This window comes from Streptomyces sp. NPDC001410, assembly GCF_042895235.1.
GTDB lineage: Bacteria > Actinomycetota > Actinomycetes > Streptomycetales > Streptomycetaceae > Streptomyces.
Genome location: NZ_JBIAWE010000008.1, coordinates 1 through 115343, shown reverse-complemented (window position 1 = coordinate 115343; position 115343 = coordinate 1). Strand labels below are relative to the sequence as shown.

The following is a 115343-nucleotide window of genomic DNA, read 5'->3' as shown; positions in this document are numbered from 1 at the left end:
ATGGGCCATCGCCTTCCAGGAGGCCAACAGCGGCGCCGCCCGCTTCTGGCGTGGGATCGCCACGGCTGCCGTGGGCTCCGCCTGGAACGAGGAAACCCGCCCGGTCCCTCCTCCGGCGCCCGCCGGCCTCCCGGACGACCATTGGATCTTCCTGGACACGGCGGCCTAGGCTGGGTCGGGTCTCTTCGATCAGGCCTGCTCAGTCCTTGGACTTGAGCTCCTCCAGGCCGGCTGCCACCAGCAGCGGCGTGAACTCCACCACGTGATGCTCCGCAACGCCGTTGACCAGATACGGGTCGGTGGCCAGTAGCCGATCGATCTCCTCGGCCCGCATCCCAGGGGCGACATAGACACCGCCGACCCACTGCGGCCGGCGGCCGGCCATGAGGAGCAACCGCCGCGCGATGAGGTCATTCAGCCACTCACCGTGGGCCGGTCTCCACCGATCCACCTCGTTGAGCGGTGCTGTGTAGGTCACGGTGACAACGAACATCCTCGGACCATAGTGGAGCTTCGTGCCGCACGACGACCGGATTCCGCGGTCGGGGAGACAAACCGCGCGATCCGAACTCGTGCATGACCAGGCGATGAGGACACGGCCTAGGCGTCCGCCGGTTGCGCGACTCCGGGAGTCGGCGTGCACCGGCGTGCCTCCACCGCCAGCATCCCCGTCAACACCGCTACCAGGAGCAGCAGTCCGGCATAGGCCGGGAGGCGGGTGGCCGGTAGGGAGGTCAGTAGGGCGAGGGGGGACGCGGTGGCGCGGTAGCGGATCGGGTGGAGGTTCAGGGCGGCGCGGAAGGCCGCGTCGCCGGCCAGGAACAGGGCCACACCGCCCGCCAGGGCCAGTGCCGGGCCCCAGTGCGGGTGTTCGGTGAGGTGGCCGAGGGTCTTCTTGACGCCGGCCGCGAGGAAGGCGATGCCCAGCAGCATGGGCAGGAAGGCGTAGTAGTACGCGTTCATCGCCAGCCGCCACCGCTGCGGTGCCGGTGTCGCGCGGAACGCCGCCTCCGCGCCCTCCTCGTCGCGTACGAAGTACGTCCACCACAGCGCGACGGCGAGCGCCAGCGCCAGGAACGCGCCGCCGAACAGGCCCGGCGTGAGCGGCAGATCGCCGATGCCGACGCCGATGGAGATCACGGACTCGCCGAAGGCGATGATCAGCAGCAGCCCGTGCCGCTCCACGAAGTGTGCCGGGTCCAGGGTGCCCAGTTGCACCCGGAGCGTCGCAGCGCTGCGTCCGTCCCTGCGGCCCGGCCCGTGCTCGGCGACGAACGGGGTCACGAACTGCAGGGCGATCGCCAGCAGCCAGAGACCGTCCGCCGCGAGGCCGTCGGTGCCGCCCGCAGCCGTCACGGAGAGGGCGGCCAACGCGTTCGGGACGCCGTACCAGATGGAGTCCCAGCCGTGGCTGCGTGTGTACAGCGCCGTGTGCACGATCACCACCAGCAGGAACCCCAGTCCGAAGACCACGCCGGTGTCGTCGAAGACCCGGGGTATCGCCAGCGCGCAGATCAGGAACGCGCCCATGCCCAGCATCAGCAGCAGGCGCCGCGACGGGCGGTCGGGCGGCACCTGGTTGGTGAGGTAGGCGTAGGCGCCGTACATCCAGAACAGCACGACCAGGATCAGCGCCACGCGGGCGGCCGTGGCGAACGACAGGTCGTGTGCCAGCAGCACGGTGAGCTGGGTCAGTGTGAAGACGAAGACCAGGTCGAAGAAGAGTTCCAGGCTGGTGACCCGGCGTCCTGGTTCCTCGGTGCCTCCGGGCGCGGGCGTGGTGTCCGTGCCTGTGTCTGTGTCTGTGTCCGTGTTCATGGTGCGGTGTTCCCCCTCCGGCGATCGGTGAGCAGATCGTAGAGGGGGAACACCGGGTGAGCGGGGAGGAGTTGGCCGTCAGGAGGCTGCTGCCGGGACTGTCGTACCGCCGGTCCGGCCCGGCTGCCGGAGCAGCAGCGCGATGGCCGCCGCCACCATCGACACACAACCGGCCAGCGCGTACGCCCCGTTGTAGCCCCACGCGCCGACCACCATCGAGCCGAGGCCGCCGCCGAACAGACCGCTGATCAGCTTGCCGCTGTACACCAGGCCGTAGTTGGTGGCGTTGTAGTTCTCGCCGAAGTAGTCCGGGGTGAGCGCGGCGAAGAGCGGGTAGAAGGCGCCGCCGCCGAAGCCGGAGAGGAAGGCGAAGAACAGGAACAGCCACTCGCTCTTGATGTCACCGGCCCAGATCACGCCGAACTGGGCGAGGCCCAGGATCACGACCACGAAGACCAGGGTGGACTTGCGGCCGTAGCGGTCGGAGAGCCAGCCCACGGTGGGACGGCCGAAGCCGTTGATGACGGCCATGACACCCATCGAGGAGGCCGCCACCAGTGGCCCGAAGCCCAGGTCCTTGGCGTAGTCGACCTGGAAGGAGATCCCGAAGATCGACACGCCCGCGGTCATCACGATGGCCACCCACATCAGGGGCAGCATGCCGGTCCTGACGGCCTCCTTCGGCGTGTACTGCTTCACCGCCGGAGGGTTCTTGACGAGCGATGTGGCGGTGTTCTGGCTGCCGGACCAGCTCAGCGGGTCGATGTCCGCCGGCCACCAGTTCTTCGGCGGATCCTTGAAGAAGAACGCGCACCCGAAGACCACGATCATGATGTAGCCGCCGATGAGGTCCAGGACGCGGTGGTAATTCCCGGTGTCGAAGGCGTAGTTGAAGATGAAGATGAAGGGGAGTGAGCCGTACGCGAAGCCGCCGTTCACAAAACCCGTGCGCGCGCCGCGCCGTTCGGGGAACCACTTGCCCACCATGTTGATGCAGGTCGCGTAGACCAGCCCGGCACCGAGCCCGCCGACGACCCCGAAGCCGAGGATCGCGAGCCACACGTTGCACGGGGCCGGCCGCGGAGCGCGTCCACGGCCGGCCCACATCGGCTTCTCCACCTGCGTCGGCATCGGCGGCGACCCCGTCGTCGGCACCAGCCACATCGACTGCCTCGCCGCCTTCCAGGACGACCCCGACACCGAACTCGTCGTCCTCATCGGGGAGATCGGCGGCGACGCGGAGGAACGCGCGGCCGCCCACATCCGCGACCACGTCACCAAGCCGGTCGTCGGCTACATCGCCGGGTTCACCGCACCCGAGGGCCGCACCATGGGCCACGCGGGCGCCATCGTCTCCGGCTCGGCGGGCACGGCCAAGGCGAAGCAGGAGGCACTGGAGGCGGCCGGCGTCCAGGTGGGCAGGACCCCGACCGAGACGGCGGCACTCGTCCTCGCGCGGCTGACCGGAGCGCAGTGACTTCACTCATAGTTCGCGCGCGGTGACTGTCGGCTTCCCCGGCCCGTCGATACCGTCTTCACCTTCTTCGGTCACACCCGCGGCTCCCGCGCAAGACGTCCGGCGCACGACGGTGCGAGCCGTGCGCCGGACGGCCCCGCACCTCCTGCACCACGCCACCCCCTTCCACTTCCACCAAGGAAGGCCCACGGGCCCAAGGAAGGTCCCGCGGCCATTTCCTCTCGACCGTGCACCGAGAGCGGAGTATCCGAATGGCACCCACCCTCACCCTCAAAGCCGGAACGTCCTGGGCCGAGGCCTGGCAGCGCTGCCTCGCCGCCGCGCCCGAGGCGTTCCGGGACGACCGCGTCCTCAACCTCTGGAACGCCGCCTGGCACGCGGACGGCCGGGCGCTGCCCGCCATCAGCCCGGTCGACGGCACCCCCATCGCGGGCCCGCCCCGGCTGGACCGGGCCACCGCCCGGCAGGCCGTGCGAGCCTCGCTCGACCAGCACCGCGCCTGGCGGCACATCCCGTCGGCCGAACGCCGGGCCCGGGTCGCCGCCACCCTCGACGCGCTCACACAACACCGCGAACTCCTCGCCCTGCTGCTCGTCTGGGAGATCGGCAAGCCGTGGCGGCTCGCCCAGGCGGACGTCGACCGGGCCATCGACGGGGTGCGCTGGTACGTGGACGGCATCGAGCCGATGATCGCCGGCCGGGCACCGCTGGACGGCCCGGTGTCCAACATTGCGAGCTGGAACTACCCGATGAGCGTCCTCGCCCACACCCTGCTGGTCCAGGCGCTCGCGGGCAACGCGGTCATCGCCAAGACCCCGACCGACGGCGGGGTCGCCTGCCTGACCCTCGCCTGCGCGCTCGCCGCCCGCGAGGGGATCCCCGTCACCCTGCTCAGCGGTAGCGGGGGCGAGCTGTCCCAGGCACTGGTGCGCGCGCCCGAGATCGGCTGCGTCTCCTTCGTCGGCGGCCGCGACACCGGCGCCGCCGTCGCCACGGCCGTCGCCGACCTCGGCAAACGGCACGTACTGGAGCAGGAGGGCCTGAACACCTGGGGCATCTGGAACTACTCGGACTGGGACGCGTTCACCGCCGTCGTCCCGAAACTCTTCGACTACGGCAAACAGCGCTGCACGGCCTACCCGCGCTTCGTGATCCAGCGCGACCTCTTCGACCAGTTCCTCTCCGCGTACCTGCCGGCGGTCCGCAGGGTCAGGGTCGGCCACCCCCTGGCCGTGGAACGAAGCGGCGACCCGTGCCCGGAGCTGGACTTCGGCCCGGTGATCAACGCGGCCAAGGCCAAGGAACTGCGTGACCAGGTCGCGGAGGCCATCGACCGCGGCGCCGTCCCTCTCCACCGCGGCAAGGAGGCCGACGCCCGCTTCCTGCCCGGCCAGGACACCTCGGCCTACGTCCACCCGGTCACCCTGCTCAACCCGCCCCGCTCCTCCCCGCTCCACCACGCGGAACCCTTCGGCCCGGTCGACACCATCGTCCTCGTCGACACGGAGGCGGAGCTGCTGGCCGCGATGAACGCCTCCAACGGCGCCCTGGTCGCGACGCTCTCCACGGACGACAGGGCCACGTACGAGAGGCTGGCGCCGCAGATCCGCGCCTTCAAGGTCGGCCACGGCACGCCCCGCTCCCGCGGGGACCGCGACGAACTGTTCGGCGGGTTCGGCGCCTCCTGGCGCGGCGCCTTCGTCGGCGGCGAACTGCTGGTGTACGCCGTCACCCGCGGCCCGGCGGGCGAGCGGCTGCCCGGGAACTTCCCCGACTATCAGCTCATGCCCTGACCACCGCGTTCATCCGCTCCGTGTGCGCTCACTCACTGCGCGTACATCCCGTCGGCCGGGGCGCACACTCGCGCCCCGGCCACCGCTCACCGCACGGATACGCAGGTGAAACGCGCTCCGAAACCTTGGTATTGTTGTCCATGTCGCCGCGGGGAACAGCCCCCGCAAGGCGGCAGACACCTAGTCCGGGTGGCGGAATGGCAGACGCGCTAGCTTGAGGTGCTAGTGCCCTTTATCGGGCGTGGGGGTTCAAGTCCCCCCTCGGACACCAGCTGAGACCCCTGTTGATCAGGGGTTTTCTGCTTTTCAGGACTGTGGCGAGACCAACCACGTGACCAACGGCCCAGCGAATCCCCAGGTCAGACCAGGGATGTCAGCCGGATCGCCCTCCAGGAAGACCAGGGGACGGCACGCTCAGCGAGGGTCTTCAGCCCGTGTCGGACCAGGGCCGAGCCGATACCGCGCTTGCGATGCTCGGGCATGACGGCCAACGGGCTGAGCACGTGCACCTCAACCAGTCGCCGAGGGGCATCGAGCAGACTGTGGGTGAACATGACGTGCCCGACGATCTGCCCGTCGAGTTCAGCGACCAGCGAGAGACCCTCCGCGGGCGTGATCGTGCAGGTTCTGCATGTTCGTGGTTGGTCAGCTCTGGCAGCCGCAGTCGCCGCTGTGGAACGTCACGTAATTCCCCACCAGCGGCGTCGGCTTCCCCGCTCGAAAGCGGTAGCCGTCTCACCCCCGACCGGCGACCGAGCCCGAGTTCCCTGAAGAGATGAAGAATGCGGTTGTTCCGCGGCTGGGCCATGCGATGTCGTCAACGGCGAGAAACGGCTCGCCGGCCACGGTCGCGGGGGTTGCCCCGGTGAACGCCATGACGTCCCGATGCAGGTGGGACTGGTCGGCGTAGCCAGTGTCGGCTGCGACTTCGGCCGCGCCTTCACCCGCGACCAGGCGGTGGGCGGCATGGTCGAAGCGGACCAGCTTCACGGCACGTTTGGGCGGCAGGCCGAGCTGCGACCGGAACCGGGACCACAGCCGCTTACGGCTCCACCCGACCTCAGCCGCGAGTCCGTCGACCCGGGTCAGGCCACGGCTGACGACGATCCGGTGCCAGGCCCAGGCCACCTCCGGGTCCACCGGCGGCCCCGCCTCATGCCGGCGGGCGAGCAGTGCGTCTGTCAACGCGAAGCGATCCTGCCAGGACAGGACATCGCCGAGTTGCTCGCGGATCCGGGACGCCTCCCGGCCCCACAGGTCGCCCAGCGGCACGACGGCGCCGTCGAGGTCTGCGGGGGCGACACCCAGAATCGCACGTGCGATCACCGGGGACAGGCGCACCTGCACGCACTCGACGTTCTCTCCCCGCGCCCGGACCGCGCCTCCGGATCCGAGCCCGAGACCGGCGACGATGCTTCCCCGCTGCTGCTGTCCTGGGGCACAGTCAAGGACGGGCGAGCCGGCGCCGAACTCCAGGACCAGCGTCACGGCAGGGTGCGGGACCATCCGAAGCGCGTCCAGTTCACGGATGCGGAACCCGGCCATGGTGAGTCCGGCCACCCGGCTGGGCCGCTGCGGGCATGCGACGTCCCAAACAGCCGCACCGTGCATGAACGTTGGCACCATCCCATGCTACGTGAGCCGACTGAGGGGAACATTCGTCCAATCCGCCGACGGGGACCAGCGGCGACAGTGGGCCCATGACTGTTTCTGACGGCAGCCCGCACGTGAACGGCGGCGCCACCACCGAGAGTTCAACCCTGTCGCTGGACGACGGCGACATCTACGTGTGCCAGGACGGCCCCCGCGACGCCCCCGCACTCCTGCTCATCCACGGGTCCGCATCCTCGACCCGCTCGTGGGACCCGCTGGTTCCGCTGCTGACGGGATCTCACCGCGTCATCCGGATCGATCTGCTCGGGCACGGTCGGTCGGCCAAACCGGCCGACCGCAGCTACGCGATCCCGGACCAGGCACGTCGGGCCGGAGCGGTACTGGACCGGCTCGGCGTCGAGCACGCCGTGGTCGTCGGTCACTCCAGCGGCGGCTTCGTCGCCACCGCCCTCGCCGAACAGCGACCCGACCTGGTGACCGCGCTCGCGCTCATCAACACCGGACCCAGCCTGGACGCCTTCATCGCAACGGAGTCCGCCGCAATCGGCCTCTCGCAGTGGCCGCCGACCGACGAGCAGCTCCGGCGGTTCGCGAGCACGGGTTTCAGCCGCGCGGGCTACAAGATCCCCGAAGAACTCCTGGACGACGTGCGCGGTATGACCCACCACTCGCTCACCACGTCGATGCGGGCCACCCGCTCCTACCTGGAGCAGCGGGCGCTGCCGGATCGGCTGACGGTCCTGGGCAAGCCCCTACTGGTGATCTTCGGCGAGGACGACCGCAGATGGCGATCCTCATCCGCCTCCGATTACCGCGCCGTTCCGGGCGCAAGGGTCGAGCTGCTGCCCGGTCTCGGGCACTCGCCCCTGCTCGAGGATCCGCCGCGGACCGCCACCTCCCTGCTGGCCTTCACCGCGATCCACGCCGTACGGGTGGACTGAATGACAAGGAGGGGTGCCATGCGGATTCTCGTCTCCGGCGCCAGCGTCGCCGGTCCGGTGCTGGCCTACTGGCTCACCAGACACGGCTTCTCCGTCACCGTCGTCGAGCGCGCGCCGGCGCTGCGCAAGACCGGCGGCCACGCGGTCGACCTGTTCCGGCCCGCGATGATCGTCTCGGAGAAGATGGGCGTGCTCCCACGTGTCGAGGAGCGGGCCACCGGCACGAACCGGATGACCGTCTACCGGGAGGGCTCACGGCGTCCCGTCCGGGCGGACCTCTCCAAGATCTTCGGTGCCAACTCCGACCGGCACGTCGAGATCATGCGCGACGACCTGAGCGAGATCTACTACGACGCCGCACGCGACGACGTCGAGTACGTCTTCGGCGACTCGATCACCGCGATCTCGCCCGATGGCGAGGTGCGGTTCGAGAACGCCGCGCCGCGCCGCTTCGACCTCGTCGTCGGTGCGGACGGGCTGCACTCCAACGTGCGCCGCCTCGTCTTCGACGAGGAGTCCCGTTTCAACGCCTTCATCGGGGCCTACCTCGGGGTACTGACCCTGCCGAACGTCTCCGACCTCGACGGCGAGCTCCTCATCCACGTCGGCGTCGGCCGCACCGCCGGCATGTACGGCGCGCGGCACCTCGGCGACGCGCGGGCGTTGTTCCTGTTCCGGAGCGAGCGCGAACTCGACTACCACCACCGCGACGTGCCCCGGCAGAAGGAACTGCTGCGCGGTGCGTTCGCCGGCATGCACCCTGACGTGGACCGCTGGCTGGACGAACTCGACCGCACCCCGGCGTTCTACTTCGACTCGATCACCCAGCTCCACATGGACACCTGGTCGCAGGGAAACGTGACGCTCGTCGGCGACGCGGGCTACTGCCCCGGTCCGGCCGTCGGCGGCAGCACCACCCTGGCCGTCGTCGGTGCGTACGTCCTCGCCGGAGAACTGGCACGGGCGGGCGGCGACCACGAGCGTGCCTTCCCCGCCTACGAGCGCGTGATGGCGGCGCACGTGCACGGCAGCCGCGCGGTCGCGCTGAGTGCAGCGAAGACCCTGATCCCCACGTCCCGCCTCGGCGTGTGGGGACTGGCCCAGGGCGCCCGCCTCATCTCCGCCCTGCCCACGGGCCCCAGTCGCGCCCTCGTTCGCCTCACCACCAAGAGCGCACGCCTCTACAACTCCGTGACCGTCGACGACTACCCGCCGTCGCCCGCCGCATGAGGAGGCCGGGGCGGTCCCGGAGACGACCTCGGGGCGGAGTGAGGAGTGCTCGCCGCCCTCGGGGTTGGTGGCTTTTTTGCAGCGTCGAGACGATGGCAGCGCAGCTTGGCCATCTGCTCGGGGTTATGGATCTCCAGAACGTTGCTGTGGAGATCGTTCCGTTCTCGGCGCAACGGACCATGTGGCCCATGCCCACCTTCACCATCTTCGATGACACCAGGGTGCACGCGGACACCCTGGACGCTGCCGCCACCCGCGCCCAGCCCAGCCCAGCCAGGTCGAGCTGTACGAGTGAGAGCTGTTGCTGATCCAGAGCCTGGCAGAGCACGTCTTCGCGCAGGTCTGACGCCGCAGGCGGCGGCCTACGTGGTGTCGGCCGCCGCCTGGCGGAAGGGATTCAGGATCAGCTGCGTGGAGGGGTGTGACGTCAGCCGGTCGCGCTGCCCGAGACCCACTCGGTCCACGGCATGTTCCAGTCGCTGAGGCCGTTGCCCGGGGCCAGTGCGGTCTTGTCGTCGGAGTTCTTGACGATCACGACGTCACCGATCATCGAGTTGTCGAAGAACCACGCGGCGGGCAGCTTGTCGTTGCCGCCGCCCCTGACGTCCTTCAGGCCCACGCAGCCGTGGCTGGTGTTGACCTTGCCGAAGACCGAGTCGGCACCCCAGTAGTTGCCGTGGATGAACGTGCCCGAGTCGGTCAGGCGCATGGCGTGCGGCACGGCCTTGATGTCGTACGAGGGCTTGCCGTCCTTCTCCGTGAGGCCGACGGTCGCACCGTTCATGTGGATGTGCCGGAACTTCTCGGAGATGACCATCTGACCGTTGTACGTCGGGTGCTCCGGGCTGCCGGACGAGATCGGGATGGTCTTGATCGTCTTGCCGTCCCGTACGACGGTCATCTTCTTCGTCTTGGCGTCGACGGTGCTGATCTGGCTCCGGCCGATCTTGAACGTGACCGTCTTCTGGATGCCCTGACGGGTGAGCTTGACGGTGACGGTGGAGCCGGGCTTCCAGTAGTTCTCGGGGCGGAAGTCCAGGCGGTTGTCGTTGAACCAGTGACCGACGACCCGCTGCCCGCTGCTGGAGCTGACCTGGATCTCCGACTCCACAGCGGCCTTGTCGCTGATCGCCTTGTCGAAGCGGACCGTCACCGGCATGCCCACGCCGACGGTCGAGCCGTCCGCGGGGGAGAGATGCCCGATGAAGTCGTTGGCCGCGGAGGCCGTGGAGATCGCGGCGTACCCGGTGACGGAGCGGCCCTTGGCGTCCACGGCCTCTGCGGCGACCTGATAGCGGGTGGCCCGCTCCAGTTGGCCGTTCGGCTTCCAGGACGTGCCGTCCGCGGACACGGTGCCCGGAATCTCGGCACCGGTCGCGACGGCGGTCATGGTCACCTTGGTGAGCTTGCCGTCGCTGACGGTGACCTTGACGGGGCCGTTGATCCCGACGTTGTAGGCACCTGCCCCGGACGTGATCTTTATTCGGGCGTCGGAAGCGTCCTGGGCGACCTTCTGATCTGCCTGCGTCTGCGGTTTCGGGAGGTTCCCGGGGTCGTTGTTGCTGGTGGCAGCGTTGCTGGTACCGCCCAGCGCCGTGAGTGCGAGTACGCCGCCGAATACGCCGGCCGTAGCCATCAGCCCGATGCGTCGCTTACGTACCGTGATCAAACGCTTCTCCCATGCCACTGATCGTTGAATCCCTGGAGCTGGTTACCGGAGGAGTGCAACCAGCATCAAAGAACTACTTTTACGCATTCATCCCTCCTTAAGGGAGGGAATTGTGGCGAATTCCACGCGTCGTGGGTGCTCTCCTTACCCCCGTTGTCAGTGGCGGACGCTACGGTCTGCCCCGTGAACGGGGAGCGAGACGAAGAGTCGGTGAGCCGGCGTGCGGCTCTGGATCATGTGCTGGGTCTGATCGCGGACGCTCCCTGGAGCGGAAGCCTGGTCCTGCGCGGAAGCATGGTCATGCCGGCCTGGGTGGGAGCCGCGGCGCGCGAGCCCGCCGATCTCGACTGGGTGGTCCTGGAGCACGCCGCCGGGGTCGATGTGCTGGACCCGTATCCGTACGTCGACGCGCTCGACACGGTGCAGCAGTGGCCGGAGGCCGCCGACGGCGCGGCTCGGTACGAGATGTGGACGTACGAGGAGTTCGACACCGCCGGACAGCGGCCCGTCCTCCCACCCGAGGGCCTGCGCTGGCTGTCCGACGAGGACGTGGTGGAATCCGGCCCCCCGTACCTGGACCTGCTCGAACGCGTGGCGCAGCGGCCGTGGGCGGCCCCGGGTGTGTTCCTCGACGCGGGGAAGGCGCGCGTGGACGGGACGTGGACGTACACGGAGTACGACACACCAGGGGTACGGCTGCTCATTCCCTGGCAGAGAGAAGGGGCGCCCGCCGGCGAGGTACGGCTGGACTTCGCCCGCGACGAACTGCTTCCCGAGCCCCCGGTGTGGACCCTGATACCGCGCGGCGACGGGGGAGCGCCCACCGCGGTGCGGACCGCCGGCCGGGAGCTGTCCCTGGCCTGGAAGTTGCTGTGGTTGCACACCGACAGCCGGGACGACGGCCGCGCGCAGGGCAAGGATCTGTACGACGCGGTGCTCCTCGCCGAGGGGGAGGGGGCGTCCCTTGCACCGCGCCTGCTGAGGTCGGTCTTCCGCCGTGCGGCGTGCCGGGAGGCGGACGCTCTCCGCCCGGCCGCGGTGGTGCGGTGGGATGTGGACTGGGCTGGGTTCCAGGAGAAGCACCCGGGGGTGCGGGGCACCGCGCAGGAGTGGCTGCGGCGGCTCGCCCGGGCCCTGGGATCGATCGGCGCGTGAAAAATCGGTACGCGGTCCCTGATCGGTTTCCCTAGACTCACCCTGCATCGCGCGGCGTTGACACATCTCGGCCGCGTGTTTCGTGACCACTGACACCGAGGGGAGCCGGGCCGTGCGTGACCGTACCGCCGTCGTCGTCCCCCCGTCGCGGTCCGAGGTGATCCTGGTGTCCTCGTCCGTCCGGTGCCCGCTGCGCGGCCGGCACCGGATGCCCGTGACGACGCTCTGACCCGGTTCACCACCAGCTCACACGGCACAGCCCAGGCACGCCCGGTGGCGGGCGACCGGGCCGGGTCCGTCTGCTCCTGAGCACGGGAGATCGAGCACGGAAATCGAGCACGGGAAATCGCGCTGCCCCTTTTTCCTGATCCTCAGAAAGGCCATGGGCCGTGCGTACCGACCTCAACACCCTCGCCACCGTCCGCAACCTCGGCATCCTCGCCCACGTCGACGCCGGCAAGACCACCGTCACCGAGCGCTTCCTGTACGCGACGGGGACCACCCACAAGCGCGGCGAGGTCCACGACGGCACCACCGTCACCGACTTCGACCCCCAGGAACGCGACCGTGGCATCACCATCTTCGCCGCCGCCGTCAGCTGCGGCTGGGACGGCCACCGCATCAACCTCATCGACACCCCGGGCCACGTCGACTTCGCCGACGAGGTCGAACGTTCGCTGCGCGTCCTTGACGGGGCGATCGCCGTCTTCGACGCGGTCGCCGGCGTCGAGCCGCAGAGCGAGTCGGTGTGGCGGCAGGCCGACCGGCACGGTGTGCCGAGAATCGCCTTCGTCAACAAGCTGGACCGCGCGGGCGCCGACCTCGACCGGGCCGTCGACTCGATCCGGGAGCGGCTGCATCCTGCCCCGCTCGTCGTCCAGTTGCCGATCGGCGCCGAGGACGGCTTCACCGGCGTGGTCGACCTGGTGCGCATGCGCTCCCTGGTCTGGGACGGCGGTGGCGGTACGGCGGTGGAGGGGCCGGTTCCCGAAACACTGACGGAGGAGGCCCTGCGGCGGCGTCGGGTGCTGGAGGAGGCGGTGGCCGAGCTGCATCCGGCCGCGCTGGAGGAGTTCTGCGCAGAGTCTGCTCTGTCCGAGCCGACCCTGGTCGCCGCCCTCCGGGACCTCACCCGCACCGGCGACGGTGTCGTCGTGCTGTGCGGGTCCGCCTACCGCAACCGCGGCATCGAACCGCTGCTGGACGCGGTGGTGGCCTACCTGCCGTCGCCGCTGGACGTGCCCGCCGTACGCGGTGTCCACGGCGAAACCGAAGAGTGGCGGCCCGCCGACCCCGAAGCACCGTTCGCTGCCCTCGCGTTCAAGGTGAACGCGGCCGGCATCGGGCGCCTGACCTGCGTGCGCGTCTACTCGGGCACGATCGGGAAGGGAGACACCGTGTGGGACCCCGGCACCGGGCGCACCGAGCGGGTGGCGCGGATCCTGCGGGTCATGGCGGACCGGCACGTCCAGCTGGACCGGGCGGTCGCCGGTGACATCGTCGCGCTCGCGGGCCTGAAGTCGGCGCGGGCCGGTTCGACCCTCTGCGATCCCGGCGCCCCGCTGCTCCTGGAGGCCCCCGTGGTCGCCGAGCCCGTGGTGTCCGTCGCCGTCGAGGCACGCCGCAGCACCGACACCGGACGGCTGGCGACCGCGCTGGCACGGCTGGCGGAGGAGGACCCCTCGCTGGTGGTGCGCACCGACGACGAGACCGGACAGACCGTGCTGTCCGGGATGGGCGAGCTGCATCTGGAGGTCGCGGTGGAGAAGATCCGCCGTTCCGATGGACCGGAGGTCGTCGTGGGGCGTCCGCGGGTCGCGCATCGGGAGACTGTCGTGCGCGGGGTGAGCGGGCTGGTCTTCCGGCATGTCAAACAGGACGGCGGTGCCGGGCAGTTCGCGCATGTCGTCCTGGACGTCGAGCCGCTCGGGGCCGAAGTCGGGGCCACCGGCTTCGAGTTCCGGTCCGTCGTGGTCGGCGGGCGGGTGCCGCAGGAGTATGTGCGGGCCGTGGAGGCCGGCTGCCGGGACGCCCTGGCCGAGGGACCGCTCGGTGGGCATCCGGTGACCGGGCTGCGGGTCACGCTGACCGACGGCTCCACCCATGTGAAGGACTCCTCCGAGATGGCCTTCCGGACCGCCGGCCGGCTGGGACTGCGCGAGGCGCTGCGTGCCTGCGCGGTGGCCCTGCTGGAACCGGTGGCCGAGGTCACGGTCACCGTGCCGGAGGACGCGGTCGGCGGGGTGCTCGGTGACCTGGCCGCTCGGCGCGGGCGGGTCAACGGGTCCGAGAGCCGGGGTGGCTCGGCGGTGCTGACCGCCACCGTGCCGCTGGCCGAACTGTTCGGCTATGCGACTCGGTTGCGCAGCCGGACCCAGGGGCGGGGCACGTTCACCACCCGGCCGGCGGGTTACGCGCCGGCGCAGCGGCCGGTTCCGGCTCGGTAGTCGGCAGGCTCGCTGCGGATCGACAGGTCGCCCGGGGACCGAGGCCGCCAGTGCGGGGTCCTCGGTCCCCGGGCCGCCCTCGGCCGGCCGGGAAATCACCCGCGCCGGGCGATGCGCTCACCCCGGGAGCCGGATGAGGTGGAAAACGGACAGGAAACCGCTGGTCCGTGGCCCGGAAGGCGTGAGGCGACATGACCGAGGACAGCATGACCGAGGACAGAGGGGGCGCGATTGGCGTGGCCGCTCGGGACCCCGTACGGGGGGCGTGAGCCATGTGCCGTTGGCTTGCCTACTCGGGTACGCCCCTCGTACTCGACGAGGTCCTGTACCGCCCGCAACACTCGCTGATCGACCAGAGCCTGCACGCACGCATGGGCGTCGAGACGACCAACGGCGACGGCTTCGGCATCGGCTGGTACGAGGATCACACCCGCACCCCGGCCGTGATCCACGACATCGGACCGGCCTGGAACAACCGCAACCTCCGGGAGATCGCGGAGCATGTCCGCTCGCCCCTGTTCTTCGCCCACATCCGAGCCTCCACCGGTACCGCGGTACAGCAGACCAACTGCCATCCTTTCCGCCACGGTCGCTGGATGTGGATGCACAACGGCTCGATCGCCGGATTCCATGAACTCCGCCGGGAGCTCGTACTCGCCGTCGACCCGGAGCTCTTCCCTTCGATCGAGGGCACCACGGACTCCGAGGTGATGTTCTATCTGGCGCTGACGTTCGGGCTGGACGAAGATCCGGTGGGTGGCGTCGCCCGTATGACCGGCTTCGTCGAGCGAGTCGGACGGGAGCACGGGGTGCCGTCCCCCGTGCAGATGACGGTCGCGGTGGCCGACGGGGAGCGGGTCCTGGCCTTCCGGTACGCCAGCGAGGGCACGCCGAGGTCGCTGTACTACAGCAGCAGGGTGGACGACCTTCGGGCGCTGCACCCCGACGCCACTTTCCTGCAGGACGTCTCGGACGAGACCCGCCTGGTGGTGTCGGAGCCGTTGGGTGATCTGCCCGGCGCCTGGAACGAGGTACCGGCCGACACCTATGGAGTCGTCCAGCCGGGCGAGGATGTGCTGCAGGACTTCCGGCCCGAGGTCCCCTGACGGACGGACGCCCCCGGTGTGCACACCGAGCCGGCATACGAGCCCGGACCAGCGGCTACCCGGGCAGGTGCCGACTCGGACATGCGCCGACGGACCCCTCACGCCAACCGTCCATCCACCGCCGCCCGCCAAGCCGGTGCCTTCACCGGCCGCGCCGCGCGCCGCGGCCGTTGCCCGCCCCGGGCGAAGAACGCCGCCAGCGGAAGCACCGCCGCCCCCACGGTGACCGCGTCCGGTCCGAGCCGGCCCAGTTCGATGCCGACCCGGCCCGCAGGGAAGCGGAGTGCCTGTGTGAGGGCGTGGGCGCGGACCTCGTCCAGGAAGGTGCCGCCGAGTTGGAGGCCCGCCCAGCCGCCGATCAGGACGCGTTCGGGCTGGAAGAGGTTGATCAGGTCGGACAGACCGGCGCCCAGGTACTCGGCCGTCTCGGCCAGGACGGCCGCCGCCACCGGGTCGGGCGTGCTGTCGTTCGAGGGGCGGGCGGCGGCGAGCAGTTCGGTCAGGGCCCTCTCCTCGCCTGCCCCGGGCGACGGTTGCCCGCCTGCCTCCTGCCAGCGTGCGACCAGCGCCTCCGCGCCCGCGTACGCCTCCAGGCAGCCCCGGGCACCGCACCGGCACCGGCGCCCGCCGACCCGTACCGTCAGATGTCCCCACTCCACCGCCCGTCCCTGGGCTGCCTCCTCGGTGACCACGCAGGCGCCGACTCCGGAGCCGAAAAGGACGACCACGGCGTTGCGGGCGCCGCGGCCCGCGCCGAACCACATCTCGGCCTGGCCCAGGGTCTTGGCGCCGTTGTCGATGAAGTAGGGAATGTGGGAGGGGAGTTGGCCGGTCAGGCGGAGCCGTCGCTCCAGTGGGACCGCGTCCCAGCCGATCGTCTGGCCGTGGACGACGGCGCCCTGCTCGCCCGCGTCCTCGATGATGCCGGGCACGCCGATGCCCACGCCGAGGAGGTCGTCGGGGGCGAGCGCGGCCGTACGGAACACCTCGGCCATGCCCTCGTGCACATGGCCGACGACGGCGTCGACGTCGTAGCCGCGTGGGCCCAACGGACGTTCCGTGCAGGCGAGTTCGCGTAGTCCGAGGTCGAACAGCTCCACACGTACCCGGGTCTCGCCGACGTCGACCCCGATGAGCCGGCCGCTGTCCGGTCGTATGCGCAGCAGTCGGCGCGGGCGGCCGGCGTCGGAGTCGACGATGCCCGCCTCCTCCACCAGGCCGTCGGCGAGGAGTTCGGCCACGACGTTGCTGACGGAGCCCGAACTCAGCCCGGCCGCCGGGCCGAGCGCGTGCCGGCTCATCGGGCCGTCGAAATACAACCGTTGCAGAACGGCGCTCCGGCTCTCCCGCCGCAGGTCACGCACCGTACGGCCGCCCAGCCCTGCCACCCGACCTCCCTGGTTCACGCACATTTGTGGCCCGCCGGAGCGGATGCCGTTGCCGGATCCCTTGACGAGCGATTCTCTTGAGGTTTAACTCACATCCTAAATTAAGCCATGAGGGGCTTCGAGGGTCGCACGGGTGTCGGCCTCCGCGAGCGGCCCCTCGGGGTTCTCCTCCCGGAAAGGGACACCTGGAGCCATGCGCAGCATCCGAGCCGCGGCCGTAGGCGCCGTCACCATGTCTCTCGCTCTCGCGGCCACGGCCTGCGGAGGCGGTTCGTCCAGCGGCAGCGGGTCCGACGACTCGCCGAAGACGCTGACCTACTGGGCCTCCAACCAGGGCGCCAGTATCGCCGTCGACAAGAAGGTCCTCCAGCCCGAACTCGACAAGTTCGAGAAGCAGACCGGGATCAAGGTGAAGCTGGAGGTCGTGCCCTGGTCCGATCTGCTCAACCGGATTCTGACGGCGACCACGTCCGGTCAGGGCCCGGACGTGCTGAACATCGGCAACACCTGGAGCGCCTCCTTGCAGGCGACCGGCGCGCTGCTGCCCTGGGACGCCAAGAACTTCGACAAGATCGGCGGCAAGGACCGGTTCGTCGAGTCCGCGCTCGGATCCACGGGCGCCCAGGGCAAGGACCCGGCCGCCGTACCGCTGTACTCGATGGCGTACGCGCTCTACTACAACAAGCAGATCTTCGCCGACGCCGGCATCTCCAAGCCACCGGCCACCTGGGACGAGCTGATCGCCGACGGCAAGAAGATCAAGGCGAAGGGCAAGTCGGTCCTCGGCGCCGAGGGCTCGAACGTGTCGGAGAACATCCACCACACCTTCGTCTTCGCCAAGCAGCACGGCGCCGACTTCTTCACCGCCGACGGCAAGCCGGACTTCACCAACCCCAAGGTGGTCGACGCGGTCAAGCAGTACGTCGACCTGATGGCCAAGGACAAGGTCATCCCGACCGGCGACGCCGAGTACGCGCAGAACCAGTCCGTCAGCGACTTCGCCAAGGGCAAGCAGGCCATCCTGCTGTGGCAGTCCGCCTCCGCCAACCTCAAGTCCCAGGGCATGAGCGAGGACGCCTACGGCATCGCCCCCGTGCCCGTGCAGTCCGGCACCCCCGGCGCCGACGCCCAGACCAACTCGATGGTCGCCGGCATCAACATCGCGGTCTTCAAGAACAGCCACAACCTCGACGGCGCCACGAAGTTCGTGAAGTTCATGACCAGCGACGACGAGCAGAAGACCCTCAACACGGCCTACAGCTCGATCCCGCCGGTGAAGGCCGCCCAGGAAAACGCCGCCTTCAACTCCCCGTCCAACGCCGTGCTGAAGAACACCCTCGCCACCAGCGCGGCCGCGCTGCCGCAGGTCCCCGCCGAGTCTCAGTTCGAGACGACGGTCGGCACGGCCGTCAAGGAGCTGTTCGCCGACGCCGCCGCCGGACGCGCGGTGACCACCGACTCCGTCAAGGCCAAGCTGGAGAAGGCCCAGCAGCAGATGCCGGCGGCCTGAGCACGATGACCACCACCGCTCTGAAAGAGCCGGTGCACGAGACCTCCCCCGGCGCGGCGCGCGAACACCGTCGCCGCGCCGGGCGGATCCGCCGCATCGGACTGCCCTACCTGCTGCTCCTGCCCGCCCTGCTCCTCGAACTCCTCGTCCACCTGGTGCCGATGGTCATCGGCATCGTGATGAGCTTCAAGGAACTCACCCAGTTCTACATCCGCGACTGGGGGACCGCCCCCTGGTCCGGCCTCGGCAACTACAAGCTGTCGGTGGACTTCGACGCACCCGTGGGCGAGGCGCTGCTGCACTCGTTCCTCGTCACCGTCGGGTTCACCCTGCTGTCGGTCGGCCTGTGCTGGCTGATCGGAACCGCCGCCGCGATCTTCATGCAGGACACCTTCCGCGGCCGCGGTCTGCTGCGCGCCCTGTTCCTGGTGCCGTACGCGCTGCCCGTCTACGCGGCCGTCATCACCTGGGTGTTCATGTTCCAGCACGACAACGGCCTGGTGAACCACGTCCTGCACGACCAGCTGCACCTCACCGACAAGCCCTCCTTCTGGCTGATCGGCGACAACAGCTTCTACGCCCTGCTGACCGTGTCCGTGTGGAAGGGCTGGCCGTTCGCCTTCCTCATCGTGATGGCCGGACTGCAGAACATCCCGCGCGAGCTGTACGAGGCGGCCGCACTGGACGGCGCCGGGATGTGGCAGCAGATCCGCCGCATCACCCTGCCGTCCCTGCGCCCGGTCAACCAGGTGCTGATCCTGGTCCTGTTCCTGTGGACGTTCAACGACTTCAACACGCCGTACGTGATGTTCGGCAAGGCCGCCCCAGAGGCCGCCGACCTCATCTCGGTGCACATCTACCAGGCGTCCTTCGTCACCTGGAACTTCGGCACCGGCTCCGCCATGTCCGTTCTGCTCCTGCTGTTCCTGCTGGTCGTGACGGGCCTGTACCTCCTGTTCACCTCGCGCGGACGGAGGGCCGCCGATGTCTGAGTCCCCGATGTCCGACTCCCCGATGGCGCCGCCCCGTTCGTTCCTGTGGTCGCGGCGGATCTTCCTCACCCTGCTCACCGGCTTCGTGCTGCTGCCGGTGTACGTGATGGTCTCCAGCTCGCTGAAGCCGCTCGCAGACGTCACGGGCAAGTTCCGCTGGCTGCCCAGCGGGCTGACCATCCGGCCGTACATCGACATCTGGTCGACGATCCCGCTCGCCAAGTACTTCGTGAACTCGCTGATCGTGGCGGGCGCGGCGACCATCTGCTCGGTGGTCATCGCCGTGTTCGCCGCCTACGCCGTCAGCCGCTACGAATTCCGCGGCAAGCGGGTCTTCACGGTGACCGTGCTGTCGACACAGATGTTCCCCGGCATCCTCTTCCTCCTCCCGCTGTTCCTCATCTACGTCAACATCGGCAACGCCACCGGCATCGCCCTGTTCGGCTCCCGCGGCGGCTTGATCCTGACGTACCTCACCTTCTCGCTCCCGTTCTCGATCTGGATGCTGATCGGCTACTTCGACTCGGTGCCGCGCGACCTGGACGAGGCGGCGCTGGTGGACGGCTGCGGCCCGCTCGGCGCGCTGCTCAGGATCGTCGTGCCGGCCGCGATTCCCGGCATCGTCGCGGTTGCGGTGTACGCCTTCATGACCGCGTGGGGAGAGGTGCTCTTCGCGTCCGTCATGACCAACGACACCACCCGCACCCTCGCCGTCGGCCTCCAGGGCTACTCGACCCTCAACAACGTGTACTGGAACCAGATCATGGCCGCCTCGCTGGTCGTCAGCGTGCCCGTGGTGGCCGGCTTCCTGCTCCTCCAGCGCTATCTCGTCGCCGGTCTGACGGCGGGCGCCGTCAAGTGACCGACACCTTGCACTCCGAAGGGACTTCCGTGTCCGAACGCATCGACCTCGCCGCACTCCCGCACGACTTCCTGTGGGGCACGGCCACAGCGGCGTACCAGATCGAGGGGGCCGTCGCCGAGGACGGCCGTACACCGTCGATCTGGGACACCTTCTCGCACACCCCGGGGAAGATCGCGAACGACGACAACGGCGACGTCGCGTGCGACCACTACCACCGCTGGCGCGAGGACCTCGGCCTGATGCGGCAACTCGGCACCAACGCCTACCGGTTGTCCGTCGCCTGGCCACGGGTGATCCCCGGCGGCGACGGCCCCGTCAACCCCAAGGGCCTGGCCTTCTACGACGAGTTGGTGGACGCCCTGCTGGAGGCGGGCATCACCCCCTCCGTCACCCTCTACCACTGGGACCTGCCGCAGGTGCTCCAGGACCGTGGCGGCTGGCCGGAGCGGGCGACCGCCTTCGCGTTCGCCGAGTACGCCTCGACCGTCGCCGAACGCCTCGGTGACCGCGTGAAGTCGTGGGCGACCCTCAACGAGCCCTCCTGCTCGGCCTGGATCGGCCACCTGGAGGGCAAGATGGCCCCCGGCTGGACCGAACTCACCGCGGCCGTACGCGCCTCCTACCACCTGCTCCTCGGCCACGGCCTCGCCGCGCAGGCGATCCGCGCCGCCGCCCCCGACGCGCAGGTCGGCATCGTCAACAACCTCTCCACCGTGCACGCGGCCACCGACCGCCCCGAGGACCTGGCGGCCGCCCGCCGCCACGACGGCCATGTGAACCGCTGGTGGCTCGACCCGGTGCACGGCCGCGGCTTCCCGGCCGACATGGTCGAGACGTACGGCGTCGAACTCCCCGAGCAGCCGGGCGATCTGGAGACCATCGCGGCGCCGCTGGACTGGCTCGGCCTGAACTACTACTTCCCGGCGTACGTCGCCGACGACCCCACCGGCCCGGCCCCCCGTGTCCGCGCCGTACGCCGCCCGGACGTCCCGCGCACCGGCATGGACTGGGAGATCGACGCTAGCGGCATCGAGACCCTGCTGCTGCGCCTCACCGACGAGTACGGCGCAGGGAAGATCTACGTCACCGAGAACGGCTCGGCCTTCCCGGACGTGGTCCGCCCCGACGGCACCGTCGACGACCCGGAGCGCCAGGACTACCTGGAGCGGCACCTCGCCGCCTGCGCCTCGGCGGCCCGCAAGGGCGCCCCGCTCGCCGGCTACTTCGCCTGGTCACTGCTGGACAACTTCGAGTGGGCGTACGGCTACGCCAAGCGTTTCGGCCTCGTCCACGTCGACTACCGCACCCAGGTGCGCACGATCAAGGGCAGCGGACACCGGTACGCGGACATCGTCCGCGCCCACCGCGGCCAGGCACGCCGGGCCGCCTAGGTGGGGCTCAGGCGACCGATGGGCGGGGCGAGGAAGCCCGCCTCACGTGGTGGCACGCGGTGCACGGCTGTCATGGCCGGGCCCAGTGCGGCGGATCGGCGCGGGCTGCTCGCACCGCCTTGGCAGTCGGTCTGCCACAGTTCGCTGGTACCTGTTCCAGAGGCACGCCCAGTTGTTCGGCCCAGGTTCGCCGCCATGCGGCGCGCCGGTTCGCGCGCGCCTGCCGGGCACGAGCCGCACGTGCCTCGCGCCGCGCGATCTCGGCCCGGGCGGCTTCCTCGGTGCGCAACCACGGCGGGGGTGCGGCGAGGAGGCCGGCGACATGCTGGGGGTGCCACCACCCCGCGCGACGACGTGGCCGCAGCGCGGCGACGACCTCGACGGGGAGGCCGAACAACTCGGCCACCGTCTCGTCGGTGAGACGTGCCGCTTCCTGGGCTGCCGCCAGTACGGCGTTCTCCTCTGCGGCGCGGGACCGGTGCGCGGCTGCCGCCGCCTCCTCGGCTGCCGCTGCCGCACGCGCCTCGGCCAGCCAGACTGGTGGGGCCGCGAGCAACTCCTCCAGCTTGGCTCGCGGCATACAGCCGCCGACCATGTCGATGCGACCCGCGAACACGGACCCCTTGACGCCGGCCCGGCGCTCGACCTCCGCGGGCCAAGCGAGTTCGCCGTACGCCTCGCGGGCCCGCGGCAGAACCTCATCGAGCAGTGCGGAACGCTCCTCCGTGGGCAGTCGGCACTCCTTGACCACGGCCGCCAGCGCCACGACTGACTCGTCTCCCGTGAACCTCGTCAAGTACCGCGGGCCTTGCGTGAGGTTCGCCGCCAGCGCGGCGGCGTAGCGCACCATGGCGACGGGCGTCCCCAGTGCGGCTTCCTCGCGCACAGTGTTCAGCTCATGGCGGGCCCGCTCGGCACGCTCCCTGTTCCGGGCTCGTGTAGCGGCGGCCTTACGAGCAGCCTCCGAGCGGCCCACCGCGGTCACGGCATCCCGCAACACCTGGCCGGCAGCGGCATGTGCGGCGAGGCTGTTGACATCGGCCGCACGGTAGTACCGCACAGTCAGCACCTTCCCGTACTTGCGCACCTGCTCCTCGGCCACGGGCATGAGCCCCGTGACCGCCACGATGCGGCGCCACCGCTCGGGCGAGATGCCCAGGCGCCGGGCCGCCTCCGTCGCGTTCAACCGGTGCTCGCTCGCCAGCCGAGCCCGGAAGCCGTCCAGATCCGCAGCCACCCGTGCCACCTCGCTCGGGTCGAAGCGACGATCCGCGCCACGATCCAACAGACCTGCCGCGGCCGCGAGTTCGATCTCCCACACCGCTAGACCGAGAAGCGCACGCACCTTCTCCTGGCCCCAACGCGCCGCGCTGTCCGTCCCCTGGCTCGGACTCGCGCCGCCTCCGTCCGTTTCCCGCCCATGTCCCTGCCCTTCACTCATGACACAACGTTACGACGTGCCACTGACAGTGAGGATCCCTCGATGTCCCGCCGATGAGGATGGGCATGCGGTCAGGCGGTCAGGCCGCGCCCGCTTCCGTCAGGAAGGGGCTGGGGTTTCCGGTCCAGGACACGTACAGGCCGTCCCGCGCCCGTGTGCAGGCCACGAACAACAGGCAGCGTTCGGACATGAGGTCCGCTTCGTGCTGGGCACGGTCCAGTTCCACGGGGGTCACGGCCTTCGGGTACGGCAAGGCGCCGTCGTTGACGCCAGTGACGGCGACGCAGCGGAACTCCAGGCCCTTGACGGAGTGCATGGTTCCGACGCGGACGGCGTCCGTGTTCTCCGGAACATCCGCGCGCAGGTGCACCGCCGGGACACCGGCGGCGGTCAGCCGCGCGATCGCCTTCTCGACACCCTTGTTGAAGCGGGTGGCGACGCCGATCTCCCCCGCGGTGACGCCGTTCGTGGTCCAGGTACGCACGCGCTCGACGAGGGCGTCGAGTTCGGCCTCCTCCGAGTCCGCCGCGAGCAGCTCGGGGCCGTTGCCGTGCAGCGCGGACCGGTAGCCGAGGAGGGTCTCGTTGCGGGCGTCGTCCTCCAGCAGCTCGAAGGGGCGGCCGACGAGAAGGGCGGTGGACCAGCTGAGGATCTCGTGCGTGGAACGGTAGTTCTTCCGCATCTTGGTGGAGCGCCCGGCGACCTTGATGCCTAGGGCCTTCAGGGAGACCTTCGTGTCGTAGATGCGCTGGTGGGGGTCGCCGGCGATGAACAGGTCGTCCGGGCGCGCGGGCGCCGCGGCGCGCAGCAGGCGCCACTGGGCCGGGTGCAGGTCCTGGGCCTCGTCGACGACGACGTGCCGATACAGGGGTCCCTTGTCCTGGAGCAGGTCGGCTGCCTCCGCGCACGTTCCCAGGTAGGTACGCAGGCCGTCCGCCCGGAGCTGGTCGATGAACTCCTGGACCGTGCGCCACACCAAGGCCCGTTCCGCGGACGGGAGCCGACTGCCCCGCCCGCGCCGGTCGGCGGCCTCGTACTCCTCCAGACTCCGCAGGTTCTGGGCCAGTACGACGTGCTTGTACTCCTGGGCGAGGAACTGGACGCTCCCCGTGAAGCCGGTCGCCTCGGCCGCCCGTGCCCAGCGGGCCTCCTCCTGCCCGCTCCGCAGCGGACGGCGCGAGGTGGAGACGATCCGGCCGGCGAGTGCGTCCACGGTGGTGATGTCCACGCGGTCGCGCAGCCCCTCGTCCTCGACGAGCGTCGCGAGCCCGCTGCGCAGTGCGGCGACGAGGGCGTTGGTGTACGTGGTCAGCAGGATGCGGTCGCCGTCGCGCAGATACGTCAGCAGGTGCTTGACGCGGTGCAACGCGACGACGGTCTTGCCGGTGCCGGGCCCTCCGGTGACCTGGGCGGGACCGGAGTAGCTGGCCCGGTAGGCCACCTTGTGCTGCGAGGGGTGGAGGAAGACCCGCCAGGCCGCGAACGGCTTGTCGAGGATCTCGCGCAGTTCGTCGGAGGCGGTGACGAGGGCGATGCGGGTGCGGGTGTGGCGGATGGCGGTCGCGTAGTCGCCGGTGTCCACCGGATCGGCGCTCGCCGTGGCCAGGCTGACGGACACCACGTCCCGCCAGACTTCCTCCACGGAGAAGCCTTCCGCGAGGTACTCCAGGACTTCCCGCTGGTCCTGCGGGAAGTACGGCGCGAACACCTCCAGCTGCTCCTTGCTGGTGAGCACCCGGGCCTGCCGCAGCGTGGTCTCGTCGATGCCGAGCGCTGCCAGGTCGCCGTCGGAGAACTTGGCGAACAGTCGCAGGTCCGGGGCGGGCGCGATCCGCTCGTACGCCGGCGTCAGCTCTTCGAGCATCTGGATGTCACGGATCTCCACGGCCCGCGTCACCGCGTTGATGCTCGCCTTCTGCTTGACGGCCCAGTCGATCGCCTTGTCGTGCGGCATGACGCGCAGCAGTACGAAGGTGTCGCCACTGTCGGGAGCGAGGACGACGCCCCTCGTCCCCTGGTCGATGCGGATCGTACGGATGTGGGGGTCCTTGGCCCGCTTCAGGGACTCCAGCTTCAGTCCCGGGTCTTTGAAGAGCTGGTCCAGGCTGAGGCGCTCGAACTTCTCCCAGGCGTCGAAGACGCCCTGCTTGACCGTGCCCTGGAGCTTGCCGAGCTGGGCGCAGAAACCGATGTCGAAGGCGAGGTGCGGCATGTCTTGTTGGTCTCTCTATTCGTCGGTCTCGTCCGCGTCCGGCTCCTCCAGATCATTGAGGGTCCGCCACGCTAGATCGGCGAGGGTCTCACCCGACTTGGTAACCCACCGGGCAGTGCCCTGATTCGCGACGGGCCGCTCGGCCCATTCGGCCAGCTCCCACATGTGGGTGATCAGTCCGGAGGGCGAGTACTGCTTGCCGTCGGCAGCCCAGAGGATCGGCTTGGAGCGGTTGTTGACCCAGGAGGCCAGGGCACGGCGCCCGTCCTCGGCGAGCCACTCCCGCAGCGCCTCGGCCTCCACCGGGTACGCGGCGTTGAGCACGAGCGGATCTCCATCGCTCAGGACCTGCTTGTCGACGAGGACCTGAACGGCGTTGGGCCGACGGCGCTTGCGCTGAGGGCGGACTCGTCGGTATGTGTCAGGGGTATGGCCGTTTTCCTGTCCGGTCATGACGGCGACCACTCGTTCGGTCAGGTCGCGGCAGCGGACGGCGTCGGAGCACACCGCCCGGATCTGGGAACGCTCCGTGAAGAGCTCGTCGAGCGCGGCGACGGTAATGGGCAGCAGCCGCTCGACGAGCTTCTTCGTCGTCTCGACGGCATCCTTGGCCCAGCTCAGCTTGGTGTCCGGCTCGCCGATGGCCTCGGTGTCGAGGAGCCGGAACACCAGATGGGTGAGCAGGTATACGCCGTGATCCGCCAGAGCCGCGCCGCGTCCCTCGTAGCGGCCGCGGAGCTGCAGGAGGCTGCGGCGCACCTGACGCAGTACCTGGACCGCGTTCCACAAGAGATAGACCCCGGGCTGCGGGCGGAAGAGACTGTCGTAGACACCCTGCGAGCCCCGCTCCCAGAGGGGCTCCAGCGAGAGCGCGATCCTTGCCGCGTACTGGCTGTCGGTTTGGGCACAGGCCAGAGCGCAGGCAGCCTCGACCACCGAGCAGCCGGATTCCTCGGGCGGGTCCAGTTCGCTGCGGCGGACGCTGTATTCCAGGCCGAGCTCGGCTCGCATCTCGTCCATGATCGCGGCCTGGACCGGGTCGAGAGCGATGAAGTCGCGGGCGCCCACGCTGTTCTGCCGGTTGGTGGCCTTGGTGGTTTCCTTGGCAAACTTCTCGGCCTTGCCGGTGACGATGATCCGTACGCCGATCTGCGCCTCGGCCGCGGTCGGATCGGCGGTCAGTGCCTCGGCGACGGACCGCACGGTCTGCGCGCCGTTCACGACACTGGCGTTGTTCAGGGTGAGCGTCAGGGGGCGATGCTGAGGCGCGAGCATGCTCTGTTGCGCCTTTTCGACGGAATCGCAGAGCACGGTGATGCCGTTGTTGAAGTACCAGAAGTGAGCGGGTTCCTGGGTGAGTGTTTCGACCAGGGCACTGTTGATGGGCGTGCGGCCCAGTGGGTTGCGGATGTTGAGGCTGAAGAGATTCGATCCGCTCTTGGCCCATTGGGCGATCTCTTCGGCCATGACGACCCCTTGGTACGACTCGTACGGGGAGCTGATCCCGAACCAGGGGAAGAGCGTGGCGCTGAGCTGCACGGGGTCAGGCGTGAGGTCCGTCCGGATGGATGCCCATACCGTGGGAGCCAGAATGATCTCGTGGTCGAGTCGATCCCCGTACTTGTTGAACGGTTTCTCGCCCGTGACCAGCGCTTGACGGAAGCCCTCTCCCGGCTCGTCGGGCCGCATCAGAACGACGACCTGAGTGACGGGTATTGGCCCTCGGTCCATGACGGACTTGGCGTACTCGGCGAGCTGTCGGCCACGCGGATTGAACGGGGCGAAGTCCTCGTCGTCGATGAGGCGCAGGCCGGCGAGGAGTTCGAGTACCGCCTTGCGGTCGGCAGCGGCCTTGCCCTGCGGACTCCACTTTCCCTGAACGAGGTACACGTGCGGGTTGGGTCCGTCCACGACGGCAATGGCGTCGATGCCCTGGTCCGCATGTCCATCGATGACGGTGGCGGCCGCTTCCTCCGGACTGAAGCCGGTCACAATCCGCACGGCCTGTGCGGTCAAGGCCCGGGAGAGCAGGCGGTTGTCGTAATCCTCCCCTGAGTACTGAGCCAGGTCACCGACGTCGAGGAGGCTGCTGTAGACCTGAGTGAGGGCCGTACCGACCTGCCGTACCTGGGTGAGTATGCTCGGGGCAGCGCCGCTGGTGTCCTTTGCGTTCACGATTCTGTTCCCCTCCCATGGCCGGGCGAACAGCCCGCAACCATCCTTATCTTCGTACGTAACTGCGACTGCTACGGCGTCAGGGCATCTGCCCGTCGAGGCCGAGCCGGATGACCGCCAGGGCCTCGGCGATCTCCGCGGTCACTTCGTCCCCGGGCCCGAACACCACGCACAGGTCTTCGTAAAGTGGGGTCAGAATCTGCCCGGCGTCAGCCGCCCTCCCCTGGGCGAGCAACAGCATGCCGATGTCCCTGCGCAACTCCAGGGCTTCCTCGCTGGCGTCGCCGTCCACCGAGCGTACGACGTTCAGCACCCCCTGGAGCGTGGCGAGCGCGTCGGTGACCTGGCCGAGTTCGGCGCGGCAGCGGGCCGCCTGTGCTCGGCAGGCGCGGGCATGCTTGCCAGTGGGACCGTTGATACGGGCGTACGCGTCGGCGAGGACCTCGAACTCGGGCAGGGCGGCCCGGTAGTCGCCGCCGAGGAGCCGGATCGCGGCCCGCTGCCGGCGCAGCGCCAGGACCTGCTTGCTCTCCGAGCCGAGCGCGAGCGCGGCCGGCTCGATGATCTCGCCGAGCACCTCGGCGGCCTGCGCGAAGCGCTCCTCCTCCAGCAGGGCGTCGGAGTGGGCGTAGGCCTCCTCGATGTCCTCGCGCATCTGGGCGGGGACGGGTACCGGTCCGCCCTGCGGGGCGACGGGGACGGCGGGGGTCTGGCCGGTGGCTGCCGGGGCCTGGGCGCGCGGCCGGGGTGCGTAGGGGTGACGGAACAGGCCCGTCGGGTCGGGCGCGCCCGGCGGGCCCGCCTCGGCGGCGTCGGGCTTCTCGCCGGGCTTGGGCAGGAACGGCAGCAGCCGCGCGTACACCTCCTGCGTGTCTGCGGGCCGCGCCTCGGGCGCCTTGCGCAGCAGGTGCAGGACCAGCTCCTCCAGCTCCTCGGGCACGTCGGGTCGCAGTTGACGCAGGGGAGTGGGGGCGGCGTTGACGTGCTGGTACATCAACTGGAACTCGCTGTCCGCCTCGAACACGACCCGCCCGCTGAGTAGTTCGTGCAGGACGCAGCCCAGGGCGTAGAGGTCCGTCTGCGGGGTGATGCGCCCGCCCCGGACCTGTTCCGGCGACATGTACTGGTAGGTGCCGACGGGACTGCCGGTTGCCGTCAGCTTGGTGACATCGGTACGCAAGATCGCCGCGATGCCGAAGTCGAGGACCTTCACCGTCCCGTCACGGGCGACGAGGATGTTCCCCGGCTTCAGGTCACGGTGGATCACCGGCACGTCGTGCGCGTGCGACAGGACCGTCGCCACCTGCGCGGCGACGGCCGCCGCCCAGCTGATGGGCAGCGGCCGGTCGCGGTGGATGTAGGCGGACAGCGGGACGCCGTCGACGAGTTCCATCACCAGGAACAGCCGCTCGTACGACTCGCCGAGGACCGCGTCGTACACCTGCGGCACGCCCGGGTGCTGGATGCGAGCGGTGATGCGGGCCTCACGGTGGAACCGCTTGGCGAACTCTTCGGCAAGCTGCGGGGAGGTGACCGACGCCTGCCGGATGAGCTTCACGGCGACCGGCCGGTCCAGCACGCTGTCGTAGCCGCGCCACACGTCCCCCATGCCACCGCTGCTGAGCTCCTCCAGGAGCTCGTAGCGGTCGGAGATCGCCTGCTTCGGCACGTTGCCCCCCGGATACGAGCGCGCTGTCGTGGTCAGGGGTCAAGTCTGACGGCTGTGAAGATCTTGCGTCCAGTCGATGCGATGTGAAACGGCCGCGGGCGTGTGGCCGTCCGGTCAGCTTCCGGTGGGCAGGTCGTATTCCGCCCAGACCGTCTTGCCGGGGCCGTCGGGGCGTGGGTGCCAGTTCCAGTGGGTGGCGAGGTGGGCCACCAGGAACAGGCCTCGGCCACCCTCGCTGAGGGCGCCGGACGCTGCCGGGGTGGACGGGAGCCGCTCCGTGCGGGTGTCGGTGACCTCCACGCGTACGGCAGTGGCGTCGCGGGTCAGCCGGAGGTGGAAGTCGCGGCCAGGGACGTGGCCGTGGCGGACGGCGTTCGCGCACAGCTCGCCGACGATCAGAGTGAGCGCGTCGTGCGGGTCGCTGTCGTACGGGATGCCCCATGCGTCGAATCGGTGCGCGGCGAGGCGGCGGGCGAGGCGTGCACCGCGCGGGGTGGAACTGAACAGCATCGAGAAGTTGTGTGCGCGGTTGGTGAGTTGGGCGGTGTGGTGGGGAGGGAGGATCTCGCTGGTCATGCCTCCACGGTGCGGTGCGATGGCCGAGCGTAACCAGTGGTGACGCGCCGTCGCCGCGTGGTTGTACGTGGCGGGGCTGTCGGCGTACGTGGCGCGCTGCGTCAACCGCCCGCGTACGTGCTCAAAGCGTTGAGCCCCTGGAGCAACAGGTGTGCCCACTCCGACCGGTCCAGCAGTCCGACCGGGAAGTCGACCGTGAAACGGTTGTCCTCGCGCTCGCACAGCTCCCCTGTGAACACGGACAGCTCATTGCCCCGAGCGTCCGCCACAGCAAACTGCCATGACTGCGTGTTTGGTGCCGGTGTCGGCTTCACGCGTACGACGGCTCGGACACCGCTGTCCTGCCAGACGGCGAAGTCGGGCACGGGGCCCATGTCGAAGATGCGCCACTCGGGTGGGAACAGCTCGGCTTCGAAAGGGAGCGCCAACTGGTCGCAAACGGCCGGCTCACCGGAAGGTTCTGCAATGTCGCCCCTGAGTTCGTGATATCTGGAGGCCAGATCCGTCAGAAAGGCGACCTCGTCGTCATCGAGGTAAGCACTTTGCGAGCCGTCACTGCCGCTGCCCCACTGCTCCGCTACCGCGCCCCGCACCCAAGCGTGAAGCTGGTGGCCCAGGCGACCCGCAGGGTGCAGTCGATCCGCGGTGTCCAGGGAATCGAGGGTCGCGGAAACGAAGCGCCTCGCACTGCGCAGATCCTCGTTCTCTTCCAGTTCCGCCATCAACTCACGCAACCTCTGCTTGTCGCTCTGGAAGAGCGCACGCAGAAGCGTCCCCAGTTCAGGCCCTTCGGTGGTGAGGTCGCGAAGGACTCCGGCGAGTGCCGTTCCCGCGCCAAGGGGATCGTCGTCCCACAGTCGTTCGACGATGTCGATCCGAAGGTGCATGGGATGGGAGCTGTCCTGGGCGACATACGTGGACAGCCCGGAGAGGAGTTCATCAGGCACGGACGAGTACCCGGACGCCGCTGCCCGGACGTCGATATCGGGCGCTAGGGTCGTCAGCGATAGGTATCCGGTATACACGGCGAGGTTCAGGTACTCACTGATCGCCGCCCACCGCACGTTCTCGGCCAGGCCCCGTGCCGCTACGACGAGCTCCAGCACCTCGATGCTGCGTTGGCGGCGCTCCTGAGGAGTGAGTACGGGCCCCTTCTTGTACGGCGGGTAGCTCGCGTACCCGAGCACGATGTCAAGCTCGTACGCCGTTCCACCTTCGGCAAGCACCCAGTTGGCAGCACCGGCCGGAGCCCCCTCCCTGTGCATCAGATGGCTCATCACCTCGGCACGCAGTTCGTGTGAACCGTCCTCGTCGAGGTCCCAGTCCGTGAGCATGCCGATGAGTACGGGGACTCCCTGGGAAGCGTCCTTCTCGGCGAGCTCGATGGCGGCATCCACGCGCTGCCTCTGCTCGCTGACCGGCTCTTCCTCCTCCTCCCATTCCTCGTCGTCCCAGCCATCCTCTTCGTCGGCGTGGTGCTCCGCGGATTCCGGTGATGACGTCACGTGCCCCCCTTGATCAACCGTTCGGATTGCAGGCTATCTCCTGTGTATGAGGGCGAGTTCGGCCCATGCCGGTCCGGGCGGCGGGGCGAATGGAGGGGGTGTCTTGTCGGTCGTGCCACCCCGGCGGGGAGTGACGGCGTAGCGTAATCAGTGGTAACGCGCCGTCGTCAGTAGGTTGTGCGCGACGGGGTGTGGGCGTATGTCGCGCGCTGCGTGTCGGTGGGCAGGGCGGGGTGTTGAGGCGGGAGAACGGTGAGGCCGATGCACGATGAGCGGGACGAACACGGATGGGATGACGCCGATCAGTCGGGTCCGCGGCCGGAGGACGAGCCGGGAACGGGCGTGGTGGCCGTGTTCGGGCGGCAGTTGAAGCTGCTGCGGATCCGGGCCGGGCTGGATCGGGCGGAGTTCGGGAAGCTGGTGGGATACGCGGCACAGTCGGTCGCTTCGTTCGAGCAGGGCCGGCGCATCCCGCAGCCGAGGTTCATCGACCGGGCGGACGAGGTACTGGACGCCGGGGGCGTACTCAAGGCGATGAAGGAGGAGGTGGCTCGGGCGCAGTATCCGGCGTTCTTTCGGGATGCTGCCCGATTGGAGGCCGAGGCTTCGGCTCTGAACCTCTATGCGGTTTACGCGGTGCCCGGTCTGTTGCAGACCGTGGACTACGCGCGAGCGGTATTCCATATGCAGCGGCCGTTGTTGGAGGACGAGGTGATCGAACAACGTCTCGAGGCTCGCATGGTGAGGCAAGAGGTGTTCAGCCGACGGCCGGCCCCGCTGATGAGCTTCGTGATCGAGGAGGCAGTCCTGCGGAGGCCGATCGGCGGTCGAAAGGTCCTGCGCGAGACTCTGGAGCAGATCCTCCTCACCGGCCAGTCCAGAAATGTGGAGGTGCAGGTCATGCCGATCGCGCGTGAGGACAACGCCGCGTTGGGCGGACCCTTCACACTGATCGACACCGATAAGGGGCAGCGCCTCGCGTACGCCGAGGTGCAGGACCACAGCCGCCTCTACACCGACGTCGCGCATGTGCGCACCTTAGAAGCGCGTTATGGCATCCTCCGGTCACAGGCGCTGTCGCCAGGCGAATCGGCAGCGTTCATCGAGCAATTGATAGGAGAGGTATGAGCGTGCAGCGCAGCAACGCGGCTGTACCCGAGGCCGCGTGGATCAAGAGCAGCTACAGCACTGGCAACGGGGGCGAGTGTGTCGAGATTGCCGCAACCCCCGAAGCGGTCCTGGTCAGGGACTCGAAGCAGTCCGCCGGGCCGGTACTGGCGGTCGCGCCCCACGCGTGGGCGTGGTTGGTCGGGCTGGCCGCAGGCCACGGTGTCTGATCTGAACCGCGGCTGAGGGCCGTGCCGCGCTCTTCACAGCCAGCGGTACGGCCCTCTCGCAAGTGCGTCTACTCGTCCACGCCCTCCTCGCGGCGGATCATCCGCCACGCGGCCTTGCGGGCGCTGCGGTCCAGACTGGACTTGAAGCCCTTGTCGGGGCCGAAGTACTGGCGGCCGAGACCGGCGATGGTGTCGATGTGGTCGGCCATCTTGTCGGCGAAGACGTCGTCGAAGACGAGCCCGAAGTTGTCCACGTCGTTGTTGGCGACGGCCGCCTTGCGGACCTTCGGCTCGGCCATCGCCTCCTCGAAGGGGCGGATGACGTCCTGCTCGGTGAACTCGGTGCCGAAGCGCTCGTTGAACTTCTCGATGAGTTCGGAGAGCAGCGACTTCTCCGCTTCCTTCGCGCCGCCCGAGCCGTCGCCGAAGCCCTGCATCGTCGTCGGCCCCTCGGCGGTGAGGGAGACGTCGTACTCGCCGGTCTTGTCGACCCGCAGGTGGCTGAGGTCGACCTCGCCTATGTCCACACCACCGTCGGTGCGACCCCGGAGCCGGGTGAGCAGGTAGCGGCCGTAGAGGTGCAGCCGCTCCAACTCGGCATCCCGGTAGGGGACGATCTGGGCGAGGAAGCCGTACTTGCGGACGTAGTCGTTGAGGTCGGCACGGAAGTCCTCCGCCGTCTCCACGTCGTCCTCGTCGTCGCTGTCGCGCAGGGCCTCGAAGCGGGTCACGGCGGGGGAGAGCAGCCGGTACAGCTCGGCGTGCAGCTTCTCCCACTTGGTCTGCGAGCCGGCGGCCTTCTCCTTGGCGGCGAAGTAGGCCGCGGCGAACTCGTCCATCTCCTGGGCGGCCAGGATCGGCGCCCGCATGACCCGGCTCTGCGCGGTGTAGAGCAGGTTCGGGTCGGAGGGGAGGGTCATCGCCTCCTCGAAGTACGGGCGGAAGGACTCTTGGATGTCCTCGGCCTCGTTGACGAAGTCCAGGACGGCCAGGTCGGCCTGGGTCTTGCGGTCGGCGGTCCGGTTCAGACGGGAGAGCGTCTGCACGGCGGAGATGCCGGTCAGAGTCTTGTTAACGTACATCGTCGTCAGGAGCGGCTGGTCGAAGCCGGTCTGGTACTTCTCCGCGACGACCAGGATCTTGTACTCCTGCTGGCCCGCACCGCCGGCGCGGACGGTCTTGTCGTCGGCACGGGTGTACGCGAATGCCTTGGGCAGTGCGCTCTCCGGCAGGCCGCCGTTCTCCTTGGACTCGGTGGTTTCCTCGCCGTCGACAGTGAGAGAGCCGGAGAAGGCGACGAGGACGCCGAGTTCCGGATACTTGGTGTCGTAGTCCCGGTCCTTGATGTAGCTCTTGATCGCGCGCGCCATGTCGACGGCGGACTGCCGGGAGGCGGTCACGACCATGGACTTGGCACGCCCGCCGAGCCGGCCGCGGGTGTGCGAGACGAAGTGCTCCACGATGACCTGGGCGTGCTGGGCGACCGTGGACTCGTGGGTCAGGGCGTACCGGGCGAGCAGGCTGTTCGCCTTCGAGGGATCGACCTCGCGTTCGTCCGGGTTCTGGTTCACCAGCTTCCAGTACGTGTTGTACGTGACGTACGTGCGCAACGGGTCAAGGATGAAGCCTTCCTCGATGGCTTGGCGCATGGAGTACGTGTGGAAGGGCCGGTGCACGGCTTCGCCGTTCACTGTCTGCGGGGTGCCGAAGAGTTCGAGGGTCTTGTGCTTCGGGGTGGCCGTGAAGGCGAAGTAGGAGAGGTTCGCGGCCTGGGAGCGCTCCTCCGCCCTCTTCTCCAGCTTCTCGTCGAGTGTGAGGGTGGTCGCGCCCGCGTCGTCCGAGTCGGAGTCCAGGCCGAGGTCGCGCAGGGCGGCACGTACGGCGGTGGCGGCGTCGCCCGACTGCGAGGAGTGCGCCTCGTCCACGATGATCGCGAAGGTCGAGCCCTGGATCTCGGTGGGGTTGCGCTGGAGGTAGTCGAGGAGCGCGGGGAACGAGTGCAGCGTGACGGTGACGATCTTCCCGGTGTCGCGGGACAGGGCGCGGGCAAGCTGTTCGCCCTTCGCGCCGTACTTCTCGTCGATCTTCACGACCAGGCCGGCGGTCTGCTCGAAACTGCCGATCGTTTCCCGGAGTTGGGCGTCCAGGTTGCGGCGGTCGGTGATGACGATGACCTTGTCGAAGACCGGCACGCCCGTCTTGAGTCCCTTCGCGAGGGTCTCGGGGTCGAGCTCGCGGGGGTCAGTGGGGGTGTGGAGGTCGCTCAGTCGGTGGGCAAGCCAGCCGATGGTGTTCGACTTGCCGGAGCCGGCCGAGGCCATGACCAGGTAGTTGTGGCCGGCGCCGCGGGTGGCCGCGTGAGAGGTGAGTTTCTTGACCACGTCCCACTGGTGGAAGCGGGGGAAAATCAGGGTCTTGGTCGTGCCGCCGCCGGGCGTCTTCGACTTGTGCAGGTGCACGAACCGCTGGAGGAGGTCGAGCCAGTTGTCCGGCTGCCACAGCTGCTCCCAGAGGTAGGAGGTGGCGTACGTGCCGTAGGCGGTGGGGGTGGGGTTTCCGGCGCCGCCGGGCTGACCGGGGCCGTTGGAGCCGGTGTTGAAGGGGAGGAAACGGGTCTTGGGGCCCTTGAGCTGGGTCGCCACGAACACCAGGTCAGGGTCGACGGCGAAGTTCGCGACCACGCGCCGCGTGAAGATCAGCTCGGTGGGGTCGCGGTCGCTGCGGTACTGCTCCTTGGCCTGCTCCACACCCTGGCCGGTGAGCGGGTTCTTCAACTCGGCGGTGGCGACGGGGATTCCGTTGAGGAAGAGGGTGAGGTCGAGTGCGTTGCCCCAGTCGGCCTGCTTGGTCGCGTAGCGGAGTTCACGGACGACGGTGAGGCGGTTGGCACGGTAGCTGTCGAGGACGCTGTCGTGGGCGACGAGGTTCGGCTTGAAGAACGCCACCCGGAGGCGGACACCGCGGTCCTTGACGCCGTTGCGGAGTACGTCCAGGAGACCGTCGGTGGCGATGGCCTGGTCGAGCCGCCGGGCGAACCCGCGCTGGGCCTCGTCGTGGTCATTGCCGTAGAGGGTGACGAGCTCGTACCACTCGTCGGGCTGGGTGGCGCCGATGAAGGTATACAGCTCGTTCGTGTCCAGGCCGAGATCGGCCGTGTAGTCCTCGGGCCGCGCTTCGCGCCAACCGCGCTCGATCATGGCGGCGATGATGGCATCGCCGAAGGCAGACTCGCTGTGAACAGGGCTCATGGCTACGCGGTGACTCCGTCCGTGACGTTGCGTCCGCTGGCGGTGGATACGTCGAACTGACCTGTTACGGCGGCGGTGATGAGGGCTTGGCGGCGTTCCTTGAGTAGGTTCATCTGGCGGCTGACCTTGTCGACGAGAACGTCGATCCGTGCGTTCTGTTGGCGGATTTCCTCGACGATCTTGCGCTGCTCCTCCAGAGAAGGCAGGGGAATGCGCAGCATCTGGAGGTCTGGCACGTAGATGGTCTTGTGGGTCGACCCCATGGCCAGGCGACCCAACAGATCCGGCCGCATGGCGCGGAGACACCACAAGAGGTAGTAGGGATCGAGGCGTGAACCACAGGTCCAGGTGACAAAGTCCTGACTCGTGGCCATGTCCAGACCCATCACTCCCGAGTATCCGGCGGAGGCGGTCCTGCACAGGAATACCGTCCCGGCGGGATGAAGCTCGGCAGCGGAGTTGGCCAGACCCAATTTACTGATCTTCTCGCGCGTCTCAAAAAGATCTTCGACGCGGTCGCTCCGCACTTGCTTCACTTCGCCGGTGGTGATCCACGGGATCGTACAGTCGACCCACCACTCGGGGTGAGACCGGCTCGGCGTGTGGCCACTACCCATGCGTGCCAGAAGTCCGACGCGGACCTCCTGCCAGGTTTTAGGGATTGTCTCCAACCATGCGAGCGTTGACTCACGGCGCTCGGTGTGACTGCTTCCTGACACCGCCGCTGCGATGCCTGTTGCCCGGCGCTCGGCGAGACGGTCGAGCACTCGTTGCTCCGTAGCCGCTACGGCATCGATGCGGGCGGTCTCGGCGTCGAGGAAGTCGGCGATGCGCCGCTGCTCCACGAGGGGAGGGAGCAGGATCGGCATGGGATGGAAGTTGTCTTTTGAAACACGCCGATCAAAGGTCGTGTCTGCTCGGGTGTACAGCCGGTACTGGTCGCGGTACGGGGCGCTCCGCAAGAGGTGGTGGACGTACGGAGGGTGGAGATCGGGACCGAGCCGGTAGACGCGATAGTCAGGGCTTACGGCGCCAGTCACGTTGGATACGCCGATACCGCCTCCGATCAACCACATTGGATTCACTACAAGATTTCCTGGTCGCGCGATCCAGTACCTCTCGATTGTGGACTGGGAAGGTGCCTGCTTTCCGAGCCCCCCATCTTCCGTGCGAGGCGTAACGACGCCACTCGAGGTCAGCGACAGCAGCTGCTCAGATCGATCGGAGTTCGTCTCATTGACTAGCTCAGCATGACGGCGGAATGGTTCAACTCGCCACCCAGCGGGAGCATTGCGGGCAGCAGCTTCGACTGCCATGTCGAATGTCATTCGCTCACCTCGCTGAGGAGCTCCTGAATCTCCGTCTCCAGAGCCTTCAACTCCGCGTCGATCTCCGCCAGCGGCCGCGGCGGCTTGTACACGTAGAAGTGTCGTGTGAACGGGATCTCGTAGCCGATCTTCGTCTTCGTGTAGTCGATCCACGCGTCCGGGACGTGCGGCAGCACCTCCTGCGCCAGGTACTCCTCGACGTCCTCGCCGAGCGGAACGTTCTCGAAGTCGCGCAGGTCCGTGTCCGCCTCCGGTTGGCCCTTGACCCTCTGCACCTCACCCTCGGGATCCCGGACCCCGACCGCCTCCCGCACCGCTTTCGCGAACGGCGCGCCCGACGGCCACGTCAGGCCGGCCTCGACCACCGCGTCCTTCAGGGCGATGAACGACTCGGACTTCGTAGACCACGTCGAGCCGAGCAGCGGACGCAGCGCTGCGACGAACTTCTCGCTCTCCTCCAGCTTGGCCACCGGCTTGGCCTCCGCCAAGGCCGACAGGGTCTCCTCCGTCAACTCGAAGCGGAGCTTCAGCGGGCGTTCGACAGTGATGCGCTGATAGCCGAAGTCCTCGTTCGCGAAGACCTTCACCTTGCCGTGCAGGGGGTGCTCGGGGTCTTGCGCGACCTGCATCGCTTCCGCGTACAGCTTTGTGACCTCGGCGATGTGGTTCGGGCGACCATTCGTGCCGTCGCCCAGCTCCTTGCGCTTGTCGCCCAGCGACTTGCGCATCTTCACCCAGTAGTCGCGCGCGTCGAGCAGCACGACCTTGCCCTTGTGGTCCGGAGCCTTGCGGTTGGTCAGGATCCAGAAGTACGTCGAGATGCCGGTGTTGTAGAAGAGCTGGTCCGGGAGGGCGACGATCGCCTCCAGCCAGTCGTTCTCCAGGATCCAGCGGCGGATGTTGGACTCGCCCGATTCGGCCGCGCCCGTGAACAACGGAGACCCGTTGAAGACGATGGCGATGCGGGAGCCGCCCCCGCCGTTGACGTCCACCGGCTTCATCTTCGAGATCATGTGCTGGAGGAAGAGGAGCGAGCCGTCGTTGATGCGCGGCAGGCCCGCGCCGAAGCGGCCAGCGTCGCCGAGGGACTTGTGCTCGTACTCGACCTCGTCCTTGACCTTCTTCCACTCCACGCCGAACGGCGGGTTGGCGAGGATGTAGTCGAACTTGCGGCGCGCGTGGCCGTCGTCGGAGAAGGAGTTGCCGAAGGCGATGTGGTCCGGGTCCTGCCCCTTGATCATCAGGTCGGAACGGCAGATCGCCCAGGACTCGGGGTTGAGCTCCTGCCCGTACACCTCGACCGTCGCGTCCTTGTTCAGCGTCTCGATGTGGTCGTCCATCGCGCTGAGCATGCCGCCCGTGCCACAGGCGGGGTCCAGGACCGTACGCACGACACCCGGCATGGTCAGCACGTCCGCGTCCGGAGCGACCAGGAGGTTCACCATCAGCTTGATGACCTCGCGCGGGGTGAAGTGCTCACCCGCCGTCTCGTTCGACTGCTCGGCGAAGCGGCGGATCAACTCCTCGAAGATGTACCCCATGTTGTGGTTGGGCACGACATCCGGGTGCAGGTCGAGGTCGGTGAACTTGCCGATCACCTGGTAGAGCAGGTTCGCGCCGTCGAGCTTGCGCACCTGCTGGCTGAAGTCGTACTTGTCGAGGACCTCGCGGGCGTTGTCGGAGAAGGCGCCGACGTAGATCTGGAGGTTCTTCGCCGCGTTCTGCGGGTCGGCCGCGATCTTGCTCAGCGTGAGGTTGCTCTTGTTGTAGAAGGCGTGACCCGAGGCGCGGCGCAGGAAGCGGTCGGTGTCGATGTCCTGGCCCTCGAACTTGGCCACCGTCTCGACGACCTTGTCCCGCGTCGGCTCAAGCACGCACTCCAACCGCCGCAGCACGGTGAACGGCAGGATGACCTTGCCGTAGTCGGACTGCTTGTAGTCGCCGCGCAGGAGGTCGGCGACGGACCACGCGTGGTTCGCCAGCTCCGTGTGCTTGCTGCTGTTCAATTCGATCCTCGAGTTCCTTCCGAACGTGTCCCGCCCCTGCCGCGCCGTCCAGCTGCGCGGGTGCGTCCAATTGTGGTCGATGTGTGAAGGCCTATGTGCCGACACGGGATAAGCGCCACCCCGTCAACCTGTTGCCGTGCTGTTCTCGTCGTCCTTTGAAGGAAGTAGCTGGCCTCCAGTGAGCCCGCCCGACAGCAGCCCCGCCGTCTCCTCCGCGAGCCGCGTCGCCAGCTGTGCCTGCGCCCGGAGCTCCTGCACGCGCCGGAACGCCTCCCCGTAACGCCGTTGCTCCTCCAGCGGAAGAAGCGGTACGCGCAGTCGGCCGGGGTTGACGGTCAGTACCGTGCTGCCCGTCGACGCCCCCGCGATGTTGTCCTCCGCGCCCAGGAACCCGGCGAGGAACCACGGGTCCAGGCGTGCCGGGTCCGGGCGGAAGAGGTGGACCTGGGAGCCGAGCAGGGCGCCGGCCTCCTCCTCGCCCGCGACCCGGGCCATCGGGCCGCTTCCGCTCGCGAGCGCTCGTACGAGCACATCCCCGACGGCGATCACGGGAGTCGTGTCAGTGCGCAGTTCGGCCGCATTCCCCGTCGGCCCGGACCCGTTCGCGATGTCCGCGCAGGTGAGGACGCGACGGCCGGCAAGGCCCGCACGGTCCGCGCCGTGGCCTTCCTCCTCCCCTCGGCCCCGCGACCCCTCCGGAACCGTCCGCAGCAGAGCCAGCGCTCCACCCCGCGCGAGGTCCGACGCCGTCGCCGTCCGCCATTCGCGCCCCGAGCCGTCCGCGGACGTCCAGCCCTCGTAACTCGCTGCCCGCGTAAAGGATTTGGTGGCCTTCATCAGGTCTCGGCGCGTCGCGTCCACCTCGGCCGACAGCTCCGCGGGGTCGACCTCGGCCCGTGAGGCGCGTACCAGGCGTGCTGGTGTCAGATCCACCACGTCGTCCAGAAGGTCGACGACCCCGACCGCGCGGGAAAGCCCCGGCTCGCCCGCGAAGGCGTCCGGGTTCTCCGTGAACGCCTCCCACGCGCCCAGGACCTGCGCCGTGATCCCGGCCCAGTCCAGGGAGGCGGAGCGGCTGCCGCCCCGCGTACGCGGCCCCGCCGTATCGCCGCTTCCGGTACCTGCCCCAGACATCTCCGCCGCTGTGTCGACGAACAGCACCGACTTGCGCTCCGCCCCGCCCGGTTCGGGCCGTTGCAGAACCCAGATCTGCAGTCCGACGTGCAGCGGCATCGAGGCGCCGACCGGCAGCGCCACCACCGCACGTAGGGCCCCGCCACGTACAAGCTCCGCCCGTACACGGCGGCCGGAAGCGCGGCCGGCCGTGGCGGGCGGCAGGATCAGGGCCGCGTAGCCGCCGGGCTCGAGATGGGCGAGCACGTGCTGCACCCACGCCAGCTCCGACTCGGCCCGGGGTGGTACGCCGTAGGCCCAGCGGGGGTCGTAGGCGAGCTCGTCATGGCCCCAGTCGCGGACGCCGAACGGCGGGTTGCACAGCACCGCGTCGACGACGAGGTCGGGGAAGGCGTCCGCGCGCAGACTGTCGCCGGCGCCCACGGTGACCGTGGCCTCCGGTGCCGTCAGCATCAGACTCACCGCGCTGCGCCGGGCCTGCACGGGCAGCGTGTCCTGGCCGTACAGCTCGCGCGCGCCGCGGCGGGCGGCGGCCGCCAGCAGGCTGCCGCTGCCGCAGGCCGGGTCCAGGACGCGGGCGGGGGAGCCGGGGAGCAGGCGTGCGAGCAGATCCGCGAGTGGCGCGGGTGTCTGGTAGGCGCCGGTCGCGGCGCTGTCCTCCAGCTCCCGCTCGGCGAGTACCGCCAGCGCGGCCTGGCCGCCCTCGTCCCGTACACAGGTGTACAACGCGCGCACCACTGCCGGGTCCACGACCTTGAGACGGACGGCGTCCACGCCCGGTACTGCCTCCGCGGCAGCCGTGGCGTCGCGTTCCGCGTGCGCGATGAGGTCCGCGTCCGGCAGCTCCACGGCGGCCGTCAGCTCGCCCGACGAGTGGCCCGCCGCCGCGAGGACCAGGAGCAGGAGAGCGAAGGTGTCACCGCCGTCGCCGCTGTGCGCGTGCAGACGGAGTGTCGTACGCAGCTCCTCCGACGGGCTCGCCGCAGAGGCATGGCCACGCGAGGCCAGCCAGACGCGTACGGCCTCCAGGTCGTACAGCGGGCTGCTCTCCGTGCCGCCGGACGGCTGGGGGAAGTCGTCGTGCCGACGGCGCCAGTTGCTGACGGTGGCGCGTGTGACCCCCGCGATACGGGAGATCTCGGCGGCGGTCACCTGGGCGGATGGCTGGGGCATGGGCGAAGTCCTCGGCCTCTCGGTAGCGGACGTCAACAACCTACAGCACCCGTCAAATCTGTCAAAGCGATTGACAACGCTTTCACGCTTGCGCTTCCATGTTTGAGCTTCCATTGGGAAGCGGTGGTGCGGCAGGCTCTCTGTGTCGCGGCACCCATGCCGACCCTCAGCGCTGGACAGCGCCGGGCGGCAGCACTGCAGGCGCTGTCCGCGCCTGCACACGACACTCCGGGGGAAGTCCCATGCGCCTCACCATGCCGACCGCCGTCGTCGAGGGAACCCAGCTCACCGTGATGCCGTTCCGCGACGACGCGGTCGTCGGAACGATGTCCGTGCCCACGCTCGTCCAGCTCGTGCCCTCGCCCAGGGCCGAGGAGGACCCGAGGAAGCTCAAGGCCGCCTCCGGCCTGGTGCGCCGCCACGCCGAGCTGCGCGCGACCGTGCAGCGGACGCTGAAGTCCTCGCAGAAGGGCAAGAACGTCGGGCCGTACGCCGAGTACATCGCCGCCGGCCTCAAGGGCGAGCTCGGCGCCGCCTGGTCCACGCCGCCGATCACCCTGTGGCACGCCGGACCGCTCGCCGCCGTCAGCGACGAGCTCGTGTCCGGCAGCGGCCTGCGCACCCTCACCGTCGCGCCGGGCACGATGGTCGTCGCCATCGACGGCGAGACGCAGACCACCGCGTGGCACGACCTGTACGACGACCCCGAGACGTACGGCCTGACGTACCCCGAACTCGCCCAGGTTCGTGTCCCGTTCGAGCTGTACGTCGACCTCGCCCCGTCCGACGCGCGGCAGATCTTCTACGACCGCAACGTGCAGGGGGTCGCCGTGGCCAAGAACCTGGCCATGTCCATGGACCAGCGGGACTTCGGCACCCGGCTCGCTCACCTTGTCGCGGACTCCGTCAAGGTCGATGTCGACGGGCAGCGCCTGCCGTTCGGCCAGTTGGTCAACTCCAGCAAACGGCAGGTCTCGCGGGGCGACCGCGAGGTCGTCACCCTCTCCGCGCTGCGCGCCCTCGTCGTCACCGCCATCTACGGCAAGGTCGGGCTCAACCGTTCCGCCGAGTCGGTGCACGAGGACGAACTGCCCGCCGGTACCCGGCCCGAACAGGTCGAGGCGCTCATTGTGCCGCTGCTGGCCCGGCTGATCGCCGAGCTGTTCCCCGACTTCGCGAACCGCAGTGCCCTCACGGCCCCGGCCGTTCTCGCGGGACTCGGCATCGCCGCCCACCACACCACGCCGTGGAGCGAAGCGGCATCCCGCATCGGCACCGAGGAACTGGATCAGTTGCTCGGCGGCATCCGTTGGGAGCGCGAGGCGGCGTACTGGGACGGCGTTGCCGCCAAGACCGGTACCGCCGGCCGCCTCAACTTCAGCGGCGGGGTGAAGGACTCCGGCGGCCGAGTCGCCGACGCGATCCTCTACCCGGCCACCGAGGCGGGGCGGAAGATCCGCGGGCTCTGAGCCGGACTGCGCCCGCCACACGGAGCGACGCGGCATCGCCCGCGCCGAACCCCACGACATCAAACGGCCGCCCAGTGCTCGGCGGCCGTCCTCACCGCGCATCACGGAAAAGGAGCACTGTCATGACCTTCCAGCACCCCACTCCTCAGCCCGGCGGCCCCCAGAATGCCTTCGGCCTCGGTATGTCCAGCGCTCCCGGACAGCCCGCGCAGCGCCGTAGACCGTGGCTGAAATACGGGGCGGTTGCCCTGGTGTCCCTCTTCATCGGCGTCGGTATCGGCACGAGTAACGGCTCGGCGAAGACGGGCAAGGGGACGACTGACACGAAGGGCGCTCCCCGCCCGACGGTCACCGTCACCGAGACCGCCGAGGCGGCCGATCCCGGACCGGCGCCGACCGTCACGAAGACGGTCACCGCCAAGCCCAAGAAGACGCGGCAGCCCGGCCCGGCGACCTCCTTCTCCGGCGAGGGTGAGTACCTCGTCGGCGACGACATCAAGGCTGGTACCTACAAGACGTCCGGTCCCGAGGACGAGTTCGGCTGCTACTGGGAGCGTGCCAAGGACGCCAGCGGGGAGTTCGGCTCGATCATCGCCAACAACAACCTGGATGGGCCGGGACGCGTGACGCTCAACAACGGGGAGTACTTCAAGACTAACCGCTGCCAGGAGTGGAAGAGGGTCGGCTGAGCGGTCCCAGCATCCTGTCCGGCGCCGCTGTCTGAGAAGCCGCAGGCGCGTCAACCTGCGAAAATGTGACGCTTGTGAGGGCTGTGTAATGGCCGTGTGCACAGTTAATCTATCGGGGTGTACGACATGACCGACCCGGTTGCTGCCCGCCGTGCGGCGATAGCCGCCGAGAAGGAGCGCCTGACTCGAGCGCGAGAGCGCCGACGCAACAGCGGATCGGCAGGCGCGAGCGGATTCGTACAGCGGAAGTGGCGCTGGGTTGGTGTCGATGGTGGTGAAGCCGTTGACACGGTCCTGGAAGTGCTCAAGGACATCGAGAAGGACCCCTCGCTGACGGAGAAGCAGCGCAACATCCTGAGCCAGGCGCTGGAGGGCGCACCGGACCGAGAGGTGCTGTTGCCCGTGGTTCGGGCAGGCATGGCCGGCCTCGGTCCAGACGCCGTGCTCCAACACCTGCGCGCACTTTGGGCGGCCGGGGTGCGATGGCTGAACGAGATGGGACTGGAGCGGTGCCGCATCCTGTGCTCGACCGCTCCCGGCATCGAACTCGTCAGCACAAGGTCTCGCGCGATCTCGGGCGGCCCAGCCTTCTCGCTGTTCGCCACCGCCGCCACCCGAGGCGCGATACCTATGCCGAACACAGCTCTGGCCCAAGTTCTCCCCTGGGCACCGCTGTCGGTCCTCGACGACCTCGTGGAGCATGGCGGTCTGTTGGCCGAGGACGAGCCCTGGAAGGCGCGCGGCGAGGAGGAAGCGCTCTACCTGCGGGCTCGCCTCGCCCCCTTCGCAATCAGCTCGCAAGAGGCCGAGCGGATCGGGTGGGAAGGCATACGGCGGCGCCGGGCTTTCTTGGCCGGCGAGACGATCGTGCGGCAGGAACCCGAGGACGTGTGGGACCTTTTGTACGACGTGGTCAGGGACGTTCAGCTGTCATCTCTCGACGCTCTGGACGCCGCCCTGCCGCGCGCCCAGCAGATCCAGTTGCGCGACCTGAGATCCGGGGCGCTCGTCGGGCAGTGGGACGGCGACACCATCCACGACCGAGGACTGTGGAAGCTGATGGCCGCACTATGGCAGCCGGCCGCGCCCGTCGACCCCCGACGCAGCTATTTCTACGCCCTGGTCGCGCTCAACCGGGCCCACGACCTGCTGAAGTCCGGCGATCTGGAAGGGGCCCGCCGCCAGGCCGAATCCTTCGTGCGGGAACGGAAGAGCGGCCCTTCCCTGCCCACCTACATCATGGACGAGGCGTACAGCATCGCCGCGTACGTCGCGGCCGTCATGTCACCCGAGGCCGAGAACGACCGGGCCGCGAGGGAACAGTTGGCCCTCGCGGAGACGTACGCACAGAAGGCCGCCGAGAACGGTGATCCCGTCGCGGAGCGAAACCTTGCGCATGTGCGCACAATGCGGACCAAGAACCACGCCGGTCGTATGCCGTCGGTGGCGGCGTATCGCCGCCGACGGCAGGAACCTTGTCACGGATCCGGCCATACAGGTCCGGGGGCGGTGGTGCTCGACTCTGATCCCCGAGTCGGCGCGCGAATTCCTGGTGGGATGCTCGGGAAGGGCGTTGCGTTGGTAGGTTCACAGTTTCGGCGCAGCGGAGGAGCGCTCCAGAGGCGCGCGTCCGTGCGGTGCGTGGAAGAGGCGATGTGGGTGCGCTGTCCCCACAGTTCCCAGCCGAGGCGTACCGCGAAGCTGCGCTCAGTCCGCCCACGCGGCGCGGTAGCGGACGGGCCAGTCCTCCACCTTCACAAGCAGACCCTCGCTCGCGAGGTCGCGCAGGATCTTACGAGTGTTCTTCTCCTGCGGTTCGTGACCCGCGTCGCGCAGTGTGCGCAGACCGCGCTCGGTGTCCCAGAACCCGCTGTACGTACGTACCGCCTTCTCGAGGTCGGCGCGTTGGCTGGAGGCAGGCTCGGTCATCACGCCGATCCCTTCTGCTCGGTGACTGTGGAGGAGTGTCCCTTCCTCATGTGGTTGGAGATGCTCGCCGGCGCGCCGACGTAGCTGCATGAAGGGCACTTTTGCCAGACGCCTTCGGACACGGCTCGCGCACTCACCGAGTGTCCTGGGCCGTATCCGTGTCCGTGCAGCAACTGGGCAACGGACGAACCGTATTCGACCGCGAGCAGAGCCGCCTCCGCCACCTTGTCGTGGCCGGGAGCGAAGAAGGACCCGGATCCGACCGGCTTGGCGCAGCCGCACCAGCAGGTGCCGGTCGGGGTGAGGTGAGGAAGTGGCTTTGTAGGCATAGCATCACCGTAGATCAACGGATGTGTCTTGATGGGTGCTTTGACGTGTTCGGCATCGAGCTCGGCCGCCCTGCTACCAGGGCTGGGGTGTGCCCGGGGATCCAGCCGATGCACGGTTGCCAGGGCGGCGGCAGGGTGCTTTGTGCTCTCTGCCGGATCAGTGGTGAACGAGAAGCAGGGCCGTTCTGCTGATCGGGTTCGCCCCGTCGCCGCGCGTGCCCGGCTGGCTGGAAGGGCACGTCCGGGCTGCTGCGCCTGGCCGCGTGACTCGTGCTGCTCACCACGGACATTCTCGCCACACCCGTCGCCCGCGGCTGGCTGGCCGACCTTGCCGAGGGCGGCGGGCACGGGCCGTACACCGTAGCCCCGTTCTCCGTTTCCGTCCTAAATCGTGCTGCTCGACACGGGGCTGCCCCCCGGCCGTACCGGCAGGCCGTACCGCTCCTGCCCAGCCGTTGAGTGAACAGAGCATCGGTGCCACACGTACCACCGGGTCGTGGGAGGATCCCTCACCATGAGCGCATCCCCGCCAGTGAGGAGTCTGCGTGCCGCGGTGTTCGCCGCGGTGTGTGTGCTGCTGGCTGCCGCGGGGCACGGGCTTGCCACCGGTGACATGCCGCCGGTGTGGGCGGACGGTGCCGGATTCCTCGGGGTCTTCGTCACCGGGTGGCTGCTCGGCAGTCGGGAGCGGGACCTGCCAGGGATCGGGGCGGTCATGCTCGCCATGCAGGCGGGTCTGCACATTGCCTTCGACGTCGCGCATCCGCACGCGGTCGTGTCCGCGCACGGCATCCGGATGAGCTCCATGGACGACGACGCCGTGGCGCACGCACACACGGTGTCCGCGCTCGCCTCGGCCGCCCTGGCCCACGCGCACGAGATGGCCACGCCCGTCACGGCCGCCCACCTGCTCGCCGCCCTCGTCGCCTCCTGGTGGCTGTGGCGCGGGGAGGCCGCGCTGTGGTCGTTGCTGCGCCGGGCGGCCGCGTTCGTGCCCTCGCTCGCGGCGGCCTGGTGGCGGGGCGCTCCCGTCCCGCTTCCCGCGCCGCCCGGTGGCCCCGGGCGCACGCACGCCGAGGCCGTCCCGCTGCGGCAACTCCTGCTGCGGCACGCGATGCGCCGCCGCGGACCGCCAGCCTGGATCCCGTACACGAACTGACCCCCCATCACACACTTCAGTACGTACGGAGATCCACTCACCCATGTCCAAGCACATGACCTCGACACGCACCACCCTGCGCCGCGCCGCGGCCGTCACCGCCCTCACCGCTGCCGGAGTGCTCGCCGCGGCCGGCGCCGCCTCCGCGCACGTCACCGTCCACCCGGAGAGCTACGCCAAGGGAGCCACGGACGGCCTGCTCACCTTCCGTGTGCCCAACGAGGAGGACAGCGCGAGCACGACCAAGGTGCAGGTCTTCCTGCCCACCGACCACCCCGTGCTCGGGGTGCTGGTCCACCCGCAGGACGGCTGGACCGCAAAGGTGACCACCACCAAGCTCAAGACGCCGGTCAAGACCGACGACGGCACCATCACCGAGGCGGTCTCCGCGATCACCTGGAGCGGCGGGAAGATCGGCGCCGGACAGTACGAGGACTTCGACGTCGCCTTCGGGCAGCTGCCGGACGACAGCGACCAGTTGACCTTCAAGACGCTGCAGACCTACTCCGACGGCAAGGTCGCCCGCTGGATCGAGGAGCCGGCCGGCGGGGACGAGCCGGAGACCCCGGCGCCGGTGCTGAAGCTCACGGCCGGTGGGGAGAAGACGACGTCAGCGGATTCGAAGAGCGGCTCGGGCAACTCGGGCAGTACGTCGAAGGCTGCTGACCCGAGCGACTCGACCGCGCGTGGTCTCGGCATCGCCGGGCTGGTGGTCGGCGTGCTCGGCCTTGCCGCCGCCGCGTTCGCGATCGTACGGGGCCGGTCCGCGCGGTCGTAAACGCACATGCGGAAGGGCCCGGACCGACTGTCGGTCCGGGCCCTTCCGCGTACCTTCAGCGCGCGGCCAACTCCAGTACCCTCGGCTCCGCCGGCACCTCCACCGCAGCAGTACGCGAGTTCCGCCACAGCCACAGCACATCCCGGCCGAACGACCACACCAGCGAGCCCAGGGCCAGCAGCACGACCGCCAGGTTGGCCGCCTGCGGCAGCAGCTCGGCGCCCGCCAGCAGCAGGCAGATGCCCTGGAGCGCGGCGACCGTCTTGCGGGCGAAGGACGGCGGCAGCGGGGCGTTCAGCCAGGGGGCGACACGGGCCGCGGCGACGAACCCGTAGCGCATGCCGCCGATCAGCAGCACCCATGGGCCGAACTGCATGGACACGTACACGCTCAGCACCAGGATCAGGAACGCGTCCACCTCCATGTCGAAGCGGGCACCGAGCGCGCTGGAGGTGCCGGTGCGGCGGGCCACCTTGCCGTCCACGCCGTCCAGGAGCAGGGCGACGGCGGTCAGGGCGACCAGCAGGGTCACCGGCGGTGCGCTCTCGAAGGAGTCCGCGACCAGCGCGGTCACCCCGCCGACCAGGGTGGCCCGGCCGAGGGTGACCCGGTTGGCGGGACCGAAGGAGCTGAGCCGGGAGCGGTGCAGGGCGCGGGAGAGGACCGCCCAGGTGGCGAACGCGAAGGCGAGCCCGGTCAGCCAGCCGGCCGGCCCCATGCCGATCGCCGTGCCGAGCAGGGCCAGCAGCAGGATCTGCACGCCCGCTCCCACGGCGGTCTCCTGCTGAAGCCTCGCGTCAAACGTGTTGTTCAGGGCCACCGCGCATTCCTCCGGCCGAGTGACAGAGTCGATCAACGCCGCGTACTGTGCGCGGCCTGTGCACTTCTCGGTACGTGAACAACTTCCCTATCGTTCAGGAGGATGCCGATGAACCACTCGGCCCGCGCGTTCTGGCTCCGCTCGCCGGGGCACGGCGAGATCCGCGACGTCACCCTCGCGGGGCCGGCCGAGGGCGAGGTTCTGGTCCGCACGCTGTACTCCGGAGTCAGCCGCGGCACGGAGACCCTGGTCTTCCGCGGCGGGGTGCCCGAGTCCCAACACGCCGTGATGCGGGCGCCGTTCCAGGAGGGCGACTTCCCCGGGCCGGTGAAGTACGGCTACCTGAGCGTGGGCGTCGTCGAGGAGGGCCCGGACGCGCTCGTCGGCCGTACGGTCTTCTGCCTGTATCCGCATCAGAGCCGTTACGTCGTTCCGGTGAGCGCCGTCACCCTCGTACCCGAGCGGGTGCCCGCCGAGCGGGCCGTGCTCGCGGGGACCGTGGAGACCGCGGTGAACGCCGTCTGGGACGCGGCGCCCCTGATCGGCGACCGGATCGCGGTGGTCGGCGGCGGCATGGTCGGCTGCTCGGTGGCCGCGCTGCTCGCCCGCTTCCCCGGCGTACGGCTGCAGCTGGTCGACGCCGACCCGGACCGCGCGAAGACCGCCGAGGCCCTCGGCGTGGACTTCGCCGCGCCCGGCGACGCCCTCGGCGACTGCGACCTCGTCGTCCACGCCAGCGCCACCGAACAGGGCCTGACCCGCTCCCTCGAACTCCTCGCCGCCGAGGGCACGGTCGTCGAGCTGAGCTGGTACGGCGACCGCCGCGTCGCCCTGCCGCTCGGCGAGGCCTTCCACTCGCGCCGGCTCACCGTGCGCAGCAGCCAGGTCGGCACCGTCTCCCCGGCCGCACGCGCCGGCCGTGGCTACGCCGAACGGATGGCGCTCGCCCTCGACCTGCTCGCCGACCCGGCCCTGGACGCCCTCATCACCGGCGAAAGCGCCTTCGAGGAGCTGCCGGAGCTGATGCCGAAACTCGCCGCCGGAGAGATCCCCGCCCTGTGCCACCGCATCAACTACACCGGCAACGGCCTGACCTGAGAAAAGAGTGAGAGGAGGCTGAACACGGGGAAGCGAAGAGCCGTAATACACGGCATCCCCTCGCAGGCAACCGCGAGGGGCACCAGACGCGCCGCACCTGGAGGGTCGTCCGTTGTTCAGCATCACCGTCCGCGATCACATCATGATCGCCCACAGCTTCCGCGGCGAGGTGTTCGGGCCCGCGCAGAAACTGCACGGCGCCACGTTCCTCGTGGACGCCACCTTCCGCCGTGAACAGCTGGACGAGGACAACATCGTCGTGGACATCGGCCTGGCCACGCAGGAACTGGGCGCCGTCGTCGCCGAGCTGAACTACCGCAACCTCGACGACGAGCCCGAGTTCGCCGGGATCAACACCTCCACGGAGTTCCTGGCCAAGGTCATCGCCGACCGGCTCGCCGAACGCATCCACAAGGGCGCGTTGGGCGAAGGCGCCAAGGGCCTCAAGAACATCACCGTCACGCTGCACGAGTCGCACATCGCCTGGGCGAGTTACGAGCGTGGCCTGTGACCGAGACGACCGTGGCGAAGGCGCGGCTCGCCTACGTGCCCCAGCAGCCCGCCCCTTCCGAGAACGTCGGGATCATCCCCATGTCCCTGCGCACCGTGCACTTCGTCATGCCGGGCGGTGTCGACGACCCGGCCGCGCCGAGCGGCGGCAACGCCTACGACCGCCGGGTCTGCCTGGACCTGCCCGGCTTCGGCTGGCAGGCCGTGCGGCACTCCGTGCCCGGCAGCTGGCCGCGCCCCGGCCGGTCCGACCGTGACGTCCTCGCCCGCGTCCTGCGGGACCTGCCGGACGACACCGTCGTCCTCCTCGACGGCCTGGTCGCCTGCGGCGTCCCCGAGGTCGTCGTCCCCGAGGCCGAACGCCTGCGGCTCGCCGTGCTGGTGCACCTGCCCCTCGGCGACGAGACCGGCCTGGACGCGGCCCTGGCCGCCGACCTCGACGCCCGCGAGCGGCAGGTGCTGCGCGCGGTGCCCGCGGTCATCGCCACCAGCGACTGGGCCGTCCGCCGCCTCGTCTCCCACCACGGCCTCGCCCCCGAGCGGGTGCACGTCGCCGCCCCCGGCGCCGACATCGCGCCCCTCGCGCCCGGCACCGACGGCGTCTCCCAGCTGGTGTGCGTCGCCGCCGTCACCCCGCGCAAGGGCCAGCACCGGCTGGTGGAGGCCCTTGCCACGGTGACCGACCTGCCGTGGAACTGCGTCTGCGTCGGCGGGCTGACCCACGACCCGGAGTACGTCGCCCATCTGCGCGAGCTGATCCGGCGGCACGGCCTCCAGGACCGGCTTCGGCTCGCCGGACCGCAGGCCGGCTCCGAACTCGACGCCGCCTACGCCACGGCCGACCTGATGGTCCTCACCTCGTACGCCGAGACGTACGGCATGGCGATCACCGAGGCCCTCGCCCGCGGCATCCCGGTGCTGGCGACCGACGTCGGCGGTGTCCCCGAGGCCGTGGGCCGCGCCCCCGACGGCGGCGTCCCCGGCATCCTCGTCCCGCCGGAGGACCCGGCCGCACTCGCCGCCGAACTGCGCGGCTGGTTCGGCGAACCCGACGTACGCCGCCGTCTGAAGGCCGCCGCCCGCAGCCGCCGCGCGGCCCTGGACGGCTGGGCGACCACCGCGCGCAGCCTGGCCGGCGTTCTCGGCCGGCTGCCCGAGGCACCGAGGAGGGCGGCATGAGCGACACCAGGACCGTGACCGGAGGGATCCCGGCCCAGCCCGGGCCGAGCGACGAGCAGGTGCCGGACACGGCTCCCCGGCACGACGACCCGTCCGGCGTGATCGCCGGCGCCGGGCCCGTCGCCCGCCCCGGCGAGCGCGCCACCGTACGGCTGCGGGAAGGCGGGGAAGAGGAGCAGGCCCGCTACGCGCCCGAGTGGCTGCAGCTGCGGGAACCGGTCGACGCCGCCGCCCGGGCGGAGGACCTGCTGGACCCGCTGCGGATCCGGCTGGCCGACCTGCCGGGCCGCACGGGTGGTCTCGTCGTGCACGACCTGGGCTGCGGCACCGGCTCGATGGGCCGCTGGCTGGCGCCCCGCCTGGACGGCGCCCAGCACTGGGTCCTGCACGACCGCGACCCGTACCTGCTGCACTTCGCCGCCGTGGCCTCCCCGCGCTCCGCCGCCGACGGCAGCCGGGTCTCGGTCGAGACCCGACGCGGCGACGTCGCCCGGCTCACCCCGGACGTGCTGACCGGGGCCTCCCTGGTGACGGCTTCGGCCCTGCTGGACGTTCTCACCCGCGAGGAGATCGAGGCCCTCGCCGCCGCCTGCGCCGGAGCGGGCTGCCCGGCCCTGCTCACACTGTCCGTCGCCGGACGCGTCGAACTCACCCCGTCCGACCCGCTGGACGCCGAGATCGCCGAGGCGTTCAACGCCCACCAGCGCCGTACCGGCCTGCTCGGTCCGGACGCGGTCACGGTGGCCTGCGAGGCGTTCTCCGAGCGCGGGGCGACGGTACGGGTGCATCCGAGCCCGTGGCGACTCGGCCCCGACGAGTCCGCGCTGACCGCCCAGTGGCTGCGGGGCTGGGTGGGCGCGGCCGTCGAACAGCGTCCCGAACTGCGCGAGCCCGCCGAGCGCTACCTGCGCGAACGCCTGGCCGCCTGCGAGGCCGGTGAGTTGCAGGTGGTCCTCCACCACAGCGACCTACTGGCGCTGCCGCGGTCGGCGGGAGGAGCGTCATGAGCGGGCAGGCGGGCGCGGTGTCGGCCCCGGAGGCCATGACGGCCCTGCTGGAACCGCCTGTCGGCGAGGCTACGCATGCAGGCGCCTCCGGGCTTGCGGGGCGCGTCGCCTGTGAGGCCGAGGGGCGCACTGGCTCCGGGCTTGCGGGGCACGCTGCCTCCGTACCCGAGGGGCGTACTACTTCCGAGCCCACGGCGAGCCTCGCCCCCGCGACCGCGGAGCGCACTGCCCCCGAGCGCGAAGGACGCGCCACCCCCGAGCCCGAAGAACCCCCCACCCGCCGCTTCAACTCCCGCGCCCTGCGCACCCACTTCGGCACCCTCGCCGGTGTGGTCATCCTCGGTGCCCTCCTGTGGCGGCTGGGTACCGGTGTGCTGCTGGACGGGCTGCGGCGGATCGACACGGTGACGCTGCTGGTCGCGCTGGGCATCGGTGTGGTCACCACCGTGTTCAGCGCGTGGCGCTGGCAGTTGGTGGCCCGGGGGCTGCGGATCCGGCTGCCCTTCGGACCCGCGGTGGCCGACTACTACCGGGCGCTGTTCCTGAACGCGGCCCTGCCCGGCGGGGTCCTCGGCGATGTGCACCGGGCGGTCCGGCACGGGCAGAGCGCCGGTGACCTGCGGCGCGGGGTGAAGGCGGTCGTTCTGGAACGGGTCGCCGGGCAGGTCGCGCTGACCGTGTTCGGCGCGGCGGTGCTGCTGGCCCTGCCGTCGCCCGTCCGGGACGACGTCCGTACCTTCGCCGCACCGACGGCCCTCGCCGCGGCGGGCGCGCTCGCCGTGTTCCTCGCCGTACGGATGAACCGCGCGGCCTCCCGCCGCGGCGGCGCCCTGCGCCGGGGCTTCGGCGAGGTGCGGGAGGGGCTGCTGTCCCGTCAGGCCGGGCCCGGTGTGGCCCTGTCCTCGGCGGTCATTCTGGCCGGGCACGTCGCGATGTTCGTCGTGGCGGCCCGGGTCGCCGGCTCCGCCGCCTCCGTGGCGGTGCTGCTCCCGCTCGCGGTCCTCGCCCTGGTCGCCATGGGCGTGCCGCTGAACGTCGGCGGTTTCGGCCCCCGCGAGGGCGTCACCGCCTGGGCGTTCGGCGCCGCCGGGCTCGGCGCCAGCAGCGGAGTGGCCGTCGCCGTCGTGTACGGCGTGCTCAGCTTCGTGGCGAGCCTGCCCGGCGCCGTCGTCCTGGTCGCCCGCTGGTACACCGGGCTGCGCGGCTACCCCCGTACGTCCTCGGAGCCCTCGGCGGACGTCAGCAGCGCGAAAATCGCGCCGAACGATTCCGTGAGGCTCGCCAGCAGTTCCTTCCCCTTTTCCGCCGAACCCAGGGAAGGACGGCCGATGACGCCCGACTCGGTATAGGCGGACATTCCCACGGTGAGCAGATGACGACGGTCGTCCGCGGTGAAATCGGCGGACTCGTATCCAGGACGGACGAATTCGGGATGAGCGTGCAGCAGAATGGAGGTCTCGATTTCTCCCGCGTGCATGTCGGTGAGCAGCGAGGTGCGCACCCCCGCCGCCTCCCGCGCCGCCTCCCAGTCCTCGGCGGCAGGGAACAGTCCCATCTTCTCGCCGCGCGCGGAGGCTTCCTGTACGACGTTGCCCAGCACATAGTTGCCGCCATGCCCGTTGACCACGACGAGCGCGTCGACACCGGAGCGGCGCAGCGACGCCGCGATGTCCCGGACCACCGCATGGAGGGTCACGGCGGAGATGCTGACGGTCCCCGGCCAGGCCGCGTGCTCGTGCGAGCAGGAGACCGTCACCGGAGGGAGGAGGTGCACCGGGTACGCGGCGGCGATCTCCCGCGCCACGGCACAGGCGACCAGCGTGTCGGTCGCCAGCGGAAGGAAGGCGCCATGCTGTTCGAAGCTGCCGACGGGAAGGACGGCGACCTGAGTTGAAACGCCCGCCCCCCGCATCCGTACGTCTTCCGTGGTGTCTGCCGGCACCACCCCGTATGCCGCCGAACGCGCGCCCGAACCACTCATCTTTTCCCGGCCTTTCGTCTCTGCTTAGGAATCAGATCATGACAGAAAACATCGGCATCCTCGGCAAGAAGTCCCCGCGGCGTTCGGGCGCGGAACGCATTGTGAATGCGCCGCTGCCCACCGTGTACGGGAAATTCCAGGCGATCGGCTACCTGGACCACGACCGCGGTGACGAGCAAGTCGCCCTGGTGTACGGGGAGATCGGCGCCGACAACGTTCTCGTCCGGCTGCACTCGGAGTGCCTGACCGGCGACGCGTTCGGCTCCCAGCACTGCGAGTGCGGCGACCAGCTGGCCGCGGCGCTGCGTGCGGTGGTCGCCGAAGGCAGCGGTGTCGTCGTGTACTTGAGGGGTCACGAGGGCCGTGGCATCGGTCTGCTGGCGAAGCTGCGCGCGATGGCCCTGCAGGCGGAGGGCCTGGACACGGTCGAGGCGAACCTGGCGCTCGGGCTGCCGGTCGACTCCCGCGACTACGGCGTTGCCGCGCAGATCCTGCACGACCTCGGGGTGCGCTCGGTGCGGCTGATGTCGAACAACCCGCGCAAGCGCGAGGCGCTGGTGCGGCACGGCGTCCAGGTCGCCGAGCAGGTGCCGCTGCTGATCGAGCCGTGCGAGAGCAACATCAGGTATCTGCGGACGAAGCGGGAGCGGCTGGACCACCACCTGCCCCATCTGGACGCGGTCGCCCACGGCTCCTGATTCGGCGGGCGGCCGTCCGGACAGGATCAGGGGATGACCGACGACGACGTCCTCTTTCTCTCCGCGACCGAGGTGACCCGGCTGCTCGGCCCGGACGCGGCGATCGCCTCGCAGCGGGCGGCCTTCACCGCGCTCGGCACGGGCGAGGCCGACATGCCCGGCAAGATCATGCAGCCGAGCCGCTTCGACGACAGCGTGGTCTTCGCCTACGTCTCCCGGCTGTCCAAGGACACCGGGGCAGTGGCGAAGTTCGGCAGTGTCAACCCGGGCAACGCGGCCGCCGGGCTGCCCACCGTGCACGCGGTCGTCACCGCGCTCGACCCCGACACCGGGCGGCTCGCGGCCGTCCTGGACGGTACGGCGGTGACCACGCTGCGTACGGCGGCGGGCAGCGCCGTCGCCGTGGACGCCCTCGCCGTGCCCGGCCGCACGGAGCTGGCGCTGCTCGGCTCCGGCACCCAGGCCCTCGCCCACGCCCGCATGATCGCCCGGGTGCGGGAGGTGACGGCGGTACGGCTGTGGAGCCCGACCCCGAGCCGCCGCACCGCCGCCGCGGACACCCTCGCCACCGGACTCGGCGTCCCCGTCCGCGCGGTCGACAGCGCCGAGGAAGCGGTGACCGGCGCCGGGGTGGTCGCCGCCTGCACGCTCAGCACGACACCCGTGGTGCGCGGCGCATGGCTGGCCCCGGGCTGCACGGTGGTCAGCGTCGGCTCCTTCGAGCCCACCCGCCACGAGGTCGACGCCGACGTCGTACGACGTGCCGCGGCCGTCGTCGTGGACGACGCCGGCACCGCGGCCGGGCACGCCGGGCCGGTCGTGGACGCCCTGCGCGACGGACTGCTCACCCCCGACGCCCTGATCCCGTTGGGCGAGGTGCTCACCGGACGCCGCGGCGCCCGTACCGCACCGGACGACATCGTCTACTACAACAGCACCGGACTCGGCATCCAGGACGCCGCGGCGGCCTGGGCCGTGATCCGCGCCGCGAAGGAGGCAGCCGAGTGAACCTTCAGGCCCGGGTGGTCGTCGTCGGCGGCGGGGTGATGGGCACGAGCATCGCCTACCACCTGGCGCGTGCCGGAGTGCGTGACGTCGTCCTGGTCGAACGCGACGAACTGGCTGCCGGCTCCACCTCCAAGGCCGCGGGCGGAGTACGGGCGCAGTTCTCCGACGAGCTGAACATCCAGCTCGGCGCGCGCAGCCTGGAGGCCTTCGGCCGGTTCGCGCAGGAGATCGGGCAGGACATCGGGCTGCACCGGGTCGGCTATCTGTTCCTGCTGTCCACGCCCGAGGAGGTCGCCTCCTTCGAGGCGGGGGTGCGGCTGCAGAACTCCCTCGGCGTGCCCAGCCGGATGCTCACCCCGCAGGAGGCCCGCCGGCTCTCCCCGCTGATCACCACCGACGGACTGCTGGCCGCCGCCTACTCCCCGGACGACGGCCACTGCACACCCGAGGCCGTCGTCCACGGCTACGCGGCCGCCGCCCGCGCCCACGGCGTCCGCATCCTGCGCCACACCGGACTGACCGGCATCGAACTGCACGGCGACACCATCACCGCCGTCAGCACCACCCTCGGCCGCATCGCCACCGACACGGTGATCTGCGCGGCCGGCGCCTGGTCCAGGGCGGTCGGCGCGATGGTCGGCGTGGACCTGCCGGTGCAGCCGCTGCGCCGGCAGATCGCGGTCACCGAACCCGTCCCCGGGCTGCCGCCGACGCTCCCCATGACCATCGACTTCACCACCAGCCTCTACTTCCACGCCGAGGGCCCCGGCCTGCTGCTCGGCATGTCAGACCCGGACGAGAAACCGGGCTTCGCCACCGACACCCACGACCGCTGGATCCCCCGGTTGTACGAGGCGATGCAGCTCCGCGCCCCCGCCCTGCTCGACCTGCGCCGCACCGGCACCTGGGCGGGCCTGTACGAGAACACCCCCGACCACAACGCCCTGATCGGCGAGGCGCCTTCGGTGTCCCGCTTCCTGTACGCGACCGGCTTCTCCGGCCACGGCTTCCTCCAGGGACCCGCCGTGGGCGAGATCGTCCGCGACCTGTACCTGGGCCGCGTACCCTTCCTCGACGTCCGCCCCCTGAGCGCCGGCCGGTTCGCGGCCGACGCCCCGCGCCCGGAGGCCAACCTGGTATGACCGAGCTGCACCTGTGGCTGCGCCACGAGGCCCGTACCACCGAGCGGCGCACGCCGATCGTCCCCGCCGACGCCCGCCGCCTGACCGAGAGCGGGGTGCGGCTGACCGTGGAGGAATCCCCGCAGCGGATCTTCCCCATCGAGGAGTACGAGGCGGCCGGCTGCCGCCGCGCACCGGCGGGCTCCTGGTCGACGGCACCGCGCGATGCCGTGATCCTCGGCCTGAAGGAACTCCCCGACGAGCCGCCGTCGTTGCCGCACCGTCACATCTTCTTCGGCCACGCCTACAAGCAGCAGCCGGGGGCGGTGGAGCTGCTGCGCCGGTTCGCGGCCGGGGGAGGAGCGCTGCTGGACCTGGAGTACCTGGTGGACGACCAGGGCCGCAGGCTGGCCGCCTTCGGCTACTGGGCGGGCTACCTGGGCGCCGCGCTCGCCGTGCTCCAGCACCGGGGCCGCCTGGTGGCACCCCTGCACCCCACCACCAAGGAGGACCTGGACGCCACCCTCGAACCGAGGCCCGGGGACGGGGACGGGGACTTCACGGCACTCGTCATCGGCGCGCTGGGCCGCAGCGGCCGGGGTGCCGCGGCCGCCTTGGACACCGCAGGCGTCACCGCGACCCACTGGGACCTCGCCGAGACCCGCACCCTCGACCGCCCGGCCCTGCTCCGCCACGACGTGATGGTGAACTGCGTCCTCGCCACCACCCCCGTCCCGCCCTTCCTGCGCGAGGCGGACCTGGACGACCCGGCCCGCCGCCTGCGCACTCTCTGCGACGTCACCTGCGACGTCGGCTCCCCGCTGAACGTCCTGCCCGTCTACGACCGCACCACCGACTGGACGGACCCCGTACGCCACCTGCGCAAGGAACCGCCCCTGTCCCTGATCGCCATCGACAACCTGCCCTCGCTGCTGCCCCGCGAGTCCAGCACCGACTTCTCCGCGGCCCTCCTGCCCCACCTGCTCGACTTCGGCACCTCGGGACCGTGGGGACGCTGCCTCGACCGCTTCCACCAGGCCTGCCGTGAGCTGGGCATCGCCGACGAAAGGGAGTCGCCCCATGAGCCCCATGACTGACCGAGTCCCGACGTCCGGCACCGTCCACTGGGTCGGTGCGGGCCTGTCCACCGGCAGCGGACTGGCCGCACTGTGCGACACGGCCGAGCGGGTACGGCTGTGGCACCGCACCGAGGAACGCGCGGCCGACGCCCTGGCCACCCTGGGCCTGACCGACCGAGCCGAGCCCCGCGCCTTCACGCTCCCCGCGCTCACCGCCGAACTGGCGCCCGGAGACATCGTCGTATCGATGCTGCCCGCGCCGGAGCACGCCGCACTCCTGTCCGCGTGTGTAGCCGCGCGAGCCCATTTCTCCTGCTCCAGCTATGTCTCGCCCGAGGTCCTGGACCAGCTGCCGGCAGCGGAGGCAGCCGGCCTGGTCGTCCTCACCGAGGCGGGCCTCGACCCGGGCATCGACCACCTCTTCGCGCACAGCCTCATCGGCAGGGCGCGCACCCAGATCGGCGCGGACACCCCGGCGACCTACCGCCTCACCTCCTACTGCGGCGGCGTCCCGGCCGTCCCGAACGACTTCCGGTACCGCTTCAGCTGGGCACCCCTGGGCGTCCTCAACGCCCTCCGCTCACCCGCCCGTTACCTGGAGAACGGCACCGAGACCACGGCCTCCCGCCCCTGGGAGGCGACCAGGCCGCACATCCTCTCCGGGGAGACCTTCGAGGCCTACCCCAACAGGGACAGCATCCCCTTCATCGCCCAGTACGGCCTCCCGCCCGCCTGGACCCCGAGCACCTTCGTACGAGGCACCCTGCGCCTGGACGGCTGGCTGAAGGCATGGGAGCCCGTCTTCGAGGAGCTGAAGGCGGGGGACGACGCGAGCATCGCCGCCCTGGCCAGCGAGCTGGCGGCGACCTACCCGACGACGGACGTGGACCGCGACCGCGTCGTACTGTCGGTGTCCCTGGAGGTCGAGACCCCGGACCGCACCTGGACGGGCAGCTACTTCCTCGACCTCGTGGGTACCGCCGAGGAGTCGGCCATGGCCCGCTGCGTCTCCCGCCCCCTTGCCCTGGGCGTCCGTCACATCCTGGACGGCAGCCTGCCGGCGGGACTGAACCGGGCGGCGGAGACGGCTGAGCGGTCGGACGTGTGGCTCGCCGAACTCGCAGAGGAGGGTCTGGACTTCACTCTGCGACCGGGCCAGTAGAAGAGGAACCACTCTCGCGCTGGTCGTCGACGCGGACCTGCAGGTCGGACCAGCGCGAGGCCCAACGCCCCAGGTCATCCGTGGTCGGCAACCTCTGCGAGCGCAGCGCCGTGTCCGGCAGGAACCGGATGAGCGTGCCGGTCGTCCCGTCGGCCTGCAGGGGTTCCAGGTCGGTCACCGGAACCCCGTGCTCGTAGCGCTGGGTCCAGGCTCCGTCGAGGCGGCGATTGGTGTGAACCAGCCACTCGCTGAGCGCCGCCACGACGGACATGCCGCGACGCGGGTGCCCGTCCGGAAGGCGCTCCGCGTCCGGGAAGTCGAAGAACCGCAGGTCCTTCGTGGCCATGACCGGCTTCTTCACGAACCGGCCGTGCTCATCGACGCGAGTGTCGGTGCCTCGACCGTCATCGGCCACGGACACAGAGCCGTCGCGATGCAGAGTGATCGTGCATCGCCCTCCTGTCCTACTCACCGCCTCGTCGGCGGCGTAGGCAACGACCTCGAGGACGAGGTGCCCCGGGCCACCGGGAGCGAACTCGGTCGGCGCATGGCGAATATGCGCAAGGTGTTCCAGATCCGTGACGCGGGTCCAGTCGTGGGTGGTGTTGCTCCAGGAACCCCTTGATCCATCCATCCGACGAGTATGACGAGTATCAGGGGAAGCCCCCCATGTGCCCCCTACTCACGTGCACCTGAGTACTTGAACTCTGGGCGGTGACGGGGCGAGCCGGAACGCTGGGGCCATGACTGAAGGACAACCCAAGCCCGTTCTCCAACTGTTGTCGATTCCCGTGTTGGCCGGGGTGTCGCTGGCACTGTGGGCAGCCTGGCTCGGCTGGGACCAGCACCGTGACGTCCACCCTGACGGCTCGACGACCGGCCCGTACGAGGCGTGGCAGGTGATCGGGCTGGTGCTGACTCTGCTGGCGCCGGTCTGCTGGGCGGCAACTCGGCGCTACAGGGCAGGCGCTGTGCTCGGCACCTCCGCCGGCCTGACGGTTGCTGCCTATTACGACTGGTCGGACGATGCCAGCGGCCTCTTCGTGGTCGGCGTGGGGATGGTCATGATAGGGAGTTTCGTCGTGACCTCCGTTGTTTCCGCCGTGATCGCGGGACTGGCAGATGGACCACCCAGCCGTCTGCCCAGCCCTTAATCGCCTTTCGTGCCCTGCCCTGGATCCGATTCCGTTCGACCTGTTCCGTCGAGCCTGTGGCGGGACGGCGACTTCCGCAGGCTCTGGGTGGGCCAGACGGCCTCCCAACTGGGCGAACATGCAAGTCTGGTGGTTCTGCCGCTCTTCGCGGTCCTGACGCTCAACGCCGGTGCGGGCCAGTTGGGCGCCCTGCGCGCGGTGGGGCAGGCGCCGATACTGCTGCTGTCGCTCATCGCCGGCGCGTGGGTGGACAGGTGGCGCTCCCGCACGCTGATGGTGCTGGCGGACGCCGGTCGGGCACTGGCACTGGGCGCCGCCGCCGTGGCCGGCCTCCTCGGTGGGCTCGGCCTGCCGGCGCTGCTCGTGGTCGCCTTCGCCGTTGGGGCTCTGTCCGTGTGCTTCGACGTGGCGTACCAGGCGTCTTTGGTACGGCTGGTGACACGCGATCAGTTGGTGAGAGGCAACAGCGCGCTCGAGGGCAGTCGGTCCGCTGCGCAGATCGGCGGTCCCGCCCTCGGCGGTGTGTTGGTGTCTGTGCTGTCGGCGCCGATCGCTGCCGCCTCCAGCGCGGTGTTTTTCGCGCTGTCGTTCCTGTCGATCCGACGGATCCGCCGCCGCGAATCCGTCCCGGAGCGCTCGGAACGTCCTCCTCGGGTCTGGCGGCGGATCCATGAGGGCCTCCGCTTTGTCGCCGGCGACACCTCGCTACGCACTGTGTGCCTCGCGTCAGCCGCCTTCCAGTTCTTCTTCGCGGCCGTGATGACCGTCTATCTGCTGTTCCTGCCACGGAACCTGCACCTGTCGGGCACCGCGGTCGGGCTGGCACTCGCCGCGACGGGGCCGGGCGCGCTCCTGGGCTCGCTGCTGGCCGCCCGCCTACCCATCCGCTTCGGATATGGCGCTGTACTCGTGTCCGCGGCAGCACTCGGCGACGGCGTGTTCCTGTGCGTGCCTGCACTGCACGGCTCCTCTGCGGTGACGGTTCCCGCGCTCTTTACGGTCAACTTCGTCTTCGGGACCCTCAGCCAGCTGGTGAATGTCACGGTCATGGCCGTCCGGCAGACCGTTACCCCGGACGGGATGCAGGGCCGCGCGGCCGCGACGATCAACTTTGCCGGGATGGGGCTGACCCCGCTCGGCTCGCTGCTCGGCGGCTTTCTCGCGGAAGCATGGGGGACGCGCACCAGCCTGCTGACGACAGCCGCAGGCATGCTGCTGTCGCCCGCACTGATGGCCCTGTCCCCACTCGCCCGCCTGGGACGGACGCTTCCCGCCCCGCCGGAGACGCCGGTCCCGTCTGCGTGACGGCTTCTGTCGCGACGCGGACAAAAGAGGCTCAGTGCTCGCAGAGGGAGAATTCTCGTTCGTAGAGCTGCTCGTTGTGTTCGTCGACGAAGAACTTGCGTTCCTGCATGAGTTGTTCGCGGTAGTTCTTGGCCTGTTCAAGCGTCATGGTCGAGGTGTCGGACCATGGTTGTTGCGGTGGCACATCGGATGTCGAGACGATCCTTTCCGACGGGTCGACCAGGAAGAACGCGAGAATTTTGCGATGTCCCGGGCGGGTGGGGTCCGTGAGGCGGAATGAGCCGACGCGGTGTTGCAGGATGTTCGGGAACGCCAGGCAGCGGCCCGCTGGGGTCGATGCCGATCCCAGCATCTGGTTCAGTGCGTCTTCGTCCTCCAGGCCGTAGACGTCACGCAGACCGTTGTCGTCGTTCTGTTCGTAGTGCGGGTCGTCAAGTGCCGCCCGGAAACTCAGCCGGCTTTCGGTGATGTTCTCGCTGTCCCAGTAGTAGATGCCGGTCGAGACGATCCGCTCGTTTCGGGCGGGGTGAAGTCCGGGGCGTCCGGGATGACCGGGCGGCGGTTCTCCCACCAGTCGTCCTGGGCCACTTCCCATGCGCGGTAGGCCTCTGCGTAGGCCTCGTCATCACTGTAGGAGGATTTGTCCGGATACTCCGGCTCCGAGTCGTACCACCCGAAAGGATCGGCCTTGATCCGCAGGGGTCGAGGATGGCGTAGATCGGTGAGCACGTTCTCCAGCAGCGGGCGCAGACGCGCGAACAAGTCCGGTAGGACGGAGGCCAGTTCGCGATGTGTCTCGGGGTGGACATTGTTGACGTACGAACGGAAGGCGACATCGCCGTCGTCACTGACGTCGACGTCCGTGGGCAGCCACTGGAACTTCTCCGAGAATTCGTACCTCGAGTAGTGGTTCGTAGGGTTGTGCCAAGCCTGCTCGGGCGCGCCGCTCGCCTCTCTCACCAGGCAGAACAGTGAGGGATGCACCAGATCCAGTACCTGGCCGTCGGATCCGGGATGCCAGTCCTGCTCTCCTTCGGGGACCTCTTCCAGAACCCGAACCGCCTCGCGCAGCCGGGATCTGAGCTTGTCGTCGACCAGGGTGTCCGACTGCCACACCCCGTCGACGGCGGACACCTCGACGCCGGTTCGTCCGTCCCGCAGCGCGGCGTAATGCACGAGTTCGGCAAGCACGTAACGAACCTGCGCTTCGGTGAGGCCCTGGGCGACCGCTTCTTGCGTCCACCTGGCGACGATGTCGGCATCATTCATCTTGTCGAACCACCCCGGCTTCGCCCGGATGTGGGCGCTGCACTGCATCATCTGAAGTTCCCGCAGCGTTCGGGGCGTCGCGAACGATATGGAACGGGAAGCGTGAAAGGGCAGCGGGAAAGCAGACAGGTCAGTCAATTCTCTTGGTCCTCCCAGTCGGTGTGTGGTGGCTGGAAGGGTACTTCAGCGGACTGACACCGCAGCCGTCACCGGGGCGGGCGCCTCCGTCTGGTGTTACGACGTCGAGGTGATCTCTTTCAGATACCCACCCGGAGCGGCCAGTTCCGAGACCCTGGTGCTCGTCAGGAACTGTTCGCCGAGCCCTTCCTGGCCGAACCAGGGCCTGATGGGCCCGGCCTGGACCGTGAGCGGCTTGATGACGCGGTACAGGTGGTAGTTGAAGGGAGGGGTGTTCTCGGCGTACTTGTCCAGGTTGGTCGGCGGGAGGGCGCGCTTCGCGTACGGCGTGCCCTCCGGCGCGAGGAAGAAGCCGTTGCCGCTGCCGAAGAGGTCGACGCGGTCCCCCACCTGGAGGGTTTTCGGCGATTCGACCGGACGGCCGTCGCGGAGGACGAAGCCGTTGTTGTCCGGGTACCACCAGCCGGACTTGTTCTGCTGGTCGGTCTGCCAGTAGCAGCCGAGGAACCAGAACTGCGAAGTGTGGTCCTCCGGGTGGTAGCCCCGGAGCATCCGTCCGATGGCGCCGGTCGTCGTGAGGTAGCTGGGGCCGAGCCGCCAGTCGCCGTGGTAGTACTCCTGCAGACCCGTCGACGGTGCCGGGTTCGTGTTGGCCGTCCGATGGGTGGTCGGGCAGTCGTAGGAGCCGCCCCGGGAGTGGGCCTCCTGGGCCTGGACGGGGGCTGGTGCTGCTCCGATCAGGAGGAGCGACGACGCAAGTGCGCTCCAGAGGAGACGTCGCAGTGCGCGCATCCGAATCCCTTCTCTTCCGGTGTCGGTCGGCACCGGCACGCCGCAGTCAAAGCGCGCAGTACGAACGAAGGAGCGAGGTGGCACGGGCAGGTCGCCTGAGCGGCGCAACGCAACAACTCGGACGGCCGAGCGGTCGCATGGAGAAGCCACCAGCGGTCAGTCCATCAGCGCCTCGTGCACCATTCGCCGCAGCTCCGGGAACACCTTCAGCTTCTTCGGGCGTACCTGGGTCATGAACTGGACCGTCAGGTCGTGGGTCGGGTCGATCCAGAAGGCCGTGGTGGCCACGCCGGTCCAGCCGTAGGTGCCGAGGCCCTGGGGGGCCAGGGTGCGGGTCGGGTCGATGACGACGGAGACGTTGAAGCCGAAGCCGAGGCCGTCGTTGTTGCGTTCCTGGTGGGTGGGGGCGCCGAAGGTGCGCAGGTCGGTGTTGGTGGGGAGGTGGTTGCGGGTCATGAGGGCGACTGTGTCGGGGGACAGGAGGCGGGTGCCGTCCAGTTCGCCGCCCCGGCGGAGCATCTCCATGAAGCGGTGGAAGTCCTGGGCCGTGGCGACCATGCCGCCGCTGCCGGACAGGAAGCGGGGCCGGCCGCGCAGTGGCAGTCCCGGGATCGGTGTGATGCCGCCGTCCTCGGTCTCGCCGTACATCTCGGCCAGTCGATCGGCCTGTTCGGGGGTGATGTGGAAGCCGGCGTCGGTCATGCCGAGGGGGCGGAAGATGCGCTCGGCGAAGTAGTCGTCCAGGGGTTGTGAGGAGACCACCTCGATGATCCTGCCCAGCACGTTGGAGGCGATGGAGTAGTTCCACTGCGTGCCGGGTTCGAACTGCAGGGGCAGACGCGCGTACACCTGCATCGTCTCGGCCAGGTTCGCCCCCGGCGGTACCGACGACTCCAGGCCGGCCTCGCGGTAGAGGGCGTCCACGGGGTGCTTGTAGTAGAAGCCGAAGGTCAGGCCCGCCGTGTGGGTGAGCAGATGCCGGATGAGGATGGGGCCGGATGCGGGGCGTGTGCGTACTTCTGTGCCCGCACCGCTCTCGTACACCTGGGGATCGGCGAATTCCGGTAGGTAACGGTCGACCGGGTCGTCCAGGGACAGGCGGCCCTCTTCCACCAGTTGCAGCACCGCGACCGCTGTGACGGGCTTGGTCATGGAGTAGATGCGCCAGAGGGTGTCCGTCTCGACGGGCAGCCCGGCCGCGACGTTCCGGTGGCCGTACGTGGTGAGGTGGGCGACGTGGCCGCGGCGGGCCACGGCCAACAGGAAGCCGGGCAGGCGGCCTTCGTCGACGTGCTGGGCGAAGCGCCGGTCGAGCCGGTCGAGGGCTTTCACGTCCAGCCCGGCCTCGTCCGGGTCGACTTCCTGTCGCAGCTGTGCCATCGCTCTCCTCCGGTCGCGTCGTACGCGCGTGCGGGCAGGTATGTCCGCCGCGACGCACACCTCATCGTCGCGCAGGAACCCCGGAACGGACCTGTTCATCAGGGGTGTGTGTGATCGACGCGACCCCACGCCCCGGCAGCGCGCGTGCCGCCGGCACGGCGATCGCAGCCACTGCGGCGAGCGCGAGCAGCGCCGTCCGGGGGCCCGCGCCCATCAGCGCGGTGCCCGCGGCCACGCCGAGCACGGGCCCGATGTTGAGCGCGGTCTGCTGCAGGCCCCCCGCCACTCCGGCCACCGCCACCCGCGCCTGCCGTACGACCACATGGGTGGCCGCCACCATCACCGTGCCGAACCCCGCGCCCAGGAGTGCGAACGCGCAGCCTTGAGTGAGTGCACCGGTGGCCGCGGACAGGATCAGGATGCCGAGTGCGAGCAGTGTCATTGCCGTCGCTGTCGTTCGCCGTGCACCCAGCCTGCGCAGCAGCATCGGGCACAGGGGAGCGGACCCCACCATCAGCACCGCCAACGGCAGGCTGCGCAGGGCGCTTTGGAACGGGTCGAGGCCGAGCCGGCGCTGCAGCACGTAGGTCTCTACGAACAGGGTGCCGAAGAGTGAGGCCGATGCGGCGACGAGGAGGGTGAGGGCCGAGCCGACCGCGGGTGAGCGGATCACGTCAGGTGGGAGCAGAGGGCTTGTGGTGTGGCGTTCGTGCCGTATGAAGATGATGGCGGCGAACGCGGCAACCGCCAGTCCGGCGGCGATGGCCGCACCGGAGGTGGGCAGCGTGACCAGCGTCTGGACGAGACAGGCCAGGGTCACGGCGAGGAGCAGTGCCCCTGGTAGGTCCAACGGGGTGTGGGGAGTCGGCTCGTGGTCCGGGTCGGGCAGGACCAGGGCCGCCAGGCCCAGGCCTGCGGCCGGCAGCACGCTCAGGAAGAACACCGCCTGCCAGCCCAGCCCGTTCACCAGTGCCCCGCCCAGCAACGGCCCCGCTGCCGCCGCCAGGCCGATCGCGCTGGTGCGTATCGCGAGCGGCATCGCCAGCCGGTCCGGCGGGAAGGCGGCCCGCAGCATGCCGAGCGTGGCGGGCTGCAGCAGTGCCCCGAACACGCCCTGTGCCGCCCGCAGTCCGATCACCCAGCCGATCGAGGGCGCCAGTCCGACGCCCGCCGAGGCCGCGCCGAACCCCAGCATGCCGAGCGCGAACATCCGCCGCTGCCCGTAGCGGTCGCCGAGTCGGCCCGCGAACACCAGCAGGCTCGCCACCGCCACGAGGTACGCGGTGCTGGTCCACTGCACCTGCGCGTACGACGCGTGCAGCGCCCGTTGCAGGGAGGGCTGGGCGACGGTGAGGACCGTACCGTCGAGGGCGACGAGTACGGCGCCCGCCACACTGCTCACCAGGGTCAGCCGGCGGTTCACCGCCCGCCCTCCGGGCCCAGGTGGGCAAGGAGAGCCGCATCCAGCAGCGCGTTGAAGTCAGGTTCGTCCGTGGCGAGTTGGAGGCTGCCCCAGTGCCACAGCTGGGCGATGCCGTGCAGGTTTGCCCACAGGGCGCCTGCCGTGCGCCGGGCGTCCGCCTCGGGGCGGATCTGGCCGACGAGGTCCGCGAGGAGAGTGAACAGTGGCAGGCTGGTTTCGCGCAGGCCCAAGTGGCCGCTCTCCAATAGATCGTGACGGAACATCAGCTCGTACATGCCCGGGTTGTCCAGAGCGAACTCCAGGTAGACGCGAGCCAGTTCCCGCACCTGCGTGCGGGGGTCGCCGGCGCCGTCGAGCGTCGGGCGGACCCGGTCGCCCAGATCGGCGAACCCCCGACGGGCGATGGCGGACAGCAGTTCCAGATGGGTGGGGAAGTAGCGGCGTGGCGCCCCGTGCGAGACCCCCGCGCGGCGGGCGATCTCCCGAAGCGTCAGCGCCTGGACACCCTCGGCGGCGACCAGCTCCACGCCGACGTCGATGAGGCGGGTGCGCAGCCCCGTGTCGGATTCAGTCATAGACAGTGTCTACCAGATGGGCGTAGACAGTGTCTACTCGCGGATTCAGGTGGGGAATGCCCGTGCTCTCGGGCCAGTTGACCCTCATATGACTCAGGACCCGATGCAGGACGCCCTGCTCAAGCTGCTCTCCGAGACGCGAGGCGGAGTGCTGGTCACGCTCAAGAGCGACGGCCGGCCCCAGCTGTCGAACGTCAGCCACGCCTACTATCCCGACGAGCGGGTCATCCGGATCTCGATCACCGACGACCGCGCCAAGACCCGCAACCTCCGCCGCGACCCCCGTGCCTCCTACCACGTCACCAGCCAGGACCGCTGGGCGTACACGGTCGCCGAGGGCGCGGCCGACCTTTCGCCGGTCGCCGAAGACCCGTACGACGAGACCGTCGAGGAGCTGATCCGGCTCTACCGGGACGTCCTCGGCGAACACCCGGACTGGGACGACTACCGAGCCGCGATGGTCCGCGACCGTCGGCTGGTGCTGCGGCTGCCCGTCGAGCGGGCGTACGGCATCCCGAAGGGGAAGGACTGACCTAGGGCGCCTCGGCGGTCCGCGCCTCGATCGCCCGCAGTACCGCCACCATGTCCTCGTCGCCGTACCCCTGCGTCACCGTCTCCTCGAACAGGCTGTGGCAGACGTCGAGCAGGGGCGAGGCCAGGTGTGCCTTGCGGGCCGCCTCGGCGATGAGCCGGTTGTTCTTCAGGACGTCCAGGGCGGCCGCCTGCACCGCGAAGTCCCGCTCGCGCAGCTTGGGCGCCTTCATCCGGGAGACCCCGCTGGCCATGGGGCCCGCGTCCAGGACGTCCAGGAACAGTCGCCGGTCCAGACCCTGTCGTTCGGCGAAGTGGAAGGCCTCGGTCAGCCCGGCCACCAGGGTGATCAGGAAGAGGTTCACGGACAGCTTCATCAGCAGCGCGCCCGGTGCCGCGCCGCACGCGAAGGTCTCCCGGCACAGGGGTGCGAGCAGCGGTCGTACGACGTCCACGGCGGACCCCTCGCCGGCCAGCATCGCCACCAACTGCCCCTGCTCCGCCGGTACCCGGGAGCCTGAGACGGGGGCCTCGACGTACCGGCCGCCGGCCGCGCGGATGTCGGACTCCAGGGCGTGCGAGTACTCGGGGGAGGTCGTGCCCATGTGGACGACCACGCGTCCGGCGACCCGCGCGGCGAGGGCGGGGGTGCCGCGGCCGAGGACGGTGTCGACCGCCGCCTCGTCGGCGAGCATCAGCAGCACCACCTCGGCCCGCTCGAACACCTCGTCGGTGTCCGCCGCGACCTCGGCGCCGGCCGCGCGCAACGGCTCGGTGCGCTCCGGTGTCCGGTTCCACACCACGAGGGGTGTGCCGCAGGTCGCCAGGCGCAGCGCCATCGGCTGACCCATCACTCCGAGACCGATGAATCCGACCTTCACGGGGCCGCCCTTCCCTCCGCCAGCCCTACTATGACCGCTGTCATAGTAGCTAGTGTTATGACGCCGGTCATAGGGTGAAGGCCGTGGGCGAGGGCGATCGGAGGTCGGCCATGGCGGAGTCGCGGCACGGGCCGCGCGAGCGGATGGTGTTCAGCGCGGCACAGCTGATCCGGCGCGACGGGGTGGGCGCGACCGGCATGCGGGACGTCGCCGCCCACGCCGGGGCGCCGCGCGGTTCGCTCCAGCACTACTTCCCGGGCGGCAAGGAACAGCTGGTCAACGAGGCCGTGGGCTGGGCCGGGCGGTACGCCGGCAAGCGCGTCGCCCGCTTCCTCGCGGGCCTGGACGAGCCGACGCCGAGCGGCCTGTTCGCGGCGATGGCGACCCAGTGGACGGACGAGTACGAGACGGAAGGCTTCGCCGGCGGCTGCCCGGTCGCGGCTGCGACCGTGGACTGTGCCGCCGAGGGCACCTCCACGCGCGAGGCGGCCGCCGCGGCGTTCGCGACCTGGCGCGGCCCGGTCGCCGAGGCCCTGACCGGCATGGGCGTCCCCGCCGCCCGCGCCGACTCCCTCGCCACCCTGATGATCAGCACCCTGGAGGGCGCGATCCTGATGGCCCGGGCCGAGGAGGACGTACGCCCGCTGCAGGCCGTGGTCCGCGAACTCGGGCCGCTGCTCGACGCCGCGGTGGTCTCCTCCGGGTGACGCCCGGCGCGGAGGTGCTTGTTCCGCGCGGCCTCCCGCACTAGCCTCCGCGCGTGATCAATGGGGCACATGTGGTGATCTACAGCCGTGACGTCGAAGCGGACCGGGCCTTCCTGCGGGACGTCCTCGGATGGGCGTACGTGGACGCCGGCCACGGCTGGCTGATCTTCCAGGCGCCGCCCACGGAGGTGGCCTGTCATCCCACGGACGGCGACCCGTCGCACGAACTGATGCTGATGTGCGATGACCTAGACGCGACACGGGAGCAACTCGCCGAGAAGGGTGTGGAGTTCGCGGAGCCCGTCGAGGAGGCTCGGTGGGGCCGGCTCACGGCACTCCGGTTGCCGGGCGGCGGGCGACTCGGGCTGTACGAGCCGCGCCATCCGCGGCCGTAGGCCCGAGGTTGTAGGGGCGGCGGGCGCTCGGATCCGGAAGTGGTCAGGGCGGCTGTTGTCAGCCGTCAGCCGTCAGCCGTCAGCCGTCAGCCGTCAGCCGTCAGCCGACGGCGGACGGACTGCGGGGCCGGCCCTGTGAAGGCGGCGCAGGCCCGGCAGTCCGGCGCGTTGTGCGGTTGTCCCAGGGCGAAGCGGGGTCAGGCCGACACCGTCTCCGGGTGCGACTCGCTGCGGCCAGCCCGTTCGCCCAGGAGTTCCGTCGGGACCTTGTGGGTCTCGCGGGCGGAGAGGGCTGCGAGGGTCGGGGGGACGCACAGGGCCGCGGTGAACAGGGCGACCGCCTGCCAGTCGTCGCCGCCGGGGCCGGCGATCTCGGCGGCGAAGGTGACCGCGAAACCCGCCACCGCGAAGCCGATCTGGGTGCCGATCGCCATGCCGGACAGCCGGACCCGGGTCGCGAACATCTCGCCGTAGAAGGCGGGCCACACGCCGTTCGCGGCGCTGTAGACGAGACCGAAGGCGATGATCCCGAGGGTCAGGGTGAGGGGGTAGGAGCCGGTGGAGATCGCCCACAGGTAGCCGGCCATCGCCGCCGCGCTGCCCACTGCGCCGATCAGGTAGACGGGGCGGCGCCCGATCCGGTCGGACAGCGTCGCCCACAGCGGGATCGCGGCCAGCGCGACCAGGTTGGCCAGGGCGCCCACCCACAGCATCGACGTACGGGACATGCCGACCGCCTCGCTCGTGGCGTACGCCAGCGCCCACACCGTGAAGATCGTGCTGACCGAGGCGATCAGCGCGCCCGCGATCACCCGCAGCACATCCGCCCAGTGCTCCCGCATCAGCACCGCCAGCGGCAGCCGGACCACGCCCTCGGTCGCCGCCTGCCGGGAGAACGCCGGCGTCTCCTGGAGCCTGCGCCGGATGACGTAGCCGACTACGGCGACCGCCACGCTCAGCCAGAACGGCACCCGCCAGCCCCAGGACAGCAGTTGGTCCTCGGGGAGCTGGGCGACGGGGATGAAGACGAGGGTGGCGATGAGCTGGCCGCCCTGGGTGCCGCTGAGCGTGAAGCTCGTGAAGAACCCCCGTCGGTCCGGTGGCGCGTGCTCCAGGCTCATCGAGCTGGCGCTGGCCTGCTCACCGGCGGCCGATATGCCCTGCAGGACCCGGCACAGCACCAGCAGTACCGGAGCGAGGGTGCCGACCTGCGCCCGGGTCGGCAGGCAGCCGATCAGGAACGTCGACAGACCCATCAGGATCAGCGTGAACACCATGATCTTCTTGCGTCCGAGCCGGTCCCCGACGTGCCCGAGGAACAGCGCGCCGACGGGCCGGGCCGCATAGGCCACCCCGAACGTGGCCAGCGACAGCAGGGTCGCGGTGGCCGGGTCGGAGGCGTCGAAGAACACCTTCGGGAAGATCAGCGCGGCGGCGCTGCCGTAGATGAAGAAGTCGTAGTACTCGAGCGCGCTGCCGATCCACGCGGCGGTGGCGGCCTTCCGGGGCTGGCCGGGTGGGGCTTCGGCGACGGGCGCGGGGGTGGGGACGGACACGGCGGTGCTCCTTCGGGGGAACTCCACCCTACGGAGGGGCGGAGCGGGCGGCGGGGCGAAGGGCCGGATCTCGGCAGCTAATTAACCCACTGGATAGTTAGTTGTGGTGGGTGGGATGTTGCGCCCGCGTTTCCGCCGTGTCAAGAGGTCCTGCGTGAGCCGGTCGGTCCGCGTCGGTCTGCGTCGGCCTGCGTCGGTCCGCGTCAGTCGGTGGCTCGCTCCGCGGTGAGGTAGGCGATCACCATGTCGCCGAGCATGGTCCGGTAGTGCTCGCGCTGCGCCGGGTCCACCAGGTCGCGGCCGAACAGGGCGCCGAAGGTGTGCCGGTTGGCGACCCGGAAGAAGCAGAACGAGCTGATCATCGCGTGCAGGTCGACGGCGTCGACATCGGCCGTGAACAGCCCGGACTCCTGCCCGGCGGCCAGGATCCGGCGGATCACGTCCAGCGCCGGCGAACCCATCCGCCCGAGCTTCTCGGAGGCCGCGATGTGCTCGGCGCCGTGGATGTTCTCGATGCTGACCAGCCGGATGAAGTCCGGGTGCTGTTCGTGGTGGTCGAAGGTCACCTCGGCCAGGCGCCGGATCGCCGCGACCGGGTCCAGGTGCTCGACGTCCAGCCGCTGCTCCGCCTCGCGGATCACGCCGTACGCCCGCTCCAGCACGGCCGTGAACAGCTGCTCCTTGCCGCCGAAGTAGTAGTAGATCATCCGCTTGGTGGTGCGGGTGCGGGCCGCGATCTCGTCCACCCGGGCGCCGTCGTAGCCGGCCCGCGCGAACTCCTGTGTGGCCACGTCGAGGATCTCGGCCTTGGTGCGGACGGCGTCACGCGTCCGCCCGCCGGGGTGTACCGGTTCTTCGACGCTGGTCATCGGGTTCCTTCGGGCATGGGGTCAGTGCCGGTGATTGTAGAAGCAGGGCCCGGAACAGGACCCGCCGGACCGGTCCGGCCTTTCCCGGAGCAGGTGCAGGCTGATATAGCTAACGTACTAGTTCGTACATTAGTGAGTCGCACCAGGAGGTCCCCGTGGCCAAGGACGCGTATCTCGTCGGGCTGATCGGTTCCGGCATCGGCCCGTCGCTCAGTCCCGCACTGCACGAACGCGAGGCCGACCGCCAAGGGCTGCGCTACCTCTACCGGCTCATCGACATCGATGCGCTCGGCGTGCCGCCCGAGGCCGTGGGGGATCTCGTCCGGGCGGCCCGTGACCTGGGCTTCGACGGGCTCAACATCACCCACCCGTGCAAGCAGCTCGTCATCGAGCACCTCGACGCGCTCGCCCCGCAGGCCGAGGCGCTCGGCGCGGTCAACACGGTCGTCTTCGAGCCGGACGGGCGCGCGGTCGGGCACAACACGGACGTCACGGGCTTCGCCGCGTCCTTCGCGCGCGGTCTGCCCGACGCGCCCCTGCGGGAGATCGTGCAGCTCGGCGCCGGGGGAGCGGGCGCGGCCGTCGCCCACGCCACGCTCACCCTCGGTGCCGAGCGGGTCACGGTCGTCGACGCGCTGCCGGAGCGCGCCGCCGCCCTCGCCACATCCCTGAACCGGCACTTCGGCGCCGGCCGGGCGGCTTCCACGACCCCGGAGCGCCTCGCGGACCTGCTGTCCCGCGCCGACGGCCTCGGCGGCCTTGTTCACGCGACCCCCACCGGCATGGCCGCCCACCCCGGCCTGCCCCTGCCCGCGGACCTCCTGCACCCCGGGCTGTGGGTCGCCGAGGTCGTCTACCGCCCCCTGGAGACCGAACTGCTGCGCACGGCGCGGGCGGCAGGCTGCGCCGTGCTGGACGGGGGCGGGATGGCGGTCTTCCAAGCCGCGGACGCCTTCCGCCTGTTCACGGGCCGCGAGCCCGACACGGTCCGCATGCTGGCGGACATCACGGCGCTGGCCGGAGCGGAGCACTCCGCGGGGCAGGCGGTGTGACGCGGGGCTGTGGCCGGCACCGGCATGCGCGTCGGGCAGCCCCCGTACGCCCCTGAGCCGACGGACAGGCCGCGTTCGCACCCCGTGAGGGCGCCCCAGGCAGCGGCTCGCCCCCGGTGAGAGCCCGCCGAGCAGCAGGTGTGCCCGCGGTGAGACCTCGGTGAGACCCGGCCCCGTCTCGGTCACCGCCCCGCAGGCCCGGCCGATACTCACCACGGTCCGGGGCGTTCCCAGCGTCCCGGACCGTGACATCCCCGGGATGCCTGGAAGGCCGTTCATGCCGAGCCGCGCCAGCAAGCCACTCCTCGTCCGCCACGCCCCACCGCTCCACGCCACATCGCCCCACGCCACACCGCCCATACCCACCACGGCCGTACGCACCGGCGCCGACCGCTACGAGCGCCCCGTGCTCGCGGCCCTCGCCACGCTCTCGGCCGTGCTGTGTCTGTGGGGCCTGGGCAACAGCGCCTACCACCCCTTCTACGCGGCCGCCGTACGCAGCATGACCGACAACCCGGCCGCCTTCTTCTACGGCTCCTTCGACCCGGCGAACTCCATCACCCTGGACAAGCTGCCCGGCTTCCTGTGGCCGCAGGCCCTCTCCGCGCTCGTGTTCGGCTTCCACCCGTGGGCGCTGGTGCTGCCGCAGGCGCTGGAGACGGTGGCCTGTGTGCTGCTGCTCCATGTCCTGGTGCGCCGCTGGGCCGGGGTGCCGGCCGGGCTGCTCGCCGCCGCGTTCCTCGCGCTGACCCCGGTGACCGTGGGCCTGGGCCGCTCGGTCACCGAGGACGCGCCGTTCGTGCTGCTTCTGCTGCTGGCCGCCGAGGCCACCTGGCGGGCCACCGCGCACGCCCGGCCGCGCACCCTGCTGCTCGCCGCGTTCTGGGTGGGGCTCGCCTTCCAGTGCAAGATGCTGGAGGCGTGGGCGGTGCTGCCCGCGCTCGCCGTGACCTACGCCGTCGCCGCCCCCACCACGCGCCGCCGCCGCGTCGGCCATCTCGCCCTGGCCGCAGCGGTCATGGTCGTGGTGTCGCTGTCGTGGATGCTGGTGGCCGCGTTCACCCCGTCCGGGGCCCGCCCGTACCTCGACGGCACCACCGATGACTCGCCGTTCGGGATGGTCGTCGGCTACAACTTCCTGACGCGCTTTCGCGCCGTCTGCGTCGACGCGGCCGGCACCGGCAGCATCGTCGCGAGCCGGGCGGCCCACGCCGGCCACCGGTTGCCGCCCGGCTTGGGCGACGGCGTCTGGAAGATGTTCGGGCCGGGGCTGGCGACCCAGACGGGCTGGCTGTACCCGCTTGCCGCGTTCGGTCTCGTCGGTGGGGTGCTGGCGCTGCGCCGGTGGGGCCTTCCGCGCACCGATCCGGTGCTCGCCGGGTACCTGCTGTGGGGCGTGTGGCTGGCGACTTTCTTCCTGGTGTTCAGCTTCGGCAGCGTGACCGGCCACACCTACTACATGGGCGTGGTCGCGGTGGCCGTGTGCGCGCTCGCCGCGGTCGGGGTCGTGCGGGCGCGGCGCAGTCGTGTGCTGCCGGTGGTGCTGTTGGCCAATGTCTTCTGGTGTGCGGCCCTGACGCTGTGGTACCCGCGGTTCTTCGTCTGGTCGGCGGCGTACGCCGTGGCCCTGGGCCTGCTCGCGCTGCTCCTGGCCGGCGCGCGCCGGCCGGCCGCACTCGCCGTCGGTGTCTGTGCCGTCCTGCTGATCCCCGCCGTCTGGTCGGCCTCCGCGCTGTCCCTGCGCTACAACCAGCCCGGCGGCTTCGGCCGGGTCGGCCCCACCAGCACCCGTACCGGTTCCGCGCTGTCCAGGCTCGGCCCCGAACGGCAGCGGCTCCTCGCCTACCTGACCGCGCACCGCGACGGCGCCCGCTACCTGGCCGCCGTTCCCCGCTGGCAGGCCGCCGCCCCCTACGTCATCGGCGCCGACGCGCCCGTGCTGCCGATGGGCGGCTTCACCGGCCGTGTCCCGTACCCGGCACCGGCGGCCTTCCACCGCCTGATCGGCTCCGGGCGGCTGCGCTACGTCGTCCCGTCGCGCGCCGACCTGCTCCCCGGCACCCGCACCGCACGCATCCCGGCCGGGACCCTGGTGCGATGGACCCCCGCCCACTGCCGGCTCGTCCCGGCCGCCGCCTACGACCCCGGCGACCGGACCCGGCTGCTGTACGACTGCGGCCCAGGTCACTCGGGGTGACCCGGGCCGCGGAAAGGGCCGCTACGGGCGTCGGTTCCACTCGGCGACGACCGGCCGCCCGTGCTCCGTGGAGAGCCGGCTGAGCGTGCCGGTCGCCAGCTGGAACAGCCGGCCCTCGGCGGGCGGCAGACCCAGCCGGCGGGCGGTGAGCACCCGCAGGAAGTGGGCGTGCGCCACCAGGATCACGTCACCGGTGTCCGTGGCGAGCGCCTTGTCCACCTGGGCCAGCACCCGGTCGGCGCGCGCCCCGATCTGCTCGGGCGACTCGCCGGGGTGCCCGTCGAGGACGGGCGGTACGCCGTCGGTCCACAGGTCCCAGTCGGGGCGGGTGCGGTGGATGTCGGCCGTGGTGACGCCCTCGTAGCCGCCGTAGTCCCACTCGTGGAGATCCGGGTCGGGTACGGCCCCGGACAGGCCGGCCAGTTCGGCGGTGCGTATCGCGCGGCCCAGCGGGCTGGTCAGCGCGAGGGTGTAGGTCCGTTCGGTGAGGAGCGGGGCGAGGGACTTGGCCTGTTCCTCACCGTGCGTGGTGAGGGGCAGGTCGGTCCAGCTGGTGTGCTGTCCCGACACGCTCCACTCCGTCTCGCCGTGGCGGACCAGCAGGAGGTCCCCCACGGCCGCTCAGCCCTTGGTCTCTACGGCGTGGCCGCCGAACTGGTTGCGCAGCGCGGCGATCATCTTCATCTGCGGGGAGTCGTCCTGCCGGGAGGCGAACCGGGCGAACAGCGACGCGGTGATCGCGGGCAGCGGCACCGCGTTGTCGATGGCGGCCTCGACCGTCCAGCGGCCCTCGCCGGAGTCCTCCGCGAACCCGCGCAGCTTCTCCAGGTGCTCGTCCTCGTCCAGGGCGTTGACCGCGAGGTCGAGCAGCCAGGAACGGATGACGGTGCCCTCCTGCCAGGAGCGGAAGACCTCGCGGACGTTCTCCACCGAGTGGACCTTCTCCAGCAGCTCCCAGCCCTCGGCGTAGGCCTGCATCATGGCGTACTCGATGCCGTTGTGGACCATCTTCGAGAAGTGCCCGGCGCCGACCCGGCCGGCGTGGACGTAGCCGTAGGGGCCCTCCGGCTTGAGCGCCTCGAAGATGGGCTTCAGGCGCTCCACGTGCTCCTTGTCGCCGCCGACCATGAGCGCGTAGCCGTTCTGCAGGCCCCAGACGCCGCCGGAGACGCCCGCGTCGACGAAGCCGATGCCCCTGATGCCGAGTTCGGCGGCGTGCTTCTCGTCGTCCGTCCAGCGGGAGTTGCCGCCGTCCACGACCACGTCGCCCGGGGAGAGAAGGTCCTTGAGTTCGTCGATGACCGTCTGGGTGGCGGTGCCCGCCGGGACCATCACCCAGATGGTGCGCGGCGCGTCGAGCTTCTGGACCAGTTCCTCGAGGCTCTTGACGTCGGAGACCTCCGGGTTGCGGTCGTAGCCGATGACGGTGTGGCCGGCGCGGCGGATCCGCTCGCGCATGTTGCCGCCCATCTTGCCGAGACCGATGAGACCGAGCTGCATGTCAGTTCACTTCCTGAGCGTTCTTGAGGGTGCGGTAGGCGGCGACGAGTGCTGTGGTGGACGGGTCGAGACCGGGCACGTCAGCGCCGGTGGTCAGGGCGGGCTCGATGCGCTTGGCGAGGACCTTGCCCAGTTCCACGCCCCACTGGTCGAAGGAGTCGATGTTCCAGACGGCGCCCTGGACGAACACCTTGTGCTCGTAGAGGGCGACGAGCTGGCCGAGCACGGACGGGGTCAGCTCGCGCGCGAGGATCGTGGTGGTGGGGTGGTTGCCGCGGAAGGTGCGGTGCGCCACCTGCTCCTCGGGCACGCCTTCCCCGCGGACCTCCTCGGCCGTCTTGCCGAAGGCGAGGGCCTGGGTCTGGGCGAAGAAGTTGGCCATCAACAGGTCGTGCTGGGCCTTGAGTTCACCGCTCAGCTCGGCAACCGGCTCGGCGAAGCCGATGAAGTCCGCCGGGATCAGCTTGGTGCCCTGGTGGATCAACTGGTAGTAGGCGTGCTGGCCGTTGGTGCCGGGCGTGCCCCAGACCACCGGGCCGGTCTGCCACTCCACCGGGGCGCCCGCCCGGTCCACCGACTTGCCGTTGGACTCCATGTCCAGCTGCTGCAGGTACGCCGTGAACTTGGACAGGTAGTGGCTGTACGGCAGCACCGCGTGCGACTGGGCGTCGTGGAAGTTGCCGTACCAGATGCCCAACAGGCCCATCAGCAGCGGCGCGTTGGCCTCGGCGGGCGCGGTGCGGAAGTGGTCGTCGACGATCCGGAAGCCGTCGAGCATCTCCCGGAACCGGTCCGGGCCGATGGCGATCATCAGGGACAGGCCGATCGCGGAGTCGTACGAGTAGCGCCCGCCGACCCAGTCCCAGAACTCGAACATGTTGTCCGGGTCGATACCGAACTCGGTGACCTTGGCGGCATTCGTGGACAGGGCCACGAAGTGCCTGGCGACCGCCTTCTCGTCGCCGTCGAATGCCTTCAGCAGCCAGGAGCGGGCCGAGGTGGCGTTGGTGATCGTCTCGATCGTGGTGAACGTCTTGGACGCGACGATGAACAGGGTCTCCGCCGGGTCCAGGTCGCGGGTGGCCTCGTGCAGGTCGGCGCCGTCCACGTTCGACACGAAGCGGAACGTCAACTCCCGTGCCGTGTAGGCGCGCAGGGCCTCGTAGGCCATCGCCGGGCCGAGGTCGGAACCGCCGATGCCGATGTTGACGACGTTGCGGATCCGCTTGCCGGTGTGGCCGGTCCACTCGCCCGAGCGGACCCGCTCGGCGAAGCCGGCCATCTTGTCCAGGACGGCGTGCACGGCCGGGACGACGTTCTCGCCGTCGACCTCGACCACCGCGTCCCGCGGGGCGCGCAGCGCGGTGTGCAGGACGGCCCGCCGCTCGGTGATGTTGATCTTCTCGCCGCGGAACGTGGCGTCCCGCAGCGCGAACACGCCGGTGGCGGTGGCGAGTTCCTGGAGGAGGGCCAGGGTCTCGTCGGTGATCAGGTGCTTGCTGTAGTCGATGTGCAGATCGCCCACCCGGATGACGTACCGCTCGGCGCGGCCGGGGTCCGTCGCGAACAGCTCACGCAGGTGCGGCTGTCCCGCGGCGCGGTGGTCGGCGAGGGCCGTCCACTCGGGCCGGCGGGTGAGCTTGGGGGAGTCTGACGGTGCGTCGGACATCTCAGGCGTTCTCCTTGGTGGCCTCGCCCTTGAGGGCGATGGCGTACATCTCGTCGGCGTCGAGGCGGCGCAGCTCCTCGGCGATGAGTTCGGAGGTGCCGCGGACCTTCAGGGCGAGGGTGCGCGGCGGCTGGCCGGGCAGGGTCAGTGTCGCGAGGGGCCCTTCGGGCCGGTCGACGACGATCTCGCCGTTCGCGGTGCCGAGGCGCACGGCCGTGACGACCGGGCCCGCGGTGACCACGCGGTCCACCCTGACGTGCAGCCGGGCCTCCAGCCAGCGGGCGAGGAGTTCGGCGCTGGGGTTGTCCGCCTCGGCCTCCACGGCCGCCGTCGTCACCTTCGCGCGGGCCTGGTCCAGCGCGGCGGCCAGCATGGACCGCCACAGCGTGAGCCGGGTCCAGGCGAGGTCGGTGTCGCCGGGCGCGTAGTTGCCGGCCCGGGTCTCCAGGACCTCCATCGGCCGCTCGACCGCGTACAGGTCGGTGATCCGGCGCTGGGCGAGCGCGCCGAGCGGGTCCTTGGACGGGGTGTCCGGCGCGTCGACCGGCCACCACACGACCACCGGGGCGTCCGGCAGCAGCAGCGGCAGGACCACGGAGTCGGCGTGGTCCGACACCTCGCCGTAGGTCCGCAGCACGACGGTCTCGCCGGTGCCGGCCTCGGAGCCGACCCGGACCTCGGCGTCGAGCCGGGAGTGGGTGCGGTCGCGCAGGGTGCGGGCGTGCCGCTTGATGACGACCAGGGTGCGCGAGGGGTGCTCGTGCGAGGCCTCCTCGGCGGCCCGGATCGAGTCGTAGGCGTTCTCCTCGTCCGTGACGATGACCATCGTCAGGACCATGCCCACGGCCGGGGTGCCGATGGCGCGGCGGCCCTTCACCAGCGCCTTGTTGATCTTGCTTGCCGTGGTGTCGGTCAGGTCGATCTTCATGGCCTGCGCCAGCTCCGTCCGTCTCGTGCGAGCATCTCGTCCGCTTCCCTCGGTCCCCAGCTGCCCGACGCGTACTGCGCCGGCCTGCCGTGCGCCGCCCAGTACTCCTCGATCGGGTCGAGGATCTTCCAGGACTCTTCCACTTCCTGGTGACGGGGGAACAAATTGGCGTCGCCGAGCAGTACGTCCAGGATGAGCCGCTCGTACGCCTCCGGGCTCGACTCGGTGAACGACTCGCCGTAGGCGAAGTCCATGGACACGTCCCGGATCTCCATCGAGGTGCCCGGCACCTTCGAGCCGAACCGGACGGTCATGCCCTCGTCGGGCTGGACGCGGATGACGATCGCGTTCTGGCCCAGCTCCTCGGTGGCGGTGGAGTCGAACGGGGAGTGCGGGGCCCGCTTGAAGACCACCGCGATCTCGGTGACCCGGCGGCCCAGCCGCTTGCCGGTGCGCAGGTAGAACGGGACGCCCGCCCAGCGGCGGTTGTCGATGCCCAGCTTGATCGCGGCGAAGGTGTCGGTCTTCGACTTGGCGTCGATGCCGTCCTCCTCCAGGTAGCCGACGACCTTCTCGCCGCCCTGCCAGCCGGCCGCGTACTGGCCGCGCACGGTGTGCTTGCCCAGCTCCTGCGGCAGCCGCACCGACTTGAGCACCTTCAGCTTCTCGGTGAGCAGCGCCTCCGCGTCGAACGCGATGGGCTCCTCCATGGCGGTGAGCGCCATCAGCTGCAGGAGGTGGTTCTGGATGACGTCTCGGGCCGAGCCGATGCCGTCGTAGTAGCCCGCGCGGCCGCCGATGCCGATGTCCTCGGCCATGGTGATCTGCACGTGGTCGACGTAACTGCGGTTCCAGATCGGCTCGTACATCTGGTTGGCGAAGCGGAGCGCCAGGATGTTCTGGACGGTCTCCTTGCCCAGGTAGTGGTCGATCCGGAAGACCTGGTCGGGCTCGAACACGTCGTGCACGACCGCGTTCAGCTCCTGGGCCGACGTCAGGTCGTGGCCGAACGGCTTCTCGATGACCGCCCGGCGCCAGGAACCCTGCGGCGGGTTGGCCAGGCCGTGCTTCTTCAGCTGCTGCACGACCTTGGGGAAGAACTTCGGCGGCACCGAGAGGTAGAAGGCGAAGTTGCCGCCGGTGCCGCGGGAGGCGTCCAGCTCTTCGACGGCCTGCTTCAGCTGCTTGAAGGCGGTGTCGTCGTCGAAGTCGCCGGGGACGAACCGCATGCCCTCGGCGAGTTGCTGCCACACCTCCTCGCGGAACGGGGTGCGGGAGTGCTCGCGCACCGCGTCATGGACGACCTGCGCGAAGTCCTGGTCCTCCCAGTCGCGGCGGGCGAAGCCGACGAGGGAGAAGCCCGGCGGGAGCAGGCCGCGGTTGGCCAGGTCGTACACGGCCGGCATCAGCTTCTTGCGGGACAGGTCGCCGGTCACACCGAAGATGACCAGTCCGGAGGGGCCCGCGATCCGCGGGAGCCGGCGGTCGCGGGTGTCCCGCAGCGGGTTGTCCCAGTCGGTGACCGGGGCGTCCGGGACGCCGGCCTGCGCGGCGGGAGGCGTCTCGGGTTCCGGAGCCTTGGTCGTCATTACGCGTCAACTCCCTTGTTCTCCAGGGACTTGGTGACGGCGTCCAGCAGCTCCTGCCAGGCCGTCTCGAACTTGGCGACGCCCTCGTCCTCCAGCCGCTGGACGACCTCGTCGTAGGAGATGCCGAGCCGCTCCACTGCGGCGAGGTCGGCGCGGGCCTGCGCGTAGCCGCCGGTCACCGTGTCTCCGGTGATCTCGCCGTGGTCGGCGGTGGCCTTCAGGGTGGCCTCCGGCATCGTGTTCACGGTGCCGGGTGCGACCAGCTCGTCCACGTACAGCGTGTCCTTGTACGCGGGATCCTTCACGCCGGTGGAGGCCCACAGCGGGCGCTGCTTGTTCGCCTTGTCCGCGGCGAGCGCCCGCCAGCTTTCGGATGCGAAGACGTCCTCGTACGCCTCGTAGGCGAGCCGTGCGTTGGCGAGCGCCGCCCGGCCCTTGAGCGCGAGGGCCTCGTCGGTGCCGAGGGCGGTCAGCCGCTTGTCGATCTCGCTGTCCACGCGGGAGACGAAGAAGGACGCCACCGAGTGGATCCGGGACAGGTCCAGGCCCCGCTCGCGGGCCTTCTCCAGGCCGGCCAGGTAGGCGGCCATGACCTCGCGGTAGCGCTCCAGGGAGAAGATCAGCGTCACGTTGACGCTGATGCCGAGGCCGATGACCTCGGTGATGGCCGGGAGGCCCGCCTTCGTCGCCGGGATCTTGATCATCACGTTGGGGCGGTCGACCAGCCAGGCCAGCTGTCTGGCCTCGGCGACCGTCGCCACGGTGTGGTGCGCGAGGCGGGGGTCGACCTCGATGGAGACCCGGCCGTCGCGGCCACCGGTGGCGTCGTACACCGGACGCAGGATGTCGGCGGCCGCGCGCACATCGGCGGTCGTCATCATCCGCACGGCTTCCTCGACCGTGACGCCTCGTACGGCGAGGTCGGTCAGCTGCTCCTCGTAGCCCTCGCCGGAGCCGATGGCCGCCTGGAAGATCGACGGGTTGGTGGTGACGCCGACGACGCCACCGCTCTGCACCAGCTCGGCCAGGCCGCCCGACGTGATCCGCTTGCGCGACAGGTCGTCCAGCCAGATCGACACGCCCTCGTCGGCGAGGCGCTCAAGGGCTCCCGGGGTCGCGATTGCTTCGGTCACAGTGATCATCTTTCTAGTCGCGTCGGTATCAGGCGCGCGCGGCGGCCAGCGATGCGCGGGCAGCGGCGGCAACGTTCTCGGGAGTGAAGCCGAACTCGGCGAACAGTGTGGTCGCATCTGCGGAGGCACCGAAATGTTCGAGTGAGACAATCCGACCTGCGTCGCCCACGAACCGGTACCACGTCAGACCGATACCGGCCTCGACGGCGACGCGGGCCTTCACGGCCGGCGGCAGCACGGAGTCCCGGTACCCCTGGTCCTGCTCCTCGAACCACTCCACGGACGGCATCGACACCACCCGCGTGCCGATCCCCTCGGCCTCCAGCTGCTCCCGCGCGGCGACAGCCAGCTGCACCTCGGATCCCGTCGCGATGATGATCACCTCCGGGGTCTCGGTGGAGGACTCGCGCAGCACATATCCGCCCTTGGCCGCGTCCTCGTGGAGCGCGTACACCGGCACGCCCTGGCGGGTGAGCGCGAGCCCGTGCGGGGCCGGGGCGGTGGCGTGCCGCTTCAGGATCTCGGCCCAGACGACCGCGGTCTCGTTGGCGTCCGCCGGGCGGACGACGTTCAGGCCCGGGATCGCGCGCAGCGAGGCCAGGTGCTCGACCGGCTGGTGGGTGGGCCCGTCCTCGCCGAGGCCGATGGAGTCGTGCGTCCACACGTACGTCACGGGCAGCTGCATCAGCGCCGACATCCGGACGGCGTTGCGCATGTAGTCGGAGAAGACCAGGAAGGTGCCGCCGTAGACACGGGTGTTGCCGTGCAGGGCGATGCCGTTCATCTCCGCGGCCATCGAGAACTCGCGGATGCCGAAGTGGACGGTGCGGCCGTACGGGTCCGCCTCGGGCAGCGGGTTGCCCTTCGGCAGGAAGGAGCTGGTCTTGTCGATGGTGGTGTTGTTCGAGCCGGCCAGGTCGGCGGAGCCGCCCCACAGCTCGGGGAGGACCGGGCCGAGCGCCTGCAGCACCTTGCCGGAGGCGGCGCGGGTGGCGACGGACTTGCCCTCCTCGAACACCGGCAGGGCGTTCTCCCAGCCCTCGGGCAGCTCGCCCTTGCTGATCCGGTCGAACAGCTGAGCCCGCTCGGTGTCGGCCGTGCGCCACTCGGCGATCCGCTTGTCCCAGGCTGCGTGCGCCTCGGCGCCCCGGTCCAGGGCCCGGCGGGTGTGGTTCAGGACCTCGTCGGAGACCTCGAAGGACTGCTCCGGGTCGAAGCCGAGGACGCGCTTGGTGGCCGCGATCTCGTCCGCGCCGAGCGCGGAGCCGTGGGAAGCCTCGGTGTTCTGCGCGTTCGGGGCCGGCCAGGCGATGATCGTGCGCATCGCGATGATCGAGGGGCGCCCGGTCTCGGCCTGCGCGGCCTTCAGCGCCGCGTACAGGGCGGGCACGTCGACGTCGCCGTCGGCGGTGGGCTCGATGCGCTGGGTGTGCCAGCCGTAGGCCTCGTACCGCTTCAGCACGTCCTCGGAGAAGGCGGTCGCGGTGTCGCCCTCGATGGAGATGTGGTTGTCGTCGTAGAGGAAGACCAGGTTGCCGAGCTTCTGGTGGCCGGCCAGGGAGGAGGCCTCGGCGGAGACGCCCTCCTCCAGGTCGCCGTCGGACACGATCGCCCAGACGGTGTGGTCGAAGGGGGAGGCGCCCTCGGGGGCCTCGGGGTCGAACAGGCCGCGCTCGTAGCGGGCGGCCATCGCCATGCCGACGGCGTTGGCGACGCCCTGGCCGAGCGGTCCTGTGGTGGTCTCGACGCCGGCGGTGTGCCCGTACTCGGGGTGGCCGGGCGTCTTCGAGCCATGGGTGCGGAACGCCTTCAGGTCGTCCAGCTCCAGCTCGTACCCGGCGAGGAAGAGCTGGGTGTAGAGGGTCAGCGAGGTGTGGCCGGGGGACAGCACGAAACGGTCACGGCCGGTCCACTCCGGGTCGGCCGGGTCGTGTCGCATCACCTTCTGAAAGATCGTGTACGCGGCAGGGGCCAGGCTCATCGCGGTGCCCGGGTGGCCGTTGCCGACCTTCTGCACGGCGTCAGCCGCGAGAAGCCGTGCGGTGTCCACGGCACGCCGGTCGAGCTCTGTCCACTCGAAGCCGTCGGATGTCTGCGTGCTCATCTTCAAGAAGTCCTCGTTCAGTGCGGGATCGCTGGCTGGACGCGTTCAAAAGTAAAAGTCTGACTTTTTAGAGGGAAGGGAGAGGTGTGTCAGCCTGTGGTGAATGTGGGACAGCGATCGGGCGACAGGGACGGCACGAGCAGGACATGGCGGACAGAACACACCAAGGCGACGGTGAGGGAATCAGGACCTTCCCCTTCCCGACGGAGCTGGCCGTCGGCGGCGTCGGCATGCAGGTCGGCCCCATGGGGACCGACCACAGCTGGCACGTCGACGCGCCACTGCACCGGGTCCACCGCATCGACTTCCACGTCGTCATGCTCTTCACCGAGGGCCCTGTCCGGCACATGATCGACTTCGCCGAGTACGAGGCGTCGGCCGGCGACCTGCTGTGGATCCGCCCCGGACAGGTCCACCGGTTCTCCCGGACCAGCCAGTACCGCGGCACCGTGCTGACCATGCAGCCCGGCTTCCTGCCCCGCGCCACCGTCGAGGCCACCGGCCTCTACCGCTACGACCTGCCCCCGCTGCTGCACCCCGAACCGACACAACTCGCCGCGCTCCAAGCCGGCCTCGACCAGCTGCGCCGTGAGTACGAGGACACCGCGACGCTCCCGCTGAGCCTGCACACGGCCGTGCTCCGGCACACGCTGACCGCGTTCCTGCTGCGTCTGGCCCACCTCGCGGCCAGTTCGGCGGAGTCGTCCCGGGAGCAGGCGGACACCACCTTCACCCTGTTCCGGGACGCCGTCGAGCAAGGGTTCGCGACCAACCACAGCGTCAGCGCGTACGCCGACGCGCTCGGTTACTCCCGCCGCACCCTCGTCCGCGCGGTCGGCGCGGCCACCGGTGAGACGCCGAAGGGGTTCATCGACAAGCGGGTGGTCCTGGAGGCCAAGCGCCTCCTCGCCCACACGGACATGCCGATCGGCCGCGTCGGGGCGGCCGTGGGCTTCCCCGACGCGGCGAACTTCTCCAAGTTCTTCCATCTGCACACCGGCGTCACGCCGGCGGCGTTCCGGGCGGAGCTGCGGTAGCTCCCGGGTTACTTGGACTCGACCCGTCCGAGCGGGCTCGGGCCGGCTGCGAGTGCGTCGCACGCCGCCTGCCAGGCGGGATCCCCGGGGTTGAGCCGGCTGCGGAGGTAGGCCCAGGTGAGCCGCTGGATCGCGGCCACGCGCTCGGGGTTCTCGTCCGTGGTCTCGGCGACGTCGTATCCGGAGACCCCGCCGAGGCCGTGTTCCGCGTCGAACAGGGTGAGCAGGGACTTGGGGCCCGGGGAGAGGACGTACGGATCGGCGTGCCAGTCCGGGCCCCGGACCGTCAGGTGGGCGGAGTCGTCCTTGTCGCCGGCGACCACGAGCGTGGGCGTCGTCATCCCGGAGAAGTCCGTGGTCGAGAAGAAGGGCCAGTTCTCGGCCACGAACCCGGTGAGGGCGTCGCCCCCTCGGCCGGGTGCGGCGAGCAGCACCCCCGCCTTGATCCGGGGGTCGGCCAGATTCACTTCCTTTCCGTCGTCCGGATCGGTGAGCCGGGCGCCCAGTAGCAGGCTCGCGGTGTGCCCGCCCATCGAGTGCCCGGCCACCGCGACCTTGCTCCGGTCCAGGCGTCCGGGGAGCTGCGGGACGGCGGCCTCGATCTCGTCCAGCCGGTCGAGGGTGCGCGTCATGTCCTCGGCGCGTGATCGCCAGTACAGAGGGGCCCCGGGGGTGTCGGGATCCAGGGTCAGGGTCCGCGAACTCAGGTGGGTGGGCTGGATCACGACGAAGCCGTGCGCCGCCCAGAAGTTGACGAGGGGTGCGTAGCCGTTCAGTGAGGACAGGTGGTTCGAGTAGCCCTGGCCGTGCGAGAGGAGGATGACCGGCAGGTTGGTTCCGGTCACCGGCGCGGAGACGCGCACCTGGAGGTCCACGGCGCGGTCGGGGGCCGGCAGCACCACCGGACCGACCGAGAGGACGGGGGTGGGTGAGCTGAGACTGCCGGCTGTGTAAGTCGATGCACTCACGAGGTGTGTGTCCCTTCGATTGCCTCTGCCGCCGGTCTCGTTCGTCCGGCGGGGGAGGCGGTCGGGAGAGTCCGGCTTCAGCTACCCTGAAACCGGAACGTCGTTCCGATTAATATACGGAACGCTGTTCCGTTTAGGCAAGGATCGTCGGGAGGAGAGCGCGGTGCCCACTGCAGGCCAGTCCGGGGAGGTGCCGGCCCGAAGCAGGCGGGCCGACGCACAGCGCAATCAGCAGACGCTGCTTGCCGCCGCCGCCGCGGTGTTCGTCACCTCCGGCGTCGATGCGCCGATCCGTGAGATCGCGGCCAGGGCGGGGGTCGGGGTGGGGACCATCTACCGCCACTTCCCGACGCGGGCGGATCTCGTCGTCGCCGTCTACCGCCACCAGGTCGAGGCCTGCGCCGAGGCCGGCCCGAGCCTGCTGGCCGGTGCCGGCTCCCCGTTCGCGGCACTGCGTCAGTGGGCCGACCTCTTCGTCGACTTCCTGGTCACCAAGCACGGCCTCGCCAACGCGATGCAGTCGGACAGCAGCGGCTTCGAGGCGCTGCACACCTACTTCCTCGACCGCCTGGTGCCCGTCTGCGCACAGTTGCTCGACGCCGCGGTCGACGCCGGCGAGATCAGGCCCGGTACGCACCCCTACGAACTGATGCGCGGCATCGGCAACCTCTGCATCGGCCGCGACAGCGACCCTCGCTACGACCCCCGCCGACTGGTCGAACTACTCCTTCGGGGGCTGCGGTGACCGCAGTCGGCCTGACGGCGACGGTGGTCAGCCGGCGAGTACGGGCCGGCCGATGTCGGACGGCCAGCCGGGCCTGAAACGTGCGGTGAACTCCGCGAAGTCCCTGCGCAGGTAGCGCGGTTCGGACGGCTTCAGACGGATCTGCTGCCGGCTGTCCGCCCACCAGATCTCGAAATCGGCGACCGTGCCTTCGGCGGGCCAGAGTTCTTCCTGCCGCGGCAGCAGTACGACGTCCACGAAGCCTCCGACGTCCAGACCGATGTCCACGAAGATCCCGATCGCTCCGGGCCTGGGCACTCTCACGACAGTGCCTCGGAAGACCTGCCCGAAGCGAAGACTCCTCCGAATCCGCTCCCACTCCGCATCCGTCACCACACGCCCCATCCTCGCAGCCGCGCCGCGCGTGCACACGCGCGGCGCGGCTGCTCGCGGGACAGGGTCAACACCCTTGTCAGTGGCCGAAGTCGAACCAGTTCACGTTCACGAAGTCGGACGGCTGGCCGCTGGTGAAGGTGAGGTAGACGTCGTGCGTGCCGGTCACCGAGGTGATGTTCGCCGGGACCGTCCGCCAGCTCTGCCAGCCCCCGGTGTTGGACAGGGCGAAGCTGCCGATGGGGGCGTTGCTGCGGCTGTCGAGGCGCACCTCGACCAGGCCGCTGACCCCGGACCCGGCGCCGCTCGCCACCCGCCCGTAGAACTGGGTGGCCGCGGTGGAGCCGAAGTTGACGCCCTTGTAGAGGGCCCAGTCGCCGTTCGCGAGGTAACCGATGTCCTGTCCGCCGCCGGTGTCCGTGGTGGCCTCGGTGCTCACGCCGGACTGGCTGTCGTACGACTCGGCCTGGATCGCGCTGTAGGCGTCCCGGTTGCCGGAGGGTGGGGGAGTGGTGCCGCCGCCCGTGGCCTGGAGCACCTGCACGTAGTCCACGGCCATCGGGTGGTTCGGCTCGGTGCCGCTGTCCGGGCCGCCGCCGAAGGCGGCCGGGAAGCCGCCGCCCATCGCCACGTTCAGGATGACGAAGAAGCCGTGATTGGTGGCGTTGGCCCAGGTCGTCGCGTCGACCTGGTTGGCCCTGACCGTGTGGAAGTTGACGCCGTCGAGGTAGAAGCGGATCTCCTCGGGGCTGGTCGAGCGGTCCCACTCCATCGCGTAGGTGTGGAAGCCCGCCTGGCAGGTGCTGCCGGTGCAGGAGGTGGAGTTGCCGATGCCCGAGGTCTCGTTGCAGGGGCCGCCCGGGTTGGTGCCGCAGTGCATCGTGGCCCAGTCGGTGTTCAGGCCCTGGACGTTCTCCATGATGTCCAGCTCGCCGACGCTCGGCCAGTTCTGGTAGTTGCCGCGGTAGGGCGCGCCCAGCATCCAGAACGCCGGCCAGTAGCCCTTGGCGGCCGCGCCGGTGACGTCGGGCATCTGGATACGGGCCTGCACGCGCAGCTTGCCGCCTGCCGGTGGCTGGAAGTCGGTGCGGGTCGTCTCGATACGCCCGGAGGTCCAGTTGCCGGACGCGTCGCGGCGCGGGGTGATGAGCAGGTTGCCGTTGCCGTCCAGCGCGACGTTGTTGGTGCTGGAGGTCATCGTCTCGACCTCGCCGGTGCCCCAGTTCGCGGCGCCGCCGGGATACGAAGTCCCGGTGTCGTACTGCCAGTTGGAGGTGTTGACGCCGGAGCCGGCCGAGCCGTTGAAGTCGTCGAGGAAGACCTGCGTCCAGCCCGACGGGGGGGTCGGGGCCGAGGCGCTGGCGGGTGCGGTGGCCGCCGTCGCCACGGCGGCGGCCACACCGAGCGTGGCGACCACGGCGACGAGCGCGCGGCGCAGGGCGCGGGGTCTGGGTATGCCGGAGGATTCGCTCATGAGGGAGGGCCTCTCGGGTACGGAGGGGGGTGCGGGAGCCTTGTGAGAGCGCTCCCATGAATGGGTTGAGAGCGCTCTCAAGGTGCCGCCAATGTGCTCCCCGGCCCTGCGGTCGTCAAGAGTTAAAGCAGAGAAACTCCTTTTGCAGCCCTGGAGTTCACCCCATGAAGCCACCCAGACCGGCTCAGGCCGCGCTGCCCGCCTTCCACTCGGCCCACGACAGGTTCCACCCGTTGAGCCCATTGGCCGGGTCCACCGTCTTCTCGCCGGAGTTCTTCACGATCACCACGTCGCCGAGCATCGAACTCTCGTAGAACTTGTAGCCGGCCACGGAGCTGTCGCCGGCGCCCTTGGCGTCGTGCAGGCCGATGCAGCCGTGACTGGCGTTCTGGTGCCCGAACACTGAGGCGGACGCCCAGTAGTTGCCGTGCACGAAGGTGCCGGAGGTGGTGAGTCGCTGGGCGTGCGGCACGTCCGGGATGTCGTACTCGTCGCCGAGACCGACCGTGGACGACTCCATGCGGGTCTGCTGGAACCGCTCGCTGATCACCATGATCCCGGACCAGGTGGTGTGGTCGGAGTCGCCGCCGGTGACCGGGTAGGTGGAGGCGGTCTTTCCGTCCCGGCGGACCGTCATCGTCTTCGTCGCGAGGTCGACCGTGCTGATCTGCTCGCGGCCGATGTGGAAGGTGACGTCCTTGCGCTGGATGCCGTAGACGCCGTCGGCGCCCTCGACGTCCATCAGGCGCAGGCTGAGGGTGATCTTCGTGCCGGGGCCCCAATAGGTTTCCGGGCGGAAGTCCAGCCGGGTGTCGCTGAACCAGTGCCCGACCACCTCCACGGCCGGTTCGGCGGTCACCGTGATCGCCTTCTGGACGGCGGCCCGGTCGGCGACGGCGTGCGTGAAGTTGATCGACACCGGCATGCCGACGCCGGAGGTGGAGCCCGCCTCGGGCGTGAAGTAGCCGACGAACGTGGCGCCGGGCGACCGGGTGGTGAACGTCGACACGGCCTCCTCGGCGGCGCCCTCCGCCTTGGCCGTCACCGTGTACTTCGTGCCCGAGTACGGATTGCGAGCCGAAGTCCACTTGGTCCTGGCCGAGTCGAGGGTGCCCGCCAGGGTGGAGCCGTCGTTGCCGGTGACATGGACGGAGGTCAACGTGCCGTCGGTGACGGTGACCTCGACGGGGCTGGTGAAATCGGCCTTTTTCGTGCCGGCCGCGGGCGTGACGGCGATGGTGGCCTTCTTCGTCGTCGCGGCCCGCGCGGACGCCGTGGCGCCCTTGCCGTCCGAGGCCGCCGAGGCATCCGCCGAGGAGCTGCAGCCCGCCAGGGCGGCGGCCGGTACCGCTCCGAGAGCGGCGAGGATCCCGCGCCGGGACCACCCGCGAGCCCGCTGTCCGGACCGCTTCGATATGTGCGACACGCCCACGACACGCCTTCCTGAGTTGTCTCTCCGTGCGTGGGCATCCTGCGCCGCTTCTCTGGGTCGGCCCTTTGAATCCGTGGGGTGCTCCCTGAGATTCCGATGAGGACACGCCGAGACGGCTGGAAGTCGTGGTTGTGGGGGCCCGGACCCGATCGGAAGAGTGAAGAAACAGTTTCACCGACCCGCCGGAGGTATACATGACCGACGTCCGCAAGCGGCCCACCGTGGCCGTCGTGGGAGCCGGCGCGGCAGGCGCCCTGACCGCCGTCCAGCTCTGCGAGATGGCGACCCGCCGCCGGACTCCCCTCGACGTCGTCCTGATCGACGCGGCCCCCGAGGCGGGCCGGGGCACCGCCTACGCCACCCGTGACCCACGCCACCGCCTGAACGTGCCCGCCGGCAACATGAGCGCCTACCCCGACGATCCGGGCCACTTCACCCGCTGGCTGTGCCGGCACGGCGAACCCGAGGTCACCGGCGCCGACTACGCCACCCGCTACCGCTACGGCGCCTACCTCGCCGACACCCTCGGCCAGGCGATCGTCCGCGCCCACGGCACGGTCGCCCTACGCCGGCTGCGCACCCGGGCGGAGGGCTGCGCCGGCACCCCCGACGGCGGGGTGGAGCTGAGCCTCGCCGACGGGGGACACCTGACCGCCGACGCCGCCGTCCTCGCCACCGGACCCGCAGCCGCGACCGCCGCATGGGCTCCGCCCGCCCTGCGCGCCTCGCCTCGCTTCGTCGGCACGCCGTGGGCGCCGGGCGCGCTGGACGAGGCCCTGGAATGCCCCTCGGCCGGCGCCCGGGACGGCGGCGACGACGTGCTGCTCGTCGGCACGGGCCTGACCGCCGTCGACCTGGCGCTGACCCTCGACCGCCCCGGCCGCACCCTCCACGCCCTCTCCCGGGGCGGCCTGCTGCCCCAGCCGCACGCGCTCGGCCCGGCCGCCGTGATGCCCGCGCCGCAGGACCTGCACGACACGTCCCTGGGCCGGCTGCGCCGCGTCGTCTACCGGCACCTCAGCCGCTCGGTCCGCACCCACGGCGACTGGCGCCCCGGCCTCGACAGCCTCCGCCCGCACACCACCCGCCTGTGGCGCAGCCTCACCCCCGAGGAGCGGGAGGAGTTCCTCGCCCGCGAGGGCGCCCTGTGGAACACCCACCGCCACCGCATGGCCCCCGCCACCGCCGAGCACGTCTCCCGGGCCCGCACCGCGCGCCGCCTCCAGGTCCACACGGGCAGGGTCGTGCGGGCCACGGCGCCCGACGGCGGAGGGCTCGCCGTCGAGCTGTCGGGCGGCCGTACGCTGCACGTGGGCTGGGTGGTCGACTGCACCGGCCCGGGGCGGAACCTCGACGACCCGCTGTGGCATGGGCTGTTCGCGTCCGGAGCCGCGGTTCCCGGCCCGCTCGGCATGGGCGCCGCGACCCGGGACGGCCGCCTCCTCGACGCCCGGGGCGGTGCCGGGCTCCCGCTGTTCACGCTGGGCGCCCCGCGCCGTGGCGAGCTGTGGGAGACCACCGCGATCCCCGAAATCCGCGTCCAGGCAGCCGAGTTGGCCCAGCAGCTGCTGGCCCCGCTCGCCCCGAGGCGCCGTACGACCCGCCGCCCCGTCGACGGGCACGGCCTCGCCCTGACCACCCACGCCGAGGCGGCCGCCGCCTACCGCGGCGGGCTCGACCGGGTCCTCAAGGTCCGCTCCGGAGGCCCGCAGGCCTTCGCCCGCGCGGTCGCCCTCGACCCCGGCTTCGCCCTCGGCCACGCCGCCCTCGCGTTGCTGGGCCACGAGTGCGGGGCCGCCGTCGACGTGCCCCGCGCCCTCGCCGACGCACAGCGCTGCGCCCGCGAGCGGGCCGACACCCGCGAGCGGTCCTTCGTGGACGTCGTCACGCGGCGGATCACCGGCGACGACGGGGACGAGGCGCTCGTACGACACCTGCGGACCTACCCCGCCGACGCGCTCGCGCTCGCCGCCGCCGTGCCCACCATCGCCTTCTCCGGGGTCAGCGACCTGCACGACGACGACGCGCTCGGTCTGCTCCGACTGACGTCACCGGCGTACGACGGGCACTGGTTCCACACCTCGCTGCTCGCCTTCCTGCGCCAGGAGGAGGGCCGCCTGCACGAGGCGGGCGAGCTGGCGCACCGGGCGCTGGCGGTCGAGCCCGCCTCCGGGCACGCCGTGCACGCCCTGGCGCACGTGCACTACGAGTCGGGCGCACACGAGGCCGGACGTGACTGGCTGGACCGCTGGGTGTCGGGCCGGGGCCGGGGCGCGGTCCACCGGGCGCACTTCTCCTGGCACATCGCGCTGCACGAACTCGCCCTCGACGACCCGGCGGCGGTCCGCAGGCGCTGGTTCGCACAGCTCGCGCCCGGCCGGGTCACCGGAATGCGGGCCCTGGTCGACTCGGGGTCGCTGCTGTGGCGGGCGTGGCTGAGCGACAGCTGGCGGGGTGAACTGCCCGCGGCCGACGTGCTGGAGGCGGTCGAGCGGGAGGTGCTGGAGCGGCCGGCGACGGCGTTCACCGCGCTGCATGTCGCGGTCGCCCGCACCGCCGCCGGGGACCTGCCCGCCCTGCGCCGGCTGCGCGACCACGCCCTGGGAGCGGACCTGGTGCAACGCGAGGTCGTCGCGCCGCTGTGCGAGGCGCTGGCCGCGCTCGTCGAGGAACGCTTCGTGGAGGCGGCCCGTGGCCTGGACGCGCTGCTGCCCGTGCTGCGCAGCGTCGGCGGCAGCGCGGCCCAGCGGGAGGTCGTCGAGGAGACACTGCTGTACGCGCTCGTGGCGGCGGGCCGCAGTGACGCCGCCCGCCGCCTCCTGGACGCCCGTCTCGACCGCAAACCGGCCCCCCGGGACCGACGGTTGCTGGCCGGACTGTCCGGCTGACCGGACGTCCGCCGCCACCGGAGCCCCGACTCGATCAGCTGTCGGAAACCGGCCCCAGGCCCCCTGCCCGGGGAGCCTGGGGGCGACGGCAGTCACCGGGGTGCGGAGGGTGTCCTGGACCGGCCGAACGCCGCGAGGACGAACGTGACGCTGATGAGCAGCGCCCAGGCCCCGAACTTGCCGACGTCGACGGGCTGCCAGCCGTGCAGCTGGTACGGGTAGCGCCAGGCGCCCACATAGGTGGCGAGGTTCTCCGCCAGCCACAGGAAGAACCCGATCAGGGTGAAGGACAGCGCGAGCGGCATGCGCCGCCGTGTCCCGCGCACCGTGAAGTGCACGGTGGTGCCCGCGGTGACGGCCACGAGGAGGGCCGCCAGCGGCCAGCGGACGTCGGGCAGCCAGTGGTGGCTGAAGAAGTTGACGTAGACGGCGGCGGCCACCAGGGCCGTCGCCCGCGGCCGGTAGCGGACCACCTCGAGGTCGAACAGGTGCCAGGCCCGGCAGATGTAGCTGCCGACGGCCGCGTAGAGGAAGCCTCCGTACAGCGGGACGCCCGCGAACTTCAGCACGGCCGGTTCCGGGTAGCTCCACGAGCCGAGCGAGACCTTCACCAACTCGAAGGCGAGACCGATGACATGGCAGGCGGCGATGACGGCGACGTCGCGTCCGCTCTCCCAGCCGCGCCGCCAGAACAGCAGCGTGAGCAGCACGCCGTAGCAGGCGAGCAGGTCGTAGCGGGCCACCGGCAGCGGTGGCAGCAGGGCCGATGCCGCCACTCCGGACAACAGGGCGATGGCGAAGGCGCAGGCCCGGGTCTGGGTCCAGGTGAAGTCGAGCAACTGGCTGATCGGGGACGCCGGGAAGCCGGCCGGATGTGTAGTGGGCATGGTGATCAGGAGGACGACATCCGGCCCGCCTCCGGTTGCCCGAAGAGCCGATCGGCCTTCCCACCACGCTAGTCACCGGCGCACAGCCCTGCCCTCGCCGGTTCGTCGTCCTTTAACTATCAGCGCTTACCTACTCCTCCGTAACCTCTCGGCCTGCTCAGCTTCACTCTTCACCCCACAGAAGGGACGCTCTGAGGTGAACTCCCAAAGGCCCAGGAAGCCGTTGCCGAAGAGAGCCGCACTGCTCGCCGCCGCCGGCCTGCTCGGCGGACTGCTGGCGATGCCGGCGGTGACCGCGGCGGCCGGGACGCCGGAGGCGTGCTCCGCCGCCGCCGCCGACATCTACCGGCCCCCGGACAGCCCCACCGCCGCACCGGGCGCCGTCGTCGCCTGCCGCAAGGTCGACTCGCTGCCCATGGTGATCGGCGGCCCCCCGCTGAACGCCTGGAAGGTGCAGTACGGCTCCACCGACAGGCGGGGCCGGCCGGTCTCTGTCGTCGGCACCGTCGTCGTACCGCAGAAGCCGTGGACCGGACCGGGCGAGCGGCCGCTGGTCGCGTTCGTGCCCGGCACCCTCGGCATCGGACCACAGTGCGCGTTCTCCAAGCAGCTCGCGGGCCAGTACCAGGACGCCTACGAGGGCCCGAACATCGCGGCGCTGCTCAACGCCGGTTACGCCGTCGCCGCGACGGACGGCCAGGGCTACATGGACGGCCAGGTCCACCCGTACGCCTCCGGAGCGGAGGCCGGTCACGCCACCCTCGACATGGCCCGCGCGGCCTCCCGGGTGCCCGGCGCCGGGGTGAGCCCCGCTGCCGAGGTCGGGATCTGGGGCTACTCGGAGGGCGGTGCCGGCAGCCTGTGGGCGGCCCAGCTCGCCCGGTCGTACGCCCCCGAACTGAAGGTCGTGGGCTCGGCCTCCGGCGGGATCCCCACCGACCTCAAGCAGGTGGCGAGCAACCTCGACGGACAGTTCTTCGCCGGGTTCCTGGTGGACGCGGTCATCGGTCTGTCCGTCACCCATCCCGACATGCCGTTCGACGGCCTCCTGAACGACAGTGGCCGCAAGGCCGTCAAGGACGCCGAGTCGCTGTGCGCGGTCGGCACCGTGAGCCGCTTCCCGGGCGCGCGGATCGAGCAGTACACCAAGGACGGGCTGACGCTCGACCAGATCTACGCCCTGCACGGCTCCGACGGCGCCACCTGGGACGACGCCGTCGAGGCCAACAAACTGGGCGCCGGGGTCGGCACCCCCGGCTCGGGCGCCCGCTACGAGATCGGCTTCCCGGTGCTGCAGTACCGCGGCCTGCTGGACGAGGTGATCCCCGCCCGGATGGCGGGCGAGACCCGCCGCGCCTACTGCGCCGCCGGCATCACCACCCGCTGGACCTTGTTCGTGGGCGACCACCTCACCGGCGATGCCCAGGCGGTCGGCGACGTGGTGTCCTGGCTCGGCGACCGGTTCGACGGGAAGGCGGACACCGGAAACTGCTGACCCACTCGTACAGGCACAGCAGCTACGACAGAGGTCCCCGCGCCGGAGCACCACGGCGCGGGGACCTCACCGTCCCGGGCGCTTCACGGCCGCCAGCCGAGAGCCCGGGATATCCCGCGCGCCGCCAGCCGCACCGCCGGGATCAACACCGGGGTCCGGGCGCCCTCCTGGGGCACGACCACCGAGACCGCCGCGACCACGCCGCCGCTCCGGTCGCGGATCGCGGCCGCCACCGACAGGGCGTCGTCGGTGACCTGACGGTTGCTCACTGCGACGCCGGTGTGCCGGACTTCGGCCAGAGTGCGCCGCAGCCGGGCCGGGTCGGTGATCGTGTACGGCGTGAAGGAGGCGAGCGGTCCGGTGCAGTACTCCTCCTGGAAGCCGGGTTCTCCGTGGGCGAGGAGGGCGAGTCCGACCCCGGTGGCGTGCAGCGGCCAGCGGGCGCCGACCCGGATGTGCACGCCTACCGCCGAACGCCCGGACAGCCACTCGATGTAGACGACCTCCGCACCGTCGCGCACCGCCAACTGCACGTTCTCGTGGGTGGCTTCGTACAGGTCCTCCAGGTACGGCAGCGCGACCTGCCGGAGCGCCAGGCCCCGCGGGGCGAGCGCGGCCAGCTCCCACAGGCGCAGGCCCACGTGGTAGACGCCGTCGTCGTCCCGCTCCAGGGCGCCCCACGCGGTGAGGGCGTGCACCAGCCGGTGCGCGGTGGTCAGGCTGAGCCCGGCCCGGCGGCCGATGTCCGTCAGGGACAGCGCCGGGTGCGCGTGGTCGAACGCGGCGAGCACGGCCAGCAGCCGCTCGTGCGCCGAGCGGGCGGCGGTCATGGCTGGTCGGCGACCCGCAGGAGCAGCGCGTGCAGCTTCTCGCGCTCGGCAGGGCCGAGCGGGGCCAGCAGGTCGTTCGTCATCCTCAGGCCCGCCTCGTCGGTGTCGCGCAGGAACGTACGGCCGTCCTCGGTCAGTACGACGATCCTGCTGCGCCGGTCGTCGGGGGAGGGGCGGCGCTCGGCGAAGCCGAGCTTCTCCAGGTCGTCGACCAGGCCCACGATCGCGCTCGGGTCGTAGCCGAGCCGGGTGCTCAGCTCGCGCTGCAGCGCGCCCTCGGAGGTGGCGAGGAAGCGCAGCACCGCGTAGTGCCGCAGCCGCAGCCCGGACTCCTGAAGGAAGGAGTTGAACATCTGCCCGGAGCGCAGGCCGAGGCGGTACAGCAGATAGCCCGTGTCCGCGTGCAGCCCGCGCATCCACGGCTCGTCCGCGTCGATCGGGCTCGGGTTCTTGGTGTGCCGGCGGGTGATGGCGGGCCCCCTGGTCTCGGTCTTCTCGGCTGGGTGGAGCCCAGCATGCCGCATCCGAAGGGCGGCAACAACTATTGACGACAACAATTATTGCTCTTAGCTTCGATCTCGCGGACGCATCCGTCCGCCTCCCAAGCCGTTCCCGTCCGGAAGGACCCGCACGTGCCCCCCATCGATCTCACCGGCAAGGCCGCCGTCGTCACCGGCGGCGGCCGGGGTCTCGGCCTCGCCTACGCCCACGCCCTCGCCGCCCACGGCGCCTCGGTGGTCGTCAACGACGTCGACGAGGCCGTGGCCGAGCAGGCCGTGAAGTCCCTCACCGAGGCCGGCGGCACCGCCGTGGCCGAGGTGGTCCCGGTCGGCACCGCCGAGGCCGCCGACCGGCTGGTCGCCCGCGCGGTCGAGGCGTTCGGCCGGCTCGACGTCCTGGTCACCAACGCCGGCATCCTGCGCGACAAGGTGCTGTGGAAGATGACCGACGAGGACTTCGACGCCGTGGTCACGACCCACCTCAGGGGCACCTTCACCTGCGCCCGCGCCGCCGCCGTCCGCATGCGCGAGCAGGGCGAGGGCGGCACCCTGATCCTGGTCGGCTCCCCGGCCGGGCAGCGCGGCAACTTCGGGCAGACCAACTACGCCGCCGCCAAGGCAGGCATCGCCGCCATGGCCCGTACCTGGTCGATGGAGTTGGCTCGCGCGCGGATCACCGTCAACGCGATCGTGCCGGTCGCCGCGACCGCCATGACCGAGACGATCCCGGCTTTCGCCCCCTACGTCGAGGCGATGCGGGGCGGTGAAGCGCTGCCGGACTTCCTGCGCAAGGGCGAGGGCTTCGGCACCCCCGAGGACTGCGCGGCCCTCGTGCCCTTCCTCGCCTCCGAGGCGGCGCGCGGCATCACCGGCCAGGCCATCGGTATCGGCGGCGACAAGGTGGCACTCTGGTCGCACCCGCAGGAGATCCGGGCGGCGTACGCGGACGGCGGCTGGAACCCCGAGGCGCTGGCCGACGCCTGGCACACCTCGGTGGGCGCCGAACCCCAGACGGTCGGCATCCCGGCCCCGAAGGTTCCGGAGGCGTGATGGACATCGAGGACCTGGTCGCCATCGACGTCCACACCCACGCGGAGGCGTCCTCGAAGGGCCACTCCTCCCTGGACGACGACCTGCACGCCGCCTCCGCCGCCTACTTCAAGGTCGAGGGCAAACGGAAGCCCACCCTGGAGGAGACGGCCGCGTACTACCGCGAGCGGAGGATGGCCGCGGTGATCTTCACCGTGGACGCCGAGTCCGCCACCGGCACCGCGCCCGTCCCGAACGAGGAGGTGGCCGAGGCGGCCGCGGCCAACGCGGACGTCCTGATCCCCTTCGCCTCCGTCGACCCCTTCCGCGGGAAGGCCGGTGTACGGCAGGCCCGGCGGCTGGTGGAGGAGTACGGGGTGAAGGGCTTCAAGTTCCATCCCAGCATCCAGGGCTTCTTCCCCAACGACCGTGCGGTCGCGTACGCGTTGTACGAGGTGATCGAGGAGACCGGTGCCATCGCCCTGTTCCACACCGGCCAGACCGGCATCGGCGCCGGCGTGCCCGGCGGGGGCGGCATCCGCCTGAAGTACTCCAACCCGCTGCACGTGGACGACGTCGCCGCCGACTTCCCGCAGCTGAAGATCATCCTGGCGCATCCCTCGTTCCCCTGGCAGGACGAGGCCCTGGCCGTCGCCACCCACAAGCCGGGCGTGCACATCGACCTGTCCGGCTGGTCGCCGAAGTACTTCCCGCCGCAGCTGGTGCAGTACGCCAACTCACTGCTGAAGGACAAGGTCCTGTTCGGCTCCGACTTCCCCGTCCTCACCCCGGACCGCTGGCTCGCCGACTTCGCCGAGCTGCCCGTCAAGGAAGAGGTCAGGCCGAAGATCCTCAAGGAGAACGCCGCCCGCCTGCTCGGGCTGACGAAACCGTAAGGGGTGCCGGATGCGCAACGAGGGACTGGGGTCGTGGCCCGCACGCCGGGCCCGCAAGACCCCGCACCGCACAGCGCTGGTACACGGTGACCGGTCGACCGACTACCGCACACTGCACACCCGCACCACCCGGCTGGCCCGAGCCCTGCGCGCCCGGGGCGTCCGCCGCGGCGACCGCGTCGCCTACCTCGGACCCAACCACCCCGCCTACTTGGAGACCCTGTTCGCGGCCGGCCTGCTCGGCGCCGTCTTCGTCCCGCTCAACACCCGCCTCGCCGGTCCCGAACTCGCCTACCAGCTGGCCGACTCCGGCGCCCGGGTCCTCGTCCACGCCCCCGCCCGCACCGCACTGCCCGACGCCCCCGAGGTGCGGTCGTACGTCGAAGTGGGGGCCGCGTACGAGGAGTTGCTGGCGTCGGCGGACGACGAACTGATCGACGAACCGGTCACTCCCGACGACACCTGCATCATCATGTACACCTCGGGGACGACCGGCCGGCCCAAGGGGGCGATGCTCACCCACGGCAACCTCACCTGGAACGCGATCAACGTCCTGGTGGACACCGACCTGACCGCCGACGAACGCGCCCTGGTCTCGGCCCCGCTGTTCCACACGGCCGGCCTGAACATGCTGACCCTGCCGGTCCTGCTGAAGGGCGGCACCTGCGTCCTGGTGGAGTCCTTCGACCCCGAGGCCACCTTCGACCTGGTCGAACGGCACCGGATCACCTTCATGTTCGGCGTGCCGACCATGTTCGACCAGATCGCCCGGCACCCCCGCTGGCCCGCCGCCGACCTGTCCTCGCTCAGGATCCTCACCTGCGGCGGCTCACCCGTCCCGACACCGCTCATCGCCGCCTACCAGGAACGCGGCCTGACCTTCCTGCAGGGCTACGGCATGACCGAGGCCGCGCCCGGCACCCTGTTCCTGGACGCCGAGCACGCGGTGAGCAAGGCCGGCTCGGCGGGCGTACCGCACTTCTTCAGCGACGTCCGGGTCGTGCGGCCAGACCTCACGCCGGTGGACGTGGGCGAGACCGGCGAGGTCGTCGTGCGCGGGCCGCACGTCATGTCCGGCTACTGGGGACTGCCCGAGGAGTCGGCCGCCTCCTTCGCCGACGGCTGGTTCCGCAGCGGGGACGCGGCCCGTGTCGACGCCGACGGCTACGTGTACATCGTCGACCGCATGAAGGACATGATCATCTCGGGCGGGGAGAACGTCTACCCCGCCGAGATCGAGGACCTGCTGCTCGCCCACCCCGGCATCGCCGAGTGCGCGGTCATCGGTGTCCCGGACGACACATGGGGCGAGGTGCCCCGCGCGGTCGTCGTGCCCGAGGCAGGCGTGGATCTCGACCCGGACGAGGTGCTGGCCTCGCTGGCCGGCCGGCTCGCCAAGTACAAGATCCCCAAGTCGCTGGTGGTCGCGGACGAACTCCCGCGCACCGCCTCCGGAAAGCTCCTCAAGTCCCGGGTGCGCAAGCACTTCGGTCACCGACTCCCGTAAGGAAAAAGGCACCTCATGAGCGTCACCGTCAACGGTCTGGACGAGCTGAAGAAGCTGGCCGGCAGCGACCTCGGCACCAGCGAGTGGATCGAGGTCACCCAGGAACGCATCGACACCTTCGCCGACGCCACCGGCGACCACCAGTGGATCCATGTGGACCCCGAACGCGCCAAGGAGGGCCCGTTCGGCGCCCCGATCGCCCACGGCTACCTCACCCTCTCCCTGTTCATCCCGCTCTTCACCGAGCTGCTGGACGTCCAGGGCGTGACCACGAAGGTCAACTACGGGCTGAACAAGGTGCGTTTCCCCGCCCCGGTGGAGGTGGGCTCACGCATCCGGCTCGCCGCGCGGCTCGCCTCCGTCGATGAGGTACCGGGCGGGGTGCAGATCGCCGTCGACGGCACGATGGAGATCGACGGCGGCGGGAAGCCCGCCGCCGTCCTGCAGAGTCTCTCCCGCTTCTACGCGTGAGCGGCTACTGCTGCCGGTAGGCGTACACGGTCGTCGCGACCGCGCACACGCCCGGCGGGATCACCTCGGCTCGCAGCGTGCCGCTGCCAGGGTCGTAGTCGACGCCCTCCGCCTCGAACGTGCCGGTGCACACGCTCTTCTGCGGCAGACCGAACAGGCTCGTCACCGTGCCGGTGACGGGCTTGCCGTCCAGCGGGTGCGGCAGGTCGACCTGCAGCAGCGGCCTGCTCTGCGGGAAGAGCGCGCCGGAGGCGTCGTCCGAGGCGCACACCAGCCGGGTGGCGGTGACGAAGTCACAGCCCTGGATGTCCCGCACCGGCCTGTCCAGGCTGATCTGCCCGGCCTGCGCCAGCGACCCGCCGGTGGCCGGAGTGGCCGGGTTGAGCAGGGGCGCCGGGAACACCTGGAGCCGGTTCTGGTCGCCCCACTCGCCCGACACCAGCCACTGGCCGTCGGGCGAGACGGTGGCGAAGGAGTTGTTCACCTTCTCGCCCGGATCCAGCTGGTGCACGTAGTCGTACCGCTTCCCGGACGGCGTGGTGACCGCGTACATCTTCGACGTGGCCGTGTCGGCGCCCTGGTAGGCGTCGAAGACGTAGCCGCGCGTGATGTCCGGGTCGCCCACGTGGTTCCAGCCCTTGATCCGCAGGTCCAGCGGGATGTCCAGCAGACCGCGGTGCAGCAGCGAACCGCCCGCCCGGCTCGCGAGCCCCTGACCGCCGCCGAGGGTGTCGGTGTACGACGTCCCGGCCTGCGCCCACTGGGGTCCCTCGGCGGCGGAGGCGCTCGGGGCGCCCAGGGCGAGGGCGCCCAATAAGGCGGTGAGGGTGAGGAGATGGCGTCTCATCAGACTCCAGCCACGTCGACGAAGATGGGGTTGGAATAGAACCACGTATCGGCCCACGGGTCACCGTTTCCGGGTTCGTGGGTGATCGGACGGTGCGGGTCGATCGCCGCGCCGAGGTATCCGGCGCCGTGCCGGTTGCCGTCGCTGCCGCGCAGGCGCACATAGAAGGACTCGTCGCCCGCGGTCAGCGGGATGTGCAGGGTGTACGTGCCGTTGCGGCCGCTGACGTCCTTGCTCTGGACGACCTTGGTGTCGGGCGCCTGCCGGCTGTCGCGGTCGGCGGCCGGGCCGCGCACCGCGCCCCGGACCACGTCCACGTGCGCCAACCGGGGCAGGATTCCCTGAGGGTTGGCCCGGGAGGCGGTGGTCACCGTCACCTACAGCGTGAAGGGAGAGGAAGCGTGGGGGGAGTCAGAGAACGCGCAGGGTCCAGCTCCAGCGGTGGACCCCGGCGGGAACGAGGTAGGAGGCGGTGGTGACGGGACCGCAGGACACGGTGCCGAGGCCCTGGTGCGCGGCGTCCAGGTGCACCACGCAGCCCGGGCGCGGCATCAGCTCGTCATGGTGGGCGGCGGGAGAGGTCGGGTCCGCGGCGCGATGGCGCGTCACGGACACCTGCCGCGGCTCGTCCAGGTCGACCGCGAGCCCGGTGGCGTCCAGCGCCGACAGCGTGAACCGCCGTACGCCATGCCGGCCGCCGCTCTCCTGCGGGCGCAGATACGGCTTGAATGCTCGGATGCCGCCCTCGACCGGCGTGAACTCCTGCCGGTGCCGTACGACACCGGCCGTCCCCGCGCACTCGGCGAGCACGGTCACCGTCCCGCCCTCGCGGCGCACCGAGACGACCTTGCGGACCAACGCGTCCAGACCCCAGGTGCGCCAGCGGCGGGCGACGCCGCCCAGCTCGTCGTTGTCGGTCGGCGCCCGCCACAGGGACAGCACCGGCGCGGCCGTCAGCAGCGGATGCGCCAGCAGCCCGTCGTCGTCCACCTGCACCGGCGGCCCGGCCACGGCCGGCCGCGGCTCCGCTACGGCGGCCGCCCGCAGCCGTATCTGCGGTGCGCACACCTCCGTGCCGCGTGGCGCCCACGGCTCGTCCTCGGCGGTCGTCACGCGCAGCGTCAGCCACGCCTCGCCGCCGTCCCGGGGCAGTGCGAAGGGCAGCGGCACGGCGGCCGTCTCGCCGGGCCGCAGGTCGGGCAGCTCGGCCGGCGCGGTCAGGACGCGGCCGTCGGCCAGGGACAGCTCCCAGGCCGCCGCCAGCCAGTTCAGGCCGCGGAAGTGCTGATGGTTGGCGAGGACGATCCCCTCGTGCCGGTAGCACCGGATGCGGACCGGGGCCGCCGGCTCACGGTGCTCGTACATCACGGGCTTGGGCGTGCGGTCCGGGAAGACGACCCCGTCGGCGATGAAGGCACCGTCGTGGAGGGTCTCGCCGAAGTCGCCGCCGTACGCCCAGCGATGGCCGGGCGCGGCGACACCGTTGTCATGGAGCCCGGCGCCCGCGCGCCCGGCCGGTCTTCCATCGCTCACGCGCTGCAGAATTCCGTGGTCCCAGAACTCCCAGATGAAGCCGCCCTGAAGACCCGGCGTTGACTCGATGGCCGCCCAAATTCGGTGCACGGAATCGTGCGCCGCTGCGGGGGATCGGTCAATATCCGAGCAGAAGTGAGCATGGATTTGATTGAATATGACGAGTAGTGTTCATGGCGTGCTGGCAGAACGACGACACCAACTCATCCTGCGGGCCCTGCGCTCCGGTGGCCCCGCGGCCGTGACCGACCTCTCCGAACAGCTGGGCGTCAGCCCCGCCACGATCAGGCGCGACCTGGTCAAACTGGAGGAGGACGGCCTGCTCACCCGGGTCCACGGCGGCGCGGTCGCGGAAGAGGGCGACCAGCCCTTCGCCGAGGTCGCCGAGGTGCGCGTGGCCGAGAAGGACGCCATAGCGGCGCGCGCGGCGGCGATGGTCGAGGACGGCCAGTCGGTGCTGCTCGACATCGGCACCACCGCCTACCGGCTCGCCCGCCGGCTGCACGGCCGCCGGCTCACCGTGATCACCAGCAACCTGGTGGTCTACGAGGAACTGGCCGACGACGAGGGCATCGAACTGGTGCTGCTCGGCGGCATGGTCCGGCGCGAGTACCGCTCCCTGGTCGGCTTCCTCACCGAGGACAACCTGCGCCAACTGCACGCCGACTGGCTCTTCCTCGGCACCAGCGGAGTGCGCCCGGGCGGGCAGGTGATGGACACGACGGTCGTCGAGGTGCCGGTCAAGCGCGCCATGATCAAGGCCGGCGACCGGGTCGTGCTGCTCGCCGACGCGGCGAAGTTCCCGGGTACGGGGATGGCGAGGGTCTGCGGTCCCGAGGACCTGGACGTGGTGGTGACGAACGCGCCGGTCGACCCGGTGACCCGCTCCGCACTGGAGGAGGCGGGCGTCGAAGTGGTCCTGGTGGGAAGGGTGCAGAGGTGAAGCTGACGATTCTGGGCGGCGGCGGATTCCGGGTGCCGCTCGTGTACGGGGCGCTGCTGACGGACCGCGCCGAGGGCCGGGTCACCGAGGTGGTCCTGCACGATCTGGACGACAGCAGGCTGTACGCGGTCGCCCGGGTGCTGGAGGAACAGGCGTCGGGCGACGCCGACGCCCCCCGCGTGACCGCGACCACCGACCTCGACGAGGCCCTGCGCGGCGCCGACTTCGTCTTCTCCGCGATCCGCGTCGGCGGCCTTGCGGGCAGGGCGAACGACGAGCGGGTGGCCCTCGCGGAGGGCGTCCTCGGCCAGGAGACGGTCGGCGCGGGCGGGATCGCCTACGGCCTGCGGACGGTCCCGGTCGCCGTCGACATCGCGCGCAGGGTGGCCCGCCTGGCACCCGACGCCTGGGTCATCAACTTCACCAACCCGGCCGGACTGGTCACCGAGGCCATGTCCCGCCACCTCGGCGACCGGGTCATCGGCATCTGTGACTCACCGGTCGGCCTCGGCCGCCGTATCGCCCGGGTCCTGGGCGCGAACCCGAACGAGGCGTGGATCGACTACGTCGGCCTCAACCACCTCGGCTGGGTACGCGGCCTGCGCATCGCGGGCCGCGACGAACTCCCGCGCCTGTTCGCCGACCCCGGCCTGCTCGGCTCCTTCGAGGAGGGCAAGCTCTTCGGCGCCGACTGGCTGCGGTCCCTCGGCGCGATCCCCAACGAGTACCTGCACTACTACTACTTCAACCGCGAGGCCGTACGCGCCTACCAGCAGGCAGAGCAGACCCGCGGTGCCTTCCTGCGCGACCAGCAGGCGCGGTTCTACGCTCAGGCCCGGCGCGCGGACGTCTCCGCCCTCGACGCCTGGGACCGCACCCGCGCCGAACGCGAGGCGACCTACATGGCCGAGGCCCGGGAGACGGCCGGCGCCGGCGAGCGCGACGCCGACGACCTCTCCGGCGGCTACGAGAAGGTGGCCCTAGCCCTGATGCGGGCCATCGCCCGGGACGAGCGCACCACCCTGATCCTCAACGTCCGCAACCAGGGCACCCTGTCGGTCCTCGACCCGGACGCCGTCATCGAGGTGCCGTGCCTGGTCGACGCCAACGGGGCCCATCCGGTCGCGGTCGATCCGCTGCCGGGTCACGCCACCGGCCTGGTGTGCGCGGTCAAGGCGGTCGAGCGCGAGGTGCTCGCCGCCGCCGAGTCGGGTTCGCGCGCCACGGCCGTGAAGGCCTTCGCGCTGCACCCGTTGGTCGACTCCGTGAACGTGGCCCGCAGGCTGGTCGAGGGCTACACCCAGGTCCATCCGGGCCTGGCGTATCTTGAGTAAGCGCTTTCCCTCCTCGCTCCCTGGAGACTTCCATGCACGATGAACGCCGCCGGATCGAGGAGCGCGTGGAGCGACTCCACCAGCAGCGCATCAAGCCCGCGATCCACGCGGCCACCGTCCCCTTCGAGGTGGAGTCCTGGCAGGTCCCGGGAGAGCCGGTCTCCTTCGACGAGGCCGCGGCCGCACCGTACGAGCCCTTCGCGATGGACACCCCGTGGGGACCGCCCTGGGGCACGACCTGGTTCCGGATGCGCGGCCGGGTGCCCGCCGAGTTCGCGGGCCGGCGCGTCGAGGCTGTCATCGACCTCGGCTTCGTGGGCGACTGGCCCGGCAACCAGGCCGAGGCGCTGGTGCACCTGACCAACGGGACGCCGCTGAAGGCCGTCAATCCGCTCAACCAGTACGTGCCGATCGCCAACCCGGCGGCGGGCGGTGAGGCGGTGGACTACCTGGTCGAGGCCGCCTCGAACCCGGACATCCTCGCGAACGACTTCGCGGGCCCGACCCCGCTCGGCGATGTACTGACGGCGGGCGACCGTCCCCTGTACACCTTCCGCCGCGCCGACATCGCCGTCCTCGACGAGGAGGTCTGGCACCTCGACCTCGACATCCAGGTGCTGCGCGAACTGATGCTGCAGCTGGGCGAGCACGACCCGCGCCGGCACGAGATCATGCACGCCCTCGACAAGGCCATGGACCTCCTCGACCTGGACGACGTCTCCGGCTCGGCGGCCGCCGTGCGCGAGGCGCTGAAGCCGGCCTTGTCCAAGCCCGCGAACGCCAGCGCGCACCGCATCTCCGGCGTCGGTCACGCCCACATCGACTCGGCCTGGCTGTGGCCGATCCGCGAGACCAAGCGCAAGACGTCCCGCACCTTCTCCAACGTGACCTCCCTGGCCGACGAGTACGAGGAGTTCGTCTTCGCCTGCTCGCAGGCCCAGCAGTACGAGTGGGTGCGCGACAACTACCCGCAGGTGTGGGCCCGTATCCAGGAGTCCGTCAAGAAGGGCCAGTGGGCGCCGGTCGGCGGCATGTGGGTGGAGGCCGACGGCAACCTGCCCGGCGGCGAGGCCCTCGCCCGCCAGCTCGTCCACGGCAAGCGCTTCTTCATCGAGCACTTCGGCGTCGAGACCAAGGGCGTGTGGCTGCCCGACTCCTTCGGCTACACCGCCGCCTACCCGCAGCTGGCCAGGCTCGCGGGCAACGACTGGTTCCTGACCCAGAAGATCTCCTGGAACCAGACCAACAAGTTCCCCCACCACACCTTCTGGTGGGAGGGCATCGACGGCACCCGCATCTTCACCCACTTCCCGCCCATCGACACCTACAACGCCCGCTTCAGCGGCGAGGAGATGGCCCGCGCGGTCCGCAACTACAGCGAGAAGGGCGGCGCCACCCGCTCCCTGGCCCCCTTCGGCTGGGGCGACGGCGGTGGCGGCCCCACCCGCGAGATCATGGAGCGGGCCCGGCGGCTGAGGGACCTGGAGGGCTCCCCGAAGGTCGAGATCGAACACCCCGACGCGTTCTTCGCGAAGGCCCGCGCGGAGTACCCGGACGCCCCGGTCTGGGTCGGCGAGCTGTACCTGGAGCTGCACCGCGCCACCTACACCTCCCAGGCCCGCACCAAGCAGGGCAACCGGCGCAGCGAACACCGGCTGCGCGAGGCCGAGTTGTGGGCGACGACGGCCGCGCTGCACGCGCCGGACTACACCTACCCCTACGAGAAGCTCGACCGGCTCTGGAAGACGGTCCTGCTGCACCAGTTCCACGACATCCTGCCCGGCTCGTCCATCGCCTGGGTGCACCGCGAGGCGGAGGCCGAGTACGCCCGCGTGGCGGGGGAGCTGGAGGAGCTGACCGCCGAGGCGGTGGCCGCGCTGGGCACCGGCGGGACACGTGTGTTCAACACCAGCCCGTACGACCGTGCCGAGGTGGTCCGCAAGTCCGGGGGTGCACCGGCGTACGTGCGCGTGCCCGCGAACGGCAGCGCGCCCCTCGCGGACGCGGAGCCCCCGCAGCCGGTCAGGGTCAGCGGCAGCGTCCTCGACAACGGCCTGGTCCGGGTAGCGGTGGCAGAAGACGGAACGCTGTCGTCCGTGTACGACCTGCGGGCGGACCGCGAGGTCCTCGCCGAGCCGGGCAACCTCCTGCGCCTCCACACCGACCTGCCCAACTACTGGGACGCCTGGGACATCGACAAGCACTACAAGAACCGGTACACGGACCTCCTGGACGCCGACTCCGTCACCGTGGTCGAGGAGGACCCGCTCGTGGGCGCGATCCGCGTCACGCGCTCCTTCGGCAAGGGCTCGAAGATCACCCAGACCCTCACCGTGCGCGCGGGCAGCCCCCGGATCGACATCGAGACGGACATCGACTGGCACGAGACCGAGAAGATCCTCAAGGCCGCCTTCCCGGTGGACATCCGTGCCCCGCACTCCTCGGCCGAGATCCAGTTCGGCCACGTCCAGCGCCCCACCCACACCAACACCAGCTGGGAGGCGGCCCGTTTCGAGGTCTCCGGTCACCGCTGGGTCCACATCGCCGAGCCCGGCTACGGTGTCGCGGTCCTCAACGACTCGACCTACGGCCACGACGTCTCCCGCACGGTCCGCGAGGCGAGCGAAGCGAGATGGGGGTCCCCCCGGCCGGGGGCTGGGGGAGGTACGACCACGACGGTCCGCCTGAGCCTGGTGCGCGCCCCGCGGGTCCCGGACCCGGGTGCCGACCAGGGCCGGCACCGCTTCACCTACTCCCTGCTGCCCGGCGCGGACATCGCGGACGCGGTCGCCGAGGGCTACGCGCTCAACCTCCCGCTGCGGGTGACGGACGCGGCGGGCGCGCCGGAGCCGGTCGTCTCGGTGGCCGGCGAGGGCGTGACGGTCGAGGCGGTCAAGCTCGCCGACGACCGCTCCGGTGACGTCGTCGTACGACTCTACGAGTCCCGGGGCGGGCGGGCGAGCGGGGCGCTGCGCACCGGATTCCCGCTCGCGGGCGCCCAGGTCACCGACCTGCTGGAGCGGCCCCTGGAGGACGCCGCCGTGCGGGACGACGGCGGGGTGTCCGTCGCGCTGCGGCCCTTCCAGATCCTGACCCTGCGGCTGCGGCGCGCCGAGGTGGGCTGACCCATGGCCGTACAACCCTGGTTCACCGACGCCAAGTTGGGGATCTTCGTCCACGGGGGCATCTACGCCCTCGACGGTGTCCAGGAGTCCTGGTCGTTCCACGACGACATCGTGCCGTACGACCGGTACATGTCCCAGCTCGGCCGGTTCACCGCCGCGCGCTACGAACCACGCGACTGGGCGGCCCTGTTCGCCCGCGCCGGTGCCCGGTACGCCGTGCTGACCAGCCGGCACCACGACGGCGTCGCCCTGTGGGACACCGCGCACGGCGACCTCGGCCTGGGCCGCGACCTCATCGGACCGTACGCCGAGGTCCTGGCGAGGAGCAGTGGCGCATCCCCGAACTCGCCGCGCTGATCCGCTCGTACACGCCGGACGTCGTCTTCAACGCCCGCATGCTCGGCGAGGGCGACTACGCCACGCCCGAGCAGGGCGCCCCGGTGGTTCCGCCGGAAGGCCCCTGGGAGCTGTGCCTGACGGTCAACGACTCCTGGGGCTTCCAACACCACGACCACAACCACAAGTCGGTCGACCAGCTCATCCGGTACTTCACGGAGACCATCGGCGGCGGGGGCAACCTGCTGCTGGACGTCGGCCCGCGGGAGGACCGGACGATCCCGGCCGAGCAGGCCGAACGGCTGGAGGGGCTGGGCGACTGGATCCGCAGACACGCGGAGGCGGTGTACGGGACCGTGCGGGGGCTGCCCGCCGGGCACCACTACGGCCCGAACACCCTGTCCAAGGACCGCCGCACCCTGTACCTGGTGCTGTTCGACGCCCCGCGCGCCGAGATCAACGTACGCGGGCTGCTGGGCAAGGTGCGCCGGGTCAGCGCGCTCGGCAGCGGCAGGGAGCCGGCCCACCGGCGGTCTGCACGAGACGCCCGGGGTGCTGTGGATCGAGTCGCCCGCGCCGGCCGACCTGGACCCGCATGCCACGGTGCTCGCGGTGGAACTGGACGGCGAGCTGGAACTCTACCGGGGAGCGGGCCGCTTCTGACGGTGGCGCACCCGCTGTCGCCCCGGGACATGTGCATCGGGTCGGCCGGTCGCTCCCCGTGACCGCGACCGACCGACCCGATCCCCCGTTGGTGCTTCCCCCGTTCCCCCCGTTTGTGCTTCCCCCGTTGATCCCCCGTGTTTCCCGTTCCTGATATAGAGAGCGGCCAGGTCGCCACCTGATACACCCCGGGCGGAAAAAAATCCCCCGGCTCGGGAGCCGGGGGATTCCGGTCGTGCCGGTGCCGTGCTCAGCCGGTGAACCCGGCCGTGATCGAGGTGAACTGCCAGGTGTTCTGGCTGATGCCGGAGCAGTTGCTCACCACGCCACCGCCGGGGCACGGCCGGTCGCGGTTGACCGACCAGTAGGCGAGCCGGGCGATGTGGTGCGAGTTCGCCCAGTCGCGGATCTGGGTCCAGATCGCCGGGGTGGTGTTCTCCTGCTGGTCGGACAGGCCGTTCATGCCGGAGATGCCGATGTGGGAGTAGGCGGTCGCGTCGTCCCAGCCGAAGGTGGACTTCAGCTTGTTCTTCAGCCCCTCGGCCGCGCCCACCGTGTTGCCGTACATGTCGGAGCCGCCGCCGAAGTCGAACGGCATGATGGTGAAGACGTCGATGTTGGCGCCGAGCGACTGCGCCTGCTCGATGAGCCGGTTGCCGTAGTAGGTCGGGCCGGTGGTCGAGGTGCCGAAGGTGACGATGGTCTTCAGGCCGGGGTTGTTGGCCTTGACCGTCTTCAGGGCGGTGAGGATCTTCGCCTGGACGGCCTCGTTCTCGAACTCGTCCGTGTTCTCGATGTCCATGTCGATCGCCTTGAGCGAGTAGGCGTCGATCACCTTCTGGATCGCCCCGGCCAGCGCGCTGGACGAGGAGCAGTTGGCGCCCAGCTTGCTGCCCTGCCAGCCGCCGAACGACGGGACGATGTCACCGCCCGCCGAGCGGATCTGGTTGATGGCGGTCTGGTCGACACCGCCGGTCAGCGCCCGGCTGCCGTCCCAGGCCGGGGTGCAGCCGCCGGAGTCCAGCACGAACGCCATCGTGAACCACTTGATGCCGGTCGCGCTCATCACCGTGCTCGGGCTCGGCGGATCGCCCCAGCCCTCGTACAGGTACGGCGCCGCCTGCTTGAAGCCGGTACCGCCGCCGCTGCCCGCGTCCGTCGTGACGGAGACGGAGTTGGAGGCCGCGGAGGTGTTCCCGGCCGCGTCCCGCGCCTTGACCGTGAAGGTGTACGCCGTGCTCGGCGACAGCCCGCTGACCGTGGCGGACGTACCGGAGACGCTGAGCACCTGGCTGGAGCCGCTGTAGATGTCGTACGCCGTGACGCCCACGTTGTCCGAGGAGGCGTTCCACTTGAGCGACACGCTCGACGAGGTCTTGCCCGTCGAGGTGAGCCCGCTGGGCGCGGTCGGCGCCTGGGTGTCCCCGCCGCCTCCGCCGCCCGGGCCGTCCAGGCTGATGTCGTCGGCGTAGTAGGTGCCCTGCGCGTACCAGCCATGCACATAGATGGTGGCGCTGGTCTGCGACGCACCGGTCGTGAACGAGGCACTGAGCTGGCTGTACGCGGACGGGGAGGTCGTCCAGGTGGAGGCGCCGCCGTTGACGCCGAGGTACACGTACGAGCCGCGGACCCACCCGCTGAGGTTGTACGTCGTGTTCGGCTGGACCGCGACGGTCTGGCTGCACTGCGCGTTGTCGCTCGAAGTCACCGCGCCCTGCAGGGCCTTGGAGCCGCCGTGCACGGGGGAGGAGACGACCGAGCCGAGGTTGCCGGTGCAGCTCCAGGGGGAGAGGCTGCCCGACTCGAAGCCGGGGTTGGTGAGGAGGTTGGCGGCCTGAGCGGTGCCGGGGAGGGCGATGGCGCCGCCGAGCGCGAGGGCGGCGGTGCCGAGGAGGGCGAGGAGCCGACGTCTGGAACGTCTGAGTGTGTGGCGCACGCGATCTCCCTGTGGGGAATGGGGTGTTCGGGAGTGCAGGGGAGTGCGGAGGTGCGCCAACCAAGTTGGTATGGACCAATCCGGGTGTCAAGGGGATCGGGCGAGATCGGTCCAGACCGGTGTTCCGGTGTGGGAGCCCACGCGCCCGTGCCGGGCTTCAAAAACTTCCTTCGCGTCTCGCGGCGAACCTAGAGTCGGCGGCGCGAGACTGTCGATGGAGGAGACATGACGCCGCCCACCGATCGTTATGACCTGATGGATCCCGCGCTCATCAAAGACCCGTTCAGCGGATTCTCCCGGATCAGAGAGGAAAAACCGCTGGCCCGAGCCGTGCTCCCCGGTATACCGGGGACGATCTGGCTCGTCACACGTTTCGACGACGTACAGGCAGTACTGGGTGACCGACGCTTCGTCAACGATCCGGCCGGCGTACCCGGGCCAGGCGTGAAGAACCTGCGGGCCGAGGCGGTCAAGGCGGCCGGAGTGCCCGAAGACCATCTCGAATTCGTCACCCGGAACGTGGTGGACTTCGACGGGGCCGAGCACGTCAGGCTGCGCAGGCTCGTATCCCGTGCCTTCACGCCCCGCCGTATCGCCGAACTGCGGCCACGCGTCGAGGAGATCACCCGGGACCTCCTCGACGCCCTGCCCGACAAGGCGCGGAACGGAGTCGTGGACCTTGAGGAGCACTTCAACTTCCTCCTGCCGATCACCGTCATCTGCGAACTGGTCGGCGTGCCCGAGGAGGACCGCCCGAAGTGGCGTGAGTGGAGCCGGGCGCTCGTCTCGATGAAGAGCGAACGGGTCGGCGTCGCCGTCAAGGAGGCCGTCGCCCACGTCCGGACGCTCATCGAGGCCCGCCGCGCCGAGCCTCGCGAGGACCTCCTCACCGCGCTGATACGCGCCCAGGACGAGGACGGTGACCGCCTCTCCGACAACGAGATGGTCACCATGGTCCTGACCCTCGTCATGGCCGGACACGAGACCACCGCCGGACTGCTGGGCAACGGCACCGCCGCCCTGCTCACCCACCCCGACCAGCTCGCCCTCCTGCGCGACGACCCGGCCCTGGCACCCCAGGCCGTTCAGGAACTGATGCGCTGGTGCAGCCCGATCCAGGCCCCGCGCATGCGGTACGCCACCGAGGACGTCGAGTTCCACGGCGAGACGATCAGGCGCGGCGAGCCCGTCATCCCCATGATCGTCGCCGCCAACCACGATCCCCGCCGGTTCGCCGAACCGGAGCGCCTGGACATCAAACGGTCGACTGACGGACGCAAGGAGGCACACGTCGGATTCGGCCACGCCCTCCACTACTGCCTCGGAGCGGCCCTGGCGAGGGAGGAGGCCGAGGTCGCCCTCGTCGCCCTCTTCCAGCGCTTTCCCGAGCTCACCCTCGCAGTACCGCCCCAGCGCCTGCGCCGCGTACCGCTGCCGCTCACCTGGCAACTCGTCCAACTGCCCGTGCGACTCGGGGCCGTGACCTGACGCCGCTCGACGGGCTTGGCCCGAACACGCGTGGCCTGGGCCCCGACCACATGGGTGTGGTCGGGGCCCAGGCCACGTCGATCTCCGCCCCGCCCTGCTCCCCGTCTCCGTCCCGGCGTGGCTAGCCTGCCTGAGCGACCTTCTCGAACAGCTCGGCGTTGTAGAACTCGTCCACGCTGATGGCGCCCGAGAGCGTCGCGAAGTAACGGTCTGTCAGGTCCTGCTCGCCGGCGATCGCACGGAACAGGGCGAGCCGGGCCTCCGGGACGCGGAGTTCGGCCACGGTCAGGGTGCTGCGGTAGAAGTCCATGAACCGCAGGTCGAGGTCCCGGGCGTAACGTCGCAGGGCGGCGTCGAGACGCTCCCGGTCGGCCAGAGCGTCGCCGATACGGTCCACGAGAAGCTGGGCCTGGAGGAAGGCGTCCATGATGCCGCGGGCCGCGATGGAATCCTTGTGGTGGGCGGCGTCCCCGACCAGAGCCCAGCCGGGACCGGCCGCCTGACGCAGGAAGTTGAGCTGCTCACCCGTGCCGTACAGCCGCTCCGCCTGATGCGCCGCGGCCATGCGCTCGTACAGCTCCGGTGCCGTGGTCCGGACGTTCTCCGTGAACGCGGACTGGGCGTCCCTGCGTACGGAGTCGAACTCCGACTGCGGGAAGTAGGCCATGACCAGCGTGCGCTTGTCGTTCGTCGGAATGACGCCGACCCAGCGGCCCGGTCTGTCGTACAGCTCGAAGTCCGCCGGCAGTCCGTCCCAGTAGCTGTAGTACGTGCACGTCAGCGGCGCGTCCTCGACGAGCGTTCGCGCCTCCACGAGACGGGCCACGAGCGAACGCATGCCGTCCGCGCCCACCACCAGCCGGGCGCGTTCGACGTGTTCGTGTCCCTCGGCCGTCCTGTAGGCGACGCCGGTCACCCGATCGTTCTCGAAGAGAAGGCTGGTGACCTGGCAGCCCTGCCGGAGCTCCACCCCGGCGGCCACCGCACCATCGGCGAGGATGGGGTCGAGCACGAAGCGCCGGGGCGCGTATGCCGTGCGGTGGCCGTCCACCGGCAGCGAGCAGCCCTGGAGCCGCACATCACCGACGTGATAGACGACCCGGTCGATGGGCTGGACGTCGGTCGCCCGCAGGGCGTCGAGCAGTCCCCAGCGGTCGAGAAGCGCGACGCCCGGCTGGTGGATGTAGTGCGAGGAAAGCGTGTCCCTGGGGAAACGCGCCTTCTCCAGGAGGAGGACGCGATATCCGGCGCGGGCCAGCAGCATGGCCGTCGGGGCTCCCGCACACCGCGCGCCCACAACGATGACGTCGTACATGGCGAATCCCATCCTGTAACTGGTGAAGACTGCTGTGCGTGTTCCGGGCGCGATCAGTTGCGCTGTCTGCGCTCCCTGGCCACCTCGTGCAGACTGGGCCGACGGGATCTGGCGGACTGATCGGTGCGCGCCGCCAGTTGGGCCACCGTGGTGCACTCGAAGAGCGTCCGGATCGGAACCTCCACACCGAGCAGGCCGCGGATCCGGCCGACCAGCTTGATCGCCAGCAGCGAATTCCCGCCCATGGCGAAGAAGTCGTCGTCGATGCCGACCCGGCCGACTCCGAACATCTCGGCGAACAGTTCCGTGAGCGCCTTCTCCTGCGCCGAACGGGGAGCGCGGTAGGGCTTCTTGACGGGCTTGGACGTCGGTCCCCTGTCCCGCTGGGCTGCCCGCAGGTCCACCAATGCCTGGTGCTCTCCGGGCGCGGGCGTCGGAATGCCGGCAAGGGCGCGGTGAGGGCTGTCGGTCAGGTGCTTGAGGATGCGGGCACAGTGCGTGGCGATGTGTCCGGCGGTGGCGGGGTCGATGAGGTCCTGCCGGTACTGGAGAGTCAGGCGCAGGTCCGGGCTGGTGGTGGCGGTGAGGGTGAGGGGGTAGTGGGAGCCGGCGTACGGGCGGATGCCCGTGACCTCCAGGTGAGCGGCGGTTGTGGTGTCGGTGAGGGTGGTGCGGTCGATGGGGTAGGACTCGAAGGCGATGAGGGTGTCGAAGAGGGGGGTGTTGTGGCCGGTGTTCTGTTGGATGGCGGTGAGGGGGTAGTGGTGGTGGTCGAGGAGGGCGGCCTGCCGGTTCTGGAGGGTGGTGAGGAGGGCGGCGGGGGTCTGTGCGGGGGTGCAGTCGACGCGGACGGGGAGGGTGTTGATGAACATGCCCACCATCTCGTCGACCCCGGGGAGGTCGGCGGGCCGCCCGGAGACGGTGGCGCC

91 protein-coding genes, 1 tRNA gene and 8 pseudogenes (1 of these 100 running past the window's edge) are annotated in these 115343 nt (G+C 70.4%); 52 read left to right on the top strand and 48 right to left on the bottom strand.

Features of this window, described 5'->3' with window-relative positions; all coding sequences use genetic code 11:
* Positions 1-169 carry the 3' end of a GNAT family N-acetyltransferase gene (locus tag ACFY3C_RS18860; RefSeq protein WP_390771531.1) on the top strand. It extends 353 nt beyond the left edge of the window, so the window shows 169 of its 522 coding nt (coding positions 354-522); the start codon falls outside the window, past its left edge; the stop codon is at positions 167-169.
* A gap of 30 nt (positions 170-199) precedes the next feature.
* Here the strand turns inward: ACFY3C_RS18860 and ACFY3C_RS18855 are convergent, their stop codons facing one another.
* The 3 genes and pseudogenes from ACFY3C_RS18855 to ACFY3C_RS18845 form a co-directional block, all read right to left on the bottom strand.
* Positions 200-493: a YciI family protein gene (locus ACFY3C_RS18855; RefSeq protein ID WP_390771530.1), complete on the bottom strand. Its 294-nt coding sequence runs from the start codon at positions 491-493 to the stop codon at positions 200-202.
* A 107-nt stretch (positions 494-600) separates the two neighbouring features.
* Positions 601-1818 (bottom strand): low temperature requirement protein A, encoded by a 1218-nt coding sequence (locus tag ACFY3C_RS18850; RefSeq protein ID WP_390771529.1) that lies wholly within the window; start codon positions 1816-1818, stop codon positions 601-603.
* Between the two features lie 78 nt (positions 1819-1896).
* Positions 1897-2883 (bottom strand): annotated as a pseudogene (locus ACFY3C_RS18845) (OFA family MFS transporter); the annotation flags it as partial.
* Between the two features lie 40 nt (positions 2884-2923).
* Between ACFY3C_RS18845 and ACFY3C_RS18840 the strand changes: the two are divergent.
* From ACFY3C_RS18840 to ACFY3C_RS18830, 3 genes and pseudogenes are all read left to right on the top strand, one after another.
* Positions 2924-3295, top strand: a pseudogene (locus tag ACFY3C_RS18840) (succinate--CoA ligase subunit alpha); the annotation flags it as partial.
* A gap of 251 nt (positions 3296-3546) precedes the next feature.
* Positions 3547-5088 carry an aldehyde dehydrogenase family protein gene (locus ACFY3C_RS18835; RefSeq protein WP_390771528.1) on the top strand — a complete coding sequence of 514 codons (1542 nt, stop codon included), beginning with the start codon at positions 3547-3549 and terminating at the stop codon, positions 5086-5088.
* A gap of 183 nt (positions 5089-5271) precedes the next feature.
* A tRNA-Leu gene (locus ACFY3C_RS18830) sits at positions 5272-5359 on the top strand.
* An 88-nt stretch (positions 5360-5447) separates the two neighbouring features.
* Here the strand turns inward: ACFY3C_RS18830 and ACFY3C_RS18825 are convergent.
* Together ACFY3C_RS18825 and ACFY3C_RS18820 are read right to left on the bottom strand one after the other, a co-directional pair.
* Positions 5448-5642: a GNAT family N-acetyltransferase gene (locus ACFY3C_RS18825; protein ID WP_390771527.1), complete on the bottom strand. Its 195-nt coding sequence runs from the start codon at positions 5640-5642 to the stop codon at positions 5448-5450.
* Positions 5643-5823: 181 nt separating this feature from the next.
* Complete coding sequence (locus tag ACFY3C_RS18820; protein WP_390771526.1) at positions 5824-6711, bottom strand: helix-turn-helix domain-containing protein; 888 nt, start codon at positions 6709-6711, stop codon at positions 5824-5826.
* A 77-nt stretch (positions 6712-6788) separates the two neighbouring features.
* Between ACFY3C_RS18820 and ACFY3C_RS18815 the strand changes: the two genes are divergently transcribed.
* The 3 genes and pseudogenes from ACFY3C_RS18815 to ACFY3C_RS18805 form a co-directional block, all read left to right on the top strand.
* Positions 6789-7643, top strand: a complete 855-nt coding sequence (locus ACFY3C_RS18815) for an alpha/beta fold hydrolase (protein ID WP_390771525.1) — start codon at positions 6789-6791, stop codon at positions 7641-7643.
* A gap of 18 nt (positions 7644-7661) precedes the next feature.
* Positions 7662-8873: an FAD-dependent monooxygenase gene (locus tag ACFY3C_RS18810; RefSeq protein ID WP_390771524.1), complete on the top strand. Its 1212-nt coding sequence runs from the start codon at positions 7662-7664 to the stop codon at positions 8871-8873.
* A gap of 77 nt (positions 8874-8950) precedes the next feature.
* Positions 8951-9142: pseudogene (locus tag ACFY3C_RS18805) on the top strand (Scr1 family TA system antitoxin-like transcriptional regulator); the annotation flags it as partial.
* Positions 9143-9300: 158 nt separating this feature from the next.
* Here the strand turns inward: ACFY3C_RS18805 and ACFY3C_RS18800 are convergent.
* Positions 9301-10509 carry an Ig-like domain-containing protein gene (locus ACFY3C_RS18800; protein ID WP_390771747.1) on the bottom strand — a complete coding sequence of 403 codons (1209 nt, stop codon included), beginning with the start codon at positions 10507-10509 and terminating at the stop codon, positions 9301-9303.
* 216 nt (positions 10510-10725) lie between these two features.
* Between ACFY3C_RS18800 and ACFY3C_RS18795 the strand changes: the two genes are divergently transcribed.
* From ACFY3C_RS18795 to ACFY3C_RS18785, 3 genes are all read left to right on the top strand, one after another.
* Positions 10726-11697 carry a nucleotidyl transferase AbiEii/AbiGii toxin family protein gene (locus ACFY3C_RS18795; protein WP_390771523.1) on the top strand — a complete coding sequence of 324 codons (972 nt, stop codon included), beginning with the start codon at positions 10726-10728 and terminating at the stop codon, positions 11695-11697.
* Between the two features lie 389 nt (positions 11698-12086).
* Entirely contained in the window at positions 12087-14144 is a 2058-nt protein-coding gene (gene fusA, locus ACFY3C_RS18790; RefSeq protein ID WP_390771522.1) for an elongation factor G, read from the top strand.
* Between the two features lie 272 nt (positions 14145-14416).
* Positions 14417-15250, top strand: coding sequence for a class II glutamine amidotransferase (locus tag ACFY3C_RS18785; protein ID WP_390771521.1), 834 nt, complete (start codon positions 14417-14419; stop codon positions 15248-15250).
* 98 nt (positions 15251-15348) lie between these two features.
* On the opposite strand, the gene ACFY3C_RS18780 is transcribed toward ACFY3C_RS18785, so the two are convergent.
* On the bottom strand, positions 15349-16638 hold the full coding sequence (locus ACFY3C_RS18780) for an ROK family protein (RefSeq protein ID WP_390771520.1): 1290 nt from the start codon (positions 16636-16638) through the stop codon (positions 15349-15351).
* 193 nt (positions 16639-16831) lie between these two features.
* Here ACFY3C_RS18780 and ACFY3C_RS18775 point away from each other — a divergent pair, with 193 nt between their 5' ends.
* Genes ACFY3C_RS18775 through ACFY3C_RS18760 form a run of 4 tightly spaced genes read left to right on the top strand, consistent with a single transcriptional unit; the run spans position 16832 to position 21396 of the window.
* The gene (locus tag ACFY3C_RS18775) at positions 16832-18148 is read left to right on the top strand and encodes an ABC transporter substrate-binding protein (protein ID WP_390771519.1); all 1317 of its coding nucleotides are present in this window, start codon (positions 16832-16834) and stop codon (positions 18146-18148) included.
* 5 nt (positions 18149-18153) lie between these two features.
* Positions 18154-19140 carry a carbohydrate ABC transporter permease gene (locus tag ACFY3C_RS18770; protein WP_386575982.1) on the top strand — a complete coding sequence of 329 codons (987 nt, stop codon included), beginning with the start codon at positions 18154-18156 and terminating at the stop codon, positions 19138-19140.
* 22 nt (positions 19141-19162) lie between these two features.
* Complete coding sequence (locus ACFY3C_RS18765; protein WP_390771746.1) at positions 19163-20002, top strand: carbohydrate ABC transporter permease; 840 nt, start codon at positions 19163-19165, stop codon at positions 20000-20002.
* Between the two features lie 29 nt (positions 20003-20031).
* Positions 20032-21396 carry a GH1 family beta-glucosidase gene (locus tag ACFY3C_RS18760; RefSeq protein WP_390771518.1) on the top strand — a complete coding sequence of 455 codons (1365 nt, stop codon included), beginning with the start codon at positions 20032-20034 and terminating at the stop codon, positions 21394-21396.
* 70 nt (positions 21397-21466) lie between these two features.
* On the opposite strand, the gene ACFY3C_RS18755 is transcribed toward ACFY3C_RS18760, so the two are convergent.
* The 3 genes from ACFY3C_RS18755 to ACFY3C_RS18745 all read right to left on the bottom strand — a co-directional run bounded on the left by ACFY3C_RS18755 (position 21467) and on the right by ACFY3C_RS18745 (position 26516).
* Positions 21467-22837, bottom strand: a complete 1371-nt coding sequence (locus ACFY3C_RS18755) for a hypothetical protein (protein WP_390771517.1) — start codon at positions 22835-22837, stop codon at positions 21467-21469.
* A gap of 79 nt (positions 22838-22916) precedes the next feature.
* Positions 22917-25049: a UvrD-helicase domain-containing protein gene (locus ACFY3C_RS18750; RefSeq protein WP_390771516.1), complete on the bottom strand. Its 2133-nt coding sequence runs from the start codon at positions 25047-25049 to the stop codon at positions 22917-22919.
* A 15-nt stretch (positions 25050-25064) separates the two neighbouring features.
* The gene (locus ACFY3C_RS18745; protein ID WP_390771515.1) at positions 25065-26516 is read right to left on the bottom strand and encodes an AIPR family protein; all 1452 of its coding nucleotides are present in this window, start codon (positions 26514-26516) and stop codon (positions 25065-25067) included.
* 132 nt (positions 26517-26648) lie between these two features.
* On the opposite strand from ACFY3C_RS18745, the gene ACFY3C_RS18740 reads away from it, so the two are divergent.
* Positions 26649-27104, top strand: coding sequence for a hypothetical protein (locus tag ACFY3C_RS18740; RefSeq protein WP_390771514.1), 456 nt, complete (start codon positions 26649-26651; stop codon positions 27102-27104).
* 199 nt (positions 27105-27303) lie between these two features.
* On the opposite strand, the gene ACFY3C_RS18735 is transcribed toward ACFY3C_RS18740, so the two are convergent.
* The 3 genes from ACFY3C_RS18735 to ACFY3C_RS18725 form a co-directional block, all read right to left on the bottom strand.
* Positions 27304-28893 carry a protein kinase gene (locus ACFY3C_RS18735; RefSeq protein WP_390771513.1) on the bottom strand — a complete coding sequence of 530 codons (1590 nt, stop codon included), beginning with the start codon at positions 28891-28893 and terminating at the stop codon, positions 27304-27306.
* A 114-nt stretch (positions 28894-29007) separates the two neighbouring features.
* Positions 29008-29469 carry an ATP-binding protein gene (locus ACFY3C_RS18730; protein WP_390771512.1) on the bottom strand — a complete coding sequence of 154 codons (462 nt, stop codon included), beginning with the start codon at positions 29467-29469 and terminating at the stop codon, positions 29008-29010.
* A gap of 101 nt (positions 29470-29570) precedes the next feature.
* Positions 29571-30974, bottom strand: coding sequence for a hypothetical protein (locus tag ACFY3C_RS18725; protein WP_390771511.1), 1404 nt, complete (start codon positions 30972-30974; stop codon positions 29571-29573).
* A gap of 261 nt (positions 30975-31235) precedes the next feature.
* Here ACFY3C_RS18725 and ACFY3C_RS18720 point away from each other — a divergent pair, with 261 nt between their 5' ends.
* Positions 31236-32102: a helix-turn-helix domain-containing protein gene (locus tag ACFY3C_RS18720; RefSeq protein ID WP_390771510.1), complete on the top strand. Its 867-nt coding sequence runs from the start codon at positions 31236-31238 to the stop codon at positions 32100-32102.
* A complete protein-coding gene (locus ACFY3C_RS18715; RefSeq protein ID WP_390771509.1) occupies positions 32099-32311 on the top strand; it encodes a DUF397 domain-containing protein in 213 nt (70 codons plus the stop codon). Before ACFY3C_RS18720 ends, ACFY3C_RS18715 begins: the two co-directional genes overlap by 4 nt.
* A gap of 68 nt (positions 32312-32379) precedes the next feature.
* Here the strand turns inward: ACFY3C_RS18715 and ACFY3C_RS18710 are convergent, their stop codons facing one another.
* The 4 genes from ACFY3C_RS18710 to ACFY3C_RS18695 form a co-directional block, all read right to left on the bottom strand.
* Positions 32380-35559: a type I restriction endonuclease subunit R gene (locus ACFY3C_RS18710; protein WP_390771508.1), complete on the bottom strand. Its 3180-nt coding sequence runs from the start codon at positions 35557-35559 to the stop codon at positions 32380-32382.
* Positions 35560-35561: 2 nt separating this feature from the next.
* A complete protein-coding gene (locus tag ACFY3C_RS18705; RefSeq protein WP_390771507.1) occupies positions 35562-36428 on the bottom strand; it encodes a restriction endonuclease subunit S in 867 nt (288 codons plus the stop codon).
* Between the two features lie 455 nt (positions 36429-36883).
* Complete coding sequence (locus ACFY3C_RS18700; RefSeq protein ID WP_390771506.1) at positions 36884-38893, bottom strand: N-6 DNA methylase; 2010 nt, start codon at positions 38891-38893, stop codon at positions 36884-36886.
* Positions 38894-39016: 123 nt separating this feature from the next.
* Positions 39017-41200 carry an N-6 DNA methylase gene (locus ACFY3C_RS18695; RefSeq protein WP_390771505.1) on the bottom strand — a complete coding sequence of 728 codons (2184 nt, stop codon included), beginning with the start codon at positions 41198-41200 and terminating at the stop codon, positions 39017-39019.
* Positions 41201-41442: 242 nt separating this feature from the next.
* On the opposite strand from ACFY3C_RS18695, the gene ACFY3C_RS18690 reads away from it, so the two are divergent.
* From ACFY3C_RS18690 to ACFY3C_RS18670, 5 genes are all read left to right on the top strand, one after another.
* On the top strand, positions 41443-42669 hold the full coding sequence (locus ACFY3C_RS18690; RefSeq protein WP_390771504.1) for a DNA sulfur modification protein DndB: 1227 nt from the start codon (positions 41443-41445) through the stop codon (positions 42667-42669).
* 122 nt (positions 42670-42791) lie between these two features.
* On the top strand, positions 42792-43358 hold the full coding sequence (locus ACFY3C_RS18685; protein WP_390771503.1) for a hypothetical protein: 567 nt from the start codon (positions 42792-42794) through the stop codon (positions 43356-43358).
* 117 nt (positions 43359-43475) lie between these two features.
* Entirely contained in the window at positions 43476-45371 is a 1896-nt protein-coding gene (locus ACFY3C_RS18680) for a hypothetical protein (RefSeq protein ID WP_390771502.1), read from the top strand.
* A 759-nt stretch (positions 45372-46130) separates the two neighbouring features.
* Entirely contained in the window at positions 46131-46775 is a 645-nt protein-coding gene (locus ACFY3C_RS18675; protein WP_390771501.1) for a hypothetical protein, read from the top strand.
* A gap of 55 nt (positions 46776-46830) precedes the next feature.
* The gene (locus tag ACFY3C_RS18670; protein WP_390771745.1) at positions 46831-47553 is read left to right on the top strand and encodes a YcnI family protein; all 723 of its coding nucleotides are present in this window, start codon (positions 46831-46833) and stop codon (positions 47551-47553) included.
* 55 nt (positions 47554-47608) lie between these two features.
* Here the strand turns inward: ACFY3C_RS18670 and ACFY3C_RS18665 are convergent, their stop codons facing one another.
* The gene (locus ACFY3C_RS18665) at positions 47609-48373 is read right to left on the bottom strand and encodes a CDP-alcohol phosphatidyltransferase family protein (RefSeq protein WP_390771500.1); all 765 of its coding nucleotides are present in this window, start codon (positions 48371-48373) and stop codon (positions 47609-47611) included.
* Positions 48374-48481: 108 nt separating this feature from the next.
* On the opposite strand from ACFY3C_RS18665, the gene ACFY3C_RS18660 reads away from it, so the two are divergent.
* From ACFY3C_RS18660 to ACFY3C_RS18640, 5 genes and pseudogenes are all read left to right on the top strand, one after another.
* Positions 48482-49471, top strand: a complete 990-nt coding sequence (locus tag ACFY3C_RS18660) for a zinc-binding alcohol dehydrogenase (protein ID WP_390771499.1) — start codon at positions 48482-48484, stop codon at positions 49469-49471.
* A gap of 112 nt (positions 49472-49583) precedes the next feature.
* Entirely contained in the window at positions 49584-49982 is a 399-nt protein-coding gene (locus tag ACFY3C_RS18655) for a 6-carboxytetrahydropterin synthase (protein ID WP_145884778.1), read from the top strand.
* Positions 49979-51160, top strand: a complete 1182-nt coding sequence (locus ACFY3C_RS18650) for a glycosyltransferase family 4 protein (protein WP_390771498.1) — start codon at positions 49979-49981, stop codon at positions 51158-51160. The genes ACFY3C_RS18655 and ACFY3C_RS18650 overlap by 4 nt, the downstream gene beginning before the upstream one ends.
* Positions 51157-52167: a trans-aconitate methyltransferase gene (locus ACFY3C_RS18645; RefSeq protein WP_386575973.1), complete on the top strand. Its 1011-nt coding sequence runs from the start codon at positions 51157-51159 to the stop codon at positions 52165-52167. The genes ACFY3C_RS18650 and ACFY3C_RS18645 overlap by 4 nt, the downstream gene beginning before the upstream one ends.
* A pseudogene (locus ACFY3C_RS18640) lies at positions 52164-53318 on the top strand (lysylphosphatidylglycerol synthase transmembrane domain-containing protein); the annotation flags it as partial. The gene ACFY3C_RS18645 and the pseudogene ACFY3C_RS18640, both read left to right, overlap by 4 nt.
* Before the next feature lie 53 nt (positions 53319-53371).
* On the opposite strand, the gene ACFY3C_RS18635 reads toward ACFY3C_RS18640, so the two are convergent.
* Positions 53372-54148: a creatininase family protein gene (locus tag ACFY3C_RS18635; RefSeq protein ID WP_386575972.1), complete on the bottom strand. Its 777-nt coding sequence runs from the start codon at positions 54146-54148 to the stop codon at positions 53372-53374.
* Between the two features lie 38 nt (positions 54149-54186).
* Here ACFY3C_RS18635 and ribA point away from each other — a divergent pair, with 38 nt between their 5' ends.
* The 5 genes from ribA to ACFY3C_RS18610 are packed head-to-tail and all read left to right on the top strand — an operon-like array spanning position 54187 to position 59216.
* Entirely contained in the window at positions 54187-54846 is a 660-nt protein-coding gene (gene ribA / locus ACFY3C_RS18630) for a GTP cyclohydrolase II (RefSeq protein ID WP_386575971.1), read from the top strand.
* A gap of 33 nt (positions 54847-54879) precedes the next feature.
* A complete protein-coding gene (locus ACFY3C_RS18625) occupies positions 54880-55854 on the top strand; it encodes an ornithine cyclodeaminase family protein (RefSeq protein ID WP_386575970.1) in 975 nt (324 codons plus the stop codon).
* Positions 55851-56996 (top strand): NAD(P)/FAD-dependent oxidoreductase, encoded by a 1146-nt coding sequence (locus ACFY3C_RS18620; RefSeq protein WP_390771497.1) that lies wholly within the window; start codon positions 55851-55853, stop codon positions 56994-56996. Before ACFY3C_RS18625 ends, ACFY3C_RS18620 begins: the two co-directional genes overlap by 4 nt.
* Entirely contained in the window at positions 56993-58072 is a 1080-nt protein-coding gene (locus ACFY3C_RS18615; protein WP_390771496.1) for a saccharopine dehydrogenase, read from the top strand. Before ACFY3C_RS18620 ends, ACFY3C_RS18615 begins: the two co-directional genes overlap by 4 nt.
* Positions 58065-59216 carry a saccharopine dehydrogenase family protein gene (locus tag ACFY3C_RS18610; RefSeq protein ID WP_390771744.1) on the top strand — a complete coding sequence of 384 codons (1152 nt, stop codon included), beginning with the start codon at positions 58065-58067 and terminating at the stop codon, positions 59214-59216. The genes ACFY3C_RS18615 and ACFY3C_RS18610 overlap by 8 nt, the downstream gene beginning before the upstream one ends.
* Here ACFY3C_RS18610 and ACFY3C_RS18605 read toward each other — a convergent pair.
* Entirely contained in the window at positions 59194-59562 is a 369-nt protein-coding gene (locus ACFY3C_RS18605) for a hypothetical protein (RefSeq protein WP_390771495.1), read from the bottom strand. The genes ACFY3C_RS18610 and ACFY3C_RS18605 overlap by 23 nt on opposite strands.
* Positions 59563-59959: 397 nt before the next feature.
* On the opposite strand from ACFY3C_RS18605, the gene ACFY3C_RS18600 reads away from it, so the two are divergent.
* Positions 59960-60370, top strand: coding sequence for a hypothetical protein (locus ACFY3C_RS18600; protein WP_390771494.1), 411 nt, complete (start codon positions 59960-59962; stop codon positions 60368-60370).
* A 54-nt stretch (positions 60371-60424) separates the two neighbouring features.
* Positions 60425-61675, top strand: coding sequence for an MFS transporter (locus tag ACFY3C_RS18595; protein WP_390771743.1), 1251 nt, complete (start codon positions 60425-60427; stop codon positions 61673-61675).
* 31 nt (positions 61676-61706) lie between these two features.
* On the opposite strand, the pseudogene ACFY3C_RS18590 reads toward ACFY3C_RS18595, so the two are convergent.
* The 5 genes and pseudogenes from ACFY3C_RS18590 to ACFY3C_RS18570 form a co-directional block, all read right to left on the bottom strand.
* A pseudogene (locus ACFY3C_RS18590) lies at positions 61707-63082 on the bottom strand (DUF4246 domain-containing protein).
* 96 nt (positions 63083-63178) lie between these two features.
* Positions 63179-63874, bottom strand: a complete 696-nt coding sequence (locus ACFY3C_RS18585; RefSeq protein ID WP_386575963.1) for a TNT domain-containing protein — start codon at positions 63872-63874, stop codon at positions 63179-63181.
* 156 nt (positions 63875-64030) lie between these two features.
* Positions 64031-65254 carry a serine hydrolase domain-containing protein gene (locus ACFY3C_RS18580; RefSeq protein WP_390771493.1) on the bottom strand — a complete coding sequence of 408 codons (1224 nt, stop codon included), beginning with the start codon at positions 65252-65254 and terminating at the stop codon, positions 64031-64033.
* Between the two features lie 61 nt (positions 65255-65315).
* Positions 65316-66677, bottom strand: a complete 1362-nt coding sequence (locus ACFY3C_RS18575) for an MFS transporter (protein ID WP_390771492.1) — start codon at positions 66675-66677, stop codon at positions 65316-65318.
* Entirely contained in the window at positions 66674-67252 is a 579-nt protein-coding gene (locus ACFY3C_RS18570) for a TetR/AcrR family transcriptional regulator (protein WP_390771491.1), read from the bottom strand. The genes ACFY3C_RS18575 and ACFY3C_RS18570 overlap by 4 nt, the downstream gene beginning before the upstream one ends.
* Positions 67253-67340: 88 nt before the next feature.
* On the opposite strand from ACFY3C_RS18570, the gene ACFY3C_RS18565 reads away from it, so the two are divergent.
* A complete protein-coding gene (locus tag ACFY3C_RS18565; protein WP_390771490.1) occupies positions 67341-67784 on the top strand; it encodes a PPOX class F420-dependent oxidoreductase in 444 nt (147 codons plus the stop codon).
* A gap of 1 nt (position 67785) precedes the next feature.
* Here the strand turns inward: ACFY3C_RS18565 and ACFY3C_RS18560 are convergent, their stop codons facing one another.
* Complete coding sequence (locus ACFY3C_RS18560) at positions 67786-68664, bottom strand: NAD(P)-dependent oxidoreductase (protein ID WP_390771489.1); 879 nt, start codon at positions 68662-68664, stop codon at positions 67786-67788.
* Between the two features lie 110 nt (positions 68665-68774).
* Here ACFY3C_RS18560 and ACFY3C_RS18555 point away from each other — a divergent pair, with 110 nt between their 5' ends.
* Both ACFY3C_RS18555 and ACFY3C_RS18550 read left to right on the top strand, forming a co-directional pair.
* Positions 68775-69371 (top strand): TetR/AcrR family transcriptional regulator, encoded by a 597-nt coding sequence (locus ACFY3C_RS18555; protein ID WP_386581382.1) that lies wholly within the window; start codon positions 68775-68777, stop codon positions 69369-69371.
* Between the two features lie 53 nt (positions 69372-69424).
* Entirely contained in the window at positions 69425-69766 is a 342-nt protein-coding gene (locus tag ACFY3C_RS18550; protein ID WP_390771488.1) for a VOC family protein, read from the top strand.
* Between the two features lie 197 nt (positions 69767-69963).
* Here ACFY3C_RS18550 and ACFY3C_RS18545 read toward each other — a convergent pair whose 3' ends face one another.
* Together ACFY3C_RS18545 and ACFY3C_RS18540 are read right to left on the bottom strand one after the other, a co-directional pair.
* Positions 69964-71322 (bottom strand): MFS transporter, encoded by a 1359-nt coding sequence (locus ACFY3C_RS18545; RefSeq protein ID WP_390771487.1) that lies wholly within the window; start codon positions 71320-71322, stop codon positions 69964-69966.
* Between the two features lie 203 nt (positions 71323-71525).
* A complete protein-coding gene (locus ACFY3C_RS18540) occupies positions 71526-72191 on the bottom strand; it encodes a TetR family transcriptional regulator (protein ID WP_386581387.1) in 666 nt (221 codons plus the stop codon).
* Positions 72192-72346: 155 nt separating this feature from the next.
* Between ACFY3C_RS18540 and ACFY3C_RS18535 the strand changes: the two genes are divergently transcribed.
* Together ACFY3C_RS18535 and ACFY3C_RS18530 are read left to right on the top strand one after the other, a co-directional pair.
* Positions 72347-73243, top strand: coding sequence for a shikimate dehydrogenase (locus ACFY3C_RS18535; RefSeq protein WP_390771486.1), 897 nt, complete (start codon positions 72347-72349; stop codon positions 73241-73243).
* 277 nt (positions 73244-73520) lie between these two features.
* Positions 73521-75440 (top strand): ArnT family glycosyltransferase, encoded by a 1920-nt coding sequence (locus ACFY3C_RS18530; protein WP_390771485.1) that lies wholly within the window; start codon positions 73521-73523, stop codon positions 75438-75440.
* A 21-nt stretch (positions 75441-75461) separates the two neighbouring features.
* Here ACFY3C_RS18530 and ACFY3C_RS18525 read toward each other — a convergent pair whose 3' ends face one another.
* Genes ACFY3C_RS18525 through tkt form a run of 7 tightly spaced genes read right to left on the bottom strand, consistent with a single transcriptional unit; the run spans position 75462 to position 84363 of the window.
* Positions 75462-76055, bottom strand: a complete 594-nt coding sequence (locus ACFY3C_RS18525) for a histidine phosphatase family protein (RefSeq protein WP_390771484.1) — start codon at positions 76053-76055, stop codon at positions 75462-75464.
* Between the two features lie 6 nt (positions 76056-76061).
* A complete protein-coding gene (gene gnd / locus ACFY3C_RS18520; protein WP_386581394.1) occupies positions 76062-76940 on the bottom strand; it encodes a phosphogluconate dehydrogenase (NAD(+)-dependent, decarboxylating) in 879 nt (292 codons plus the stop codon).
* 1 nt (position 76941) lies between these two features.
* Positions 76942-78609, bottom strand: a complete 1668-nt coding sequence (gene pgi / locus ACFY3C_RS18515) for a glucose-6-phosphate isomerase (RefSeq protein WP_390771483.1) — start codon at positions 78607-78609, stop codon at positions 76942-76944.
* A 1-nt stretch (position 78610) separates the two neighbouring features.
* On the bottom strand, positions 78611-79537 hold the full coding sequence (gene opcA / locus ACFY3C_RS18510) for a glucose-6-phosphate dehydrogenase assembly protein OpcA (RefSeq protein ID WP_386581396.1): 927 nt from the start codon (positions 79535-79537) through the stop codon (positions 78611-78613).
* Positions 79534-81126: a glucose-6-phosphate dehydrogenase gene (zwf, locus tag ACFY3C_RS18505; protein ID WP_386581397.1), complete on the bottom strand. Its 1593-nt coding sequence runs from the start codon at positions 81124-81126 to the stop codon at positions 79534-79536. The genes opcA and zwf overlap by 4 nt, the downstream gene beginning before the upstream one ends.
* Positions 81126-82268: a transaldolase gene (tal, locus tag ACFY3C_RS18500; RefSeq protein WP_390771482.1), complete on the bottom strand. Its 1143-nt coding sequence runs from the start codon at positions 82266-82268 to the stop codon at positions 81126-81128. Before tal ends, zwf begins: the two co-directional genes overlap by 1 nt.
* 19 nt (positions 82269-82287) lie before the next feature.
* On the bottom strand, positions 82288-84363 hold the full coding sequence (tkt, locus tag ACFY3C_RS18495) for a transketolase (RefSeq protein WP_390771481.1): 2076 nt from the start codon (positions 84361-84363) through the stop codon (positions 82288-82290).
* Between the two features lie 146 nt (positions 84364-84509).
* Here tkt and ACFY3C_RS18490 point away from each other — a divergent pair, with 146 nt between their 5' ends.
* Positions 84510-85400, top strand: a complete 891-nt coding sequence (locus tag ACFY3C_RS18490; protein ID WP_390771480.1) for a helix-turn-helix domain-containing protein — start codon at positions 84510-84512, stop codon at positions 85398-85400.
* Between the two features lie 8 nt (positions 85401-85408).
* On the opposite strand, the gene ACFY3C_RS18485 is transcribed toward ACFY3C_RS18490, so the two are convergent.
* Entirely contained in the window at positions 85409-86368 is a 960-nt protein-coding gene (locus tag ACFY3C_RS18485) for an alpha/beta hydrolase family protein (protein ID WP_390771479.1), read from the bottom strand.
* 163 nt (positions 86369-86531) lie between these two features.
* Here ACFY3C_RS18485 and ACFY3C_RS18480 point away from each other — a divergent pair, with 163 nt between their 5' ends.
* A complete protein-coding gene (locus ACFY3C_RS18480) occupies positions 86532-87113 on the top strand; it encodes a TetR/AcrR family transcriptional regulator (protein ID WP_390771478.1) in 582 nt (193 codons plus the stop codon).
* 27 nt (positions 87114-87140) lie between these two features.
* On the opposite strand, the gene ACFY3C_RS18475 is transcribed toward ACFY3C_RS18480, so the two are convergent.
* The 3 genes from ACFY3C_RS18475 to ACFY3C_RS18465 all read right to left on the bottom strand — a co-directional run bounded on the left by ACFY3C_RS18475 (position 87141) and on the right by ACFY3C_RS18465 (position 90391).
* Entirely contained in the window at positions 87141-87410 is a 270-nt protein-coding gene (locus ACFY3C_RS18475; RefSeq protein WP_390771477.1) for a hypothetical protein, read from the bottom strand.
* Positions 87411-87564: 154 nt separating this feature from the next.
* Entirely contained in the window at positions 87565-88959 is a 1395-nt protein-coding gene (locus ACFY3C_RS18470) for a glycoside hydrolase family 16 protein (RefSeq protein WP_390771476.1), read from the bottom strand.
* 184 nt (positions 88960-89143) lie between these two features.
* Entirely contained in the window at positions 89144-90391 is a 1248-nt protein-coding gene (locus tag ACFY3C_RS18465; RefSeq protein WP_390771475.1) for an Ig-like domain-containing protein, read from the bottom strand.
* Between the two features lie 194 nt (positions 90392-90585).
* Here ACFY3C_RS18465 and ACFY3C_RS18460 point away from each other — a divergent pair, with 194 nt between their 5' ends.
* Positions 90586-93279 (top strand): FAD/NAD(P)-binding protein, encoded by a 2694-nt coding sequence (locus ACFY3C_RS18460; protein ID WP_390771474.1) that lies wholly within the window; start codon positions 90586-90588, stop codon positions 93277-93279.
* 92 nt (positions 93280-93371) lie between these two features.
* On the opposite strand, the gene ACFY3C_RS18455 is transcribed toward ACFY3C_RS18460, so the two are convergent.
* Complete coding sequence (locus ACFY3C_RS18455) at positions 93372-94166, bottom strand: DUF817 domain-containing protein (RefSeq protein ID WP_389171878.1); 795 nt, start codon at positions 94164-94166, stop codon at positions 93372-93374.
* Positions 94167-94389: 223 nt separating this feature from the next.
* Between ACFY3C_RS18455 and ACFY3C_RS18450 the strand changes: the two genes are divergently transcribed.
* Positions 94390-95661, top strand: a complete 1272-nt coding sequence (locus ACFY3C_RS18450; protein ID WP_390771473.1) for a lipase family protein — start codon at positions 94390-94392, stop codon at positions 95659-95661.
* A gap of 83 nt (positions 95662-95744) precedes the next feature.
* On the opposite strand, the gene ACFY3C_RS18445 is transcribed toward ACFY3C_RS18450, so the two are convergent.
* The gene (locus ACFY3C_RS18445) at positions 95745-96491 is read right to left on the bottom strand and encodes an IclR family transcriptional regulator (protein ID WP_390771472.1); all 747 of its coding nucleotides are present in this window, start codon (positions 96489-96491) and stop codon (positions 95745-95747) included.
* Complete coding sequence (locus ACFY3C_RS18440) at positions 96488-96907, bottom strand: MarR family winged helix-turn-helix transcriptional regulator (protein ID WP_390771742.1); 420 nt, start codon at positions 96905-96907, stop codon at positions 96488-96490. Before ACFY3C_RS18440 ends, ACFY3C_RS18445 begins: the two co-directional genes overlap by 4 nt.
* Before the next feature lie 216 nt (positions 96908-97123).
* On the opposite strand from ACFY3C_RS18440, the gene ACFY3C_RS18435 reads away from it, so the two are divergent.
* Genes ACFY3C_RS18435 through ACFY3C_RS18420 form a run of 4 tightly spaced genes read left to right on the top strand, consistent with a single transcriptional unit; the run spans position 97124 to position 100894 of the window.
* Positions 97124-98041 carry an SDR family NAD(P)-dependent oxidoreductase gene (locus ACFY3C_RS18435; RefSeq protein ID WP_390771471.1) on the top strand — a complete coding sequence of 306 codons (918 nt, stop codon included), beginning with the start codon at positions 97124-97126 and terminating at the stop codon, positions 98039-98041.
* Positions 98041-98916 (top strand): amidohydrolase family protein, encoded by an 876-nt coding sequence (locus ACFY3C_RS18430; protein WP_390771741.1) that lies wholly within the window; start codon positions 98041-98043, stop codon positions 98914-98916. Before ACFY3C_RS18435 ends, ACFY3C_RS18430 begins: the two co-directional genes overlap by 1 nt.
* 10 nt (positions 98917-98926) lie before the next feature.
* A complete protein-coding gene (menE, locus tag ACFY3C_RS18425) occupies positions 98927-100423 on the top strand; it encodes an o-succinylbenzoate--CoA ligase (protein WP_390771470.1) in 1497 nt (498 codons plus the stop codon).
* A 15-nt stretch (positions 100424-100438) separates the two neighbouring features.
* The gene (locus tag ACFY3C_RS18420) at positions 100439-100894 is read left to right on the top strand and encodes a MaoC family dehydratase (RefSeq protein WP_390771469.1); all 456 of its coding nucleotides are present in this window, start codon (positions 100439-100441) and stop codon (positions 100892-100894) included.
* Between the two features lie 4 nt (positions 100895-100898).
* Here the strand turns inward: ACFY3C_RS18420 and ACFY3C_RS18415 are convergent, their stop codons facing one another.
* The 3 genes and pseudogenes from ACFY3C_RS18415 to ACFY3C_RS18405 form a co-directional block, all read right to left on the bottom strand.
* Entirely contained in the window at positions 100899-101741 is an 843-nt protein-coding gene (locus ACFY3C_RS18415; RefSeq protein ID WP_390771468.1) for a hypothetical protein, read from the bottom strand.
* A pseudogene (locus ACFY3C_RS18410) lies at positions 101741-102118 on the bottom strand (histidinol-phosphatase); the annotation flags it as partial. The pseudogene ACFY3C_RS18410 and the gene ACFY3C_RS18415, both read right to left, overlap by 1 nt.
* Positions 102119-102152: 34 nt before the next feature.
* Positions 102153-103352: pseudogene (locus ACFY3C_RS18405) on the bottom strand (beta-galactosidase domain 4-containing protein); the annotation flags it as partial.
* 100 nt (positions 103353-103452) lie between these two features.
* Between ACFY3C_RS18405 and ACFY3C_RS18400 the strand changes: the two are divergent.
* From ACFY3C_RS18400 to ACFY3C_RS18385, 4 genes and pseudogenes are all read left to right on the top strand, one after another.
* Positions 103453-104217 (top strand): DeoR/GlpR family DNA-binding transcription regulator, encoded by a 765-nt coding sequence (locus ACFY3C_RS18400; protein ID WP_390771467.1) that lies wholly within the window; start codon positions 103453-103455, stop codon positions 104215-104217.
* On the top strand, positions 104214-105551 hold the full coding sequence (locus tag ACFY3C_RS18395; RefSeq protein WP_390771466.1) for a 6-phospho-beta-glucosidase: 1338 nt from the start codon (positions 104214-104216) through the stop codon (positions 105549-105551). Before ACFY3C_RS18400 ends, ACFY3C_RS18395 begins: the two co-directional genes overlap by 4 nt.
* A 32-nt stretch (positions 105552-105583) precedes the next feature.
* Positions 105584-108676 carry an alpha-mannosidase gene (locus tag ACFY3C_RS18390; RefSeq protein WP_390771465.1) on the top strand — a complete coding sequence of 1031 codons (3093 nt, stop codon included), beginning with the start codon at positions 105584-105586 and terminating at the stop codon, positions 108674-108676.
* Positions 108677-108679: 3 nt separating this feature from the next.
* Positions 108680-109675, top strand: a pseudogene (locus ACFY3C_RS18385) (alpha-L-fucosidase).
* A gap of 250 nt (positions 109676-109925) precedes the next feature.
* Here the strand turns inward: ACFY3C_RS18385 and ACFY3C_RS18380 are convergent.
* A complete protein-coding gene (locus ACFY3C_RS18380) occupies positions 109926-111611 on the bottom strand; it encodes a carbohydrate binding domain-containing protein (RefSeq protein ID WP_390771464.1) in 1686 nt (561 codons plus the stop codon).
* Between the two features lie 225 nt (positions 111612-111836).
* On the opposite strand from ACFY3C_RS18380, the gene ACFY3C_RS18375 reads away from it, so the two are divergent.
* A complete protein-coding gene (locus tag ACFY3C_RS18375) occupies positions 111837-113099 on the top strand; it encodes a cytochrome P450 (protein WP_390771463.1) in 1263 nt (420 codons plus the stop codon).
* A gap of 121 nt (positions 113100-113220) precedes the next feature.
* On the opposite strand, the gene ACFY3C_RS18370 is transcribed toward ACFY3C_RS18375, so the two are convergent.
* Complete coding sequence (locus ACFY3C_RS18370) at positions 113221-114414, bottom strand: NAD(P)/FAD-dependent oxidoreductase (protein WP_386581434.1); 1194 nt, start codon at positions 114412-114414, stop codon at positions 113221-113223.
* A gap of 53 nt (positions 114415-114467) precedes the next feature.
* Positions 114468-115343: condensation domain-containing protein (locus ACFY3C_RS18365; RefSeq protein WP_390771462.1), on the bottom strand; the 876-nt coding region annotated here is incomplete at its 5' end.

Bases quoted from the DNA above. Each gene is read 5' to 3' on its own strand.
- ACFY3C_RS18855 (WP_390771530.1), bottom strand. From the start codon at position 493: ATGTTCGTTGTCACCGTGACCTACACAGCACCGCTCAACGAGGTGGAT.
- ACFY3C_RS18850 (WP_390771529.1), bottom strand. From the start codon at position 1,818: ATGAACACGGACACAGACACAGACACAGGCACGGACACCACGCCCGCG.
- ACFY3C_RS18835 (WP_390771528.1), top strand. From the start codon at position 3,547: ATGGCACCCACCCTCACCCTCAAAGCCGGAACGTCCTGGGCCGAGGCC.
- ACFY3C_RS18825 (WP_390771527.1), bottom strand. From the start codon at position 5,642: ATGTTCACCCACAGTCTGCTCGATGCCCCTCGGCGACTGGTTGAGGTG.
- ACFY3C_RS18815 (WP_390771525.1), top strand. From the start codon at position 6,789: ATGACTGTTTCTGACGGCAGCCCGCACGTGAACGGCGGCGCCACCACC.
- ACFY3C_RS18810 (WP_390771524.1), top strand. From the start codon at position 7,662: ATGCGGATTCTCGTCTCCGGCGCCAGCGTCGCCGGTCCGGTGCTGGCC.
- ACFY3C_RS18800 (WP_390771747.1), bottom strand. From the start codon at position 10,509: ATGGCTACGGCCGGCGTATTCGGCGGCGTACTCGCACTCACGGCGCTG.
- ACFY3C_RS18785 (WP_390771521.1), top strand. From the start codon at position 14,417: ATGTGCCGTTGGCTTGCCTACTCGGGTACGCCCCTCGTACTCGACGAG.
- ACFY3C_RS18775 (WP_390771519.1), top strand. From the start codon at position 16,832: ATGCGCAGCATCCGAGCCGCGGCCGTAGGCGCCGTCACCATGTCTCTC.
- ACFY3C_RS18770 (WP_386575982.1), top strand. From the start codon at position 18,154: ATGACCACCACCGCTCTGAAAGAGCCGGTGCACGAGACCTCCCCCGGC.
- ACFY3C_RS18765 (WP_390771746.1), top strand. From the start codon at position 19,163: ATGGCGCCGCCCCGTTCGTTCCTGTGGTCGCGGCGGATCTTCCTCACC.
- ACFY3C_RS18755 (WP_390771517.1), bottom strand. From the start codon at position 22,837: ATGAGTGAAGGGCAGGGACATGGGCGGGAAACGGACGGAGGCGGCGCG.
- ACFY3C_RS18750 (WP_390771516.1), bottom strand. From the start codon at position 25,049: ATGCCGCACCTCGCCTTCGACATCGGTTTCTGCGCCCAGCTCGGCAAG.
- ACFY3C_RS18745 (WP_390771515.1), bottom strand. From the start codon at position 26,516: ATGGCCGAAGAGATCGCCCAATGGGCCAAGAGCGGATCGAATCTCTTC.
- ACFY3C_RS18730 (WP_390771512.1), bottom strand. From the start codon at position 29,469: ATGACCAGCGAGATCCTCCCTCCCCACCACACCGCCCAACTCACCAAC.
- ACFY3C_RS18720 (WP_390771510.1), top strand. From the start codon at position 31,236: ATGCACGATGAGCGGGACGAACACGGATGGGATGACGCCGATCAGTCG.
- ACFY3C_RS18715 (WP_390771509.1), top strand. From the start codon at position 32,099: ATGAGCGTGCAGCGCAGCAACGCGGCTGTACCCGAGGCCGCGTGGATC.
- ACFY3C_RS18710 (WP_390771508.1), bottom strand. From the start codon at position 35,559: ATGAGCCCTGTTCACAGCGAGTCTGCCTTCGGCGATGCCATCATCGCC.
- ACFY3C_RS18705 (WP_390771507.1), bottom strand. From the start codon at position 36,428: ATGCCGATCCTGCTCCCTCCCCTCGTGGAGCAGCGGCGCATCGCCGAC.
- ACFY3C_RS18695 (WP_390771505.1), bottom strand. From the start codon at position 41,200: ATGCCCCAGCCATCCGCCCAGGTGACCGCCGCCGAGATCTCCCGTATC.
- ACFY3C_RS18690 (WP_390771504.1), top strand. From the start codon at position 41,443: ATGCGCCTCACCATGCCGACCGCCGTCGTCGAGGGAACCCAGCTCACC.
- ACFY3C_RS18685 (WP_390771503.1), top strand. From the start codon at position 42,792: ATGACCTTCCAGCACCCCACTCCTCAGCCCGGCGGCCCCCAGAATGCC.
- ACFY3C_RS18675 (WP_390771501.1), top strand. From the start codon at position 46,131: ATGAGCGCATCCCCGCCAGTGAGGAGTCTGCGTGCCGCGGTGTTCGCC.
- ACFY3C_RS18670 (WP_390771745.1), top strand. From the start codon at position 46,831: ATGACCTCGACACGCACCACCCTGCGCCGCGCCGCGGCCGTCACCGCC.
- ACFY3C_RS18660 (WP_390771499.1), top strand. From the start codon at position 48,482: ATGAACCACTCGGCCCGCGCGTTCTGGCTCCGCTCGCCGGGGCACGGC.
- ACFY3C_RS18645 (WP_386575973.1), top strand. From the start codon at position 51,157: ATGAGCGACACCAGGACCGTGACCGGAGGGATCCCGGCCCAGCCCGGG.
- ACFY3C_RS18635 (WP_386575972.1), bottom strand. From the start codon at position 54,148: ATGAGTGGTTCGGGCGCGCGTTCGGCGGCATACGGGGTGGTGCCGGCA.
- ribA (WP_386575971.1), top strand. From the start codon at position 54,187: ATGACAGAAAACATCGGCATCCTCGGCAAGAAGTCCCCGCGGCGTTCG.
- ACFY3C_RS18625 (WP_386575970.1), top strand. From the start codon at position 54,880: ATGACCGACGACGACGTCCTCTTTCTCTCCGCGACCGAGGTGACCCGG.
- ACFY3C_RS18615 (WP_390771496.1), top strand. From the start codon at position 56,993: ATGACCGAGCTGCACCTGTGGCTGCGCCACGAGGCCCGTACCACCGAG.
- ACFY3C_RS18610 (WP_390771744.1), top strand. From the start codon at position 58,065: ATGACTGACCGAGTCCCGACGTCCGGCACCGTCCACTGGGTCGGTGCG.
- ACFY3C_RS18605 (WP_390771495.1), bottom strand. From the start codon at position 59,562: ATGGCCACGAAGGACCTGCGGTTCTTCGACTTCCCGGACGCGGAGCGC.
- ACFY3C_RS18600 (WP_390771494.1), top strand. From the start codon at position 59,960: ATGACTGAAGGACAACCCAAGCCCGTTCTCCAACTGTTGTCGATTCCC.
- ACFY3C_RS18585 (WP_386575963.1), bottom strand. From the start codon at position 63,874: ATGCGCGCACTGCGACGTCTCCTCTGGAGCGCACTTGCGTCGTCGCTC.
- ACFY3C_RS18580 (WP_390771493.1), bottom strand. From the start codon at position 65,254: ATGGCACAGCTGCGACAGGAAGTCGACCCGGACGAGGCCGGGCTGGAC.
- ACFY3C_RS18570 (WP_390771491.1), bottom strand. From the start codon at position 67,252: ATGACTGAATCCGACACGGGGCTGCGCACCCGCCTCATCGACGTCGGC.
- ACFY3C_RS18565 (WP_390771490.1), top strand. From the start codon at position 67,341: ATGACTCAGGACCCGATGCAGGACGCCCTGCTCAAGCTGCTCTCCGAG.
- ACFY3C_RS18555 (WP_386581382.1), top strand. From the start codon at position 68,775: ATGGCGGAGTCGCGGCACGGGCCGCGCGAGCGGATGGTGTTCAGCGCG.
- ACFY3C_RS18540 (WP_386581387.1), bottom strand. From the start codon at position 72,191: ATGACCAGCGTCGAAGAACCGGTACACCCCGGCGGGCGGACGCGTGAC.
- ACFY3C_RS18530 (WP_390771485.1), top strand. From the start codon at position 73,521: ATGCCGAGCCGCGCCAGCAAGCCACTCCTCGTCCGCCACGCCCCACCG.
- gnd (WP_386581394.1), bottom strand. From the start codon at position 76,940: ATGCAGCTCGGTCTCATCGGTCTCGGCAAGATGGGCGGCAACATGCGC.
- pgi (WP_390771483.1), bottom strand. From the start codon at position 78,609: ATGTCCGACGCACCGTCAGACTCCCCCAAGCTCACCCGCCGGCCCGAG.
- opcA (WP_386581396.1), bottom strand. From the start codon at position 79,537: ATGAAGATCGACCTGACCGACACCACGGCAAGCAAGATCAACAAGGCG.
- zwf (WP_386581397.1), bottom strand. From the start codon at position 81,126: ATGACGACCAAGGCTCCGGAACCCGAGACGCCTCCCGCCGCGCAGGCC.
- tal (WP_390771482.1), bottom strand. From the start codon at position 82,268: ATGATCACTGTGACCGAAGCAATCGCGACCCCGGGAGCCCTTGAGCGC.
- tkt (WP_390771481.1), bottom strand. From the start codon at position 84,363: ATGAGCACGCAGACATCCGACGGCTTCGAGTGGACAGAGCTCGACCGG.
- ACFY3C_RS18490 (WP_390771480.1), top strand. From the start codon at position 84,510: ATGGCGGACAGAACACACCAAGGCGACGGTGAGGGAATCAGGACCTTC.
- ACFY3C_RS18470 (WP_390771476.1), bottom strand. From the start codon at position 88,959: ATGAGCGAATCCTCCGGCATACCCAGACCCCGCGCCCTGCGCCGCGCG.
- ACFY3C_RS18460 (WP_390771474.1), top strand. From the start codon at position 90,586: ATGACCGACGTCCGCAAGCGGCCCACCGTGGCCGTCGTGGGAGCCGGC.
- ACFY3C_RS18455 (WP_389171878.1), bottom strand. From the start codon at position 94,166: ATGCCCACTACACATCCGGCCGGCTTCCCGGCGTCCCCGATCAGCCAG.
- ACFY3C_RS18445 (WP_390771472.1), bottom strand. From the start codon at position 96,491: ATGACCGCCGCCCGCTCGGCGCACGAGCGGCTGCTGGCCGTGCTCGCC.
- ACFY3C_RS18440 (WP_390771742.1), bottom strand. From the start codon at position 96,907: ATGCGCGGGCTGCACGCGGACACGGGCTATCTGCTGTACCGCCTCGGC.
- ACFY3C_RS18430 (WP_390771741.1), top strand. From the start codon at position 98,041: ATGGACATCGAGGACCTGGTCGCCATCGACGTCCACACCCACGCGGAG.
- menE (WP_390771470.1), top strand. From the start codon at position 98,927: ATGCGCAACGAGGGACTGGGGTCGTGGCCCGCACGCCGGGCCCGCAAG.
- ACFY3C_RS18420 (WP_390771469.1), top strand. From the start codon at position 100,439: ATGAGCGTCACCGTCAACGGTCTGGACGAGCTGAAGAAGCTGGCCGGC.
- ACFY3C_RS18415 (WP_390771468.1), bottom strand. From the start codon at position 101,741: ATGAGACGCCATCTCCTCACCCTCACCGCCTTATTGGGCGCCCTCGCC.
- ACFY3C_RS18390 (WP_390771465.1), top strand. From the start codon at position 105,584: ATGCACGATGAACGCCGCCGGATCGAGGAGCGCGTGGAGCGACTCCAC.
- ACFY3C_RS18375 (WP_390771463.1), top strand. From the start codon at position 111,837: ATGACGCCGCCCACCGATCGTTATGACCTGATGGATCCCGCGCTCATC.
- ACFY3C_RS18370 (WP_386581434.1), bottom strand. From the start codon at position 114,414: ATGTACGACGTCATCGTTGTGGGCGCGCGGTGTGCGGGAGCCCCGACG.